99 protein-coding genes, 1 tRNA gene, 2 pseudogenes and 2 riboswitches (2 of these 104 cut by a window edge) are annotated in these 115,343 nt (G+C 67.5%); of the genes and pseudogenes, 39 read left to right on the top strand and 63 right to left on the bottom strand.

The window, feature by feature from the left end; all coding sequences use genetic code 11:
* Together ASF63_RS02130 and ASF63_RS02125 are read right to left on the bottom strand one after the other, a co-directional pair.
* Positions 1-453 carry the beginning of an acyltransferase family protein gene (locus tag ASF63_RS02130; protein ID WP_056508968.1) on the bottom strand. It extends 615 nt beyond the left edge of the window, so only the first 453 of its 1,068 coding nucleotides appear in the window; the start codon lies at positions 451-453; the stop codon falls past the left edge of the window.
* An 11-nt stretch (positions 454-464) separates the two neighbouring features.
* The gene (locus ASF63_RS02125) at positions 465-1,601 is read right to left on the bottom strand and encodes an NAD-dependent epimerase/dehydratase family protein (RefSeq protein ID WP_056508967.1); all 1,137 of its coding nucleotides are present in this window, start codon (positions 1,599-1,601) and stop codon (positions 465-467) included.
* A 195-nt stretch (positions 1,602-1,796) separates the two neighbouring features.
* Between ASF63_RS02125 and ASF63_RS02120 the strand changes: the two genes are divergently transcribed.
* Entirely contained in the window at positions 1,797-2,810 is a 1,014-nt protein-coding gene (locus tag ASF63_RS02120; RefSeq protein ID WP_056508964.1) for a glycosyltransferase family 2 protein, read from the top strand.
* On the opposite strand, the gene ASF63_RS02115 is transcribed toward ASF63_RS02120, so the two are convergent.
* Positions 2,811-3,956 carry a hypothetical protein gene (locus ASF63_RS02115; protein ID WP_157534211.1) on the bottom strand — a complete coding sequence of 382 codons (1,146 nt, stop codon included), beginning with the start codon at positions 3,954-3,956 and terminating at the stop codon, positions 2,811-2,813.
* 209 nt (positions 3,957-4,165) lie between these two features.
* Here ASF63_RS02115 and ASF63_RS02110 point away from each other — a divergent pair, with 209 nt between their 5' ends.
* Genes ASF63_RS02110 through ASF63_RS02095 form a run of 4 tightly spaced genes read left to right on the top strand, consistent with a single transcriptional unit; the run spans position 4,166 to position 7,804 of the window.
* Positions 4,166-5,059, top strand: coding sequence for a glycosyltransferase family 2 protein (locus tag ASF63_RS02110; protein WP_235560665.1), 894 nt, complete (start codon positions 4,166-4,168; stop codon positions 5,057-5,059).
* Positions 5,060-5,100: 41 nt separating this feature from the next.
* Entirely contained in the window at positions 5,101-5,829 is a 729-nt protein-coding gene (locus ASF63_RS02105) for a glycosyltransferase family 2 protein (protein WP_082477782.1), read from the top strand.
* The gene (locus ASF63_RS02100) at positions 5,826-6,206 is read left to right on the top strand and encodes a DUF2304 domain-containing protein (RefSeq protein WP_056510141.1); all 381 of its coding nucleotides are present in this window, start codon (positions 5,826-5,828) and stop codon (positions 6,204-6,206) included. The genes ASF63_RS02105 and ASF63_RS02100 overlap by 4 nt, the downstream gene beginning before the upstream one ends.
* 35 nt (positions 6,207-6,241) lie before the next feature.
* Positions 6,242-7,804, top strand: coding sequence for a DUF2142 domain-containing protein (locus ASF63_RS02095; protein WP_056508959.1), 1,563 nt, complete (start codon positions 6,242-6,244; stop codon positions 7,802-7,804).
* Between the two features lie 269 nt (positions 7,805-8,073).
* Here ASF63_RS02095 and ASF63_RS02090 read toward each other — a convergent pair whose 3' ends face one another.
* Genes ASF63_RS02090 through ASF63_RS02080 form a run of 3 tightly spaced genes read right to left on the bottom strand, consistent with a single transcriptional unit; the run spans position 8,074 to position 12,391 of the window.
* Positions 8,074-9,291, bottom strand: coding sequence for an alginate O-acetyltransferase AlgX-related protein (locus ASF63_RS02090; RefSeq protein WP_157534210.1), 1,218 nt, complete (start codon positions 9,289-9,291; stop codon positions 8,074-8,076).
* The gene (locus tag ASF63_RS02085) at positions 9,288-10,517 is read right to left on the bottom strand and encodes an acyltransferase family protein (RefSeq protein ID WP_056510139.1); all 1,230 of its coding nucleotides are present in this window, start codon (positions 10,515-10,517) and stop codon (positions 9,288-9,290) included. The genes ASF63_RS02090 and ASF63_RS02085 overlap by 4 nt, the downstream gene beginning before the upstream one ends.
* Entirely contained in the window at positions 10,514-12,391 is a 1,878-nt protein-coding gene (locus tag ASF63_RS02080; protein ID WP_056508954.1) for a rhamnan synthesis F family protein, read from the bottom strand. Before ASF63_RS02080 ends, ASF63_RS02085 begins: the two co-directional genes overlap by 4 nt.
* A gap of 219 nt (positions 12,392-12,610) precedes the next feature.
* Between ASF63_RS02080 and ASF63_RS02075 the strand changes: the two genes are divergently transcribed.
* Positions 12,611-14,065: a glycosyltransferase gene (locus ASF63_RS02075; protein WP_056508951.1), complete on the top strand. Its 1,455-nt coding sequence runs from the start codon at positions 12,611-12,613 to the stop codon at positions 14,063-14,065.
* A 2-nt stretch (positions 14,066-14,067) separates the two neighbouring features.
* On the opposite strand, the gene ASF63_RS02070 is transcribed toward ASF63_RS02075, so the two are convergent.
* Together ASF63_RS02070 and ASF63_RS02065 are read right to left on the bottom strand one after the other, a co-directional pair.
* Positions 14,068-15,264, bottom strand: coding sequence for an ABC transporter ATP-binding protein (locus ASF63_RS02070; protein ID WP_056508949.1), 1,197 nt, complete (start codon positions 15,262-15,264; stop codon positions 14,068-14,070).
* Positions 15,264-16,109, bottom strand: coding sequence for an ABC transporter permease (locus tag ASF63_RS02065; protein WP_082477831.1), 846 nt, complete (start codon positions 16,107-16,109; stop codon positions 15,264-15,266). Before ASF63_RS02065 ends, ASF63_RS02070 begins: the two co-directional genes overlap by 1 nt.
* Before the next feature lie 213 nt (positions 16,110-16,322).
* Between ASF63_RS02065 and ASF63_RS02060 the strand changes: the two genes are divergently transcribed.
* Entirely contained in the window at positions 16,323-17,168 is an 846-nt protein-coding gene (locus tag ASF63_RS02060; protein ID WP_056508946.1) for an NAD-dependent epimerase/dehydratase family protein, read from the top strand.
* 57 nt (positions 17,169-17,225) lie between these two features.
* Here ASF63_RS02060 and rfbA read toward each other — a convergent pair whose 3' ends face one another.
* Positions 17,226-18,101 (bottom strand): glucose-1-phosphate thymidylyltransferase RfbA, encoded by an 876-nt coding sequence (gene rfbA / locus ASF63_RS02055; RefSeq protein WP_056508942.1) that lies wholly within the window; start codon positions 18,099-18,101, stop codon positions 17,226-17,228.
* Positions 18,102-18,171: 70 nt separating this feature from the next.
* Here rfbA and rfbB point away from each other — a divergent pair, with 70 nt between their 5' ends.
* Positions 18,172-19,170, top strand: a complete 999-nt coding sequence (gene rfbB, locus ASF63_RS02050; RefSeq protein ID WP_056508940.1) for a dTDP-glucose 4,6-dehydratase — start codon at positions 18,172-18,174, stop codon at positions 19,168-19,170.
* Positions 19,167-19,727, top strand: a pseudogene (locus tag ASF63_RS02045) (dTDP-4-dehydrorhamnose 3,5-epimerase family protein); the annotation flags it as partial. The gene rfbB and the pseudogene ASF63_RS02045, both read left to right, overlap by 4 nt.
* A 92-nt stretch (positions 19,728-19,819) precedes the next feature.
* Here ASF63_RS02045 and ASF63_RS19270 read toward each other — a convergent pair.
* On the bottom strand, positions 19,820-23,233 hold the full coding sequence (locus ASF63_RS19270) for a hypothetical protein (RefSeq protein WP_056508932.1): 3,414 nt from the start codon (positions 23,231-23,233) through the stop codon (positions 19,820-19,822).
* 140 nt (positions 23,234-23,373) lie between these two features.
* Positions 23,374-24,447, bottom strand: a complete 1,074-nt coding sequence (locus ASF63_RS02035) for a glycosyltransferase (protein WP_056508929.1) — start codon at positions 24,445-24,447, stop codon at positions 23,374-23,376.
* A 107-nt stretch (positions 24,448-24,554) separates the two neighbouring features.
* On the opposite strand from ASF63_RS02035, the gene ASF63_RS02030 reads away from it, so the two are divergent.
* On the top strand, positions 24,555-26,315 hold the full coding sequence (locus ASF63_RS02030; RefSeq protein WP_056508927.1) for a DUF4012 domain-containing protein: 1,761 nt from the start codon (positions 24,555-24,557) through the stop codon (positions 26,313-26,315).
* A 143-nt stretch (positions 26,316-26,458) separates the two neighbouring features.
* Entirely contained in the window at positions 26,459-27,040 is a 582-nt protein-coding gene (locus ASF63_RS02025) for a hypothetical protein (RefSeq protein WP_056508924.1), read from the top strand.
* Between the two features lie 281 nt (positions 27,041-27,321).
* Here ASF63_RS02025 and ASF63_RS02020 read toward each other — a convergent pair whose 3' ends face one another.
* The 6 genes from ASF63_RS02020 to ASF63_RS01995 all read right to left on the bottom strand — a co-directional run bounded on the left by ASF63_RS02020 (position 27,322) and on the right by ASF63_RS01995 (position 33,228).
* Positions 27,322-28,776: an LCP family protein gene (locus ASF63_RS02020; protein WP_056508921.1), complete on the bottom strand. Its 1,455-nt coding sequence runs from the start codon at positions 28,774-28,776 to the stop codon at positions 27,322-27,324.
* The gene (gene purE / locus ASF63_RS02015; protein WP_056510135.1) at positions 28,773-29,240 is read right to left on the bottom strand and encodes a 5-(carboxyamino)imidazole ribonucleotide mutase; all 468 of its coding nucleotides are present in this window, start codon (positions 29,238-29,240) and stop codon (positions 28,773-28,775) included. Before purE ends, ASF63_RS02020 begins: the two co-directional genes overlap by 4 nt.
* Before the next feature lie 108 nt (positions 29,241-29,348).
* Positions 29,349-30,473, bottom strand: coding sequence for a 5-(carboxyamino)imidazole ribonucleotide synthase (locus ASF63_RS02010; protein ID WP_056508919.1), 1,125 nt, complete (start codon positions 30,471-30,473; stop codon positions 29,349-29,351).
* A gap of 91 nt (positions 30,474-30,564) precedes the next feature.
* Positions 30,565-31,119, bottom strand: a complete 555-nt coding sequence (locus ASF63_RS02005; RefSeq protein WP_056508915.1) for a PH domain-containing protein — start codon at positions 31,117-31,119, stop codon at positions 30,565-30,567.
* A 58-nt stretch (positions 31,120-31,177) separates the two neighbouring features.
* Positions 31,178-31,942 carry a biotin--[acetyl-CoA-carboxylase] ligase gene (locus ASF63_RS02000; protein WP_082477780.1) on the bottom strand — a complete coding sequence of 255 codons (765 nt, stop codon included), beginning with the start codon at positions 31,940-31,942 and terminating at the stop codon, positions 31,178-31,180.
* A gap of 2 nt (positions 31,943-31,944) precedes the next feature.
* A complete protein-coding gene (locus ASF63_RS01995) occupies positions 31,945-33,228 on the bottom strand; it encodes a CDP-glycerol glycerophosphotransferase family protein (protein ID WP_056508909.1) in 1,284 nt (427 codons plus the stop codon).
* Between the two features lie 152 nt (positions 33,229-33,380).
* On the opposite strand from ASF63_RS01995, the gene ASF63_RS01990 reads away from it, so the two are divergent.
* Positions 33,381-34,406, top strand: coding sequence for a glycosyltransferase family 2 protein (locus tag ASF63_RS01990; RefSeq protein WP_056510133.1), 1,026 nt, complete (start codon positions 33,381-33,383; stop codon positions 34,404-34,406).
* A gap of 57 nt (positions 34,407-34,463) precedes the next feature.
* Here ASF63_RS01990 and ASF63_RS01985 read toward each other — a convergent pair whose 3' ends face one another.
* Genes ASF63_RS01985 through ASF63_RS01975 form a run of 3 tightly spaced genes read right to left on the bottom strand, consistent with a single transcriptional unit; the run spans position 34,464 to position 38,892 of the window.
* Entirely contained in the window at positions 34,464-35,900 is a 1,437-nt protein-coding gene (locus ASF63_RS01985) for a CDP-glycerol glycerophosphotransferase family protein (RefSeq protein WP_056508906.1), read from the bottom strand.
* Positions 35,897-37,150, bottom strand: coding sequence for a CDP-glycerol glycerophosphotransferase family protein (locus ASF63_RS01980; RefSeq protein WP_056508899.1), 1,254 nt, complete (start codon positions 37,148-37,150; stop codon positions 35,897-35,899). The genes ASF63_RS01985 and ASF63_RS01980 overlap by 4 nt, the downstream gene beginning before the upstream one ends.
* Positions 37,151-37,203: 53 nt before the next feature.
* The gene (locus tag ASF63_RS01975) at positions 37,204-38,892 is read right to left on the bottom strand and encodes a S1C family serine protease (protein ID WP_056508895.1); all 1,689 of its coding nucleotides are present in this window, start codon (positions 38,890-38,892) and stop codon (positions 37,204-37,206) included.
* A 100-nt stretch (positions 38,893-38,992) separates the two neighbouring features.
* Here ASF63_RS01975 and ASF63_RS01970 point away from each other — a divergent pair, with 100 nt between their 5' ends.
* Positions 38,993-40,192: an aminotransferase class I/II-fold pyridoxal phosphate-dependent enzyme gene (locus ASF63_RS01970; RefSeq protein ID WP_056508891.1), complete on the top strand. Its 1,200-nt coding sequence runs from the start codon at positions 38,993-38,995 to the stop codon at positions 40,190-40,192.
* A 47-nt stretch (positions 40,193-40,239) separates the two neighbouring features.
* Here the strand turns inward: ASF63_RS01970 and ASF63_RS01965 are convergent, their stop codons facing one another.
* Positions 40,240-41,052, bottom strand: coding sequence for a carbon-nitrogen hydrolase family protein (locus ASF63_RS01965; RefSeq protein ID WP_056508888.1), 813 nt, complete (start codon positions 41,050-41,052; stop codon positions 40,240-40,242).
* A gap of 91 nt (positions 41,053-41,143) precedes the next feature.
* On the opposite strand from ASF63_RS01965, the gene ASF63_RS01960 reads away from it, so the two are divergent.
* A tRNA-Met gene (locus ASF63_RS01960) sits at positions 41,144-41,217 on the top strand.
* Between the two features lie 66 nt (positions 41,218-41,283).
* Here ASF63_RS01960 and ASF63_RS01955 read toward each other — a convergent pair.
* The 3 genes from ASF63_RS01955 to ASF63_RS01945 all read right to left on the bottom strand — a co-directional run bounded on the left by ASF63_RS01955 (position 41,284) and on the right by ASF63_RS01945 (position 45,753).
* Positions 41,284-41,541 carry a hypothetical protein gene (locus ASF63_RS01955; protein WP_056508885.1) on the bottom strand — a complete coding sequence of 86 codons (258 nt, stop codon included), beginning with the start codon at positions 41,539-41,541 and terminating at the stop codon, positions 41,284-41,286.
* A gap of 176 nt (positions 41,542-41,717) precedes the next feature.
* Positions 41,718-44,612 (bottom strand): UPF0182 family protein, encoded by a 2,895-nt coding sequence (locus tag ASF63_RS01950; protein WP_056508880.1) that lies wholly within the window; start codon positions 44,610-44,612, stop codon positions 41,718-41,720.
* 46 nt (positions 44,613-44,658) lie between these two features.
* Entirely contained in the window at positions 44,659-45,753 is a 1,095-nt protein-coding gene (locus ASF63_RS01945) for a PDZ domain-containing protein (protein WP_082477778.1), read from the bottom strand.
* Positions 45,754-45,870: 117 nt separating this feature from the next.
* Here ASF63_RS01945 and ASF63_RS01940 point away from each other — a divergent pair, with 117 nt between their 5' ends.
* Positions 45,871-47,307 carry a zinc-dependent metalloprotease gene (locus ASF63_RS01940; RefSeq protein ID WP_056508870.1) on the top strand — a complete coding sequence of 479 codons (1,437 nt, stop codon included), beginning with the start codon at positions 45,871-45,873 and terminating at the stop codon, positions 47,305-47,307.
* Between the two features lie 861 nt (positions 47,308-48,168).
* Here ASF63_RS01940 and ASF63_RS01930 read toward each other — a convergent pair.
* Both ASF63_RS01930 and nudC read right to left on the bottom strand, forming a co-directional pair.
* The gene (locus tag ASF63_RS01930; RefSeq protein ID WP_056508865.1) at positions 48,169-49,890 is read right to left on the bottom strand and encodes an ATP-dependent helicase; all 1,722 of its coding nucleotides are present in this window, start codon (positions 49,888-49,890) and stop codon (positions 48,169-48,171) included.
* The gene (gene nudC / locus ASF63_RS01925; protein WP_056508864.1) at positions 49,887-50,783 is read right to left on the bottom strand and encodes an NAD(+) diphosphatase; all 897 of its coding nucleotides are present in this window, start codon (positions 50,781-50,783) and stop codon (positions 49,887-49,889) included. The genes ASF63_RS01930 and nudC overlap by 4 nt, the downstream gene beginning before the upstream one ends.
* Before the next feature lie 64 nt (positions 50,784-50,847).
* Between nudC and ASF63_RS01920 the strand changes: the two genes are divergently transcribed.
* Positions 50,848-52,215: a phosphotransferase gene (locus ASF63_RS01920; protein WP_235560664.1), complete on the top strand. Its 1,368-nt coding sequence runs from the start codon at positions 50,848-50,850 to the stop codon at positions 52,213-52,215.
* On the opposite strand, the gene ASF63_RS01915 is transcribed toward ASF63_RS01920, so the two are convergent.
* On the bottom strand, positions 52,161-55,607 hold the full coding sequence (locus tag ASF63_RS01915) for an ATP-dependent DNA helicase (RefSeq protein ID WP_056508860.1): 3,447 nt from the start codon (positions 55,605-55,607) through the stop codon (positions 52,161-52,163). The two genes, ASF63_RS01920 and ASF63_RS01915, sit on opposite strands and share 55 nt — an antisense overlap.
* Positions 55,604-58,837: an ATP-dependent helicase gene (locus tag ASF63_RS01910; RefSeq protein ID WP_056508855.1), complete on the bottom strand. Its 3,234-nt coding sequence runs from the start codon at positions 58,835-58,837 to the stop codon at positions 55,604-55,606. Before ASF63_RS01910 ends, ASF63_RS01915 begins: the two co-directional genes overlap by 4 nt.
* A gap of 185 nt (positions 58,838-59,022) precedes the next feature.
* On the opposite strand from ASF63_RS01910, the gene ASF63_RS01905 reads away from it, so the two are divergent.
* From ASF63_RS01905 to ASF63_RS01895, 3 genes are read left to right on the top strand one after another with little or no spacing between them, the layout of a single operon-like run.
* Positions 59,023-59,247 (top strand): DUF3107 domain-containing protein, encoded by a 225-nt coding sequence (locus ASF63_RS01905; protein WP_056308584.1) that lies wholly within the window; start codon positions 59,023-59,025, stop codon positions 59,245-59,247.
* A gap of 7 nt (positions 59,248-59,254) precedes the next feature.
* A complete protein-coding gene (locus ASF63_RS01900; RefSeq protein WP_056508852.1) occupies positions 59,255-59,542 on the top strand; it encodes a hypothetical protein in 288 nt (95 codons plus the stop codon).
* Between the two features lie 39 nt (positions 59,543-59,581).
* Positions 59,582-60,058: a hypothetical protein gene (locus ASF63_RS01895; RefSeq protein ID WP_056508850.1), complete on the top strand. Its 477-nt coding sequence runs from the start codon at positions 59,582-59,584 to the stop codon at positions 60,056-60,058.
* Here the strand turns inward: ASF63_RS01895 and ASF63_RS01890 are convergent.
* Positions 60,055-60,768, bottom strand: coding sequence for a ferritin-like fold-containing protein (locus ASF63_RS01890; protein WP_056508846.1), 714 nt, complete (start codon positions 60,766-60,768; stop codon positions 60,055-60,057). The genes ASF63_RS01895 and ASF63_RS01890 overlap by 4 nt on opposite strands.
* Positions 60,769-60,936: 168 nt before the next feature.
* Between ASF63_RS01890 and ASF63_RS01885 the strand changes: the two genes are divergently transcribed.
* Positions 60,937-62,460 (top strand): DEAD/DEAH box helicase, encoded by a 1,524-nt coding sequence (locus ASF63_RS01885; protein ID WP_056508844.1) that lies wholly within the window; start codon positions 60,937-60,939, stop codon positions 62,458-62,460.
* A 101-nt stretch (positions 62,461-62,561) separates the two neighbouring features.
* Here the strand turns inward: ASF63_RS01885 and ASF63_RS01880 are convergent, their stop codons facing one another.
* Positions 62,562-63,437 carry a PHP domain-containing protein gene (locus ASF63_RS01880; protein ID WP_056508843.1) on the bottom strand — a complete coding sequence of 292 codons (876 nt, stop codon included), beginning with the start codon at positions 63,435-63,437 and terminating at the stop codon, positions 62,562-62,564.
* Between the two features lie 87 nt (positions 63,438-63,524).
* Here ASF63_RS01880 and ASF63_RS01875 point away from each other — a divergent pair, with 87 nt between their 5' ends.
* The 3 genes from ASF63_RS01875 to ASF63_RS01865 are packed head-to-tail and all read left to right on the top strand — an operon-like array spanning position 63,525 to position 66,915.
* Entirely contained in the window at positions 63,525-64,553 is a 1,029-nt protein-coding gene (locus ASF63_RS01875) for an endonuclease/exonuclease/phosphatase family protein (protein ID WP_056508841.1), read from the top strand.
* A gap of 37 nt (positions 64,554-64,590) precedes the next feature.
* On the top strand, positions 64,591-66,012 hold the full coding sequence (locus ASF63_RS01870) for an aminopeptidase P family protein (protein WP_056508839.1): 1,422 nt from the start codon (positions 64,591-64,593) through the stop codon (positions 66,010-66,012).
* A 9-nt stretch (positions 66,013-66,021) separates the two neighbouring features.
* Positions 66,022-66,915 carry an aminoglycoside phosphotransferase family protein gene (locus ASF63_RS01865; protein WP_056508837.1) on the top strand — a complete coding sequence of 298 codons (894 nt, stop codon included), beginning with the start codon at positions 66,022-66,024 and terminating at the stop codon, positions 66,913-66,915.
* Here ASF63_RS01865 and ASF63_RS01860 read toward each other — a convergent pair.
* Genes ASF63_RS01860 through ASF63_RS01840 form a run of 5 tightly spaced genes read right to left on the bottom strand, consistent with a single transcriptional unit; the run spans position 66,901 to position 70,197 of the window.
* Positions 66,901-67,314, bottom strand: a complete 414-nt coding sequence (locus tag ASF63_RS01860; protein ID WP_056508836.1) for a VOC family protein — start codon at positions 67,312-67,314, stop codon at positions 66,901-66,903. The two genes, ASF63_RS01865 and ASF63_RS01860, sit on opposite strands and share 15 nt — an antisense overlap.
* Complete coding sequence (locus tag ASF63_RS01855; RefSeq protein ID WP_056508835.1) at positions 67,311-68,048, bottom strand: metallophosphoesterase family protein; 738 nt, start codon at positions 68,046-68,048, stop codon at positions 67,311-67,313. The genes ASF63_RS01860 and ASF63_RS01855 overlap by 4 nt, the downstream gene beginning before the upstream one ends.
* Before the next feature lie 12 nt (positions 68,049-68,060).
* Positions 68,061-68,711, bottom strand: coding sequence for an alpha/beta family hydrolase (locus ASF63_RS01850; RefSeq protein ID WP_056508832.1), 651 nt, complete (start codon positions 68,709-68,711; stop codon positions 68,061-68,063).
* On the bottom strand, positions 68,711-69,445 hold the full coding sequence (locus ASF63_RS01845; RefSeq protein WP_056508831.1) for a DUF4870 domain-containing protein: 735 nt from the start codon (positions 69,443-69,445) through the stop codon (positions 68,711-68,713). Before ASF63_RS01845 ends, ASF63_RS01850 begins: the two co-directional genes overlap by 1 nt.
* On the bottom strand, positions 69,445-70,197 hold the full coding sequence (locus ASF63_RS01840; RefSeq protein WP_056508826.1) for a general stress protein: 753 nt from the start codon (positions 70,195-70,197) through the stop codon (positions 69,445-69,447). The genes ASF63_RS01845 and ASF63_RS01840 overlap by 1 nt, the downstream gene beginning before the upstream one ends.
* A gap of 112 nt (positions 70,198-70,309) precedes the next feature.
* Here ASF63_RS01840 and ASF63_RS01835 point away from each other — a divergent pair, with 112 nt between their 5' ends.
* From ASF63_RS01835 to ASF63_RS01820, 4 genes are read left to right on the top strand one after another with little or no spacing between them, the layout of a single operon-like run.
* Positions 70,310-71,575: a magnesium transporter MgtE N-terminal domain-containing protein gene (locus ASF63_RS01835; RefSeq protein WP_056508825.1), complete on the top strand. Its 1,266-nt coding sequence runs from the start codon at positions 70,310-70,312 to the stop codon at positions 71,573-71,575.
* Positions 71,575-72,114: a DUF1003 domain-containing protein gene (locus ASF63_RS01830; protein ID WP_056508824.1), complete on the top strand. Its 540-nt coding sequence runs from the start codon at positions 71,575-71,577 to the stop codon at positions 72,112-72,114. Before ASF63_RS01835 ends, ASF63_RS01830 begins: the two co-directional genes overlap by 1 nt.
* Complete coding sequence (locus ASF63_RS01825; RefSeq protein ID WP_056508822.1) at positions 72,111-73,229, top strand: Mrp/NBP35 family ATP-binding protein; 1,119 nt, start codon at positions 72,111-72,113, stop codon at positions 73,227-73,229. The genes ASF63_RS01830 and ASF63_RS01825 overlap by 4 nt, the downstream gene beginning before the upstream one ends.
* Positions 73,230-73,238: 9 nt before the next feature.
* The gene (locus ASF63_RS01820; RefSeq protein ID WP_056508820.1) at positions 73,239-73,712 is read left to right on the top strand and encodes a hypothetical protein; all 474 of its coding nucleotides are present in this window, start codon (positions 73,239-73,241) and stop codon (positions 73,710-73,712) included.
* A gap of 39 nt (positions 73,713-73,751) precedes the next feature.
* On the opposite strand, the gene ASF63_RS01815 is transcribed toward ASF63_RS01820, so the two are convergent.
* A complete protein-coding gene (locus ASF63_RS01815; protein ID WP_056508818.1) occupies positions 73,752-74,138 on the bottom strand; it encodes a twin-arginine translocase TatA/TatE family subunit in 387 nt (128 codons plus the stop codon).
* A gap of 89 nt (positions 74,139-74,227) precedes the next feature.
* Between ASF63_RS01815 and ASF63_RS01810 the strand changes: the two genes are divergently transcribed.
* Positions 74,228-74,863: an O-methyltransferase gene (locus ASF63_RS01810; RefSeq protein WP_056508815.1), complete on the top strand. Its 636-nt coding sequence runs from the start codon at positions 74,228-74,230 to the stop codon at positions 74,861-74,863.
* A gap of 88 nt (positions 74,864-74,951) precedes the next feature.
* On the opposite strand, the gene ASF63_RS18725 is transcribed toward ASF63_RS01810, so the two are convergent.
* The 3 genes from ASF63_RS18725 to dapE all read right to left on the bottom strand — a co-directional run bounded on the left by ASF63_RS18725 (position 74,952) and on the right by dapE (position 77,494).
* Positions 74,952-75,125 carry a DUF3117 domain-containing protein gene (locus ASF63_RS18725; RefSeq protein WP_017203323.1) on the bottom strand — a complete coding sequence of 58 codons (174 nt, stop codon included), beginning with the start codon at positions 75,123-75,125 and terminating at the stop codon, positions 74,952-74,954.
* Between the two features lie 96 nt (positions 75,126-75,221).
* Positions 75,222-76,439 carry a hypothetical protein gene (locus ASF63_RS01805; protein WP_056508814.1) on the bottom strand — a complete coding sequence of 406 codons (1,218 nt, stop codon included), beginning with the start codon at positions 76,437-76,439 and terminating at the stop codon, positions 75,222-75,224.
* On the bottom strand, positions 76,421-77,494 hold the full coding sequence (gene dapE, locus ASF63_RS01800; protein WP_056508811.1) for a succinyl-diaminopimelate desuccinylase: 1,074 nt from the start codon (positions 77,492-77,494) through the stop codon (positions 76,421-76,423). The genes ASF63_RS01805 and dapE overlap by 19 nt, the downstream gene beginning before the upstream one ends.
* A gap of 65 nt (positions 77,495-77,559) precedes the next feature.
* On the opposite strand from dapE, the gene dapD reads away from it, so the two are divergent.
* Both dapD and ASF63_RS01790 read left to right on the top strand, forming a co-directional pair.
* Entirely contained in the window at positions 77,560-78,513 is a 954-nt protein-coding gene (gene dapD, locus ASF63_RS01795) for a 2,3,4,5-tetrahydropyridine-2,6-dicarboxylate N-succinyltransferase (RefSeq protein WP_056508810.1), read from the top strand.
* Between the two features lie 226 nt (positions 78,514-78,739).
* Positions 78,740-80,143 carry a DEAD/DEAH box helicase gene (locus tag ASF63_RS01790; protein WP_056508807.1) on the top strand — a complete coding sequence of 468 codons (1,404 nt, stop codon included), beginning with the start codon at positions 78,740-78,742 and terminating at the stop codon, positions 80,141-80,143.
* Positions 80,144-80,247: 104 nt separating this feature from the next.
* Here the strand turns inward: ASF63_RS01790 and ASF63_RS01785 are convergent, their stop codons facing one another.
* From ASF63_RS01785 to ASF63_RS01755, 7 genes and pseudogenes are all read right to left on the bottom strand, one after another.
* On the bottom strand, positions 80,248-80,718 hold the full coding sequence (locus ASF63_RS01785) for an SRPBCC family protein (protein WP_056508805.1): 471 nt from the start codon (positions 80,716-80,718) through the stop codon (positions 80,248-80,250).
* 11 nt (positions 80,719-80,729) lie between these two features.
* The gene (locus tag ASF63_RS01780; protein ID WP_157534228.1) at positions 80,730-82,049 is read right to left on the bottom strand and encodes a citrate synthase; all 1,320 of its coding nucleotides are present in this window, start codon (positions 82,047-82,049) and stop codon (positions 80,730-80,732) included.
* Positions 82,050-82,193: 144 nt separating this feature from the next.
* Positions 82,194-83,306, bottom strand: a complete 1,113-nt coding sequence (gene dapC / locus ASF63_RS01775) for a succinyldiaminopimelate transaminase (RefSeq protein ID WP_056508803.1) — start codon at positions 83,304-83,306, stop codon at positions 82,194-82,196.
* 3 nt (positions 83,307-83,309) lie between these two features.
* A pseudogene (fdxA, locus tag ASF63_RS01770) lies at positions 83,310-83,569 on the bottom strand (ferredoxin).
* Between the two features lie 9 nt (positions 83,570-83,578).
* Complete coding sequence (locus ASF63_RS01765) at positions 83,579-84,055, bottom strand: histidinol dehydrogenase (protein WP_235560663.1); 477 nt, start codon at positions 84,053-84,055, stop codon at positions 83,579-83,581.
* A gap of 52 nt (positions 84,056-84,107) precedes the next feature.
* Positions 84,108-84,422, bottom strand: coding sequence for an AzlD domain-containing protein (locus ASF63_RS01760; RefSeq protein WP_056308635.1), 315 nt, complete (start codon positions 84,420-84,422; stop codon positions 84,108-84,110).
* The gene (locus tag ASF63_RS01755; protein WP_056508800.1) at positions 84,419-85,129 is read right to left on the bottom strand and encodes an AzlC family ABC transporter permease; all 711 of its coding nucleotides are present in this window, start codon (positions 85,127-85,129) and stop codon (positions 84,419-84,421) included. Before ASF63_RS01755 ends, ASF63_RS01760 begins: the two co-directional genes overlap by 4 nt.
* Positions 85,130-85,222: 93 nt before the next feature.
* Here ASF63_RS01755 and ASF63_RS01750 point away from each other — a divergent pair, with 93 nt between their 5' ends.
* Positions 85,223-85,771 carry a helix-turn-helix domain-containing protein gene (locus tag ASF63_RS01750; protein WP_056508798.1) on the top strand — a complete coding sequence of 183 codons (549 nt, stop codon included), beginning with the start codon at positions 85,223-85,225 and terminating at the stop codon, positions 85,769-85,771.
* A 2-nt stretch (positions 85,772-85,773) separates the two neighbouring features.
* On the opposite strand, the gene ASF63_RS01745 is transcribed toward ASF63_RS01750, so the two are convergent.
* From ASF63_RS01745 to typA, 4 genes are all read right to left on the bottom strand, one after another.
* On the bottom strand, positions 85,774-87,399 hold the full coding sequence (locus ASF63_RS01745; RefSeq protein ID WP_056508796.1) for an MFS transporter: 1,626 nt from the start codon (positions 87,397-87,399) through the stop codon (positions 85,774-85,776).
* 31 nt (positions 87,400-87,430) lie between these two features.
* Positions 87,431-88,444 carry a glutaminase A gene (gene glsA, locus ASF63_RS01740; protein WP_056508794.1) on the bottom strand — a complete coding sequence of 338 codons (1,014 nt, stop codon included), beginning with the start codon at positions 88,442-88,444 and terminating at the stop codon, positions 87,431-87,433.
* 176 nt (positions 88,445-88,620) lie between these two features.
* Positions 88,621-89,514, bottom strand: coding sequence for a hypothetical protein (locus ASF63_RS01735; RefSeq protein ID WP_056510129.1), 894 nt, complete (start codon positions 89,512-89,514; stop codon positions 88,621-88,623).
* 163 nt (positions 89,515-89,677) lie between these two features.
* Positions 89,678-91,591: a translational GTPase TypA gene (gene typA / locus ASF63_RS01730; RefSeq protein ID WP_056508792.1), complete on the bottom strand. Its 1,914-nt coding sequence runs from the start codon at positions 91,589-91,591 to the stop codon at positions 89,678-89,680.
* A gap of 139 nt (positions 91,592-91,730) precedes the next feature.
* Here typA and ASF63_RS01725 point away from each other — a divergent pair, with 139 nt between their 5' ends.
* On the top strand, positions 91,731-92,801 hold the full coding sequence (locus ASF63_RS01725; protein ID WP_157534207.1) for a hypothetical protein: 1,071 nt from the start codon (positions 91,731-91,733) through the stop codon (positions 92,799-92,801).
* 34 nt (positions 92,802-92,835) lie between these two features.
* Positions 92,836-93,618 carry a CPBP family intramembrane glutamic endopeptidase gene (locus ASF63_RS01720; RefSeq protein ID WP_082477777.1) on the top strand — a complete coding sequence of 261 codons (783 nt, stop codon included), beginning with the start codon at positions 92,836-92,838 and terminating at the stop codon, positions 93,616-93,618.
* A 25-nt stretch (positions 93,619-93,643) separates the two neighbouring features.
* On the opposite strand, the gene ASF63_RS01715 is transcribed toward ASF63_RS01720, so the two are convergent.
* The 5 genes from ASF63_RS01715 to ASF63_RS01695 form a co-directional block, all read right to left on the bottom strand.
* Entirely contained in the window at positions 93,644-94,207 is a 564-nt protein-coding gene (locus tag ASF63_RS01715; RefSeq protein ID WP_056508787.1) for a PH domain-containing protein, read from the bottom strand.
* Positions 94,208-94,209: 2 nt separating this feature from the next.
* Positions 94,210-95,883: a dipeptide ABC transporter ATP-binding protein gene (locus ASF63_RS01710; RefSeq protein ID WP_056508784.1), complete on the bottom strand. Its 1,674-nt coding sequence runs from the start codon at positions 95,881-95,883 to the stop codon at positions 94,210-94,212.
* The gene (locus ASF63_RS01705; protein WP_056508781.1) at positions 95,880-96,824 is read right to left on the bottom strand and encodes an ABC transporter permease; all 945 of its coding nucleotides are present in this window, start codon (positions 96,822-96,824) and stop codon (positions 95,880-95,882) included. Before ASF63_RS01705 ends, ASF63_RS01710 begins: the two co-directional genes overlap by 4 nt.
* Positions 96,817-97,743 (bottom strand): ABC transporter permease, encoded by a 927-nt coding sequence (locus ASF63_RS01700; RefSeq protein WP_056508779.1) that lies wholly within the window; start codon positions 97,741-97,743, stop codon positions 96,817-96,819. Before ASF63_RS01700 ends, ASF63_RS01705 begins: the two co-directional genes overlap by 8 nt.
* Positions 97,744-97,845: 102 nt before the next feature.
* Positions 97,846-99,522, bottom strand: coding sequence for a peptide ABC transporter substrate-binding protein (locus ASF63_RS01695; RefSeq protein WP_056508777.1), 1,677 nt, complete (start codon positions 99,520-99,522; stop codon positions 97,846-97,848).
* A gap of 224 nt (positions 99,523-99,746) precedes the next feature.
* Between ASF63_RS01695 and ASF63_RS01690 the strand changes: the two genes are divergently transcribed.
* Entirely contained in the window at positions 99,747-99,974 is a 228-nt protein-coding gene (locus ASF63_RS01690) for a hypothetical protein (protein WP_056508775.1), read from the top strand.
* A 57-nt stretch (positions 99,975-100,031) separates the two neighbouring features.
* On the opposite strand, the gene gcvP is transcribed toward ASF63_RS01690, so the two are convergent.
* From gcvP to ASF63_RS01650, 8 genes are all read right to left on the bottom strand, one after another.
* Positions 100,032-102,863 (bottom strand): aminomethyl-transferring glycine dehydrogenase, encoded by a 2,832-nt coding sequence (gene gcvP, locus ASF63_RS01685; RefSeq protein WP_056510127.1) that lies wholly within the window; start codon positions 102,861-102,863, stop codon positions 100,032-100,034.
* A 61-nt stretch (positions 102,864-102,924) separates the two neighbouring features.
* Entirely contained in the window at positions 102,925-103,302 is a 378-nt protein-coding gene (gene gcvH / locus ASF63_RS01680) for a glycine cleavage system protein GcvH (protein WP_056508773.1), read from the bottom strand.
* Positions 103,299-104,483, bottom strand: coding sequence for a glycine cleavage system aminomethyltransferase GcvT (locus ASF63_RS01675; protein ID WP_056508771.1), 1,185 nt, complete (start codon positions 104,481-104,483; stop codon positions 103,299-103,301). Before ASF63_RS01675 ends, gcvH begins: the two co-directional genes overlap by 4 nt.
* A gap of 51 nt (positions 104,484-104,534) precedes the next feature.
* A riboswitch (glycine riboswitch) is annotated at positions 104,535-104,650 on the bottom strand.
* Positions 104,651-104,717: 67 nt separating this feature from the next.
* Positions 104,718-104,812, bottom strand: a riboswitch (glycine riboswitch).
* A 126-nt stretch (positions 104,813-104,938) separates the two neighbouring features.
* Positions 104,939-105,775: an ABC transporter ATP-binding protein gene (locus ASF63_RS01670; RefSeq protein WP_056508769.1), complete on the bottom strand. Its 837-nt coding sequence runs from the start codon at positions 105,773-105,775 to the stop codon at positions 104,939-104,941.
* A complete protein-coding gene (locus ASF63_RS01665) occupies positions 105,772-106,635 on the bottom strand; it encodes an ABC transporter ATP-binding protein (RefSeq protein WP_056508768.1) in 864 nt (287 codons plus the stop codon). The genes ASF63_RS01670 and ASF63_RS01665 overlap by 4 nt, the downstream gene beginning before the upstream one ends.
* The gene (locus ASF63_RS01660; RefSeq protein ID WP_235560662.1) at positions 106,632-107,567 is read right to left on the bottom strand and encodes an ABC transporter permease; all 936 of its coding nucleotides are present in this window, start codon (positions 107,565-107,567) and stop codon (positions 106,632-106,634) included. Before ASF63_RS01660 ends, ASF63_RS01665 begins: the two co-directional genes overlap by 4 nt.
* A gap of 37 nt (positions 107,568-107,604) precedes the next feature.
* Positions 107,605-108,600, bottom strand: coding sequence for an ABC transporter permease (locus ASF63_RS01655; RefSeq protein ID WP_056508765.1), 996 nt, complete (start codon positions 108,598-108,600; stop codon positions 107,605-107,607).
* A gap of 39 nt (positions 108,601-108,639) precedes the next feature.
* On the bottom strand, positions 108,640-110,331 hold the full coding sequence (locus ASF63_RS01650; RefSeq protein ID WP_056508763.1) for an ABC transporter substrate-binding protein: 1,692 nt from the start codon (positions 110,329-110,331) through the stop codon (positions 108,640-108,642).
* A 247-nt stretch (positions 110,332-110,578) separates the two neighbouring features.
* On the opposite strand from ASF63_RS01650, the gene ASF63_RS01645 reads away from it, so the two are divergent.
* The 5 genes in view from ASF63_RS01645 to ASF63_RS01625 are tightly spaced (at most 5 nt apart) and all read left to right on the top strand, a layout consistent with a single transcriptional unit that may run on beyond the window.
* A complete protein-coding gene (locus ASF63_RS01645; RefSeq protein ID WP_056508761.1) occupies positions 110,579-111,295 on the top strand; it encodes an NUDIX hydrolase in 717 nt (238 codons plus the stop codon).
* Positions 111,292-112,629 (top strand): quinolinate synthase NadA, encoded by a 1,338-nt coding sequence (nadA, locus tag ASF63_RS01640; protein WP_056508759.1) that lies wholly within the window; start codon positions 111,292-111,294, stop codon positions 112,627-112,629. Before ASF63_RS01645 ends, nadA begins: the two co-directional genes overlap by 4 nt.
* Positions 112,626-114,134 (top strand): L-aspartate oxidase, encoded by a 1,509-nt coding sequence (gene nadB, locus ASF63_RS01635; RefSeq protein WP_056508757.1) that lies wholly within the window; start codon positions 112,626-112,628, stop codon positions 114,132-114,134. Before nadA ends, nadB begins: the two co-directional genes overlap by 4 nt.
* Entirely contained in the window at positions 114,134-114,985 is an 852-nt protein-coding gene (nadC, locus tag ASF63_RS01630) for a carboxylating nicotinate-nucleotide diphosphorylase (protein ID WP_056508755.1), read from the top strand. The genes nadB and nadC overlap by 1 nt, the downstream gene beginning before the upstream one ends.
* A gap of 5 nt (positions 114,986-114,990) precedes the next feature.
* Positions 114,991-115,343, top strand: the beginning of a protein-coding gene (locus ASF63_RS01625) for a cysteine desulfurase family protein (RefSeq protein ID WP_056508753.1). Its footprint extends 787 nt past the window's final position; only the first 353 of its 1,140 coding nucleotides appear in the window; its start codon is at positions 114,991-114,993; its stop codon lies off the right edge, out of view.

Genomic DNA, 115,343 nt, shown 5'->3' with positions numbered 1-115,343 from the left:
GTTCCACACGTTCGGGTAGGGGACGGTGTCGAGAGTCGTTCCGATCCCGAAATTGGAGACCTCGAGCCCCATGTTCCCCCACACATACTGCATGGGCGTTTCGGGCGTGGTCAGGTAGTCCGTCAGCGTGCCGTGGGCGATCAGCGCGGCCAAGGGTCCGAACACGGTGGCGGTCAGAAGGAGACATACCAAGAAGGCGGGGTAGATCCTGGCGATCCGGTGGAGAAGATAGTCTCCCGCGGACGTGCGCAGTCGACTCCTCGTGATCAGGAATCCGCTGAGGACGAAGAATCCGGCGACCGCCCAGGTGCCGAGGTTCTCTCCGCTGACCTGGGGTCCTGTACCGCGCCCGGCGATGTACCAACTGTGGGCGAACAGCACGATCGCCGCGAGTCCGAGCCGGAAGAGATTGAGGCTGTTCCCCCGGTAGGGATAGGGCTTCCCCTCAAGCATCTTTCGTGGTCTCACTTCAGAAGGTTCCGGGAGGCCATCTCATCGAGAGAACGCTGGTAGGTGTCGCCCTCCACGGGCTCCGTGAGAACCCACTCGACGAACTGCTGCACGCCGTCCGCGAAGGCGACCCCCGGAGTGAATCCGAGCACTTCCCGCAGACGGGTCGTGTCTGCGACGTTGTGGCGAATGTCGCCCAAGCGATAGTTGCCCGAGATGCGGGTCGGCACATCGGTGCCGAATGCAGCGAACAGCGCGCCGACCACGTCGTTGACGGTCGTCGCCACACCTGATCCCACGTTGAACGTGCCACCCGCGGCATCCTGGTGCGTCACGGCGAGATAGGTGGCCTCGACGACATCGTCGATGTAGACGAAGTCGCGGCTCTCCAGCCCGTCCTCGAAGATGTTGATCGCCTTGCCCTGCCTGATGAGCGTAGAGAAGATCGACAGAATACCCGTGTACGGGTTCTTGAGCGACTGGCCGGGCCCATAGACGTTCTGGTACCGCAGCGCCACCGGCTCGACCCCGATCACGGGCCCGACCGTCATGATCAGCGACTCCTGCATCTGCTTGGTGATGCCGTACACCGACGAAGGGTGAAGCTTGGCATCCTCGTCGGTCGCGACGAGTCGGAGTTCTTCACCTCCGGCACCGAGAACCCGGAAGTCACCCTGAGCCATGGTGTCGTCTGCGCGATGCGGCGGGTACACGATCGTCCCGTCCTGCGCCTCGTAGGCGCCTTCACCATAGATCGAACGCGACGACGCGACGACCATGCGCTTCACGGAGTGCGACTCGTTGGTGAGGAGGTCGAGCAGCTTCGCTGTACCCCCGACGTTCGCCTCGACGTAACGGTCGATCTCGTACATCGACTGTCCTGTCCCGGTCTCGGCAGCCAGATGCACGACGACAGTAGCCCCGGAAAGCGCCTTGCGGAGGTCGTCGGGACTTGTGACGGTTCCATGAATGACCTCTGCGACGCCCTCTAGCGACTTCAGCAACGGCGATGTCTCGGAGGGGTTGTCGCCATGGACCTGCGGGATGAGGGCGTCGAGCACGGTCACACGATGCCCGGAGTCGACCAGACGCTTCGCGAGACGGGATCCGATGAATCCGGCGCCGCCGGTGATGAGAACGTGTTCAGCCATGGAAGAGGAATTCTCCAGTCATAGGATGCGAAAGCGCCATTACGGACCGGCCCGTCCGGAGATGAGAACGTTCGGGCCAGCGCCGATTCTATCCGGGCGGGGTGCCCAGACGGAGGATCGTCCGCGATCCGGCACGTCGTCGCCGACCTCCAGGCGCAGGAGAGCGCGCAACAGCGAAGGGTACACTCGATCGTGATGTCCACTGCCCTGCCCGCGTTCGAGCGTACGGTCTCCGTCATCGTTCCGGTCTACAACGCCGCCGCCCATCTCGCCGCCTGCGTGACGTCGATACTCGCGCAGACCCACCAGCACCTCGACGTCATCCTCGTCGACGACGGGTCGACTGACGGCTCAGGCGAGCTGTGCGACGAGATCGCCGCCACGGATGAGCGCGTCCGCGTGATCCATCAGAGCAACGGCGGCATCGGCGCTGCTCAGAATGCGGGCCTGGATGCCGCGCGCGGCGCGTACATCACATTCTGCGACAACGATGACCTGATGAGCCCGCACCTCGTCGAGCGGCTGCTTAGCATTCTCATCGACGCGGATGCCGACATGAGCTGCTGCCGATGGTGGAACGTCGGCGCAAGCGTCGCTGCTGCATCGAAAGACCAGCACGCCGATGACCCCTCCGGTTCGGCGATCGTCTTCGACGACGCTGCTCGCAGCTATCAGAACATCTTCAGCATCGCCTTGCGACGCATCAGGAAGGAAGAGCTCAAGTACTTCAGCGAGGCGAACTGGGGCAAGCTCTACCGCGCCTCGCTGTTCGACGACATTCGATTCCCATCCGGACGCTATGCGCAGGACGTCGCTGTCGCGATGGATCTGTACCTGCGAATGAGCCGGGTGGCGTCGTGCAGCGACCGTCTCTATTTCTGGCTCCAGCGTGGCGACAGCGTCTCCCACTCGCTGCGCTCGGCGACTTATTATCACGACATCGTCCGAGCGCACGCGCGGTCGTTCGAGGCCGCGCTCGACCATGGTGTGCTCCCGGCACGCGCCTACTACGGTCTGACAGCGCTCCGCCTCCAACGACGCAGTATCCGCACCCCGTTCGATGCCGAGCTGTTCCGCTCCGATCGCGCGCTGGTACGTTCGCTGAAGTCGCGTCTCACCCTGACACAGCGCGTCCGCTGCATGGGATTGCGTCTCGTGCGACAGGCCGAGGTCGTGGTCTACGACCTCACCGTCCACCGCCGCCGCTGATCAGGGACGGCGTCCGAAGACGAGGTGCCATGCCGCTCCGATGAGTGGTCCCACGATGAGCCCGACGACGGTACGGAAGCCGATGTCACCCGGCGTGAGTGCGACGGCCGCCACGGCGAGGACGCACGCCAGGACCCATCCGGTGGCAAAGGCGGTGTGGCGCCCGGCCGCGAGAGCACGCGCACCCGTCACCGTCAACACCCCCAGGCAACCCGAGGCGATCACCAGCCACGTGAGCAGCGCCCCCTCGATCGCGAATCCCCCGCCGAAAAGTCCGACAAGGAGGCTCTCGCCCCAGAGCCCGGCCACGACGCCCACCACCGGTGTGAACACGCAGAGCCCGATCAGCACGGTCACCATGAGTCTGGGGGCTTTCTCCGGCGCCGCGCTGAACCGAGCGATGAGCATGCTCTGCAGCGCGGTCAACGGCACGAGGATGGGGGCCCTCGTCAGAGTCAGCGCGAGGACCACCGCACCCAGAGCTGCTCGATCTCCTCCTGCGAGCAGCGAGAGGATCACCGGGAACCCGTTGACGAGCACCGCATTCGCGGTAGACGCAACCATGGTTCGGCTAGCGTTCGATGCGAGCGCACGGTAGGACTCGCGGACGCGGGAGTAAGAGCGCACCGCCGCCCAGCGTGCCGACACGACCACCAGCAGCGACACCGGGAACGGGATCGCGACCGCCCATGCGAGCGCGGTACCGTCGGCGCCCGTCCAGAGGGCTATGGCGACGAGGATGAGGCGGAGCAGTCCGTCGATGAGGGGCACGGCGGCGAATCCGCCCCACTGACCGCTGCCCGCGAGAATGCCGTTGAGCGCCGCGACACCCACATAAGACGCGACGGCGATCGCGAGCGGATAGGCCCAGCCGGCATTCGCCGACCCGAACAGGGGGCCGGCCCAGATCAGCCCAGTGGTGACGACCAGAACGAGGACGGCGGCGCCGAGCACACCGGCGAAGCGGAGCAGTGAAGAACTGCCACCGCTCTCAGGGAAGGACTCTCCCTTATGGGATACCGCCCGCGTCGACTCCTGTTGCACGCCGAACAGAATGCCGACGACCATGAACAGCGCTCCCCAGTACACCGAGAAGGATGCGTATCCGGCGGGTCCGAGCGCCGGCGCGACGACGAGAAGGATCAAGAAACTGCTCGCTGCCGACACAGCTGTGGCGATCAGGACCAGAAGCAGGCTCCGTCGCGGTCTCCGACCCGAGGGTGGCTCGACTCCTGATGCCATCTGACGTGCGCTTCCTTCCTCGCGGCGGCACGGCCCTGCGCATCTCGCCTACCATGATGCTGGACCGATTCGGCAATTATGCCAGGGCACTACGGACTCAGGAGGCCGACGGAGTGAACGCAGGGACCATCGACATCATGATGCCTTTCTACGGCGACCCGTCCCAGTTCAAGGAGGCGGTGCTCAGTGTGATCGCGCAGGACGATGCCGACTGGCGACTGGTCGTGCTCGATGACTGCTACCCGCACTGGAACCCCGCCGAGTGGGTGGAGAGCCTCGGGGACGAGCGGATCCTCTTCGAGCGCAACCCGGAGAACCTCGGGGTGAGCAGATCCTTCGATCGATGCATCGACCTCGCTCAGAGCGATTACGTTGCGATCCCCGGTTGCGATGACAGGCTCCTCCCCGGTTACGTCCGCGAAGTGCGAGCGCTCATCGAGCGCTTCGACGCGCCCGACTACGTCCAGCCTGCTGTGCTCGTCATCGATGAGAACGGCAAGCCCGCGGCGCCGCTCGCGGATCGGATCAAGGCGGTCGTGCGACCGCATCTTGCGGCGCCGACCGTGCTGAGCGGCGACGCGCTCGTGACGACGCTGATGAACGGGAACTGGACCTACTTCCCGGCGATCTGCTGGCGAACCGATGCGCTCCGACGCTTCCGCTTCACAGACCGCTATGAGATCGTGATGGATCTCGCGCTTCAGCTCGACATCCTGCTCGAAGGCGGGCGCTTCGCAATCTCGACGACTCCCGCTTTCGAGTACCGTCGCCACTCGGCGAGCGCATCCTCGTACACCGCGAGCGACGGCACGCGGTTCCTCGAGGAGCGTGATTTCTACCGCAGCGTCAGCGCGCGGCTGAGCGACGCGGGTTGGCGGCATGCAGCCCGCGCCGCCAGGCTGCGCGCCACATCGCGGCTGAACGCTCTCTCAAAGGTCCCAGGCGCTCTGCTCCGGGGCCGATGGGCCGCGGTCTCGCTTCTGCTGGGACATGTGGTGGCTCGTTGAGCCGTCACGACCCGCGAAGCGACGACCATATACTGAAACCCATGGTGTACTCCCTCGACCAAGTGCTGGTGGTCATGCCCGCATTCAATGAGGCGGAAGTGATCGAGCAGGTCATCTCCGAGGTGCGAAGTTCTTTGCCCGGCGTGCGCGTTCTGGTCGTGAGCGACGGATCGACGGACACGACCGTCGAGGTCGCCCGCGCGGCCGGAGCACAGGTGCTCGAACTCCCCTTCAACCTCGGAGTCGGCGGCGCGATGCGACTCGGGTTCCGCTTCGCGCTGGAGAACGGGATTCCTGTCGCTGTCCAGCTCGATTCTGATGGCCAGCACAACCCTGCCAACGTTCCGGCACTCGTCGCGCAGCTCGATGAGCACGATGTGGTGATCGGTGCGCGTTTCGCAGGCGAGGGCGACTACGCGGTCCGTGGACCGCGAAGGTGGGCGATGCGGTTCCTGTCCGGCACTCTCAGCAGGGCTCTGACGACGCGACTGACCGACACGACTTCCGGTTTCAAGGCCCATGGCCCGCGAGCTATCGCTCTCTACGCACAGGACTTCCCGGCCGAGTATCTCGGCGACACGATCGAGTCCCTGGTCACCGGCCATCGCGCCGGCCTTCGTTTCACGCAAGTCGGCGTCGCGATGCGCGAACGTGCGGGCGGAACTCCGTCCCACAATCAGCTGAAGTCCGCGGTGTATCTCGGCCGAGCCTTCTTCGCGCTGACGATCGCATTCCTCCGTCCCCGCCGATGGTCGACGGCTGTCGCATGATCCTCGCGCGCTACCTCCTCGGAATCGTGGGAGCCCTCCTCATCCTCATCGTCGCAGTCGAACTCTTGCGGCGGGGCAAGTTGCGTGAACGTCACACCTTCTGGTGGCTGATCGCGGGGACGCTCAGCCTCGTCATCGCTATCTTCCCGTCGATCCTCGACGCACTCGCTGCTGCCCTCGGGATCGACGTCCCCGTCAATCTCCTGTTCTTCGTCGGGATCGTGGTGCTCTTCCTGGTGTGCATCCAGCAATCCACCGAGCTCACCCGCTCGGAAGAACGTACTCGGACTCTCGCCGAGCGCGTCGCGCTGCTGGAGGATCGATTGCGGCAAGTCGAGAGTCGCACGACTCCGCCCGACTCAGACGACCACGGGTGACGGATCCTCAGGACGACCCGAATAGACTAGCCACCATGGTTTTCTCGTCGGGTCCAGTCACCGCGCGCTCAGACATCGGGGGAACCGTCGAACCCACTGATCGACGCCGGATCATTCGTGTCCTGATCGTCGCTCTGCTCGGTTTCGCGGCACTGGTCGGGTGGAGCTTCGCCTCTCCCGTCGGCGCGAGCCCTGACGACAACTTCCATATGACGAGCATCTGGTGCGCGCCCGGTGAGCGACCCGGCCTGTGCGAGATGACCGAGGATCCGAGTGAGAGGGCAATCCTGGCGGAGGTGGCGAACTCCTCCGTCTGCTTCGCGTTCGTGCCCGAACATAGCGGTCGTTGTGACACCCCGCCTACTGGCCTGATCACGACCGGCCATGGCAACTTCCAGGGCCTGTATCCGCCCGTTTACTACGGCACGATGAGCATCTTCAGCTCCGCGGATGTGCCGACGTCGGTACTGCTGATGCGCGTGTTCAACTCTTTCCTCGCGGTCACGCTGGTCACCTCGATCTATCTTCTCGTCGATCGGCGGCTCCGCACCCCCATGCTCTGGGGTCTTATGCTGACGGCGATACCGGCGGGCATCTTCCTCGTCGCCAGCGTCAATCCGAGCGGCTGGGCGATCATGTCAGCCGGCACCCTATGGGTCGCACTCGTGGGCTACTTCCGCGCACCCAGCTGGGGACGCCGCATCGCCCTCGGGTCACTCGCGTTCGTCTCAGCGCTGATGGGCGCCGGAGCGCGCGGCGATTCCGCGGTGTACGTCGCTTTCGGCGCGGTGGTCGCGGCGATACTCTCGTTCGAACGCACCCGGAGATATCTCTACCTTCTCGCGCTTCCCGTCGGCGCTGCGGTCATGGCTGCCGCGTTCTACCTCGGCTCCAACCAGGTCGGGTCCGCGCTCGAAGGCGAGATGGCCGGCACGCGCCCGGAGAGCGTCGACATCGTCAGCGGACTGATCCGCACCGTGATGAATATCCCTCAGCTCTGGGTCGGCAACTTCGGCACCCAGGCGCTCGGCTGGGGTGACACCAAGATGCCGGCGGCGGTCTGGTTCACCACGCTCGTCCTATACGGAGCAGTGGCGTTCTGGAGCCTCTCACGAAGGCGTGACGTGCGATCGAACGTCGCGGTCGTCCTGGCCGGGATCGCCCTCGTGATGGTCCCGAGTTGGGTGATCGTACAGAACGGTGTCGATGTGGGAGTGCTCGTTCAGCCCCGTTACGTCCTCCCCCTGCAGGTACTGCTGATCGGTCTGCTGCTTTTCGGAGCCGGCGACCCGCGGATCACGATGTCGCGCGTCCAGCGCTGGATCATCGTCATCGGCCTCGCCGGCGCGAACAGCACTGCCCTGTACACGACCATGCGTCGTTACCTCACCGGCACGGACTACGCCGGTTTCGACCTGAACAAGGGCATCGAGTGGTGGTGGAGCGGCCTCCCCATCGCGCCTGGCGTGTTCTGGGTCGTCGGCTCCCTCGCGTTCGCCGCCCTCCTCGTCGCCGCTACGGGTGCCATCGACCGCAAGCAGAGCGTCCCGGAACTCGTGACCGACCCGGACCTCGAGTCCGCGACTGCCGGCCGCTGACCCCACGGGCATCCTCGGCCGCGGCCGGCGCCATGATCGAGACGCAGCTCTGGGTTGAGGTACGTGGGGCATCGCGACACCTGCGGTGATTCGGGAAACCGAGCCCGCACCGGTCATCCGCGTTCGAGCCATCACCGCCCATAGACCGCACTACCGCGAGTCCGTTCGCGGTCGATGACCGGGGGTGGGGTCTTCGAATGCTCAGGGAGCGTGTTGTTTCAACTAACGCGGGGGTTCACCGCGTCCTGAGCGTTTTTTCGCTCCCACGGTCAGCCCTTCGGCAGGGTCGGGGGCACCTGCGCGAAGTACCGCTCGGTGAAGACGTAGAGGACGGTGTCGGCGTCGCATTCGGATGCCTGCGCCACGATGTCGGGCCTCTGGTCGGGGTAGTCGAGGTTGTGCCGCGCCTGGCAGGTCTGTTCGAACGCCTGGGCCCATACCGGGGCAAGCGCTTCACCGGTCGAGTCTCGCATGATCAGCGCACGACCGGCGCCTGAGGAGGACTCGGTACGGGCGGGCATGTCGAGGAGTCCCACCGTGCCGTCCGACGGCCCCTCCTGAGCTGTCCCGTCGGCACCGGTGATGGTGGACTGCACGGGCTCCGATTCGGGCAGGACGGGCGTTGCCCAGTCCTCTACGGTCGCCGAATTCCCGTACGGGGTGAACTCGTTCGGTGCGGTGGCCATCGTGATACCGGCGGGCTCCGGGACCTCCACCTGCGGCCACACCGAGTCGGGGTACAGGTCCGACGCGCAGCTCACCGTCTGCTTCCACGCCGCGTATGCGCCGTAGGGGTTCCAGTGGGTGTTCACAGCCGAGTAGACGGGCGCATCCTGTTTAGCCGCCTGCATCGCCCCACGCACGTCGACGATGGGCAGGTCCCCAGAGCGCTCCAGGAACTGCTCGAGGTGGGTCTCCCCCTGAAGCTCGTCCGCCCACTCAGGGAGTTTCTCCCGGTAGAGTTCCCACTTCGCCGGCGCCACCACGATCACGAGTTCACGGTCATCTTCGGCGAGCTTCTCGTCGAGCTCGCTGAAGTAGGCGAGCCATTGACCGAGCTGATCATCGAGCCACGGCGCACGTCCGAGCGCCTGCGAGAAGTTGGCCGACTGCTCGTCACCCCAGAATTCGAAGCCGTCGCGTCCTTCGACGCGCATCCCGAACACCTCCGGATGCGCGGCGAACTCGGCTTCCGACTCCGCGTTGCGCTCTCCCGTCCAGATCTCCGGAGAGTGGGCGGCGAAGTCCTCCGAGATGCAGCTGCCTGGCAGAGAGCTCTGCTGCGACGCCTGCGCGAGGGCTTCCTCCCGCTGCTGTGCCGTCGCCGCCCGGTCGGCCTGGCGAGTTCCCACTCCGATGACAGACATCACGATCACCGCGACCATCAGGAGGCTGAGGGGAATGTAGTACGCGATGCGCTGGGCGCGTGAGCGAGGCCTCTCCTTCTCGACGCCGTGCATCGAGTGCAACGAAGGCCCGGCGCTCACGACTGTGCTCCGTTGTTCGAGCGCATCGACTCCGCGAAACGCGTCGACGAGAAGTCGGGATTGACGATCCGTCGCTTGACCCCTGTCGTGACCGGCGCGGCGCGACGCATCAGCGCCGCCAGCCATCCGGGCGTCCAGTCCTTGAGCGACATCGCCGGCTTCTCGATCAGATGCCACGACGCGATCGCGACGATGTGGACGACGACCACGATCACCAGGTGGTAGGCGAACCAACCGTACTTCTCCAACCCGAAGTACGTCGCGAGCGTCATCAGCGGCCACGCATAGATGTAGATGCCGTAGGAGAAGTCGCCGAATCGAGCCCAGTTCGTCAGGCGGAATCGAACACCCACCCACATGAGGAAGTAGAGGAAGCCGAACTGGCCAACGACATTCCAGCCACCGAATGCATAGGTGAAGAGTCCGAGCCCCAACATTCCTATCGCTATGCGGTCGTCGATGATGATCTTGTCGCCATGGAGCGCGAAGAGCATCCCGAATGCGAACGGCGCGAAGAACATGAGGATGAACGGATCGGCGAGCACGCGGTTGAGTCCGCCGACATTGCCCGCACCCAGCCACTGCAGCGCGTTCAGGCCGATGACGACGACGGCGAATGCTGTCGCGAATCGCTTGGATGCCAGTGCGCCGAACAGTCCGAGGAGTCCGACGACGATGTAGCAGAGGAATTCGTACGAGAGGGTCCAGGCGGATCCGTTCCAGTCCCTCACCCCGTGGTTGAGGAAGTACGGAACGGTCTCACCGAGCCCAGCGATGTTCCGCTGTCCGAGGGTGAGGAACATGTTGTCGACGAAGTAGGTCTTCGGAGACTCGACTGCAGCACTCCAATAGCCGTCGAACGTTCCCTTCTCGAGGTGCCACGCGATCGGCGCGAGGACGGCCACGGTGAGGATGAGCGCGGCCCAGAACGCCGGGAAGATGCGAAGGCATCGTCTCCAGAAGTAGCGCCAGATCGTCGACCGTCCCATCCGGGACTTCGTGATGAGGAAGCCGGAGAAGAAGAAGAACCCCGCGACCGCGACCCCGCCGAGGGACTGCTCGTCGGAGATCTGGATTCCGAGGTCCTCGCCTCCGTAGAACCCCGCTACAGGACCGGAGTGCGAGAAGATCACCAGGAAGGCCAGCAGCCAGCGGAGGAAGTCGAGGGAGTTGGCGCGGGGATTGAAAGCCTCTGCGACGGTCAGCGGCCCACGGACATCGTTCACGCTGCGGTCCCCTGTCCGCCACGGCGCGTGCGCCACCGGACGTAGGTCCTTCGGCTCGCGTCATAGACGGGATAGAGCAACCGGGCGAGGCGCGGAAGCCGCGTGTGCACGACGCGCTTGCTGACGCTGAGCATGCTCGGACCGCGCTCCAGTCGATCGAGGTAGGCGCGCTGCTGCATGACTGTTCCCGGGAGGCCCTGACTGAAGTTCTGGAGCTTGAACTCCAGTGAGGGGTAGTTGATCGAAGCGAGCTCCGTGCTCTGCACCGTGTAGACAGGCATGCCCGCTCCGAGGGATGAGTAGGTGAACAGCCGCTCGAGGACATGCGCCAGGGAGCCGTCGCCGTACGCCTCGTCGTCGAAGTCTGCCCACGTCAGACCTGCGTCGACCAGCGTGCGCAACGCATGCGGCCGGGCGATGAACATCGAGCCGTAAGCCGACAGTGGCGTGGATTCGTCGAGCGGCGTCGTGATCCCGAGCTTCCGACACAAACGCTCAGCCGGTGCCTTGTTGAGATACCACGACTTGCCGAGAGTCGGGAACCCGATGTGGATGATCGGAGGGATCACCATGCCGATCTCGGGACGCTCCGCGAACAGGTTCACGACATTGGCGGCATAGTTCTCGGAGTGCAGAAGGTTGCCGAACAGGTGCCGCTTGAACCATCCGCCTGCGACGGCGCCGTCCTGCGGCGAGCGTTTCGAATGCAGCTTGACCACGATGTCGAAGCTGTCGTCTCGCAGCAGGTCGGCGCAACCGAGTAGGAACGCAGACACGTCGCGCCCCGCGTTGGACTCGGTGACGCGGACCTCGTAGGAGGGTTCACCTCTCCGCGCCAACGCGGCCTTGATGTAGCTCTTCTTCTGCTCGGTGTCGGTGGTGACGACGACGTGCCTCTCACAGGGGAGCCGCTCGGCGTACCCCATGAGCTCGTCGATCATGTCCTCGTAGTAGCAGTGGATCGCGACCAGCGCGCGCATTCCTCGAGCACGCTCGAGCTGCGCCTCATCTATCTCGAGCGCGTCCGAGTAGATGCGATACAGGGAGAAGTTCGTCGCCGCCACGCGCGGCTCGGATGTCCGAGCGATGTTCTGCCACACGAGTTCCAGCGGGTAGTCGGACGTCCGCTCGAGCTCGTCGATGACGTCGCGTCCGATGATGGCGTAATCGGAGAAGTACAGCGGGCTGTGGAAGAAGGTGCGTCGCTTGAGGATCGGGCAGCGCTCTGCGGTGAGCTGCACCACTTCATCGAGGATCGGATTGAGGCTGGAGTAGTCGGCGCCTCGGAAGAGCACCTCCGACGAGAAGCCGCGCTCTTCGAAATGCTGGGTGAAACGGGCCTCGTGCATGTCGACGGACTGCTCGTAGCTCGTGATCATCGGCATGCTGGCCCAGTACTCGCGGAAGGCAGGAGACGTGAACATCGCATTGCGCACGGCTATCCAGTGCGACTGGATGTGGCGGGGCAGCACCCCCTTCGCGGCGAAGGGGTGCGGACGCACTTCACCGTGCTCCGTGATGCCCCAGAAGTCGGCCTTCCAGGAGTCCGACCGCTCGAACATCTCAGAGAACGGGTACATCGGCCCGAAGAACGTGTAGTTGAGGAGGATCAGCTCGTCGTACTCAGCGAGTCTGTCAAAACCGAATCGCTCAAGCCCCTCCTTATAACCCCAGACGTCGAAACCGACGTTCTCGCGCTCCCAGACCTCGTCGGCAACCTCCTCGAGCACGGCACGACCGGCAGGGTCGAGGGGACCGTTGGAGACGACAACGATGTGCTCGGCGTGCTCGCGCAACTTCTCCAGGCAGTAGGGGACGTAACCGTCGACTCCCCCGTCCTTCTCCCAGAAAAGATAGAAAGCGATGCGCTTCACGAGGCTCCTTGGTGGGGGTAGACAATCCTGACGAGTATAGCCGCAGCACGCCGCGCTCCCCTGTGGACGCACCGACCCGAGATCTGGACGACTCGCCTGCCGCCAGCTCTCGATCCCGTACGAGGACTCGGGTTAGGATTGGCCGATTGAGCGACGCGGCGACGATCTGCTCGCCTGTGACCCGACTCCATCACGACGACCCGAGCTGAGAACGCACCGATGACAGATACCCCTCGCACCGGCACGCCCACTGACGCGCCCCGAGTGCTGATCGTCACGCCCGATACCCTCGGAAAGAAGATGGGTGGGCCCGCGATCAGGGCGTGGGAGATCGCGAGGCGGCTCGCCCCCGTGGCCGAGGTCAGACTGGTATCGATCAAGCAGGCGTCACTGTCGCACGATGCCTTCCGGGTGTTCACCGCCGATGCTGATGAGCTCCGTGGTCACGTCGACTGGTGCGACGTCATCATCGGGCAGGGCGAGGTTTTCTCGCTCCACCCTTGGCTGGTCGAGTCCGAGGCGATCATCGTCGTGGATGCGTATGATCCTCTGCACCTCGAGGTCCTGGAATCGGGGAAAGACGAGGGCGAGGAATCACGCAAGTTCCTCGTGAACTACTGCGTCGACATGCTCACCACGCAACTCCGACGCGCTGACTATGTGATCTGCGCTTCCGAGAAGCAGCGCGACTTCTGGCTGGGACACCTCGGAGCCCTAGGGCGCATCTCCCCCGAGAACTACGATGCCGATCACAGTCTGCGCTCGTTCATCGACGTCGTACCTTTCGGCGTGTCCGACGAGGCGGCGGTGCAGACCAGGCATGGCATCCGTGATGAGATCGAGGGCATCGGCGCCGACGATAAGGTCATCATCTGGGGAGGCGGCGTCTACAACTGGTTCGATCCGCTCACGCTCGTCAAGGCGGTGCAGGTGCTCTCGAAGCGTCACGCGGACGTGAAGCTGTACTTCCTGGGGATGAAGTACCCGAACCCCGATGTCCATGAGTCCCAGATGGCCGCAGCCACGGTGCGCCTCTCCGACGAGCTCGGGCTCACCGATTCGCATGTCTTCTTCAACATGGACTGGGTCGACTACGACGACCGCATCAACTACCTACTGGACGCCGACGTGGCGGTCAGCACTCACAGCAACCACATCGAGACGGCGTTCAGCTTCCGGACCAGGATTCTCGACTATCTCTGGGCCGGGCTGCCCGTCGTCGCGACCGACGGAGACGGATTCGCTCCCATCATTCGCGACAACGATCTGGGAGCGGTGGTTCCGCCCGAGGACGTCGACGCGCTCGCAGATGCGCTCGAACAGATCCTGTTCGAACGCGACAGCGAGGCGATACGCCACAACGTCCGCGCCTTCGCGCGCGAGGTGACCTGGGACCATGCCCTCGTCCCCCTACTCCAGTTCCTCCGCGATCCGCAGCATGCCGCCGATTACCCGGCATCCCGCACCGAGTCGATGGATGCCCATCGACTGCGTCACATCGAATCTCTTGAAGCGAAGATCCTGCAGCTCGGAGCGCAGCTGGGCAGCGCCCAGCTCGAGATGGTGAACGCAGTCAGTGAAGTCGATCGCATCCACCACAGCACCTCGTGGCGTGCCACTGCACCGATCCGCGCGCTGGGGCGCGTACTGCGGCGCGTACTGCGGCGCAACTGACCTCAGGCTGCAGCGGTGATCCGGGCCGCGACGGAACCGAGAGTCGTGGTCGTGTCCTCAACTGAGAACATCTTCCCCTGCATGAGGACGTCGGAGTTGATGTCGATCACTTCGGAGACGTTGGCGTTGATGTAGTACTGCCCTGCGCCCAGGAAGACCTGTTCGATTCGGAAGTCGAAATGCGTGTCGCCCGCGGGGATCGCCGGCAGTGTGACGCCGAGGCGCTCGGTGTTCGAGGCGATCGTCATCTGCCCGAGAGTCGTGTCGATGCTGAATCCCGTCGCCCAGCGCGCCATCGGCTGATTCGCTCTGACGTTGATGCGGAGCACGAGGGGATCGCCGACTCGGACCGAGTCGGTCTCGATCCCGTCGGCGTCGAAGAGAGTGATGCCGGTCACCTCGATGGGAAGCCCTGATTCCTCATCGTGCACGTCGCCGAGTCGGCGGCCTTCCAGAACCTGTCGCAACACTGCGACGCCGTCGTTGACGTCACCGTCGAACACGACCTCGCCGTCTTTGAGGACGACGGCCCGGTCACACAGCTCCTGGACCTGCGACGCGGAGTGCGACACCAAAACGATGGTGCGCCCCTCGGCACGGAACTGCGCGATACGCTCCATGCACTTGCGTTGGAACGCTTCGTCACCCACCGCCAGGACCTCATCGACGAGCAGCACATCGGGATCGGTGTGCACGGCGACGGCGAACGCGAGTCGGACGAACATCCCCGAGGAGTAGAACTTCACCTGGGAGTCGATGAACTCCCCGATACCACTGAATTCGTGGATCGCATCGAACTGCTTGTCCACCTCTTCTTTGCTCAGTCCGAGGATGGCCGCATTCAGATAGACGTTCTCACGTCCGCTGAGGTCGGGGTGGAAGCCGGCACCAAGCTCCAGAAGCGCGGCCATCCGACCGCGCGCGAAGATCGCCCCGCTCGTGGGCGCGAGGATGCCGCCGATGAGCTTGAGCAGCGTGCTCTTGCCCGAGCCGTTCGCTCCCAGCAGCCCGACGGTCGTCCCCGCCTGGATGTCGAGAGTCACGTCGTCGACCGCGGTGAATCGCTCGCGGTGCTCGCGTCCGAGCTTTCCGAGGTGGAAGACACGGTCTTTCAGCGTGTTGTCCTTGCGGATCTGGAAGGACTTGGAGACGTTCTCCACTCGGACAACGACGGGACCGGGTTCTGCGGATACGACCATCACAGCTCCTGAGCGAAGTTGCCCTGCAGCCGCTTGAAGACGCGGTGGGCGAAGAAGACGAGTACAAGACCGATGAGGAACGCGATGAGGATGCGCAGCCCGAGTTCGGGTGGATAGTCGGCCTCGGTGCCGCTTCCCCAGAACGCACGATGGAATCCGAAGACTCCGAGCGTGATCGGGCTGTTCAGATACACCTCGAGCACCCACGACGGCAGATCGAAGCTCTTGAACGCATCGGCCGCCATGTGCCACGAATACACGATGGGCGATGCCCACATCGCGAGCATGACGAGCAGCTCGAGGAGGTACTGGACGTCACGCAGGTACACGTTGACGGCTGCGAGGAAGATCCCGAGCGCGAGGCCGTAGACCAGGATCAGAGCGACCGAGGGGAAGAACCAGAGCATCTGCAGCAGATCGTCCGGGAGCGCGCCGAACACGAACGCGGCGGCGAGCAGCACACCGCACTGGATGAGGAACATCACCCCGGCGCCGCCGACGCTGGCCAGCGGGAAGATCTCCCTCGGGAGATAGATCTTCTTCACCAGCCCGGAGTTGGCGATGATCGAGCTGGCCGAGCCGACGACCATCTCACTGAAGAAGCTGTAGAGCGTGAGCCCGGAGAACAGGTACACCGCGAAGTCGGGGATCCCTTCGGCAGCGCGGAGGAACTTCCCGAGGACGACGAAGTACATCAGGAAGACGATGATCGGGCGGATGACCGTCCACAGGAAGCCGAGCACGCTGTCGCGATACCGCGCTTGGAGATCGCGGCGGACGAGGAGGCCGAGCAGCTCCCGACGTTGGAAGAGCTCGCGGAGCTTCCCTCCGCGCGCGTCTGTCACGAGACCGGATGAGTCTGCACGGGAGAAGGGAGTGGCAGCAAGCAGCCTGTATCGAGCTTCCGTATCCACCTTGCTCCACAATCGTCAAACCAACTCGCCCACTCTACCGTAGGCATCCTGCTCGCCCGCTGACCGGGGCGCTCTCCGCGCGATCCGGTAGCCTCGACCAGAGCGTCCGCAGCCCGGCGGACGAGGACAGGAAACGGTGAGAACATGACGGAATCCCCCTCGCGCGTGGTCGTCACAGGTGCCGGTGGGTACCTGGGGCCGCACGTCGTGGCTGCACTGGCGGACCGCGGTCACGAGGTCGTCGCCGTCGTGCGTCCCGGATCGCAGTCGGAGACCGATCCTCGCGCGATTCGACTCGAGGCCGACATCCTCGCCCCAGACTTCGACGTGGACGCGTGGGGCGACGCCCGAAGCCTCGTTCACCTGGCTTGGAAGGACGGCTTCGTCCACAACTCACCCGCGCACATGAGCCAGCTCTCGGCGCACTACCGGCTTCTGACCGAGGCCGCAGCGGCCGGAGTCACACGGATCGTCGCCCTCGGCACGATGCACGAGGTCGGGTACTGGGAAGGCGCGATCACCGCCGAGACCCCCACGAACCCGAAGTCCCTCTACGGAATCGCGAAAGATGCACTCCGGCGAGCACTCCCCCTCGCACTCCCCGACACGGTGTCCCTCGCGTGGGCGCGCGCGTACTACATCTACGGCGACGATCGCCGCAGCAACTCGATCTTCCGCAAGCTCCTCGAAGCGGTCGACGCGGGCAAGACGGTCTTCCCGTTCACGAGCGGCAAGAATCTGTTCGACTTCATCCGCGTCGAGGAGCTCGGACGCCAGCTCGCTGCGCTGACGGATGCCGAGGACGTCACGGGGACGCTCAACTGCAGCACCGGAGTGCCGCTGCCGCTCGCGGACCAGGTCGAGAGCTTCATCGCTGAGAACGCGCTTCCGATCGCGCTCGAGTACGGCGCATTCCCCGACCGCCCCTACGACTCCCCCGGGGTGTGGGGAGACTCCGCCGTCATCCGAGAGGTGATGGCGAGAGGCTGAGGCCGCGAGCACGGTCCCAGCATCCGCTGATCGGCACACGCCACCCGCGCCGTCCGATCAGCGGATCGCGCCGTGCTCGAGGACCTCGAGCAGGTACTTGCCGTAGCCGCTCTTCACCAGCGGTTCGGCCCGCTCGCGCAGCTCGTCGTCGGTGAGGAACCCCATTCGCCACGCCACCTCTTCGGGGCAACCGATGGAGAGCCCCTGACGCTTCTGCACAGTGCGGATGAACTCGGTAGCCTCGCTGAGCGAATCGAAGGTCCCGGTGTCGAGCCAGGCGGTTCCGCGCGGGAGGATCTGAACCTTCAGATCGCCGCGATCCAGGTAGACGCGGTTCAGGTCCGTGATCTCGAGCTCGCCACGGGCGGAGGGCTTCAGGTCCTTCGCGATCTCGACGACATCGTTGTCGTAGAAGTAGAGCCCGGGGATCGCGTAGTTGCTCTTCGGCACCGCCGGCTTCTCCTCGATGGACAGTGCGCGCCCGTGAGCATCGAACTCGACGACGCCGTACGCGGTGGGGTCGGCCACCCAGTAGCCGAAGACCGCCGCTCCGCTGAGGTTCGTGTACTCGCGCAGGTGCGAGCCCATTCCCTGCCCGTAGAAGATGTTGTCTCCGAGCACCAGCGCGGCGGTGTCGTTGCCGATGTGATCCGCGCCGAGCGTGAACGCCTGTGCGAGCCCGTCGGGAGAGTGCTGCTGCACGTAGGTGATCGACACACCGAACCGCGAGCCGTCGCCGAGGAGACGCTGGAACTGGTCGGCGTCGTGCGGTGTGGTGATGATGAGGATGTCGCGGATCCCCGCCAGCATCAGCGTGGTCAGCGGGTAGTAGATCATCGGCTTGTCGTACACCGGGACCAGCTGCTTGGAGACGCCGAGAGTGATCGGGTGCAGCCGGGAGCCTGTGCCTCCGGCGAGAATAATGCCACGCATGCTGTCTAGTGTCCGCCATGTCGCCATCTCCTGCCAAATCTGTCACTGCGGCGACCAGTAGTATTGGCGGATGCGAAAGCTCTTGGTTACCGGAGGCGCCGGGTTCATCGGCTCCAACTTCGTCCACTACGTTCTTGAAAACACCGACGACACCGTGACGGTGCTCGACAAGCTGACCTACGCCGGCGATCGTGCCTCGTTGAGCGGCCTGCCCGAGGATCGTTTCACCCTCGTCGAGGGGGACATCTGCGACGCGGACCTGGTCGGCGACCTGTTCGCCGACCACGATGCGGTCGTGCACTACGCGGCAGAATCCCACAATGACAACTCGCTGACCGGCCCGGCGCCGTTCGTCGAGACCAACCTCATCGGGACGTTCACGCTTCTCGAGGCCGCACGCCGCACAGGCATCCGGTTCCACCACATCTCCACAGACGAGGTGTACGGCGACCTCGAGCTCGACGATCCCGCCCGCTTCACCGAGGACACGCCGTACAACCCGTCGAGTCCGTATTCTTCCACGAAGGCCGGCTCCGACCTCCTCGTCCGGGCATGGGTGCGCTCGTTCGGCGTGAACGCCACGATCAGCAACTGCTCGAACAACTACGGTCCCCGCCAGCACGTCGAGAAGTTCATCCCCCGGCAGATCACGAACCTCATCGACGGTGTGCGTCCGCGCCTGTACGGCGACGGCCTGAACGTGCGCGACTGGATCCACGCCGACGATCACTCCTCCGCAGTGCTGCGGATCCTGGACGCCGGACGCATCGGCGACACCTACCTGATCGGCGCCGACGGCGAGAAGAACAATCGTCAGGTGATCGAGCTGATCCTCGCTGCCATGGGACGACCGTCCGACGACTATGACCTCGTCGCGGACCGCCCCGGTCACGACCGTCGCTACGCGATCGACTGGTCGAAGCTCCGCGATGAGCTGGACTGGACACCGCGCTTCTCGGACTTCTCGACCGGAATCGTGGACACGGTCGAGTGGTACCGCGACAACGAGGACTGGTGGCGACCTCAGAAGGCGGCCACTGAAGCGAAGTACGCGGAGGCCGGTCAGTGAGCGAAGAACTTCGTTTTGGTCTCCCGCTCGCGCGACACGCGACTTCGATCGACGGCCTCCAGCGCTGGGACATCCCCGTCCACGGCGACAACCGCGGGTGGTTCAAAGAGAACTGGCAGCGCCAGAAGATGGTCGACCTCGGCCTGCCCGATCTCGGCCCCGTGCAGAACAACGTCTCGTTCAACAAGAGCCGGGGGACGACACGCGGCATCCACGCGGAGCCGTGGGACAAGTTCATCTCCGTCGCCACCGGCAGCGTGTTCGGGGCGTGGGTCGATCTTCGTGAAGGTGCGGGATTCGGCACGGTCTACTCCACGGTGATCACGCCCGCGGTCGCCATCTTCGTCCCGAAGGGCGTGGGCAACGCCTTCCAGACGCTCGAGGACTCCACGGCATACTCGTATCTCGTCAACGAGCACTGGTCTCCCGAAGCGGAGTACACGTTCCTCAATCTCGCGGATGAGACCGTCGGGATCGATTGGCCTGTGCCGCTCGATCAGGCAGAGCTGTCCGCCAAGGACGAGCAGCACCCGCGTCTGAACGATGTCGCGCCGATGCGATTCAACTGACGTCGCAGACCTCATCCGACCTCCGATGAACGAGAAGAGCCTTGCCGATAGGCAAGGCTCTTCTCGTCTATCCGGTCACATCAACGGAGCGCGCCGTCCGCCACCACGACCACGGTCGCGGGGACGCCGTATGCGGCGGTAGCCCAGGCCTGCTGTTCCGCCGTCATCGGCGTCAGCCCACCCGATGCGAGGTACACCTGCGTGCTGCTCGCCTCACGAACGAACCGGGCGCCCGTGGCGACTGGCGCCATCGGCAGGACCCTGATGGCATCGAGGGAGACCGCGGGGAACGTGAGCGCGCCGTAGTTCGACGGATCCACCTTCGCCCAGCCCTGAACCGAGAGGACGTAAGAGACTCCGGCGTTGACCGCACGCACCGGAAGTGCTCCCGTCGGCTTGAACAGGGCGAACGTCTCCTCAGTCATGGGCTTGGCGCGGGTCTTGATGCCCTCGACCTGTGCCGCTGCGGGGATGTCGAGCACCTCGGCGCCGACGATGAGCTTCATCGACCCCGACGGGCTCCGGTAGGCCCCTTCGCTGATGACCGGGTCACCGAGCGGAAGGGTCTTCAGCAGTTCCGTCGACACGGCCGTCGAGGCAGAACCGATGCCGAAGGCAGCCAAGATGGACGGATCCGGCACTTCTCGCCGCTTCCCCGACTGGATCAGCCAGACGTCGCCGCCCGGGCCCCGCAGCAACGAGGTGAGCACGCCGCCGTCCTTGAGCCCGAGAGCGTCGAGACGCACCGTCTGCAGCGCAGCGCAGTCTTTGCCGAAAGCCGCGACCACCGAGCAGTCGCTGAGCCGGTACGCCGACACTCCGTCGGTGACGACGAGCTGGGAGTCCGTCGTCTTGACCAGGAGCCCCGGCGTGAGCGACACGCCACGCAGCGCTCCGTCCGCGACTGCCCACAACCGGGAGGAGAGGCCGAAATAGGAGGCGAGCCAACTACGTGCGGCATCGCCGTCGACAGGCTGGAGGATACCGCCCGAGACGAGGAAGGTCTGGGTAGACGATCGATCCTTGACGAAATGGGGTCGGTTCTCGGAGAGCACCAGAGGCAGCCCGCCCCATGCCCCTGGATCTGCGGCGGCGAATGCCTTCGTCCCGCCGTAGAGCGCAGCATCGACCTGCAGCCATCCGTCATCAGTCAGGACCAGCGCCCGTCCATCGCTGAGGATGCGCGTCCCGAGATCGCCGCGTGAGGGCAACAACGCGAAGCTCTCGGTCGTGAGTCGGCGCGCGGACTTCGTCACCATCGTCACCTGCGCACCAGTCGGGATGGCGAAGTAGCCAGCCTGGTTAGCCAGCAGGAACGCCCCTGAGCCGTTCGAGTACACACCGGCCCCGAGGACGGGGTCTCCCGCTGCAAGTGTCTTGACGAGCGACGTCGAGACGCTGCTCGTGGCACCGCTGATACCGAACTGCGCGAGCACGGTCGTGTCGACGACCTCTCGACGCTTGCCCGACTGGATGAGCCAGATCGTTCCGTCGCTCTGACGCACGAGGCGCTCGAGCACACCACGGTCGCTGTAGGCAGAGACCTCCGAACCTGCCACCGTCGCGAGCTGAGCGCACTGAGCGCCCCAGTCCGCCACCTGCGTGCAGTCTCGGAATCGATACCGGTTCGTGCCGTCGAGGAGGTAGGCTGTGCCGTCAGCTGTGCGGACCAAGCGCTGTGACGGCGCGACTCGACTGCCGAGCGACTTGTCGGCGACGACGTAGACGCCCGCGTAGACACCGTAGACGGCGCTGATCCATCGCTGCTCCTCCGCATTTGCCGGCTGGAGCGTGCCGCCCGACACCAGGAACACCTGGACGCTGGACTGCTCGCGCACGAAGTGCGCTCCGAGAACCGGTCCTCCAGATGGGAGCCCGGTGATCGAGGTGGCGGAGATCGGGGTGAACGTCACCGCGGAGCCGTAGGCGTCAACCTGCATCCATCCGCCCACGCCCTGCAAGTAGTTACGTCCACCAGCGCTGAACGAGAGTGGCAGGGTGCCGCTGCTGTTGATCCGCGCCCACGTGTCCTTCGTGAGTCGCCTTGCCGCATTGATCATCGCCGCGACCTGCCCCTCAGCAGAGACGTCGTAGACGGCGCCGTTCTGCAGCATCGCTCGCATGCCTCCGGACCCGTCGGAGTAGACACCTGCGCCGAGCACGGGATCACCGAGCTTGTACTCGGCGGCCATCGCATCCGACACATTAGTCGCGCCGGTCGTCATCCCGTACGTCATGAGAAGCGATCGGTCGACCACTTCCCGACGCGAGGAAGACTGAATCAACCACGATGTTCCGAGCGCTGCGATCGACGGCTCCAGAGTTCCTCCGTCACCGTAGACAGATACCTGGCCTTGACCGACGAGGGGGAGAGAACCGCAATTCCAGCCGTAGTCCGTCGCCCGTGCGCAGGACGGCACCCAGATGCGTCGCCCGCTGTCGAGAAGATAGACGTGCCCGGCGTCGGTTCTGACCGCCCGAGGCATCGCACCGGCGTCTGGATAGTTCGCGAGCTGTGCCGACGATACTGTCTGAACCGGAGCCACCCAGGTGAACTGGACAGCTCGCTCGCTCGTCGGGAAGCTGTACTTCTTGCCCTGCGTCACGAGGAATGACGCCCCCGTTGCCGAGTCCTTGAGGATCTGCGCTGCGGCGGCCTGCGTCGACCCGAACCAGTCGGTGAAGTAATTGTAGAAGTTCCGGTTGCCGTAGGCAGAGCAGGCATCGCCCTCGCCGTACCCGGAACGCATCGCCGCCGCGTTGGGCTGATACGGCGTGTAGTAGTAGAGAGCCGAGGTGGCCATGTTCGCCACGTAGACGGGCGCGCTGCCACAGTTCCGATTCGGGTTGTAGAGGATGTTCCAGGTCTTGCCTGGCGCGTAGTACGTGAAGTAGCGCCCCTCCATGTAGATCTGCATCTGACGAGCAGCGCCGTAGATCTGGTGGAAGAAGCCGACGTAGTTCGGGTCGCAGGCCACGCCGCCGTCGGGGCACCCCTGCCCGAGTGCGGCGTTGTAGCGGTTCATGCTCGGCCAGGTGTGAGTGACGAGCCCCTGCTCCTTCTGGAGCATGACGATCAGCACCTGAGGATTGATGCCGCAGGACTGCGCGACGCGGGCGATGATTCGCGCCGCCGACTCGTTGGCAGCGCCTGTGTAGCCCTGGCAGTACCTGTCGGCCGGCCTGTTCACCGAGGTGATGGTGAAGTCCTTGAGGCAGATGATCGGACCGTACCTGTCCGATCCGCCCTGGCACCGTGAGACTTTGCTGTTGAAGAAGGCCTGGATCTGGGCCTCGGTCATGGTGTTCCGGTTGGTGAACACCGCATCGCTGATGATGTTGCCGGGGTTGAATCCATCCAACGTCGTCTTGATGTCCCGGCCCTGAGCCGCGCCGATCGTTGCGGTTGGCGCAGCCGAGACGGAGGCGACAGGGACAAATACACCGACCACGAGCGCAATGACTGCGACGAACGTGGCGAGGACCCGGGGCATCCTCAGGGTGTTTCGAGAGCGTGGGGCACGTCGAGACATGTGACCAGTGTGACGGAAGTTGAGAGATGATGCCACTGTTACAGCATTTTGGCTATGGGCGTGTCGGCGTGTCCGAGAAGACACAGCTGGCGTTCAGCCCATTACAAGTCCGCGTGCAGGCCCCATACGCGCTCGGCGGCGCCGAGCCACGAGAACGATCGCGACCGATCCGCACCCAACACACTGAGGCGCCTGGCCCCGTCACCGACGGCATCCTCGACCGCAGCGGGGACGTCCGAGGGATCGACGATCACCCCGCCGTCCGCGATCACGTCGCGGTGCACTCCGCTGTCGACGGCGATCACCGGAACACCGAGGGTCATGGCCTCGACGACACGCCACGGCCACGCCGTGAGCGCGCTCGTCGCCACCAGCGCCGAGGCACCCGCGAAGACCGCGGCCCGGTCATCCGCAGACAGCGACCCGCGCACGTGCGCACGTGATTCGGGCAGCCCGGCGGCCGCTGCGATCTCTGCGAACCGCGGCTCGGCTCCCTCCGGTGCATCGAGGACGACCGCCTCCTTGCCGGATGCGACCGCGGCGCGGAATCCGGCTTCCAGCGACTCCGCGCTACCGGTCAGCACCACGTAGCCGGAGGGCAGCGACAGTGAGGCGCGACGCGCGACCGCATCGAGCGGGACGACGAAGCCCGTAGGAGCAGCGCCCGAGATGACACGGATCCGCCGCTTGAGCTTGACGATCTCGGCGAGCCGCTCCCCCACGGCGTGCGATGGCACGACGACCGCATCCGCGTGCTTGACCGCGCGCTTCAACATCGCGCGCTGCCAGGCGACAGCGGCCTTGGGCAGCGCACTGGGCGACTCCCACGCGTGCAGATCCCACAGGGTGACCGTCGTCTGGTCATGATCGTGCACTCGATCGTGTCGAACGAGAGGCGCCATCAAGGTCGCGGAGTGGATGAGACCGCCCCCGACGCCCGGAGCGATCCCGAGCTGCCAGGATGCCGCGAGCTCCCGCCGCGCGAGCGAGAGCCTGCGCACGTCAGCGAGGCCGGGGATGCGCACCTCGGAGCCTGCCGGGATGATCGCCTCCACAGCGCAGCCGGACGGGGCTGTCGACACGAGCGCCGCCGCGAGATCCGAGGCCGCCGACGCGTGATCCGGATCGACCACATGCGTCAGTTGATCCAGAACAACACGCAGCCGAGCACCCATGCGACAACAGTAGTCGTCACAGGCTGAAGAACTCGGGAGCGTGACCGCGCATGACCCGGGTCGCCCCCGCTCACCCCCGATATGCCGCTTCGTGCTTGAATGCAGGGGTGAGTGACGGACGCCTGCCTGTACGTCGTCGGTGGTTGCGGTGGACCATCGGGGTGATCGTGACGTTCCTCGTGCTCGCGATCGGGTGGGTGACGATCCGCGGCATCGGCGCCGTCAACGATCTGCAGCAGGTCGCGACGTCGTCGTCCAAACTCAAGGAGGCGATCGGCCAGGGCGATCTCGACAAGGCCGCCTCGCTGTCGGCCCGCATCGCCCATCACGCGAAGTCCGCCCACGAGCTGACTTCGGATCCGATCTGGCAGGGCTTCGGGTTCGTTCCGTGGTTGGGGCCGAACTTCACGGCTGTGAGCGATGTCGCCGAGATCGCCGACGATGTCGCCGCCGATGCGCTCGTGCCCGTGCTCGAGGCCGCAGGGGAACTCGACCTCGCGAGCCTGGGGCTGTCGGGCGGCGTCATCGACCTCACGCCGTTCGCGCAGATCGAGCCCTCGCTCGCCGATGCCAGCGCCACGCTGAGCTCCGCAGAGGACCGCGCCCTCGGCATCGATGCGGACGCGACGCTCCCCCCGCTCGCGGATGCCGTTCGCGAGATGCGATCTACCGTCACGCAGGCCGCGACCGTCGTGGGTTCGCTGCACGGTGCCGCAGCTCTGCTGCCCACCATGCTCGGCGCGGAGGGCCCTCGGAACTACGTGCTGGCGATGCAGAACAACGCGGAACTGCGTTCATCCGGCGGAATCATCGGAGCGATCGCACTGCTCCATGCGGAGAACGGCCGCATCACGCTGGTCCAGCAGGCCTCCGTCCCTGACTTTCCCGCGCTGGACACCCCGATCCCGCTGAGCGAATCGACCGTCGCACTCTTCGAGGACCGCCCAGGCCGTTACATGCAGAATCTCACCAGCATCCCGGACTTCACCGAGGCGGGCCCCGCGATCGCCACCCGCTGGCAGGATCGCTTCGGGCAGCCCGTCGACGGTGTCATCGCGGTGGACGCGGTCATGACGGAGAACCTGCTCAAGGCCACCGGGCCGCTGACCTTCGGTCCTTTCACCGTCACGAAGGAGACGGTGGTGAGCCTGCTCCTCTCCGAGATCTACGCCGCGGTCCCGGATCCGAGGGCGCAGGACGAGATCTTCTCGCAGGCGGCGGCCGCGCTGCTGTCTGCCGCTCTGTCGACGGCCGAGCCGAAGGACCTGGTCTCCGCACTGGCGACGTCGGCGGATCAGGGCCGCATCCGCATCTGGAGCGCGCACGAAGAAGAAGAGGAGCTTCTGTCAGGATCTTCCCTCGGCGGCGCGATTCCGACCGACGACACCGAAACCCATGTAGGTGTGCTGTTCAACGACACCACCGGCGGCAAGATGGACTATTACACAGACGCCGCCATCTCGACCTCGATCGGCACGTGCGACGGCCAGCCGACCACTCAGGTGACGGTGACGTGGACGAACGACGCCCCGGCAGACGCCCCCACGTCGCTGCCGCCGTACGTCACGGCCGACGGCTTCTACGGAGTGCCGGCCGGCTCGACCCGCACGCTGATCACCGTGTACGGCCCCGAGGGCGCCACCCCTTCGCACATCGATCGTGACGGGGCGGAGGAGAGCGTCCAGACGGCGCTCCTCGGCTCGCGCTCGGCCGTGCAGCACGAGGTGCTGCTGGCGCCGGGTGAGACGTCGACGATCACGGTCGAGTTCCAGGGAACGGGCGCGGGTGAAAGGCTCACGGTCGTCGATCACACGCCGATGATCCGGACCCCGGAAACGTCTCGGGAACAACTGCGTTGCGCATCGTGACTTTCCCGATCTGATGATGTAGGGTCATTCTCACTGGGGAATATCTGAGTTCTGCAATTCTGTCGTGGGGACAGGAAGAACTCACGCAGTCGGATGCAGGGGTGTATCCGAGGGCGATTCCGCATGAAATTCTGGGGAGAATCATGCTGAAGAAACTGGCTGCAATCAGCCTTACCGCTGGCGTACTCGTGCTCATGGCACCTGCTGTCGCCTCTGCCGCGCCGGTCATTCCGGCCGAATCCGACTCGTACTCGGGCACACCGCGCGTGGGAGTCGATGATCCGATCATCGACATCTGCGACGTATCGACCGTCGCGTTCGGCGCAGGCTACTTCCTGCCGTCCGAGAACGTCGGAGTGTCCGTCTCGGGTCTCAACGCCGGCGACTCCGCGGTGTCCGGAAACACGGCGGCTGCCGACGGCAGCCTCCTCGTCACCTTCCGCCCGCCGTCCGACGGCAACGGTTCGTACTCGCTCGCCTTCACCGGCTCGCGCTCGTACACCGCGACCATCACGGTCTCGAAGGGACACGACGACGCCTCAAGCTGCGATCACGACCCCGGGGTCGCGAGCGCAGGCACCGAGCTTCCGCTCACCGGCGGAGGACTCGAGCTCGCCCTGACCGGCGGCAGTGTGTCGCCGTGGGTCCTCGGTGGAGGCGCCGCAGCCCTCGTGGCTGGTGGAGCCCTCGTCGCGACAGGAGTCGTGCGCCGCAAGCGCGCCTAGGTCAGATCCTCGCATCACGCGGGGATCGACTGGACGACGGTGATCCCTCCCCCTCCGATCACCGTCGTCTGGTGAATCCGGTCTCGTACCGGAGGCCCACGACCGTCACTCTCACTCTCAGGTGGCGGTCGTGGGCTTATTCGCGCCCTCTCGGCGAAGCGGTCACGCCGTTTCGGCACCCAGCACGATAACTCGTGCCCACCAGGTCAACCGGTCTCGAAGACCGCGCCCACACAGCAGCAACACGCGCTCTCATCCCGAATCTGTCGGGCCGGCACATGTCAGGGCGTCGGGGTCGGAGTCTCCGTCGGCGGGTGCAGTGTCTGCTGCATCAGGTCGTGGATGTACGCGTAATCAGGTGTGTGCTCATCCACGCCGTTCTCGGGGGTGAGCTCGATCGTCGTGATCGTCTGCTCCTTGGCCTTCGTCATCAGATCGAAGAACTCCGGCAGCTTGTCCTGAGGCAGATCGGTGCTGATGAGTGCGGTTCCCGCAGCAGCCACCTCGTTGAAGCGGGTGAGCACCGTCTGCGGCGTGAACTGCGCGAGGATCGCCTCCTGCAGCTCGCGCTGGCGCTTCATGCGGTCCCAGTCGCTCGTCGTATACCGCGATCGCGCGTACCACTGCGCGGTGTCACCGTTCATGTGCTGCTGGCCGACCTCGATCCACCCGATGGCCCAGGCATCGACATCGTACGGATCCGTGCCCTCGGGCGGGCCGCCCATAGGCAGTCGCTCCGTGACGTTGATGTCCACTCCGCCGAGCGCATCGACGAGGGCCGCGAAGCCGTGCATGTCGACGAAGACGTAATACGGGATCTCGATGCCGAGGACGCCCTCTGCGGCATCCTTCGTCGCCTCGATACCCGGATCGGAGCCTTGATCCAGCGCATCGGGATAGAGCCCTTGGCCCTTGTCCTCACGGCAGATCTCCGCGGCGTTACGCACGTGGTTCATCCAGCCGTTCCATCCGCAGGAGCTCGAGCCGTGTCCCTCGAAGCCGTTCGGGTACAGCGCCTGCATCGGGCTGCCCTCGCTGAACGGCGCGTTCGGGAGCTCGCGCGGGATGCCGGTGATGGTGACGGCGCCGGTCGTCGCGTTCACCGAGACGACCGAGATGCTGTCGAAGCGCATGGAGTCGCGGCCGTCTCCGCTGTCGGCACCGAGCAAGAGGATGTTGTAGTACCCCTCGCTCGGCGGCAGGCTGGGCCCGCTCTGACCGAAGATGGTGCTGATCGTGCCGCGCGCGGTGCCGACGTACGACGCCGCGTATCCCATGCCCGTGCCGACGAGACCGAGCAGCAGCAGGGCGACGAGTGGAATGGCGAACTTCGACGGGCCGGTGACCCTGACGATCCGCACGAGCCGGAGCACGTCGAAGGTAAGAACGATCCACAGCACGATATAGGCGATGATCAGCACCTGAACCAGCGTGAGGATCACGGCCGAGAACCAGCCGCCGCCGACGGTGAGCCACAGCAGCACCGGGCGCGCGAACAGAGCGAGGCCCGCGCCGACGATCACCAGGAACCACGCGAGAAGCGTCGCACCCAGGCCGAAGCGCCCGAGTCTGCGGTTGCCCGCGAGCACCTGAGCCGAACCAGGAACGAGCACGTTCATCAGCACCAGCCACCAGCCGCGCTTCGTCATCGTCCCGGCATCGGACGGATCCGGATTCCGCAGAGGGCGCGTCTCGATCAGCGGTCGCGCCGACCCGCGCGGCGGGGCAAGGGTCACAGCGACCCCTTCAACCGTTCGTTCTTCTCCTCGACCTGAGCTTCGAGGTCGAGTGCATAGGCTTCGACGCGGTCGGCGAGGTCGTCGTCGGACGTTCCCAGGATCCGCGCGGCGAGGATGCCGGCGTTGCGCGCTCCCCCGATCGACACGGTGGCCACCGGGATCCCGGCGGGCATCTGGACGATCGACAGGAGCGAGTCCATACCGTCGAGATAGGCCAGCGGCACCGGGACGCCGATGACCGGCAGCGCCGTCATCGACGCGAGCATGCCCGGAAGATGCGCGGCGCCACCGGCACCGGCGATGATCACGCGGATGCCGCGCGCGCGGGCTTCCCTCGCATACTTCATGAGCTTGTCGGGCGTGCGGTGCGCCGAGACGACCTCCACCTCGTGCGGGATCCCGAAGTCTGTCAGCGACTGAGAGGCATCGCTCATCACGCGCCAGTCGGAGTCGGAACCCATGACGACACCGACGAGGGGCGCTGCGGAGGAGTGCAATGGCTCAGTCACCCACTCAGGCTACGGTCTACTGCTGGGAGAAACCCCGAACGGCACACCTCTGGAACAGCCTCAGTCGAAGTGAGCCGCTGCCGCCCTGGCGACGTACACGGCGTCATCGAGATCATCACCGGTCACGTTCACATGGCCGACCTTGCGGCCAGGGCGCGGAGCCTTGCCGTAGGTATGGATCTTAGCCGTCGGGTGCTCCCTCATCGCACCGGCGAAGCGGTCGCCGAGCGCCCCCTCCTTCGGACCTCCGAGGATGTTCACCATGACCGACCACGCAGCACGCGGGGTCGTGTCTCCGAGGGGCAGATCCGCCACGGCGCGCAGATGCTGCTCGAACTGTCCGGTCACGGCGCCGTCCTGACTCCAGTGGCCGCTGTTGTGAGGACGCATCGCCAGCTCGTTCACGAGGATCCGCTCGTCGTCGGTCTCGAACAGCTCGACAGCGAGCATGCCCGTGACTCCGAGCCCCTCGGCGATCGAGCGGCCGATCTCGCCGGCCACCTGAACCAGACGCTCGGCGGCCTGCGGAGCGGGAGCGATGACCTCGGCGCACACACCGTCACGCTGCACGGTCTCGACGACCGGGTAGGCGACGATCTGACCACTGGGACGCCGCGCCACCTGCTGCGCGAGCTCCCGCACGAAGCCGACGAGTTCCTCGACCAGCAGCGCCTCGCCGTCGGCGAGACCGTCGAACCAGTCCTGAGCCTCTGCGGCGGCACGGACGACGCGGACGCCCTTGCCGTCATACCCGCCACGCGGGGTCTTGACGACGCCCTGTCCGTCGTGCTCGTCGAGGAAGGCCTGCAGCTCTGAGACGTCGCGCACCGGCGCCCAGTCGGGCTGCGGCACGCCGAGGTCGGCGAGGCGAGCACGCATGACGAGCTTGTCCTGAGCGAACTGCAGTGCATCGGGCCCCGGGTGCACGGCGACGCCGTCGTCGACCAGGGCTCTCAAGATCTCCTGTGGGACGTGCTCGTGATCGAAGGTGACGACGTCGACGTCCTTCACGAACGCGCGCACCACCTCGAGGTCGTGGTAGTCGCCGACCGCGGTCGCGGCGAGCTGCGCCGACATGCCCTCGTCTTCAGCGAGCACCCGCAGATCGAGTCCGAGCTCGACCGCCGGGGCGATCATCATCCTGGCCAGCTGGCCTCCACCGATCACGCCAACGCGCAGCGCCATGTGCCGCCTCCATTCGTCCTGACCATTCTCGCGCATCGGCGCGAGCACGGATCACCCGTCTCACGCCGATCGCCGAGGCGGTTGTCCGCGCTCAGGATCCGGGGTACCCGTCCGGGCCCGACTGCGCGTCGCGGTGCGCGAGGATCTGACTCACTTCGATCTGATCGGCCAGGGTCTCGTGAACGAGCGTGACGTTGGGCACGTTCGCGAGCCGCAGAGGCGCGTCGACCCCGTTCGAGAGCGTGATCGTCCCGACACCCCACATGCGCTGCAGCACGCCGCGTCGCACACCGATCGTGTAGCCGCGGGCATGCGACATCTCCCGCCGGTTGCGCGCGCCGATGCCGTGGTTGACGATGACCCGGCGCGTGGTGACCGTCACCGATCGCGAATACCAGACGACATAGGGCACGACCACGACGAGCAGCACGAGCGCGCCCGCCGCAGCGAGCAGCATCCAGTTCTCGAACGGCGACGGCAGGTTGTCGTAGAGGTATGCGGTGGCGCCGAACGCCGCGATCAGAACCAGCGCCGACCAGAACAGCCGCCGCGCATGGGCCCTGAACCGCGCGATGAGCAGTTCTTCTGTGGGCACGCCTGGCGGTGGCATCGTCGGCCTTCCGCCGAGAGTCACGGGCTGGGTCACTTCTCCATTGTGCCCGCAACTGCGGACATCGGCGTCTGCGCGCCCGGGCGTGTCAGAGTCACGCGGGTCGGACGTGCACCACGTCGCCCGCCGAAACGGCGGTCTCGATGCCGTCGTGGCGCACGAGAAGCCGCCCGTCCGGATCCAGCGCCGTGGCCGTCCCGACGAGGACTCGGCCGCCTGGGAGCGATACCCGCACCTCGAGGCCGATGGTCGCGCAGCGATCGGATGCCGCCGCGTGCAGTCCGCTCGACACTGCGTCTTCCTCCGCGGCGAGCGCGGCTACCAGAGCATCGAGTTCACGCAGATACGTCGAGAGCAGGCGATCGGCATCGACCTCGACACCCGCGAGCGCGAAGGACGTCGCGGTGGGCACGGGAAGGTCGGATGCTGTCATCGCCGTGTTCACGCCGGTGCCGACGATCACCGCATCGTTCGTGGCCTCGGCGAGGATGCCGCAGATCTTGCGACCGTCGACGAGCACATCGTTCGGCCATTTGACCGCCACCTCGTGCTCGGGAAGCTGCTCGGCGATGGAATCGGCCATCGCGACGCCGGCGGCGAGGGGGATCCATCCTCGGGCGTCGACAGCGGACGGGAGCCGCCGCAGCAGCACCGATACAGCAAGAGAGGCCCCGGCCGGCGCCCTCCATGTTCGATCGAGTCGTCCGCGGCCCGCCGTCTGATTGTCGGTTAGCAGCACGGAGAGGTGCGGCCACGTCTGCGCGTCGACAGACCGCTCGCGAAGGACGGCGTTCGTCGAGCCGGCTTCGGACAGCACGTCGAGACGTGAGGCGACCGAACGCGTGAGGGGAAGCTCCACCGTCAGACCTCTTCCTCGTCGGCCTCTTCGTCGTCGTCGTCCTCGTCAGTGCGCACAGAGCCGATCTCGTGCGCCTGCCAGTGATCCCACTTCTGCATGAGCTGCTCGATCGCGGCGTGGAACTTCGCGGTGGCGACACCGGGCGTCGTATCGCCGAAATAATGCTGCACCCACATGCGGAGCCGGGCGATGGCCGCCTCGTCGGCGCGGACGCGCTCGACCTCCGCCACGATGTCAGATGCGGCGTCGGCGCTCAGCCACTCGCAGTCCGAGAGATATCCGTTGGTGTCGATCGATGCGCGCTCGTCGGCGGGACGCGTGATCATCAACGGCTTCCCGACGGCCAGACGGTCGTACACCATGGCCGAGATGTCGACGATCGCGACATCGGCCGCAGCGAGCTGCCATCCGAGTTCCGCACCGTCGTCGTACACGTGCTGCGCCGTCGGATCGGCCGCGTTCGCCGCGGCGATATCCGCGATGATCCGTCGATGCGCCGCGCCGTACGCATCGTCGACCACGCCGCTGCGCGGATGCGGGCGATAGATCACGCGGTGACTGCCCGAGGCGAGCAACGCCGTCACCAACGACTCGCCATGCGTCGCGATCGAGCCGTAGTGGGCGCTCGGGCGGTCGCCCTCCCAGGTCGGCGCATACAGCACCACGGTCCGCGCGTCCGGCGTGTAGGGCAATGTGCCGGAGTAGTGATCCGCCTGGGGCCGACCGATCTCGATCGTGCGGTGGTCGATGTCCCAGTCCCAGAGCGTGCGGGACAGACGATCGCGCGCGGCCTGACCTGCGACGAAGGCGTAGTCGTACGCCTTGTACTGATTCGTGGTCATGTACATCTTGTCGGACTCGCCGTGGTTGATGAACACGTGCCAGCGCCGCCCGTAGCGGAACATCTGGAAGTTGCGGGTGTTCTGGTTCACGTAGAGCACGATCCGGATGTCCTGCGCGGTGATGAACCGTTCGAGGTCGCGCACGGTCGGGACGAACGCGACAGGCGGACCGTCCTCGTCGAGTAGCTTGTCTGCTCCGGTGGCGGAGCGCGACAGCACGACCACGGGCCAGCGCTTCGCCAGCTCGCTGAGCGGGCGGTACCACTGCCTCATCTGATACATGTTGACCGCGCCGTCCGCGAAGTAGACGGCGATCTTGTAATGCTCGGCCGGGTGGGGCTCCTGATCGGCGAGACGGCGCCTGACCCGCTGCACCGCCTTGCGCGAGGCGAGCGCCCGCTTCAGCAGACGGTAGGCCTTCTTCGCATCGGACACTGCACCCATCCCTCCAGGATACCGAGTGCCGGCGCCGCACCTGACGGATGTCGTCGCAGCGCAGGGGAACGCGAATCAGCGAACGTCCGAGAAGCGCATGCCATGATCGTCATGTGCCTGACAACGACATCGACGCTCCCGAGACCGGGGTGTCGTTCGTCATGCCGGTGCTGAACGAACGCGCCTATCTGGAGCACGCGATCCGCTCGGTGCTCACACAGGAGCTGACCGTGCCGGCCGAACTCGTGCTCGCACTCGGTCCGTCCACGGACGGAACGACCGAACTCGCGCAGCGCCTCGCCGCCGAGGACGACCGGATCCGCCTCGTCGACAATCCGGCCGCGCACATCCCCGTCGGGTTGAACGCGGCGATCCGCGCTAGCCGCTACGACACGATCGTCCGCGTCGATGCGCACTCGGAGCTCTCGCCCGGATACGCGGCGCGCGCGTTGGAGACACTCGAGCGCACGGGGGCTGCCAACGTCGGCGGCGTCATGCACGCCGACGGCCGGACTCCCTTCCAGAAAGCGGTCGCACGCCTCTACAACTCCCCCGTCGGACTCGGCGGTGGCGCCTATCACGGCGGCACCCAGGAGGGCGAGGCGGAGTCCGCCTATCTCGGCGTGATGCGCCGTGCCGTGATCGAGGAGGTCGGACTCTTCGACGAGACGATCCGCCGCGGCGAGGATTGGGAGCTCAATCTGCGCATCCGTCAGGCCGGTCACCGGGTCTGGTTCGACCCGAGCCTCTCCGTCACCTACTGGCCCCGCGAGAGCTGGCTGCGCCTGGCGCGGCAGTTCCGGGCCACCGGCGCCTGGCGCGGTGAGCTCGTGCGCAGGTACGGCCGCCGCAACGGCATCCGCTTCTTCGCTCCCCCAGCGCTCGTGGTTCTCGTCGCGACGGCCCTGGTCGTGGGGGCGCTGCAGCTGACCGGCGCGATCTCCGGGCTGATCTCCGCGATCATCTCGGCCGTCGTCTACCTGCCGCTCCTGGCATACGCGCTGCTGGTTATCGCCGTCGCGTCACTGCCGGGCGGCGGACGTCTCCGTCAGCGGATGTGGACGCTCGCCGTGCTGCCGACCATGCACCTCTCCTGGGGGCTGGGCTTCCTCGGTGGAGTGCTGCGGGGTGCCGGTGACACTGTCGATGCCTCGAGGCTGGGCACGCGCAACACCCCCCTCCCCTAGTCCGGGCTCCGATCGACCGGTCCGGTTCGGTCCGGGCCGTCGGCCGTGCCGGACCGGTCAGCGGGTGATGTACCCCTGGTCGAGGATGCGCGCGACGACCCTCTCGGCCGCATGACCGTCGTCCCTGGCGTTGAACTGGGCCTTCCACGCGGCGTAGCGCTCCGCGAAGGCACTCTCGTGCCCGCGGTCGGCCAGGGCGGCGACGAGTTCGTCCTGCGTGTGCACCAGGGGTCCCGGTGCGCGCGTCTCGAGATCGAAGTAGAACCCGCGGAGCTTCCCGCGGTAGTGATCGAGGTCGGGGACGAGGAAGTACATCGGCTTGCCCGTGACGCTGAAGTCGAACATGACAGACGAGTAGTCGGTGATCAGGGCGTCCGCAGCCAGGAGCAGCTGCGAGGTCTCGGGATATCCGGTGACGTCGATCACCCGCGCGCCGGCGCGGTCACGGCCGGTGTCGATCGTGCGCGAGTGCCCCCGCACGAGCACCACGGAGTCGGTCTTCCTGGCGAGCTCTTCGGGGTCGATGAAGTCGACCATCTCCGTGCGGTCGTCGCGCCACGTCGGCGCGTACAGCAGCACGCGCTCGCCCTCCGCGATGCCGAGGGCAGCGCGGATCGCCGCAGGATCCCCTGTCACCAGCGCATCGTTGCGCGGATACCCCTCGACCCAGACCGGCCGTCCGAGGAACGCGTATGCCTTTCGGAGGATGCGCTCGGAGTAGGTGTTCTGCGCGAGCAGAACGTCCCAGCGACGGGACTCCTTGACGACGGCGGCCATACGACGAGGATCGAATCCGGGTCGATGCAGCGCCAGGCGCTTGAGCGGCGTTCCGTGCCACGTCTGCAGCACCCGCTGCCCGGGTTTGCGCGCGAACCGACGCCGCAGCCAGTCGTTCACGATCAGCAGTCGTGAAGCCGCGCGGGCGCGCCACCACTCGGGGCTCCCCTCGACGACGGCGATCGCGCCTTCCGGGATCGCCACGGACAGGTCTACGACACTCCAGTAGCGGACGACGTCGGGTGCCTGCACCGAGAGCGCCCGGTCGATCGCCTGGGGGTTGCAACCGACGCTGCGCCCGTAGAAGCTCTCGAAGAAGACCGCGTTCTCGGTGGCGCCCTGGTGCGCGAGGTAGCGCCCCTCGAGCGTGGCCTGCCCTTCGGGCGACTCGTAAGCGGGGTCGACCGGTGCGCCGATCCGCGCCGTCGCACCGTCCACGGCCACACGGACACCGGTCAGCACCTCGGTACCGACACGCAGGCCGTCGAGATCGGCATCGGGGATGCGGATCTCGTAGTCGCCCGCCGGAAGAGGCAGCTCGGGGCCGCCCCATCGCGATGCGCCCAGCGGGAAGGTGGCCTTCCAGGTCTTGCCCCCACCGGTGATGCGGGCGTCGACACGAGCCCGCGGCCCGATCAGCTCCGCCGCCGAGGGACGGCGACCTGCCCCTGCGATGATCAGCGTCTCTGCCGCCTCATCGATGCGGGCCGTCGTCATGCTGCTCCCTTCGGCGCGGGGATGCCTCGCGCACGGATCGTCTCGTACACGCGCCGGGTGTTGCGTCCGTCGCGGAACGCGTGCATCTCCGCGCTGAGCGTAGCGGAATGCTGCGATTTCGCGGCGAACACGCCGTCATCGTCCAACAGCGCGGACAGCTGCACGAGAAGGGAATCCCAGTCCTTCGCGGCGTCATCTCCGGCCACGTCCTGGAATCGACCGTAGAAGCCCCGCGTGCGGGCGTACTGCTCGGCGTCGGGCGCCAGGAAGAGCACGGGCATTCCGAGAAGCCCCACGTCATAGGCGAGCGAGGAGTAGTCAGTGATCAGGACATCGATCGCCGGGAGCACCGGCGTGACGTCGGGCAGGAGGCCCGCCCCGAGCATCCGCACCCGTCTGCTCGGCAACGATGGCGCGTAGCCACCCTCACCGAGGGGGTGAGAGCGCACCAGCAGCACCGCGTCGTGCTCTTCCAGCACACGGATGATCTGCACCCACTGCGCGGCATCCGGAACCGCAGGGTCGACCGCGCCGTCACGCCAGGTCGGGGCGTACAGGATCGTCCGCGAACCGGGCGGCAGATCGTCCAGCACGCGCCTCAGCAGCGCGGACGCGGTGGCTCGCCGCTCGTTCGGTTCACCCGCGGACAGGACGTCGACGCGGGGCTCTCCGGTGACGACGACGCGCGCATCGCCGAGCGCGAATGCGGACTCCAGTCGCCCCCTGGAGCGGTGCGAGGCCGCAGGCAGCACCCGTATCCGCTGAGCGGCACGGCGATACAGGATGCCGATCAGACGTCGGAGCACCGACGCCCCTGGGACATCGGGAACCTGGGTCGTGGCCGGGGAGTCGAGCCCGATCCGCTTGAGCGGGATGCCGTGCCACAGCTGCACGACGAAGGCGCCGGAGATCGCATAGCGATTCACGTCACCGAGACCGTGGGTCACGACGACGACGCCTGCGCGGGCCGTGGCCCACCAGCCGCGCAGACCACCCTTGCGAATGGTCCGGAGGCCCACAGCTGCGGCGTCGCGGTCCTCTCGGTCCGACGAGGTCAGCCACAGCGTCTTGTGGCCCTCTGCCGCAGCGTGACGCTGCAGCGCCAATGCACCGTCGCCTACGCCCGCACCGCAGCCGAAGACCCAGCGGCTGCCCCGAGGTACGAGGAACGTGCCGACGCGTCCGGCGAGGTAGAGAGGGATCCGAAGCAGCTTGGCCGCATTGCCGGAGCCGAAAGAGAAGGACGCCACCCCGCGAGCCTATCGCGGGGTGGCGTCCTTCTCTGGGAGCGGGGTGCCGAGGGTCAGCCCGCGAGCTCTCCGAGCGTCACATCGATCTCGTACTCCTTGCCACCGCGGATGTAGGTGACCTTCGCCTCGCTGCCGGCGGCGGCAGCACGAACCTGAGCCGTCAGGTCGCTGGCGCTCGTGATCGGCACGCCGTTGAAGGCGGTGACGATGTCGTCGGCCTTGAGACCGCCGGCTGCGGCGGCGCCACCGTCGGTGACATCGGCGATGTACGCACCCGCGACCTCGGCGTTCTCGACCGAGGCCGCGTCGCGGACCGATGCACCCAGCAGACCGTGGCTCGCCACACCACCGGCGATGATCTCCTCCGAGACGCGCTGGGCGATGTTCGCCGGGATCGCGAAGCCGATGCCGATGGAGCCGGACTCCTCCGAACTGCCCGAGCTGGCGATCGCCACGTTGATGCCGATCAGCTCGCCCTTGCTGTTCACGAGGGCACCGCCGGAGTTGCCGTGGTTGATCGCCGCGTCCGTCTGGATCACGGCGATCGAGATGGATTCCGAACTCTGCTGCGAGGTGTTGCCAGGCAGGTCGAACTGGAACGGTCCCTCGCTCTGCCCGTCTTCCGGCGTCTGCTCCTCCTGCGGGGCGTCCTCGGACGACGAGTCGGGAAGGGCGGACGACGCGATCTGGATGCTGCGGTTGAGCGCGCTGACGATGCCCGTCGTGACCGAGTTCGACAGTCCGAGCGGAGCACCGAGCGCCACGGCGGTGTCGCCGACGTTGAGCTTCGACGAATCGGCGAAGTCGATGGGGCTCAGATCCGACGCGCCCTCGAGCTTGATGACCGCGAGATCGTAGATCGGGTCCGTGCCCACGACGGTCGCCGTGAAGATGCGTCCGTCCGAGGTCGTGACGCGGATCGTCGGGTCGGCGACGGCCCCGCCGAGGGTCACGACGTGCGTGTTCGTGAGCACGTAGCCGTCGTCGCTGATGATGACACCGGAGCCGCTGCCGGCCTGGTCCGAACCCGCCACCTCGATCGTGACGACCGACGGCAGCGCCGCGGTCGCGACCGCGGTGGTCTCGTTGACCGAGCCGGGGTTGTTCACCGTGACCGTGTCGGGGCCCTGGGCGACACCTGTCGAGTTCTGGTTCGAGATGCCGTTGAGGAGCGCTCCTCCGCCGAAGCCGGCGACACCGCCGACCAGAGCTGCCGCGACCACGATCGCGGCGAACTTGACGCCGGCGCGAGGCTTCTGGCCCTTGACCTTGGTCACGCCGTCGACGGGCTGGTCCGGCTGAGCGGTGTGGATGCCGAACGCCGCTCCGGGTGCTGTGGCGGTGGGCGCACCCGGGTGGATGGGCGCCTGCTGGCCGGGTGCCTGCTGGCCGGGAGCACCGAAGTACGGCTGCGGAACCGTCTGTGCGGCCGGCGACACGTGGGCCGCGGGGGCCTCGAACACCGGCGCAGGAATCTGCGGGCCTGCGGCGGCCGGCGCCTGCGATACGACGGGCGCCTCCGGCGTGCCGGTCGCGATCGGCGCGCCCTGGTGCGGCGCGGGCGTCGACGCGAACGTCTGCGGAACCTCGTGTCCCTGGTTCGGAACTGACGCGGCCGCGGTGCCGGGGGTCTCAGCGGCGGCATCCGTCGTCGAACGGTCGACGACCTCTGCTGCCTCGGTGGACGGCACCGCGTCGTTCGACGCGGGTACCGAGTTGTCCTGGGTGTTGTCTTCGTTCATGGTGTGTGCTCCTTCAACGACGCTCCTTCAGAATGGCGCGTGTATCTGTGCGTTTCGTATGGCGAAGATGAGTTTCGCCTATGCCCTTAGCCTGTTCTTCATGAGTGTCATCCCAGGCGCATGGCGGCGCACAGCAGCGGGAGCCGGTCTGCTCGCACCCGACGGAAGCGTCGCGCCCACCATCTTCGCAGAGATGTCCGCTGCCGCGGCCCGTACCGGAGCGATCAATCTCGGCCAGGGTTTCCCCGATGAGGACGGCCCCTCCGAGGTGCTCGACGCCGCTCGTGAGGCCATCGCCCGCGGGGCCAACCAGTATCCGCCGGGGCGAGGCATCCCGGATCTGCTGGCGGCGATCAGCGAGCACCAGCGGCGCTTCTACGGACTCGAGGTGGATCCGGCTCGTGAGGTGATCGTGACCGCCGGCGCCACCGAGGCGCTGACGGCGACGCTGCTCGCTCTGATCGACGGCCCGGACGACGAGGTCGTCGTGTTCGAGCCCTACTACGACTCCTACGCGGCGGCGGTCGCCCTCGCCGGAGCTCGGCTGCGCACCGTGCCGCTGCGCGCCCCCGACTTCCAGCCGGACCTCGATCAGCTCGCCGCGGCCGTCACGGATCGCACCAGGATCATCCTGATCAACGATCCGCACAATCCGACCGGGGCGGTCTTCGCCCCTGCGGTGCTCACCGAGGTGGTCCGTCTCGCCGAACTGCACGACGCCATCATCGTCACGGACGAGGTCTACGAGCACCTCGCCTTCCACGCCCCCCACACGCCCGTGGCCACGCTCCCCGGGGGCGCCGAGCGCACGCTGACGATCTCGTCCGCGGGTAAGACCTTCTCGGCGACCGGCTGGAAGATCGGCTGGGTGCACGGCCCCGCAGACCTCATCACCGCCGTGCTCACGGTGAAGCAGTATCTGACGTACGTGAACGGCTCGCCGTTCCAGCCGGCGATCGCGGTGGGGCTGCGCCTCTCCGACGACTACTTCACCGGGGCAGCCACGGCGCTGGCGGCGAAACACGAGATCCTGGGATCTGGCCTCCGAGCCGCCGGCTTCACAGTGCATCCGCCGCAGGGCGGCTACTTCACCGTGGCCGATGCGTCGGCCCTCGGAGGAGTGGATGCGGCACAGTTCTGTCGCGATCTCCCTGAGCGGGCCGGAGTCGTGGCGATCCCGCTCACGGCCTTCGTCTCCGAGGACCGGAAGGGTGATTATGCGGGTCTCGTGCGCTTCGCCGCGTGCAAGCAGGTGACCGTGCTCGAAGAGGCGGCCTCACGCCTCGCCTCGAGCTTCTGAGCGGCCGCTGAGCCGCGCCGGCCGCGCTGAGCCGCGCACCGGCCGGATCAGCGCGGGGCGACCGAGTACCGGCGCACACGCAACGACGGATTGACCGCGCGGACCCGATCGATCGCCGCACGCTCGACGGCGGCGACGGCGATGCCCTCCGCCGTTCCGACCCCTGCCAGCACGACGCCCTGAGGGTCCACGATCTGCGAGTGCCCGACCCCGACCGGCGTCGGGTGGTCGGCGGCGATCACGTAGGAGGTGTTCTCGATCGCTCGTGCGGCGAGAAGCGTCGTCCAGTGGTGCTCCTTGAGTGGGCCGCGCACCCATTCGGCAGGCACGACGAGGGCGTCCGCGCCGGCATCGATGAGCGTGCGCGAGACCTCGGGGAACCGCAGGTCGTAGCAGGTCATCAGACCGAACCGGATGCCGGCGATCTCGAAAGTGGCCGCGATGCCGGTCTCCCCCGCCTCGACCCAGTCGGACTCGGTCTGACCGAACGCGTCGTACAGATGCTGCTTGCGATACGTCGCGAGGATCCCATCGCCGCGCACCGCCACGACGGTGTTGCGCACATGCGTCGAGTCGGAGGCGCGCTCTGCGAGCCCCGCCACGATCACGACGCCGTAGTCGGCGGCGAGTGCCGTCAGCGTCGACACGAACTCGCCGTCCAGCGTCTCGGCGTTCTGCGCGAGGGTCGCATCCATCGGATCCACGAAGTAACTCGAGTATTCGGGGAACACGATCAGCGTGGCGCCCCGCGCGGCCGCATCCGCCGTCAGCTGCGCGATGCGCTCGCGGTTGTCCCCACGCGAGGCCGACGGCGCGAACTGGCAGACGGCGACGGGCACGGCGGCAGAGGTCTCTGTCATGCCCCCATCCTCCCGCATCGCGTCGGACGAGGCACCGTTCCCGGCCTCGATTCGCGCGCCCCCAGAATCCGTGATAAGTTTCTTCTTGTGCCGCGGGGTGGAGCAGTTCGGTAGCTCGCCGGGCTCATAACCCGGAGGTCGCAGGTTCAAATCCTGTCCCCGCAACAAATGAAAGGCCCTCTGACTCGGAGAAATCCAGGTCAGAGGGCCTTTCGCTTTCCTCGGCGAGAGTCAGCAGTCCCACTCGAGTGACGGATCCGCAGGCACGAGCGGCCGGTCGTCCCACTCCTGGCGCGGTTCCACCGTGACCTTCACCCGCGTAGCGGCGCAGACCAGGACGCTCATCATGCCGATGCGGGCGGAGAAGCCGACGAAGGTGGGCCGTGTGCGGGCAGCGGTCTCGATCTTCCCCATGAGATCGACCAGATCCTGCTCGCCGGTGAGCACGAACTCCTCGTCGTCGAACACTATGCGAGTGATGGTGCCCATCTGCTCCCCTTCGATCGGGAGACGCGAGATCGCCTCTGCTCACGACGCTAGACAGACTCGACGCTTACGGCGCGGGGGTTGCGTGGAACGCGAGAGCGTGCACCCCCTCGGCGAGAAGCCCCGGAAACGCGAATGGACGCCCTCTCGGGCGCCCATTCGACGATGTCACTGCGGGATCACTCCCCCGACGAGCTCTCCAGCCCGAGGAGCGTGTTCACCGCGTCGGTGAGCCGCTTGTCCGCCTCGGCGAACTTCGTCAGGTCGCCCTCCTTCAGAGCGGCCTCACGGTCGGTGAGCGCCTGCTGCGCCGCGGCGAGCGCTTCGGCCTCGGCGTCGGTCGGCGTGGTCGGCTCGGTCGGCACCTCACCGGTCTCCGGGTCGGGCTCGGTGGGCTCGACCTGGTCGTCTCCACCCGTCGCACCGGCGTCGCCGCCGAACAGGGTGTCGAGCGCCGCGGTCAGGGTGTCCTCGAACGCGACCTTGTCGCCGAAGGCCACGAGGACCTTCTGCAGACGAGGCAGCTTGGTTCCCTCGGACGACTGCACGTAGACCGGCTGCACATAGAGCAGACCGCCGCCGACGGGCAGAGTGAGCAGGTTTCCGTACAGCACCTCGGACTCACCCTGCTGCAGCAGGTTGAGCTGCGGTACCACGGCCGTGTCCGAGTTGTAGGTGTTCTGCACCTGTCCGGGGCCGGGCACCGTCGTATCGGTATCGATCTCGAGCATTCGCAGCTGCCCGTATCCCTCGGCCTTCACTCCGGCCTCGGATCCTGCGTCCGAGTCGACGGCCAGATACCCCATCAGGACGTCACGGTTGCTGCCGCCCTGTGCGGACGGGATGAACGTCGAGAACATCGAGAACCGCGGCGACTCCTGCCCCGGCATCTGCATCGTCAGGTAGTACGGCGGCTGCAGGACCGAGTCGCTGCGCGGATCGTTCGGCGTCTGCCAGCGGTTGTCCTGCTGAGCGAACGAACCGGCGGTGTCGATGTGATACGTGCCGAGGACGTCGCGCTGCACCTTGAACAGATCGGTCGGGTAGCGGACGTGACTCATCAGGTCTGCCGACATGTCGCTGACGGACTTCAACGTCGACGGGTAGATGTTCTGCCACGTCTGCAGCACCGGATCCTGGTCATCCCACGCGTACAGGGTGACCGAACCGTCGTAGGCGTCGACGGTGGCCTTGACCGAGTTGCGGATGTAGTTGATCTCGTCGATCGCGATGGTCGGCGACGGGAGGTTCGAATCGGCGATCGCGTCCGACAGGCTCACGTTCGTCGAGTACGGGTACGTGGAACTCGTCGTGTACCCGTCGATGATCCAGACGATCTTGCCGTCCACGACGCTCGGGTACGGGTCGCTGTCGAGTTCGAGGTACGGTGCGACCTTCTGCACGCGCGTCTTGGGATCGCGGTCGTACAGGATCTGCGAGTCGTCGTTCACGAGGTTCGAGAAGAGGATCTGCTCCGACTGGAACTTCAGCGCGTACAGGAGCTTGGTGAAGGTGTTGCCGATCTGCGGCCCGCCATCACCCTCGAACGTCGTCTTCGTCTCGCTCGCGCCGTCCTTGCCTCGCGGGTAGTCGATCTCGACGGGATCGGTTCCCTCGGGAGCGCCGACGATCGAGTACTCGGGAGAGTTCTCACCGAAGTACACGCGAGGCTCGAAGTTCTCCTGATCGGTGAGGAATCCCGACGAAGGGATGCCTCGTTCGAGGAACACCGGCTCGCCGTCGCTGGTGCGCTGGTTGCCGGCGGCCGCCACGAGTCCGTAGCCGTGGGTGTAGACCGCGGCGCGGTTGTTCCAGTTCGTGACGTCGACGCCGTTCATGTCGAGGTCGCGGACGGACACGACCGTGTCCTGCATCTCCCCGTCGATCTCGTAGCGGTCGACGTCGAGCTTCTCCTGGAACTGGTAGTACCCGCGGTACTGCTCGAGCTGACGTACGGCCGGGCTGATCACGTTCGGGTCCACGATGCGGATGGATGCCGTGGTCTCGGCATCCTCACGCAGCTGCCCCGCCTCGGCGTCGGTCTCGGCCTCGAAGGGCGTCGTCTCGAGATCGGCGACCCCGTACGCCTCTTTCGTGCCGTCGATGTTCCGCTGATAGAACTCCGCCTGATAGGCGTTCTGGTTCGGGCGCACCTGGAAGGTGGTCACGGCCCACGGGAAGCCGACGCCGATCACGAGCGAGGCGACGATCAGCAGTGCGGTCGCGGCGAGGGGGAAGCGCCAGCGGCCGATCACGGCCGTGACGAAGAAGAGGATCGCCACGATCGCGGCGATGATCGTCAGGATCGCGAGGCCGGGGATGGTCGCATTGACACCGGTGTACGCGGGGCCGACGATGCGGTCGTCCTGGGCGACGAGGGTCTTGTAGCGGTCGAGCCACAGACTCGCGGCCTGCACCAGCAGATAGAGGCCGGCGATGATCGCGAGCTGGATGCGAGCCGGCTTCGATATGCGCAGCTCGCCCTGGCCGATCCGGACCGAGCCGTAGAGGTACGACACGAGCGCCGTCACGATGAGCGTGAGCAGCAGGACGGCCGACACGAAGGCCAGCAGGATCGAGTAGAACGGCATCGCGAACATGTAGAAGCCCGTGTCCACGCCGAACTGCGGGTCGGTCGTGTCGGTGGCGACGCCGTTGGCCCAGAGCCACACGGTCTTCCACTGGCTCGCGGCCGAGAAGCCGGCGAACAGGCCGAAGAAGATCGGCATGCCCCACATCGCGAGGCGGCGCAGCGGCTCGATGACCTCCTGATACCGGTCGAGCTGCGAGCTGAGCCGCACGTAGACGGGACGCAGTCGGTACGCGAGCTGGATGGCGACGAACAGCGGTACGGCCATGCCGAGGAATCCGACGACGAACATCACCGCCGTGGCGAACCATTGGGTGGTGAGAACTCCCGCGAAGCCCACCTGGTCGAACCAGAGGAATTCGGTGTAGAGCGACGCGAAGACGAAGAAGACGGCGATCAGCGCGGCGATGATCGCCAACGAGATACCGAAGATTCTTCGCGAGGTTCGGGGAGTGGCCGGGTTCGGTGCAGAAGTCGAGGTCACCCTCCCATCCTAGGCACGCCTTACTGTGCTGCGGCTGTCATACCTATCACGGGGAGGTCACGACGTCGCACGTCGGGAGCAATCCCACGTCGCCGCCGTTCGCGATCACCTCGAGTGCATCGAGCGATTCCTCCAGAGTCGAGGTGCTGATCACGGTGAGACCGTCCGGCACGTGACCGGTGACCTCGTCGCAGTTCGTGCGGGGTGCGAGGAAGTAGTCGGCTCCCGCATCACGGGCACCGTAGAGCTTCTGGCGGATGCCGCCGATCGGCCCGACCGTGCCGTCGGCCTCGATCGTGCCCGTGCCCGCGACGTTCTCACCGCCGTTGAGCTCGCCCTCGGTGAGGGTGTCGATGATCCCGAGCGCGAACATCATCCCGGCGCTGGGTCCGCCGACGTTGTCGAGTTGGAGGGTGACATCGATCTCGAAGTCGTAGTCGGTGCGCAGGGTGACACCGATCAACCACGTGGTGACGTCTCCGTCGACCTGCTTCTCCGGGGTCACCTCGACGACCGTCTCCTCGCCTCCGCGCTGCACCGTGAGCGCGACAGGGGCTCCCCCGGCATCCTGGATCGCCTGTCGCAGCTGCTTCGCCGACGCCACCGCCGTGCCGTCGATCGCGGTGATGACGTCCTCGGGCTCGAGGCTGCCCTCGGCCGGTGCGCCGTCGACGACGTCGACCACAGCCACCTCGGCGCCCGTGTCATAACCGAGTTCGTTCAGTGCCGCCGCGGTCGCCTCGTGCTGAGAATCGACCATCAGGGTCGCATTGCGCTCGTCCCGCTGCTCGGTGGTGACACCCTCGGGGAAGACGGAATCGAGCGGTACGACGGCGCGGGAGGAGTCCGTCCATGCGAGGGCCAGCTCGAACCAGCTCGGCGTGCGCTCGCGGTTGCCGACGACCTGGACGGTCGTGAGGTCGAGCGTGCCCGCGGTCTCGAAGGTCTCGGCGCCCTCGATCTGGATGAGCGGCACCTGTTCGCCGTCGGCGCCCGCAGCGGTGCCGAGAGTGTCGTACACGGGACCGGGCCGCTGGATGACATACGGCGTCGGAAGGAAGGTCAGCACGACGAGCGCGATCAAGGCGACGATCAGCGCCCAGACACCGAGTCCGAGCTTCACAGACCGTGTTCGATCCACAGTGTTCCTCCGTCGTTCGCGGGCGGCGTACAGCGATCTGCCCGCTTCGGGGTCTCGCGGCCGATCCTGTGACTAGCGTAGATGCCACGGCTTTAGGCGTGCTGAGAGGCGAGCGACATGTCAGACAACGACCCGACCCCCGAGGACTTCCAGGAGTTCCTCCGACGAATGATGTCCGGCCAGGGCGCCGGCGACATCGACCCCGAGGCGCTGCAGAACGCGTTCGCGGGCATGGAGGGCATCCAGCTGGACCCGGCGATGATGCAGACGATCATGTCGCAGCTCCAGGGCGCCTTCGGCGGCGACGCGTGGGAGAACGCGCTCCGTCAGGCGCTGCACATCGCGAACCGCGACGGGCTCGGGATCACCGACGGCTCGCGCACGTCGCTCGTCGACTCCTTCGCACTCGCCGACCTCTGGCTCGGTGAGGCGACGACGATCTCCGAGCTCGCCGAGGCTCCCCGAGCGATGACCAGGGGCGAATGGGTCGAAGCGACCCTGCCGGTGTGGAAGGAGATCGCCGACCCCGTGTCGACGAGCATCGCCGACGCGCTCACCAGCGCGCTCGACACCCAGGTGCCCGAAGACATGCGCGAGGTCGTGCAGGGGGCAGGAAAGCTCATGCGCGGACTCGGCGGATCGGTGTTCGCCGCGCAGTTCGGCCAGGTGCTCGGCAACCTCTCGCTCGAGGTCGTGTCGGGCGGCGACGTCGGCATCCCGGTGCTCCCCGCCGGTACCGCGGCCGTGATCCCGCAGAACCTCACCGCCTTCGGCGAGGGGCTCGAGATCCCCGAAGACCAGATCACGCTGTATCTCGCGACCCGCGAGCTCGCATACGCACGCCTGTATCGCCACGCCAAGTGGCTGCACCTGCACGTCATGGCGCAGATCACCGACTTCGCGCGCGGAGTCACTGTCGACGTCGATGCCCTCGAGGACGTCGCCAGCCGCCTCGACCCCTCGAACCCCGAGGAGCTCCGAGCGGCGATCGAAGGCGGAGCCCTGCTCCCCACTCAGACGGACGCTCAGCGCGAGGCGCTGGCACGTCTGGAGAACCTCGTCGCGACGATCGACGGGTGGGTCGACGTGGTCACCGCGCAGGCGACATCCCGCCTTCCCGACGGCGCCCGGATCGCCGAGGCGGCGCGTCGCCGTCGCGCGGTGGGCGGACCCGCGGAGGATGCGCTCGGTGCGCTCGTCGGCCTGAAGCTGCGGCCTCGCCGCCTCCGCGAGGCCTCGGCCATGTGGCAGGCGGTCACCGACGCCGTGGGCATCGCCGGACGCGATGCGCTCTGGGACTATCCCGACCTCATGCCGACGGCCGACGACATCGACGACCCCTCGAAGCTCGTCGCGCGACTCCAGGCGACGGCGCGTGGTGAGCAGCCCGTCGCCGACGAGTTCGACGAAGCACTCGCCCGTCTGCTCGACGGCGACGACTTCTCGGGCGAGAAGCCCGACGAGGCGGACGACTCCGCAGGAACCGATACCCCGGATGACGACGCCCGGGATCGCGACGGCGACGACGGTCCGGGCGGCGATCGCCCGGTGTGATCGACGGTGTGATCGACGGTGTGATCGACGCGTGATCGACGGGTGATCGACGGTGTTCTGCTCGCCGGTCTCCCGTCGATGAGCGGGACACCCGACGATTTGTCCACGGATGCCGGTGACGGCCCCATGGGAAGCTGCGGAGTCCGCAGAATCGAGGGATGTCTCCGCTGACTCCTCAGATCACCACTCGCCTGGATCCCGCCGTGCCGTTGCTCTGGCGCGACGGAGACACCCTGCAGATCGGGATCGAGGGCACCCTCCGCATCTCGGCGGCGGAGCCGTGGGTCGAGCGCCTCGTCGCGCGGATGGCCGCAGGGTTCCGACGCTCGGCCTTCGACGTCATCGCACACGCGTCGGGTGCTCCCCGCGCTGAAGCACGGATGCTCCTGGCCCGCCTCGAGCCGCTGCTCGTCGAGGACTCCGCCGCACCCCGCGCGGCCTGGATCGAGAGCATCGACGTCCTCGACGGACGCTGCGAGTACCGGATGCGCGACGCGCTGCTGGACGAGGGGGTGGCCTCAGGTGTGCGAGAGGAACCGGCAGACATCGGTGTCGTGCTCGTCGAGGGGGCTGCTGCGGCCCTCCACTTCGCGCGCTACCTCCGCGAGGACATCGCCCATCTGCCCGTGTCGCTGGAGCGCGGTCGAACGACGATCGGGCCTCTGATCATGCCCGGCGGCTCTCCCTGTCTGACGTGTCGGGATGAGCACGAGCGCGACCGCGACTCAGCATGGCCACGGATGCACGCGCAGCTCATCGGCAGGGAATCCGGTCCGATCAGCGTGGCCCGGATCGCGGAGGCTGCGACCCTGGTCGCACGTCTGCTCGCGACGACGACGCCACCCGGATCCTTCGTGGAGGTCAGCGGCGACGGTCTGCGCGCGTGGCGTTCAGTGACGTTTCACGAAGAATGCCGGTGCCGCGAGCAGTCGTTCCTATCTCTGCCAGGAACCTCGACGGCGCCCGCTCCCCCCGTCCCGCTGAGCGAGACCACGACAGCGAGAGCGTACGCGCGGCGCGCGTGACACCCACGTAGGCGAGACGGCGCTCTTCATCGATCGCCTCGAAGCCGGTGGCGTACGAGATCGGCAGCGCACCCTCCGCCCACCCCGCGAGGTACACGTGCGGCCACTCGAGACCTTTGGCCGCATGAAGCGTCGACAGGGTCACGGTGCGCATCGTGGGCTCGTGCTGGTCTTTGGCGCGCGCCATGAGGGCATCGCTGAAGGTGCGGAGGTTCTCGTCGGGACCTGCGTCCTCCGCCAGCCGGAGGATCGCCCGTCTCGCCTCCCAGCCGTCGCGCTGGGCTCCGCCGGCTTCCGGTGGCTCATCGGTGAGTCCGAGTTCCCGCAGCACCCGCTGCACACCGGGGAGGAATCCGTGCTCGGTCGGCGCCACGGCGGCGGCCCGCAGCGCGAGGATCGCCTGACGCACCTCCGGCATGGCGAAGAACCGGGTGCCGCCCAGCACCGATGTCGCGATGCCCTCGGCGGCAAGCGCCTGCTGCAGCACGGCGGACTGCGCATGGGCGCGGTACAGCAGTGCGATGTCTGCGGGCGACGCTCCGGCTTCGATCCGCGCCGATACTGCGGCGGCGATGCCCTCCGCCTCGTCCCGCTCGGTGTCATAGGCGGTCACCGTGGGCGAGTCCGCGTTGAAGGTCTCGCGCGCGGGGACGAGTTCGAGCGCCCCCGGCCGCCCCTTCATGAGGGCGTTGGCCGCTTCGAGGATCGGCGCCTGCGAGCGGTAGTTGGTCTCGAGTCGCACCACCGTCGCATCCGGATGGCGTCGTTCGAACTCGAGCAGGAAGCGCTGCTCGGCACCGGCGAACGAGTAGATGGTCTGGCTCGCGTCGCCGACGACGCAGATGTCTTTGCGATCACCGAGCCAGAGCTCGAGCAGTCGGTTCTGCAGCGGCGAGACGTCCTGGTACTCATCGACCGTGAAGTGGCGGTACTGCTCGTGCACGGACGCGGCGACCCGCGGTTCCGCCTCGAGCATGCCTGCGCACGCCAGCAGCACGTCCTCGAAGTCGAGCTGACGACGCTCATCCTTGAGGGATTCGTAGCGCTGCTGGAGCTCCATGAGCTGCTCCGTGTCGATTCCGCTCATGGAACGGCCGAGTGACGCGTGCTGCTCGACCGAGAGCATCGAGACCTTGCGCCATTCGATCTCTGAGGCGATGTCCCGGAGAGTGGCGGTGCTCGGACGCAGACGCATCGCGTCGGCGGCCTGACCGAGCATCCGCACCTTGTTGTCGATGATCGACGGTGCAGGGGAACCGGCGAGAGTCGGCCAGAAGAAGTTCAGCTGCGCGAGTGCCGCAGCATGGAAGGTGCGCGCGGCGACGCCCTCGACACCGAGCGCGCGCAGGCGGCCACGGAGTTCACCCGCGGCCTTGGCCGTGAAGGTCACCGCCATGACGCGCGACGGCGAGTACGCACCGGTGTCCACGCCGTGCGCGATGCGGTGGGTGATCACCCTGGTCTTGCCGGTGCCGGCGCCGGCAAGAACGGCGACGGGTCCGCGGAGGACGGATGCCGCTTCGCGCTGTCGATCGTCGAGGGCTTCGAGCGCGCTCACGCGCGCTCCTCGAACCACGACGCGATGAGGGCGCGGGCGATGGATGCCGGGCCCGGCAGGCCGACGGGACCGTCTCCGGCGAGGGCGGACCCGATCTCGTCTCGGGTGAACCAGCGCACGTCGATGATCTCCTCACCGTCCGGACGCAGCTCGTGGTCGTCGACGGCCACCGCGCGGAAGCCGAGCATCAGCGACCGCGGGAAGGGCCACGGCTGCGACGACACGTACCGGAGGGACGCCAGACGGACTCCGGATTCCTCCTCGAGCTCGCGGTGGACCGTGGACTCGAGGGACTCCCCCGCCTCGGTGAAACCCGCGAAGCAGGAGTACATCCGCCCTCCCCAGTTCGCGTTCGCACCGAGCAGCAGTCGCTCGCCGTCGGAGCTCTCGACCGCCACGATCACGGCCGGGTCAGTGCGCGGGAAGTGCTCGCGCCCGCAGACGAGACAGTGCCTGGACCATCCGGCCTGGCGAAGCTCGGTCGCTCCGCCGCAGGCAGGACAGAACGGCGCGTCGCGCAGCCAGCCACCGAGAGCCAGCGCTTCGATGAGGAGCTCGGTGTCTTCGGCGCTCAGACGCGCGCCGAGGTCGCGGAGCCCGAGCCAGGTCTCGTCCGGGGTCGTGTCGACGGTGTCGCCTTCGGGCGGCAGCACGGCGAGCAGGACTGCGACACCATGGGCGTCGCGTCCGAGAAGCGCCCACGTGGCGTCCGTGGTCTCGGACGGCGACACCCTGAGCAGGGTGGCCGCGTCGAGGTCGCCCCCGGCGATGCGCACCCGCCCGTCACGCACGGCGATGACCCGTGTGGTCTCGTCTGAGCGGAGCCGGTCGATTACTCCCGGCTCGGTCCTGAGGTCGGCGGCTCGGTCGAGGGACGTGTTCTTCGCGGTCATCGGCTCCCTCTCTCACGGGCGTGGCGGAAGCGGGACCGCCCCCGCGTCCACCTACCCTGGGGGTATGGGACGCTCTCCATTCACTCTAGCCGCGGCGGTGACTGCCGCACTGCCCGGCGCGGAGGTCACCGGAGCCCGCATCCTCAGCGCCGACGGCGACGGCCGCTTCGACTCCGCGGTGGCTTCGCTCGCCGACGGACGCGAACTCGCGATCCGGGTGGCCGACGACGACGAGACCGCCCGTGAGCTCGCCGGCGAGGCACTCGCCCTGCGCGCCCTCACGGCCGGAGCGCGGGCGATGCTCCCGTTCCGGGCTCCCGAGTACATCGGCGAGACTCGGCTGGGAGACGCGCGCGCGCTGGTGACCGAACTCCTGCCCGGATTCCAGATCGAGGCGGCGATGGTGCCGGGCGGCCGCGGCGCCGCAGAGTCGATGGGTGCGGCGATCGCCGCCGTGCATTCCCTCCCCACGTCGGTCGTCCGCGGCGCAGGTCTGATCACGCGGTCGGCCGAGGAGAGCCGCGACGAACTCGCCCGACTCGTGGATTCCGCCGCATCGACCGGACGCGTGCCAGCCAGGCTCACCGTGCGATGGCGTGAGGCCGTCGCCGACGACGACCTCTGGCGTTTCGAGTCCACCGTCGTGCTGGGCGGGGTGCAGGCCACGTCCTTCATCTTCCGCGACGACCCCGAACTCGGGCCGGAGGTCACGGGGGTCATCGGATGGCACTCGCTGTCCGTCGGCGACCCTGCGGTCGATCTCTCCTGGCTCTCCGCGGCCCCGGACGCATCTGCCGACGTGCATGCGTCCTATGCGCGTGCCGCGGACCGCGTTCCCGACCCTGCACTCGAGGTGCGTGCCCGGCTGCTCGCGGAGCTCGAGTTCGCGCGCTGGCTGGTGCACGGCGATTCGCTGCGCCGACCCGACATCGTCGATGACGCCGCAGCTCTGCTCGAGGCACTCGCCGACGGACTGCACGACGATGACCTGGGAGTCATCGCCTCGCGCAGCGAAGGAGTCGATTCCGCCCTGGACGCTCTCGACCGCGTTCCGGCGAGCACGCTCTCGGGCGTCGACACGTCGATGCAGACCGACGCATACAACCCCAATGAGCTGTGGCGCGAAGAGGATGCCGACGGCGACAGCACGAGCGATCTCAGTGACGCCGCCGCGGATGCCGCTCATCGCCTGCAGGTGGGCGGGCTCGAGACGGAGGATCTCACTTCGGTGCGCTCGGCGGTCTCCGACGACCGCGCGTCAGCCGACCGTGCGTCAGCCGACCGTGCGACGGATGGACGCCGCGACGACGACCGTGACCGGGATCGCGGCTCGCAGCGCGCGGGAACGACCGACGCCGGCTCACCGGAAGACGAGGCTCAGCGCGCCGCGCGGGCGGCGCTCCAGCGCTGGAAGAGCTCCGACTCCGAGTAGACACGGTCACCTCGGATGACGAGGTCGTCCGCGACGTAGTACAGCGCGACGTCGATGTCATCGAGCGGCACTCCGAAGCGGCGGTGATACGCGAGTCGGTAGAGCGCGAGCTGGAGCATCCGCTCTTCTCGCTCCTGCGCCGTGCCGGGGGCCTTACCCGTCTTCCAGTCGACGATCTCGATACGACCGCCTCGGTCTTCTCGCCGGTAGACCGCATCGAGCTTGCAGATGACGATGTGACCGTCGCCCGAACTCGTGCCTCCGCCCAGGGCGAAGTCGATCTCGATCTCGACCGCGATCGGCTTCAGACCGCCCCATTCGCTGCGCTCGAAGATCTGCTGGAGACCGCCGAGATCCTCGGCGTCAGCCGGGGAGAGCTCCGCACCGCTGCCCTCCGCTCCGAACGCGGGATCGTCCTCATCGATCTCCCAGAGCGCCTCATCGACGCGATGCCCGACCCCCACGAGTTCGCTGCGCCGCTCCACCCATGCGTGGAACAGCGTGCCCAGGCGGGTCTGGCGGTAGGGGCGTTCGGGCATCGGTCGCACTATCGATGAGAGCGTGCCACCGAAGTCCGTGACGTAGTCCTTGAAGCGAGAGGCGGGCACGCGCGTGGGAGGCGGTGCGTCCGTCCCCCGCAGCCGCGCCGCCCGTTCGGCGAGCAGCCGCGTCAACTCGGGAGAGGCCACCGGGTCGCTCTCGGACGCCGCACGAACGGATTCTGCGGCCTTCTCGACCACTGCTCGACGAGCGCCGAGCGGATCGATGGGCCAGGAGAGGGTCGCGCCGGGGCCGTCGTAGGGATTGATCTCAGGGTCGACATCGTCGATCGTCCGAGCACCGGTGGCCTCGATCGCCTCGATCAGGTACGGACTCGGTGCTTTCGGCTGCTTCTGCCCCGCCCAGTGGGCGCCGGTCAGGAGCAGGTCGCTGCGCGCCCGGGTGACGGCGACGTAGGCGAGCCGTCGCTCCTCTTCCTGCTGATAGTCCCGATAGGAATCCTTGAACACCGTGAGCGCGCCCGGCGCCGTCTTGCTACGGCTCGTGAGCGATGCGATCCCGGCCTTCAGCCGCTTGGCCGGGTCGAGCTCCTCGTCGGAGGGTGGGATCCAGGTGAAGGTCGGCAGCGCCGCGCTGTCACCGCGCAGAGCGAACGGCAGCACCCCGAAGCCGAACCACCCCGCGGTGTCGGTCGGACGCGACGGGAGTTCGCCCTCGACCATGCGGACGACAGCGACGGCATCCCATTCGAGGCCCTTGGATCCGTGGATAGTGAGCAGCTGGACCACACCGGGCTCGGGTGGCTCCGGTCGCGGCACCAGCTCGTCGGTGCTCTCGGCCTTGTCGAGCCAGGCCAGGAGGCTGGAGATGGTCCCCCGCTCGTCGGCTGCGAGGAAGGTCCGCACCTCGTCGGTGAACGCCCGCAGCTGCGTCGCCGCGATACGCGCGGGGCCCCTCGTCTCATTCGCGGCGAGCTCGATGTCGAGACGCAGCTCGAGCTCGATGAGCCGCAGGACGTCGGGAAGCGGAAGCGACGAGGCTCGACGGAGGCGTTCGAGCATCTCCCCCGCCGCGCGTATGCGGGCCCGCCCCTCGGGAGTGATCCGTGCCAGAAGGCGGTAATCGTCGCTGAGACCGCGGAGCACGTCGACGGCGTCGACGATCGAGAGCGCCTCGTCGGCACCGCGTGACGCGCGAATGCGCTGCCGGAGCTCATCATCGAGCGGCAGCAGTCCGCTGTCGCGTCGGGACAGCTCGGCAGCGAGCTCCTGCAGGGCGGCCATGTCGGCGACGCCCACCGCGAATCGAGGTCCGACGAGGAGGCGGATCAGCGCAGAGCCGGCGGTGGGGTCGTGCAGCACCCGCAGCGTCGAGACGACGTCGACGACCTCGGGTGTCGCGAGAAGTCCGCCGAGCCCGAGAATCCGGTGCGGGATCCCCTGCGCGGCGAGCGCCGCGGCGAACGTCTGCATGTGTCGCTTCGATCGGAACAGAATCGCTCCGGTGTGCGGCTTGGCAGCATCGCCGTGCGCCGCGCGACGCGCTGCGAACCACTCGGCGACCTCACGCGCCTCATCGTCTACCGTGAGCGGGAACCGGATCTCCACCGCACCCTCACCCGCGCCGGCGCGAGCCTCGAGCGGTGGCACGTCCAATCCCGATCGGCGCAGCGGACCGAGGACCCGATTCGCGATCCCGAGGATGCTCCGGTCGTTGCGCCAGCTCGTCATCAGGCTGTAGTTCCCGACCGTCTCCTTCTCGGAGAAGGTCCGCGCGAAGGCGTGCAGGTTGTCTGCACTGGCACCTCGCCATCCGTAGATCGACTGGTGCGGGTCACCCACTGCCATCACGGCGGAGTCGCGGAAGAGCCGGGCCAGGAACTGCGTCTGGATCACGGAGGTGTCCTGGTACTCGTCCAGCAGCACCACCCGATGCTGCTGTCGCAGTTCGTCGCGCACATCGGGCGATGACTCGACGATGTCGTAGGCGCCGCTGACCTGATCGGCGAAGTCCAGGACTCCGCGGCGCTCCTTCTCGGCGATGTATTCGCGCACCAGGACCGAGAGCGCGGGAAGGGCGCGCAGGTTCGCCGCGACGGTCGAGACGTCCGCGTTGCTCCGATACGGGTCGAAGGCCTCTGCCTGACGCAGCGCGATCCGATCCGCACGATCGAGGTCCGCTCGGTGATCGAGCGAGTCACCGGCCAGCCGCTGGACCGCGTCGACCACGCCGGCCACCGATCGGTCGATCTCCTCCAGCTCCGGCAGGTCGGCGCGGAGAACGATGTCCCGCGCCAGCATCCACGACGCCGCCTGGCTCAGCATGGCGACGTCGGAGTCACGACCGATGCGTGCCGCGTGCTCCCGCACGATGCCGTCCGCGAACGCGTTGTACGTCGAGACCTTGGGGCGGATCAGCAGCTCCTCGACCGCGGGCGGGGTCACGTCTCCCGCGGTTCCGTAGCGTTCTGCGAGCTCGTCGAGCACCTGCGATCTGACGACCTCCCGCTGACGGACGTTCGACGCTCTGGACACGCGATCGAGCGCGCCGCTCGCCACGATCTCCGGCAGGTGCGGCAGGAGCCCGCGCCTGCCGTACTCGTCGATGAGCGCGAGCCGGATGCCGATCCGCTCCGCGAGCTCGCCGGCGGCCTTGCGGGTGAAGGTCAGTCCGAGGATCTCATCGCGCCGCACATGTCCGTTCGCCACGAGCCAGACGACACGACCGGACATGGTCTCGGTCTTGCCGCTCCCCGCGCCTGCGACGACGAGCGCGGGCGCGGGTGGTGATTCGATCACGCGCTGCTGCGCCTCGGTCGGCGCGGGGAGCCCGAGCGCTGCCGCGACGTCGAGGGCGGAGATGCCGTTTCCCACGCCTGCCCAGGCGGTCATGCGCTCACCGCTGCGACGGTATGGATACGGCACGGCTGGACACGCCACTGCGTGTCCGCGCAGTGCGATTCGACGTGCGCGGTGAAGCTCGACGCCGACATGCCGCGAGCGGCCTCCGCGATCCGGCCGAGGAAATGCACCCGTTCATCTCCGGCGAGAGTGTGCTGGTGCGCGACGCGGAAGTCGCTGCCTGCGAGGGTCTTCGCCACCAGGACGAGGCGCGCTCCGGCGAGCGCCGCCGGGTCCGCGCCGTCGATGAGTCCTTCCTGCACGGCCACCTGGTAGGCCGCGAGTTGGGCGTGGTCTGCGACCTTCTGCTCGCTCTCGGGCTCGTACTTGCCCGTCTTCAGATCGACCACCACGACGCGCTCTCCGTTCTGTGCGTCTGCCATGCGGGTCCACTTCTGCCCTCGGGCCTTCGCATGCTCGCCTCCGCCGGGCGCGTACGCCTCGACTCTGTCGATGAAGCCATGCACGATCGCTTCGTGGGGGTGGGATACCCCCGCGGTGCTCACCGCTCGCGCGGTGGGCACCCCAGCGGCCTCCTCGGGGACGTCGACAGCGAAGCGGAACTCGACCTCACCGGCGATCACCCGGCCGCCCTCGGCCGCGACGTCCGAGAGGTAGCTGTGCAGCCGATCGATGTAGAGATCCGCCCGACGGCGCTCCTTCCGCCCGATCCACGCCGTCTCGAAATCGAGCTCGGGCCAATGTTCGGCGAGGACGTCGCGCAGGCGCTCCAGCTCGCCGTCGGGCACCTGCTCCATCGCCTCGTGGATGATCGTTCCGATCCCTGCAGAGGGCGGCATCACGCTGTCGCCCCCTAGCGCGGATACGGCCCAGTTCAGCTCACACTCCTCGAAGGACTCCATCCGCGAGGGCGACACCCGCGCTGCCTCGACCGTCAGATCATGCAGGGGCGCATCGGTCGACGGCGGTGTCACGCCGTACCATTCGGCAGGATTCGCGCCAGGCACGCGCTCGTTCGCGAGCACTGCCAGCTGGGAGGCCGCATGCTCTCGCGCGGGCGCGGAGGTCGACGATGTCAGCACGCGACGGTGGCGGGCGACGAGGCCGCGCAGAGTGAGGGGATGCTCGGCCGATGCATGCATCTCGGGCGGATCGGGCACGGGCAGGAATGCGAAGAACGGGCTCGGGGTCATATCGTCGTCGTCGACGGCGGTGATCAGGAGTCGTCGACGTGCCCGCGAGATCGCTCGCACGAAGAGGCGCAGCTCGTCGTGCAGCGCACCTCGGCGTCGATCGAGCACATCGGGCGTCTTCTCGGCTGTTCCGGTGCGGGACGAGAGCAGCGCGTCGGCGAGCCGCCAGGTCTGCAGCATTCCTCCGCGGAGCCGCACATTGGGCCAGACGCCGTCCTGAACCCCCGCGACCACCACCGCATCGAACTCCGTGCCGAGAGCCGTCGCGGGCGTGAGCAGCGTCACCCGTCCCGGTCGGTCGGGACTTGAGAGGGAGTCCTCCGGCACCTCGCTGTCGAGGATGTCCCGGACGAACACCTCCGGCTTCTCGTTCGGGGTCCGCTCGACGAACCGCTTCGCGGCACCGAACAGCGATACGAGGGCGTCGAGCGCCCTCGCCGTCTCCGACCCGCTCGCCTGCAGCGACATCTCCCGCCAGGCGACCTGCAGCTTGCGGCCGTCGACCGCACGGGACTGATCCCAGACCCGCCAGAGGAGGTCGTGGATCGTCTCGCCCGCTGCGGCCCCATCGGCCACCTCGGCGACCGTCTGCGCGAAGCGCGAGGCCCTGCGGGACTCCTGCGCGTCGATCAGGTCGAGATGCGCGGGCGAGGTCAGCGCCTGACGCAGCAGCTCTCGGGCGGGCGTGGAACCGCCGTGCTCGAGCTCGATGTGGCGCAGGCGTGCCCGAAGACGCCGCAGCCCGATGGCATCCAGCCCGCCGAACGGAGTGCGCAGCGACTCCTCCCAATCCTGTGAGGAGCGCTCGTCAGGTGCGGTGAGGGCCAGCCTCACGATGCCGACGATGTCGCGGACGATCGACTCGCTGCCGAGCGGGCGCTGCACTCCGGCGGCACGCGTCGGGATCTCACGGGCCGCCAGCTCCGTCTCGAGCTGGGTCACCTGGCGCGTATCGTGCGCGATGACCGCCATGCGATCCCACGGGACATCGTGCGTCAGGTGCCACTCGCGCATCACGCCCGCGATGCGATCGAGCTCCTCATGCGGCGACGGCGCCACGAAGGTGCTGACGGCGGCTGTCGCTCCCCGCTCCTCAGCATTGGCAGGGAGCGGGGCACGTCGATGATCGACACGACCGGATACGCCGATCGCCTGCGTGACCGTCCGCGTCAGTGCGGTGAGTGCTGCGGCCTGCCGATGAGGACCGTCGAGCACATGCACCTCGCCGAGCTCGGTCGCGAGGCGGGCGAACAGCTCAGGGCTCGCCCCGCGGAATGCCCCGGACGAGATGTCGGGATCGCCGAACGCGAGAACGGCGATCCCGCGCGCTCGGAGGGCCTCGACCACCGCGATGCCGCCCCGGGTGAGTTCCTGAGCGTCGTCGATCAGAACGGCTCTGAGGAGGCCGAGCGGGCCGAGGGCCGCTGCATCCGCCGTGCGCAGGATCGCACTGGCCTCGGCGAGCAGGTCGGCGGCGTCCCGATGCGCGGATCGCGCCAGATCGAGAACCGCCCGATACTCGACGAAGAAGTCGGCCACGGCGGCCCACGCCGGGTCGCCGGCCGCACGGAGCTCCGACGGCTTCGCGCCGAGCTCGACGCACTCCGCGAGGAAGGCCCGGAGCTCGGACCGGAACCCCTTCGAGGCACGGACCGACGGGCTGAGTGCGTCGGGCCAGGCGATGCGCTCGTCTTCGGCGTCGCCCGCGAGAAGCTCGGCGATGATGCGATCCTGATCGGCCCCGGTCAGCAGCGCCGGAGGTTCGGCTCCGGCACGGACCATCGCTCCACGAACGACCTGGAAGGCGAACGACCCGAGGGAGCGAGCGAGCGGGCCGGGAGTCGCCTGCCCGATCCGCACGCCGATCCGGTCACGCAGAGCCGTCGCGGCCTGCCTGCTGGGCGTGAGCACGAGGAGCTCTTCGGGACGGACCCCGCGGGAGTCGAGCAGATGCACGACGCGCTCGGTGAGGGTGCGGGTCTTACCCGTTCCCGGTGCGCCGATGATGACTCCGGATGCTGTGACGTCAGCGCCGATCACGGCGTTCTGCGCGGCATCCTCTGTCATGTCCTCCACGCTACTGGGGCGCACGGACATCATCGGCCGGGCGGTGCCGCACGTGCTGTGCGCTCACGGCGAAACCGGCCACTCGGCCGATCCGAGGGCGTCGCCGCCCGGTAGAGTTGGGCGCAGTCGTCGACCTCCGCGGTCGACTCGACCACAGCATCGTCGACTGGAAAACAGGAGTACGCGTGGAAATCCGCATCGGCATCATCAACACCGGCCGCGAGCTCAGCTTCGAGACCGCATCGAGCGCGGACGAGGTCCGCACGCAGGTCGCCTCGGCCCTCGAGCAGAACACCTCGCACCTGAACTTCTCCGATGTCAAGGGGAACTCGTACCTGGTTCCGACCGCGAACCTCGCGTACATCGAGCTGGGCACCGAGGAGTCCCGTCGCGTCGGCTTCTTCGCCTGACACCGCGATGTACATCCTTCTCGCACTCATCGGGGCGTGCGCGCTCGGCATCGCCGCCCACTTCATGATCGGTGGCCGAGAACTGCGCGGAGTCGCACTGACGCCCGCGATCGCCACGGCTCTGGCCGCTGTCGTCTACACCGGGCTGCAGTGGCTGGGTGTCGGCGAGGACAGCGTCTGGCTCTGGCTCGCCAGCGTTCTGGGCTCGGTCGCGGTGGCTGCTGCGCTGACCGTCGCGATCGTGGCTCTCCGCCGCAGGTCCGACGCCACGGCCAAGGCCGCACTCGGCATCTGACCGCTCGTGGACGAGCGTCGTACTCTGCGGTGGATCCGCGTGAGCATCGTCGTGCTCATGATCGGCCTCGTCGTGAGCGGCGTCACGGCCTTTCCGCTGCGCCTCGAGCTCGGCTTCGCGTCGACTCTCCTGCACGACACTCCCGCCGCAGCCTGGTTCCCTGATGCCGTCGGCTGGGTCGACCGTGTCGCGGATGCTCTGACCGATGTGGACGCACGGTACCCGTTCATCGCCTACGGCACGGACTGGCTCGCCTTCGCGCACCTGGTGATCGCCGTCGTGTTCATCGGCCCGCTGGTCGATCCGGTGCGCAACATCTGGGTGATCCAGTTCGGGGTGATCGCCTGTATCGGGATCGTCCCGCTCGCCCTCATCGCCGGCAGCATCCGCGGCATTCCACTCGGATGGCAGCTGATCGACATCTCGTTCGGCGTGATCGGAGCGATCCCGGCTGTGATCGCCTGGCGGCTGACGCGGCGCCTCGAGCGGATGCGCGCGCAGGCGGTCGCGGTCTAGGAGGCCAGGCCCATCGCATCCATGCGGCGGGCATGGGCGCCCATGAGCTCGGTGTAGACCAGCTCGACGCGGTCCTCGCTCATGGCGGCGAGCTCGGGCTGACGCAGAGCCGAACGACAGACGAGGATCGTGTCGCCGACCAGGCGACGAGCCCACATCGAGAGCAGCGAGCGCCACTCGCCGTCACCGTCGATCGTCTCCTGGATGATGGCGACGATCTCGTGACGAGCATCGTCCTCGCTGAGGATCTCCGCCACCCGTTCGCCCGTCTCCCCATAGCTCGATGCGAGCGCGAAGTAGAAGTCGTCGAGCATGCCCGCCGTGATGTAGACGGCCAGGAGGGTCTCGCGCGGGCGTGCGCCGATCGTCTTACGGCGGAAGGCATCGAGGTTCTCTCGGAACGGGAGCATCAGCTGCGTGGGGTCGTCCCCGCGCTCGGCGATCAGATCGACGATCGCCCTGTGCTTCGTCAGTGCCGCGCCGGCGGCACGGGACAGCGACTCCTTCTCGGACAGCTCCGGAGTCGCTCTGATCAGTCGTGTCAGCGTCTCGAAGTAGCCGAGCTGCAGATACGCCGCCTGTCCGAGAAACCGGGTGAGCTCAGGGGCGAGTTCGGCGAAGTCGACGCGCGTCGATGCGCTCTGCTCCCCGCGACTGCGCAACGTCATCGTGCGCCGGGGCGTCCTACGCTTCCAGAACCAGTTCACCACGGGGTTCACAATACTCGGGAGACGCGGTACTTCCGGGCGCGACCACCCCCTCGGGTAGGCTTGTGCTGTCCCCGCCGTCGGAGCGGGGCCCGCGCCTGTGGCACATGAGACGGCGTGGATCCGTGAAACATGGCGATCCTCGCAGGTCGCCGGACAGGCATCTGAACATTGACAACCTTCGCTGATCTCGGAATCGATCAGGACATCGTCGACGCACTCGCCTCCAAGGGCATCGTCGACGCATTCCCGATCCAGGAGCAGACCATCCCTCTCGGCCTTCCCGGCCAGGACATCATCGGCCAGGCCAAGACCGGAACCGGAAAGACCTTCGGCTTCGGCATCCCCGTCGTGCAGCGACTGGGTCTGAACCCCGAGCACGGCGTCAAGGCGCTGATCGTGGTTCCCACTCGCGAACTCGCGGTGCAGGTGTACGAGGACATCGACCTGCTCACCAGCAACCGCTCGACCAGCGTCGTCGCGATCTACGGCGGCAAGGCCTATGAGGGTCAGATCGACCAGCTCAAGGCCGGAGCGCAGATCGTCGTCGGCACGCCCGGTCGCCTCATCGACCTCGCGGGCCAGCGCCTGCTCGACCTCTCGAACGCGACCGAGGTCGTGCTCGACGAGGCCGACAAGATGCTCGACCTCGGCTTCCTGGCCGACATCGAGAAGATCTTCCAGCGCGTCCCCGCCGTGCGGCACACGCAGCTCTTCTCGGCGACCATGCCCGGCCCGATCGTCGCGCTCGCTCGCCGATTCATGTCGAACCCGATCCACATCCGGGCCAACGACCCCGACGAGGGCCTCACGCAGGCCAACATCAAGCACCTCGTCTACCGCGCCCACTCGCTCGACAAGGACGAGATCATCGCCCGCATCCTGCAGGCCGAGGGCCGCGGCAAGACCGTGATCTTCACCCGCACCAAGCGTGCGGCGCAGCGTCTCGTCGACGAGCTCGGCGACCGCGGCTTCAACGTCGGCGGCGTCCATGGCGACATGGGCCAGGATCAGCGCGAGCGCTCGATGGCCGCCTTCAAGGCCGGTAAGCGCGATGTACTCGTCGCGACCGATGTCGCCGCACGAGGCATCGACGTCGACGACGTCACGCACGTGATCAACCACACCATCCCTGACGAGGACAAGACGTACCTGCACCGTGCCGGTCGTACCGGCCGCGCGGGCAAGACCGGCATCGCCGTGACCTTCGTCGACTGGGAGGACCTGCACAAGTGGGCGCTCATCAACCGCGCCCTCGAATTCGGCCAGCCCGAGCCCGTAGAGACCTACTCGTCGAGCCCGCACCTCTTCGAGGACCTCGACATCCCGGCCGGCACCAAGGGCCGCCTCGTCTCGGCCCCGAAGACGCAGTCGGTGAAGACCGAGCGCGCGCCTCGGCCGGAGCGCGCAGCGGACGCCGCCGCCGAAGGAACGGAAGAGGGCGGCACCCGTCGTCGTCGCCGCCGCCGCGGAGGCTCGAACCCGGTGGGTTCTACGTTCGCAGAGGGCACCACCGACTCGGCGTCCGGCGACTCGCAGTCCGCTCCGTCGGGTGACCGCAGCGCCGAAGGCGCCGGCACCCACGACGGCGCAGGCAAGGAGCACCACGACGGCAAGCCCGCCCCGGCACGTCGTCGTCGCCGTCGCCGCGGCGGCTCGGGCGGCGCGGGTGCAGCCCCGGTCGTCGGAGCCTGACAGATCGCGATCTGATCGACCCCAGAGGGGGCGGATGCCGCATCAGCGGTGTCCGCCCCCTCTGTCGTCTCCCCGAGACCGCGGCACTGCGCCCTTCGTGATCAGGCGTAGCGCGGCGCAGTACCCGTCGCCCGTTCGATGAGCCGGGCCACCATCTCGTCCGATGTCGTGTTCTCCCCCGGCAGGTTGGGTTTGCCCGTGCCGTGGTAGTCGCTCGAGCCGGTCACGATGAGATCATGCTTCTCGACGATCGCGCGCAACGTCCTCTTGCCGGATTCGGTGTTCTCACGGTGATCGATCTCGAAGCCACCGAGGCCCGCGGCGATCAGCTTCTCGATGAACGGCACCGGCATCATCCGATCGCGTCCGACCGTGACGGGGTGCGCGATGATCGCGACTCCCCCGGCATCCGTGATCAGACGCACCGCCGTGAGCGGGTCGGGAGCGTAGTGAGGCTCGTAGTAGCCCTCGCGCGGGTGCAGGATGCCGTCGAAGGCCTCCGTGCGGTCTCTGACGATCCCGCGCGCGACCAGGGCATCGGCGATGTGCGGGCGGCCGACGGTCGCATCCAGGGTGGTCTGCGCGAGGACGTCTTCCCAGCTGAGGTCGTAGTCACGCCCGATGCTGCGGACGATCCGCTCGGCACGCCCGATCCGGTCACCGCGGATCCGGTCGGTCTCGGCCCTGAGTGATTCGTCGAGCGGGTCGAAGAGGTACCCGAGCACGTGGACGCTGCGCCACTCGTGCTTCGCGGACAGCTCCATGCCGGGGATGAACGTCATTCCGAGTTCGGCAGTGGTCGCCGCCGCTTCATCCCACCCGGTCGTCCGATCATGATCGGTCAGTGCCATCGTGCGCACCCCGAACCTCTGCGCCTGGCGCACCACCTCAGCCGGCGACTCGGTGCCGTCGGACTGGTTGGAGTGCATGTGCAGGTCGGCGGGACCTGCGAAGCGAGGGGAACGAGCGGTGGCCATCCTCCGAGCGTACCGACGACGGGCTATACCGGACGCGCAGCCCGTCGCGGCAGGGACTTCACAGAGACGCCTTCTAGGCTGGATGGGATGTTTCGACTACTGGGGATCCTCGTCACCGTGCTGTTCGCGATCGCGACGGCTGTGCTGGTGTGGCCGCAGTTCTTCCATCTCGAGCAGACGTATCCGTTCGCGCAGGTCGTGGCGGCCCGTGGGGTCGTGCTCGCCGCGTTCCTCGTCGTCGCAGCTCTCGCCCTGCTGCTCCTCCTCGCCAGGCCGCTGCGCGGCTTCGCCGCATCCGTCCTGATCGTCGCTCTGCTCGGCGCCGGCGCGACCGGCGCCATCGGACTCCAGCGCGGGTTCGGTGGAGACACCCTTCCTGCCGCGACGGACTCCAGCATCCGCGTTCTCACGTGGAACACGGCCGGCGACGAGGTCACTGCCGATGAGATCGCGAAGCAGATCCTCGATCGCGGCGCCGACATCGTCGCGCTCCCGGAGACGACCGAGGAGGTCGGCGAGCAGATCGCGGTGCTGCTACGTGAGCAGGACCACCCGATGTGGGTGCACCACGTGCAGTTCAAGCCGGATGTCGTCGACGGCCCGAAGTCCTGGCATACGACAGTCCTCGTCTCCCCCGATCTCGGCGAGTACTCGGTCATCGAGTCCTCGGAGGACGGCACCAGCAACACGGGTTCCGTGCCGAGCGTCGTGCTGATGCCGGTCGGCGGCAACGCCGGCGGCCCCGCGATCGTCGCCGTGCACGCGGTCGCTCCCCGCATGGAGGACATGGCGCAGTGGCAGAGCGATCTGCGCTGGATCGCCGATCAGTGCCCCGAGGGGAACTTCATCCTCGCCGGCGACTTCAACGCGACGATCGACCACATGGCGGGCCTCGGCGTCGACGGCGGCGACATGGGGTATTGCCGAGATGCCGCGACCCGCACCGGGAACGGCTACAGCGGAACCTGGCCGAGCTCGCTCCCGGCCCTGCTCAGCACTCCCATCGACCATGTGATGGCGTCGCCGAGCTGGACCGCCACCGGGTCCGTCGTCATCGACAGCGCCGCCGGCAGCGATCACCGCGGTCTCGTGGTGCAGCTCGAGCCCGCGGGCTGACATCCCGCGACCGTCGCGCAGGTGACAGACTGGAGGGATGAGCACCGCAGAGCGCGACACGATCGCAGAGCCCACCACAGAGACCCCCGTCGAGGCGACGACGACGAACCGCAAGCAGCCCTTCCCCCGCGGCTTCCTCGACACGATCTCGACCGGTTGGGCGGAGCGCCCCGAATCGATCCCCGCACCTCGCGCACAGGCCTCTTACGCGGCGACCCGCCGCGCGGCCGTCTCGGCCGCGTTCCCCGGCAAGCGACTCGTCATCCCCGCCGGTTCGCTGAAGCAGCGCAGCAACGACACCGACTACCCGTACCGCGCGCATTCGGCGTTCGCGCACCTCACCGGGTGGGCCTCGGATTCCGAGCCCGATTCGATCCTCGTCTTCGACCCCACCGACGCCGGTCACGACGTCACCCTCTACTTCCGCGAGCGGGCAGACCGCACGACGACCGAGTTCTATGCGGACGCCACGGTCGGCGAGTTCTGGATCGGTCCCCGCCCCTCGCTCGCAGGGGTCGCCGCCGACCTCGCGGTCGAAACCCAGCACCTCGACCGGTTCGCAGCCGTCGACGGCGAACTGGTTCTCGACGAGGACGACGATCTCACCCGCTTCGTCTCGGAGCTGCGTCTGGTCAAGGACGAATTCGAGATCGCCGAGATGCGCCGCGCGGTCGACATCACCGCTCAGGGCTTCGAGGACGTGATCCGCTCGCTTCCCGAGGCGATCGCGCACGCACGCGGCGAGCGCGTCGTCGAGGGCGTGTTCCACCGCCGCGCCCGCGAAGACGGCAACGGCGAGGGCTACGACACGATCGCCGCCTCCGGCCCTCACGCGTGCTACCTGCACTGGACGCGCAACGACGGCACCGTCGCCCCCGGGGACCTGATCCTCGTCGACGCGGGCGTCGAGGCCGACAGCCTCTACACCGCCGACATCACGCGCACTCTGCCGGTCTCCGGCACGTTCACCGAGGTCCAGCGCCGGGTCTACGAGACCGTGCGCGAGGCTGCGGACGCGGCCTTCGCCGCGGCACGGGTCGGGGTGCGCTTCCGCGAGGTGCACGAGGCGGCCATGCGGGTGATCGCTGCACGTGTCGCCGAATGGGGGCTGCTCCCTGTGACGGCTCAGGAGGCCCTCGACGGTGACGCCGGAGGGCAGCACCGCCGCTACATGGTGCACGGCACATCGCACCACCTCGGCATCGACGTCCACGACTGCGCTCAGGCTCGCCGTGAGATGTACTACGACGGCATCCTGGCCCCCGGCATGGTCTTCACCATCGAACCCGGCCTCTACTTCCAGATCGACGACCTCACCGTGCCCGCAGAGTACCGCGGCATCGGAGTGCGCATCGAGGACGACATCCTGATGACGAAGGACGACCCGGTCAACCTGTCGGCAGACATCCCCCGTACGGCCGACGAGGTCGAGGCGTGGATCGCTCGGGTCCAGGGCTGAATCTGCCCGATGCATGAGGGCGAGCTCGAGCTCACCGACGATACCGCCGGGCGTCTGATCGCCCGGCGGTTTCCCGAGTTCGCCCTGATGCCGCTGCGGCGCGTCCCCACAGCGGGGACGGTGAACGCGATCCTCCGCATCGGCGGCGATCTCGCGGCGCGATTCCCGCTCACCGGAGAGACCGAGGCGGCGCTGACCGCCGAGGCCGACGCGATGTCGGAGTTCGCCGCGGCGTGCCCGGTGGCGGCGCCCCGGCCTGTCGGCATCGGCACGGCATCCTCGGACTATCCGTCGGCGTGGTCGGTGCAGAGCTGGGTGCCCGGAGAGACGGCGGGCCACGATCGCCACGCGACATCCGATTCGCTGGCGTTCGACGTCGCCGGGCTGATCGCATCTCTCCGAGCGACGGATGTGCGCGGACGCGTCTTCGACGGGCACGGTCGCGGCGGCGTCCTCACCGACCACGACGAGTGGATCGCTCTGTGCGTCGAGCGGAGCGGGCACCTGCTCGATGCTGCTCGCGTGCGGACCCTGTGGGATTCTCTGCGCTCACTCCCTTCCTCAGGCCCCGATGTCATGAGCCATCGGGACCTCACACCGTTCAACCTCCTGGTCTCGGACGATCGCCTGGTCGGCGTGCTCGACGGAGGCGGCTTCGGAGCGGCGGATCCTGCGCTCGACCTCGTCGCCGCCTGGCACCTGTTCGACGCCCCTCGTCGCCGGGTCGTCCGAGACCAGCTGGGCTCGGGAGACGTCGAGTGGATGCGGGGTGCGGCCTGGGCGCTGCAGCAGGCGATGGGGCTCGGCTGGTACTACGAGGACTCCAACCCCGCCATGAGCGACCTCGGGCTGTCGACCATGCACCGACTGCTCGACGACACCGATCTCTCATCCCTCGGGTGATGCCTCGGCGTGTGACTCCGCGACGATCTCGACCTTGAACCCCTGCGCGTTCTCCACCCACCCCGCGTAGTGGTCCGGTCCGCCGGCGTGCGGATACCTCTCCTGGTACAGCGGACGCCACCCGTGTGCCTCTGCGTCCGCCAGCACGGCATCGACCTCCTCGCGGGTCCCGCCCCAGAAGGCCAGGTGGTTCACACCCGCGCGACGCCGGTCATGTGCGGCAGACGTGAGGTTCGGTGAGGTCGTGAGCGTCACATAGGCACTCCCGGAATCCCACGTGCGGCCGTCCGACCACTCGCCCGTGAGTTCGAGGCCCAGTCGCGCGAGCAGCCACCCCCAGCTGCGCACTGCCTCATCGATGTCGGGCACCCAGATCTCGACGTGATGCAGCCCCTTCATGACTGCCGCCCCCGGTACACGGCGGTGCGGAGTTCCACCGACCAGACATCGGCGGTGGGCATGTCGAGCGACTCGGCCACCGCGATCTCCGACTCGACGTCGTACGGCACCCGCACGAACTGCACACCGAAGGGATCGTCAGACGACGGCCCGCCTTCGAGGATCACGTACGACGGAACCGGAGTGTCGAGCGGGTTCCCGACGCTGCCGACGTTGAACAGCGTGCGTCCGTCATTCGATTCGATGTAGGCGTCGTGGATGTCGGCATAGCCCACGACGTCGGGAACCGGGCCATCACCCGTCATCTCGGTCGCCTCGAACATCGCGGAGAACTGCTCGGGCGTGTGGTGGAAGTGCACCCTGACATGAGGGCTCTGCGCCGATGCATGGAACAGTCGGATCCGACGACCGCTGAGCTCGAGATCGGTGCTCAGCGGAAGCGCCGCGAGCCATTCCCTGCTCGACGGCGACAGCTCGTCGCGCCACCAGAGCATCTCGAGCGGTCCGTCGTCGGGGATCGTGGGGAGGAAGTCGTCCCAGTTGCCACGGACGTTAAGCTCGCACACGGCGCGGCAGCGCTGCACCGCATCCTCTCCTCGCGGGCCCTTGCCCGCTGTGTCGCCGAGATTGACGATGCGGGTGATCCCGCGACGCGCGATGTCGGCGAGCACCGCCTCGAGAGCGGTCAGGTTGCCGTGCACATCCGAGATCAGGGCGATTCGTTCGAGGCTCACCCTGCCATGCTGTCAGGGCCGGGCGAACTCCGCGACGAACGGTGCGAGCGACGCGCCGATGTCGGATGCCGGGCGCTTGCGGCCCTTCACCTCGAAGGTGTGGCCGCCGCCCTCGATCCAGATGACTCGCGCGTTCTGGCAGGTGGCGACGACATCGTCGAACTGCGCCACCGGCTGGATGAACGGATCGTTCGTGCCTTCGATGAAGAGCTGCGGAACGACGATCGGCGGCAGGTGCTCCGCGCGCGGCTTCTCGGGCTTGCCCGGGGCGTGCAGGGGATAGCCGAGGTAGGCGAGGCCGTCGACGGTGAGTCCCTCGGACACCGCCATGGAGGCCATGCGCCCGCCGTAGGACTTGCCTGTCGCCCAGATCCTCGCCGCCGGATCCTGTTCGCGGGCGAAGGCGACGACCGCGTTCCACGTCGCGATCGCGTGCGCTGCCGGCCCCGGCATCCTGCGGCCCTGCTCCACGTACGGGAAGTTGAACCGCAACGTCGAGAATCCGAGCGCCCCGAGCGCGTCGGCGAAGCCCGTGAGGAAAGGGTGATCCTTGCCCGTTCCCGCGCCGTGCGCGATGACGACGGTCGCACCGTTCGTTCCGGGAGCCCAGTCCGCCGAGACCGTCGTCGTCCCCGTGGGCAGCTCGACCGGGATGACCGTCATCAGCGGCGGAGATACGGGATCGCGAAGGGCACCCGCATGACCTTGCCACCCGCTGCTCGGACCATGCCGACGATCACGAGGACGAGGTGCAGCACCGAGAGCGCGAAGTAGATCGTGATCGGGATGCCGATCGGGTAGAAGCCCGAAGTCGGAGAGTCAGCCGTCAACGAGAACAGCAGAACGAAGTGCGAGACCAGGAGGACTGTCGAGACGAGCAGGTAGGTCAGGCCCCAGTTCAGTGCCGCCCGCGCGTTATCTCGCGCCAGTCCCCCGAAGCGACGGGAGGCTCCACCACTGACCGCCATCGCGATCCCGGACGCGAGTCCGCCCACGAACGGGAAGGGGATGAGGATCAGCAGGCCCAGCGCCCACGGCAGCAGGCCACGCGGCGGGACGGCAGCCGGATAGGTGCCGACCGGGTAGCCCCCTGCGGGGTACACGGGAGTGTGGTGCTGCTGCGGGTATCCGTACGCGGGCGCCTGCGGCTGGGCGTACCCCGGCGCCTGCGGCTGGGCGTATCCGGGTGCCGGCGGTGGTGCGAACACGGGCGCCGGCGGCGGGGCATCGCCGTAGACCGGCGTCTGCGGCGGGACGGGAGGCAGCGGGCCTTCTGTCGGCGCAGCCGGCGGAACCGGCGGTGCAGGCGGAACGGACTCGTACGGCGACGGAGCCGGCGTCTGCGCCTCGGTCGTCGAATCCGAGAGCGGGTTCGTCTCGCTGTTCGGGTCCGTCATCAGGCGGGCTCCGCCGACTTCGGCGGGATACCGGCTGCACCAGAACCCGGAGCCTCGGCGGGCGGGCTGGCCGGATCTGCCGGCCGCGGCGGGATCGCGGGCTCTGCCGGGGGGTTCTGGCCGCCACCCAGAGGCGGTGTCGGCTCGGATCCGGGGGCATGATCGGGGCCGGGCGTGGGCTCGACGGGGGTCGCGGGCGGAGTGGGCGCCGTGTGACCGCCGGGGGTGATGCGTTCGCCGTAGCGGGGCGGCTCGTCGAGGTCCACAGGTGCGCGCACCGGGGCGGGCTTGGCTGCGCCGAGGGCCAGACGTGCCTTCGCCAGCGATGCCGCCTGCACGCGGACCTCGTAGTGGTCGGCGGCGAACTGCGTGACGCTCGCGAAATCGCGGCGACGCCGAACGATCGCATAGGTGACCAGGCTCAGCAGCATTCCGAGGGCGACACCGATGAACACGAACCCGACGAACAGCTGGATCGGCACCTCCGGGTTGCCGATGACGAGGATCGCCGAGAGGAAGAGACCGATGAGCACGCCGTTGATGGCGCCCGACCGGGCCGCGGCCGCGTAGCCGAGGCGACCGGTGATGCGCTCGACCGTGCGTACGCTCTGCCCGATGATCGCGATGTCTCTGGCTGGCACCTCCTGCGCGATCAGTTTCGACACCGTCTTCTGGGCGCCTTCGTAATCGCGGGTGGAGGCGACGATCTCGCCTTCATCGCGGCTGTCAGCTGGACGGTTCAGCATGCTCATCCCGCCATTGTTCCATGCCTGCCGATGCACGGGCCGGGCGCGTGTCGGGCCGAGGCGTCGGTGCGGCACTCCGGGCCGCACCCGGACAGGCCCCGCGCACTACGCTGGATGAGTGAGCACACAACGGGTATTCGCCGCGCGCCTTGCAGGGTGCGCCGTCTTCGACCCCGTGGGCGACCGGCTCGGCAAAGTCCGTGATGTCGTCATCGTGTACCGAAGTACGGCGGCCCCGCGCGTGATCGGCCTCGTGGTCGAGATCCCCGGGCGTCGACACGTCTTCCTCTCGATCGGACGTGTGACGTCGATCCGCGCCGGCCAGGTCATCAGCACAGGTCTCATCAACGTGCGGCGTTTCTCGCCGCGCGCCGGCGAGGTGCGCGTCCTGGCCGAGCTGCTCGGCCGGCGGGTGAGCCTCGTCGACGGGACCGGCACCGCCGTGATCGAAGACGTGGCGATCGAGCCCAACCGCCTCGGCGAGTGGGCCGTCAGCCAGCTCTTCCTCCGCCGCCCGAAGACCAGCGCGTCGCCGTTCGCGAAGGGCCCGACCACCTTCGCCGCCTGGAGCGAGGTCGCGGAGCAGCATTCACCCGGCGAGGCGCAGTCGGCAGAGCAGCTCGTCGCGTCCTACTCCGAGCTGCACGCAGCCGACCTCGCGAACACCCTTCTCGATCTGCCGCAGCAGCGCATGATCGAGGTCGCCGAGGAGCTCTCCGACGACCGCCTCGCCGACGCCCTCGAGGAGATGCCCGAGGACGAGCAGGTGCACATCCTCGATCGCCTGGGCGACGAACGCGCCGCCGACATCCTCGACCAGATGGAGCCCGACGACGCGGCCGACCTCCTCGCTCAGCTTCCGCCCAACCGACTCGAGCAGCTGCTCGAGCTGATGGAGCCGGAAGAGGCAGAAGATGTCAGGATGCTGCTCCGCTACGGCCCCGATACCGCGGGTGGTCTGATGACCCCGGAGCCGATCATCCTCTCCGCCGATGCCACGGTGGCCGAGGCCCTCGCTCTCATCCGCCGGCACGAGCTGCACCCCGCCCTCGCGGCGGCGGTCTTCGTGACGCTGCCGCCCTTCGAGACGCCGACCGGGCGCCTGCTCGGCATGGTGCACTTCCAGCGGATGCTGCGCTACCCCCCTCATGAGCGACTCGGCGCCATCATGGACGACAGCCTCGAGCCGGTGCACGTCACGGCCTCCGCCGCTGAGGTCGCCCGCATGCTCGCGAGCTACGACCTCGTCTCACTGCCGGTGATCGACACGGCGCACCGCCTGGTCGGCGCGATCAGCATCGACGACGTCCTCGACTATCTGCTCCCCGACGACTGGCGCACGCACGACAGCGACGAGCCGAGTGTCCCGAAGGAGGTGCGCTGATGGCACGCTCCCGTTCGCCCCAGCTCGACGCTCCTCTGGGACGTGGCACCTCTCGCCAGCGGTCGACGTCGCGCGACCGTTTCGGGCGCTTCACCGAATGGGTCGCCCGCGCCATGGGCACCCCCGCGTTCCTGCTGATCCTCACGCTGTTCTGCGTGCTCTGGATCTGCTGGAACACGCTGCTGCCCGATCACCTGCGCTTCGATGACGCGGCGCTCGGCTTCACAGCCCTCACCCTGATGCTCTCGCTGCAGGCGTCGTACGCCGCTCCCCTGATCCTGCTCGCGCAGAACCGCCAGGACGACCGCGACCGCGTGCAGATCGAGCAGGACCGTCAGCGCGCCGAGCGCAACCTCGCCGACACCGAATATCTCGCCCGTGAGATCGTCGCTCTGCGCATGGCGCTCGAGGAGCGCACCAACCAGGTCGTGACGCGCGATGTCCTCCGCCAGGAGCTCAAGGCCCTGCTGGCCGAACTCGGCGAGAGCGACCACGCGCCGGCCGCCGAACGCCGGTCCGGCGGGCGATCCGCATCATGAGTTCCGCCGAGTCCGTCCGCGCGGCGGTCGCAGCCGTCAGCGACCCTGAGCTGCGACGGCCGATCGGCGACCTCGACATGGTGAGGGAGATCGCGGTCGAGGACGGTCGCGCGCACGTCTCCATCGTGCTCACGATCGTGGGGTGCCCCGCAGCGGCCCGCATCGAATCCGACGTGCGCGCCGCCGCGGCATCCGTGCCCGGCGTCACCGAGGTCGACGTCGAGGTCGGCGTGATGACCCCGACCGAGCGCAAGGCCCTCACCGAGAAGCTCCGCGACGGACGCCCCGCTCGCCAGATGCCGTTCGGCCCGGATTCGCTCACACGCGTGATCCTCGTCTCCAGCGGCAAGGGCGGGGTGGGCAAGTCCACCGTGACCGCGAATCTCGCGGCCTCCCTCGCCGATCAAGGACTGGCCGTCGGCCTGGTGGACGCCGACGTGCACGGGTTCTCGATCCCCGGTCTGCTCGGCATCCCGGCCGGAACTCAGCCGACCCGCATCGACGACCTCATGCTTCCGCCTGTGGCGCACGGGGTGAAGACCATCTCGATCGGCATGTTCCTCCGCGACGGCGAGGCCGTGGTCGCCTGGCGCGGGCCGATGCTGCACCGCACGGTGCAGCAGTTCCTGACGGACGTCTTCTTCGGCGACCTCGACATCCTGCTGATCGACATGCCTCCCGGTACCGGCGACATCGCCATCTCGATCGGCCAGCTGCTCCCCCACGCCGAGGTCCTCGTCGTCACGACGCCGCAGGCCGCCGCATCCGACGTGGCGATCCGCAGCGGGCTCGTCGCCCGCCAGACCGGTCAGCGGGTCATCGGCGTCGTCGAGAACATGGGCGCCTTCACCCTGCCGGACGGCACGGTGATCGACCTGTTCGGCTCAGGTGGAGGTGCGGCCGTGGCCGAGGCCCTGTCCGAGTCGCACCCCGTTCCGCTGCTCGCCTCGATCCCGCTCAGCACTGCGCTGCGCACCGGAGGAGACATAGGCGTCCCGATCGTCCTCAGTGACAGCACGGATGCCGCGGCGACGGCGATCCGCGACCTCGCTCGCACCCTCGCCGCGCAGGGACGCGGACTCGCAGGCCGCTCGCTCCCGATGACCCTCGGATAGGTGCGGCAGATGGCACTCACCGTCGATGAGCGGCTGCTGAAAGGTATGGCCCGTGACGCCGCGGTCTACGCTCTCACCCGCCCTGCGGCGATCGTCATGTGGATCGCCCTCGCCGCAGCGCTTGCGCTGAGCATCCTGAACCTGAGCGCGGCCGGAGGGAGCGTCGGGCTCTCGGGACTGCTTCCCGTCGCGAGCATCGCCCTGATGGTCTACGCCGTCGTGATGACGATCGTGGGAGCTCGACGCGCAGTACGAGCCGCCACGCCCCCGGGAACCGTGGTCTGGGTGCGCCTCGGCGAGAGCGCTCTGCACATCGGCGCAGGCAGCCGTTCGTCGGACATCGAGTACCGCACCTTCCAGAGCATGCGCGCAGGCACGGATGCCGTGCTGCTCAAACTGCGCGGCGCGTCGGCGATCACGGCGATCCCGCGGGCGCTGCTGAGCGACGCCGACATCGCGCAGCTGCGCACACGGATCGGCTGAGCGCAGCCCGCAGGTCAGGGCCGGGTTCAGGGTCGGGGTTCAGGTGGCTTCGGGGTCGTAGGGCGGAGGACTCGAGTGCGAGAACTCCGGTCGCACCCTGGGCGTGTGCACGGGCTTCACCGCGGGCTCCGCGACGACGGTCTCGGCGCGAGCCTGCCCAGGTGCGGGGTCGTCCTCGAAGAGCGCATCCCGGATGATCCGCCGCGGGTCGTACTGCCGAGGGTCGAGCTTGCGCCAGTCGACGTCGTCGATCTCGGGGCCCATCTCGTCGCGGACGCGCGACTTGGTGTCCCGCAGGAACTCGCCGGCACGCCGAGCGAGCTTGGCGACGCTCTCGGCGTAGCGCGGCAGCCGCTCCGGTCCGATGAGCAGCACAGCGATCAGACCGATAAGCAGCAGCTTTTCGAAGGTGATCCCGAACTGCATCTGTCCAGGCTACCGCCGCGCCTGCCCGTGCGCCGCGCACCGAGCGCATACCCTGGGAGAACACACATCTCAGTCGGGAGAATCAGGCAATGAGCGAGAACGATGCGAACGCACGTTTCATCCGCGAATCCGTCGTGGAGCCTTCGCCGATCGCCCGCGCCCGCGCGCACGCCGTCGAACTCGGCGCGTCGCCGATCAGCGCGGCCGTCGGTTCGCAGATCGCCGTGCTGGCCGCCGCGACAGGCGCTCGATCGATCGTCGAGATCGGTACCGGAGCGGGCGTCTCGGGACTCTGGCTGCTGCGCGGTGCACCGCAGGCCGTCCTGACCTCGATCGACAACGAGCCGGAGCATCTGGCCGCCGCTCGTCAGGCGTTCGCGGATGCGCGCATCCCGGCGACCAAGGCGCGATTCATCACCGGGCGCGCGGCCGACGTGCTGCCGCGCATGAACGAGGCATCGTACGACATCGTGCTCGTCGACGCAGACCCCGAGAACGTCATCGACTACGTCGAGCACGGGCTGCGGCTCGTGCGCACCGGCGGCATCGTGCTGGTCCCCCGTGTGCTCGGCGGAGGCCGCGTCGCCGACCCGGTTCAGCGGGACGAAGTCACCTCGGCCTATCGCTCGCTCATCCAGGAGACGCAGGAGTCGTCCGCCGTGCTCGCCACCGTGTCGACGACCGGCGAGGGCCTGCTGCAGCTGATCAGCGTCGGAGAGTCCTGAGCGATCAAACCATCAGGACGGAAAGAGGGCGACGGATCATCGATCCGTCGCCCTCTTCGTGAATCCGCGTGCGCGAATTCGAGTTCTATCAGGCGGGAGCCACGACGGCTGCCAGCACGTCGTGAAGTTCCTTCGCCTCTGCGTCGTTCACGGAGACGACCAGACGGCCGCCTCCTTCGAGCGGGACGCGCACGATGATGAGTCGCCCTTCTTTCACGGCCTCCATGGGTCCGTCTCCGGTCCTCGGCTTCATCGCTGCCATCGTGGGCTCCTTTTCCTCCGGTGGTATGCGACCAGTTTATCGGGTGTTACCCGAACCTGGACGTCCCCTATGAAGAAATGCATCAAGCCTTAACATTCACGGCACCTGCCAGAACGTGTTGCCGAGGGCATACACGTGGTAGATCCAGACCCACTGGCCCACCAGACAGGCGGCAAGGACGCCCACCCTCCAGAGGCGCGACCGCGGCACCGCGAGCGCTCCCCAGGCAGGGCTCAGAGGAAGCAGCAGCCGGAACGTGCTCGACTGCGGGAAGAACACCGCGAGCAGGTAGAGCAGGTAGCTCGCGCTCCACAGACGCAGATCCGGACCGAGTGCGCGCACCTGCGGCAGGTAGATCAGCGCGGCGCCGGCCGTCACCACGAGGAGAGCGAGCACGACCGGCCCCCAGGACGTCGGGAGCCCCCACTGTCCGAACCAGAACTGGGATGCCTGGATCCATCCCTCGAAGGGGATGAAGCCCTCGACCCCGCCGACGAGCCAGTTCCGACGCCAGGAGAGCTCGGTCGCGAGGTAGGCCCCCGGGTCTCCGGTGACGACGCCGGCGATCACCTGCCACGAGAATCCCGCCACCGTGGCCAGAGCGCCGAGGACGACGATATGCACGACCTCACGGGTCGCAAGCGGGTCCTCGCGCCGGTGCCACCAGCGGAAGATGCCGTGCAGGCCCAGGTAGAGCGCGAAGGCCAGGATGCCCGGACGCGTGAACGCCATGATCGGGATCAGGAGGTACAGCCACGTGTATCGACGGCGGATCGTGGCGTCGAGAGCGAGAAAGAGCAGGAGGAGGAAGAGCGTCTCGGCGTAGCCGACCTGGAACATCGCAGCGATCGGCCCCGACGCGAAGAACACGACCGACCACATCGCGGCATGCTGCCCGAGGCGATCGCGCAGCAGGCGGTGCAGTGCGACGCACGCGAAGTATCCGGCGACGAAGGACAGCAGGAAGGCCCCCATCCCCCACGACCCCAACAGGAAGCCGATGCCCTTGGCCGCGAACGCGAACACGGGCATGAACGCCCAGGCGTTCTCGGCGACGTCGCCGGACTCGGTGAGCGGCAGCTCGGACGGATATCCCTCCTCCGCCACGAGCCAGTACCACTGCGCGTCCCAGGCGACGACGAAGTCGGCGAGGCCGGGATCCGCGCCGAATCGCGACAGCGACGTCGACTGCAGCGCCGCGGCGATCAGGAGAGCGGTGGTCACCGCACGAGCGGTCAGGTAGACGAGTGCGATCCGCAGCGGGAGCGGAGCACTCGCCCAACGACGAGTGGCGGTCAGCGCGAGCTGAGCCACGTGCGCAGTCCTCGCTCGACCGCGTCGATCTGCGCGAGCGGCACCCGCTCCTCGTCGTGGTGCGCGAGATGGGGGTCGCCCGGGCCGTAGTTGACGGCGGGGATGCCGAGGGCCGAGAAGCGCGCCACGTCGGTCCAGCCGTACTTCGGTCGGGGTTCGGCGCCGACGGCGGTCACGAACTCCTGCGCGATGGGGGCGTCGAGCCCCGGGCGGGCGCCCTCTGCGGCATCCGTGATCTCGACGTCGAACCCGGCGAGGAGGTTGCGGATATGGGCCTCGGCGTCGGCGGCGGATTTGCTCGGCGCGAACCGGTAGTTGACCTCGACCTCGCACGCGTCGGGGATCACGTTGCCCGCGACTCCCCCCGCGATGCGCACGGCACTCATGCTCTCTCGGTAGAGCAGCCCGTCGACCGGGATCTCCCTGGAGCGGTACTCGGCGAGACGAGCGAGGATCGGGGCGGCGCGATGGATCGCGTTCTCGCCGATCCAGGCGCGCGCCGCGTGGGCGCGGACTCCGGTGGTGCGCACGATTGCGCGCATCGTGCCGTTGCAGCCGCCCTCGACCTCGCCGTTCGACGGCTCGCCGAGGATCGCGAAGTCGGCCTGGAAGAGATCCGGGCGCACTGCAGCGAGAAGCGCCAGGCCGTTCTTCGACGCCTCGACCTCCTCGTTGTCGTACCACATCCAGGTGATGTCGACCGAGGGCTCGGTGAGCTCGGCGGCGAGCTTGAGCTGCACGGCGGTGCCGCTCTTCATGTCGACGGTTCCGCGCCCCCAGAGGTAGGCGACACCGTCGATCTCGATGTCCTTCGTCGGCACGTTGTCGTTGATCGGCACGGTGTCGATGTGGCCGGCGATCGCGACCCGCTGGGCGCGTCCCAGGTTCGTGCGGGCGACGATCGTGTTGCCGTGGCGGAGCACCTCGAGATGCGCATACGCGGAGATCGCCTGCTCGATGGCATCCGCGAGCGTCTTCTCGTCGCCCGACACGCTCGGGATGTCGCAGATCGCACGGGTCAGGTCGACGGAGGACGCGGTCAGATCGAGCATCATTCCCCCAGCCTACTTACCTCGACATCTGGACGATCGCCCGGCTCGGGTCGCGATACCGTGGAGGCATGACTGAAGCGCGCACCGTGTGGGGTATCGGACTTTCGACGATCGCCCGCGACGGCACCGTGCTGGACGCATGGTTCCCCGAGGTGCGCACCGAAGCGCCGTCGGCAGAGGACGCGGCGGCCGCGCTCGTCACCCTCGAGGCCCTGGCCGGAACCGACGAGCGCCGCAACGTCACGGTGGAGACCGTCCAACTGCAGATCGACCTGGATGCCGCACCGGCATCGACCGTCGACGCCTACCTGCGTCTGCACGCGCTGTCGCACCTGGTCGTGCGCCCGAACCACCTGAATCTCGACGGCATCTTCAGCCACCTGCCGAACGTTGCCTGGACGAACGCCGGCCCCGTGCACCCCGATGACGCGGCACGGCTGCGTCCGCTGCTGCAGCGTGCAGGCATCCAGGTGCAGGGGCTCGACAAGTTCCCTCGACTCACCGACTACGTGCAGCCCTCCGGCGTGCGGATCGCCGACGCCTCGCGCGTCCGTCTCGGTGCCCATCTCTCCCCTGGCACGACCGTCATGCACGAGGGCTTCGTGAACTTCAACGCCGGCACGCTCGGACCGGTCATGGTGGAAGGAAGAATCTCGCAGGGTGTCGTCGTCGGTGCGAACAGCGACATCGGCGCGGGCGCCTCCATCATGGGCACCCTGTCAGGCGGCGGCAGCGTGCGTGTGTCCATCGGCGAGCGTTCACTTCTCGGTGCGAATGCGGGCATCGGAATCGCGCTCGGTGATGACTGCGTCGTAGAAGCCGGTCTCTACGTGACCGCCGGTTCGAAGGTCGTGGTCGCAGACGGGCCCGACACGTCTCAGGGCGGAAAGCGAACGGTCAAGGCGTCGGAGCTCAGCGGGCAGAACGGCCTGCTGTTCTGGCGCAACTCGGTGAGCGGCGCCATCGAGGTCAAACACCGCGCCGGAGTCGGCGTGACCCTCAACGAGGCGCTGCACGCCTGACCCCGACTCGCTGGGGCGGGGGACGTCCCAGGCTTCTCCTCCTGACGCGTGATAGTGTCGAGGCGACGCTCCTCGCGATGCGAGACGTCTGCGTCGTCGACACGCTCCCGCGCCACTTGCCTGGTTCTGGCCATTTCGAACGGCGAAACGATGCGCGATCCCGCGCCGTCGCCCACCTTCCCGCACCCGGCCCGATGGTTCGTGCGTGCATTCTCGGAGATACTTCATGACTTCCTTCCTCGATCTCGGCGTGCCCGCCGACCTCGCCGCCGTCCTCGCGAAGGACGGCAAGACCGAGGCGTTCGCGATTCAGCGCGATACGCTTCCCGATTCCCTCGGCGGACGTGACCTGCTCGGCCGCGGCCGCACCGGCAGCGGCAAGACGATCGCTTTCGCACTCCCGCTGGTCGCCCGCCTCGCTTCCTCGTCGCGCAAGAGCCGTCCCGGACACCCCCGAGGACTCGTCCTCGCTCCGACCCGTGAGCTCGCGACCCAGATCGCCGCGACCATCGCTCCCCTCGCCGAGGCCAAGGGCCTGCGCGTCACCACCGTCTTCGGCGGTGTCAGCCAGCGTCCGCAGGAGCAGGCGATGCGCAACGGCGTCGACATCGTCGTGGCGTGCCCCGGCCGCCTCGAAGACCTCATGAAGCAGCGGGTCGTGCAGCTCGACGCCGTCGAGGTCACCGTCCTCGACGAGGCCGACCACATGGCCGACCTCGGCTTCCTTCCCGGTGTCACCCGCATCCTCACCGCCACCCCCGCCGGCGGCCAGCGCCTGCTGTTCAGCGCGACCCTCGACCGCGGCATCGACACGCTCGCGCGTCGGTTCCTCTCGAACGCCGTGAGCCACGAGGTCGATGAAGAGAGCGTTCCGGTCGGCGAGATGACGCACCGCGTGCTCGTGGTCGACTCGACCGACAACAAGACCACGCTCGTGCGCGACCTCGCCTCGGGCACCGGCCGCCGCATCCTCTTCACCCGCACCAAGCACCAGGCCAAGAAGCTCGCGAAGCAGCTCACCGCCGCGGGCATCCCTGCCGTCGACCTGCACGGCAACCTGTCGCAGAACGCGCGTGAGCGCAACCTCGGCGCGTTCTCGTCCGCCCCCGAAGACGGCGGAGTGCGCGTTCTCGTCGCGACCGACGTCGCCGCCCGTGGCGTGCACGTCGACAACGTCGACCTCGTCGTCCACGTCGACCCGCCCATGGAGCACAAGGCGTACCTGCACCGCTCGGGTCGCACCGCTCGTGCGGGAGCCGCCGGAACGGTCGTCACGGTCGTGCTGCCCGAGCAGCGTCGCGATGTGAAGGACCTCCTCCGCAAGGCGGCCATCACGGCTGCCCTCGAGCCTGTCACCTCTGACGCCGTCACCGAGCTCGTGCCCGAGCGCGCGCCGCACGTGCGTCCGGCTCCTGTGCAGCCGCAGCAGCAGCAGCGTCAGTCGTCGAAGCAGCGCCCGGCCGGTGGCGAACGCAATTCAGCCGCCAACCCGCCGTCGCGCCGTAGCCGTCGCCCCCGCTCGGGTGGTCAGGGCGGCCAGGGCGCAACGGCCGGATCCCGTCAGGGCGGCCAGGGCGGATCCCGCTCAGGTGGCCAGGGCGGCCGCGGTCGCGGCTCACAGGGTCGCTGACCCTCAGACATGTCAAGGCGGGTGCACCGATGTTCAGGCATCGGGGCACCCGCCTTTTCGTGCCCTGTTCCCGAGGCTCGGACGAGGCGTGACCTCGTCGCTCGTCAGCGACGAACGGCGTCCAGCACCTGCGGGTCGGAGCACCCTCGAACGAAGCCTGCCAGACGGCGCCTGATCTCGAAGCCGAGCACGCGCACGCCGATCCACTCCGCGATCGGAGCGATCCACGCCGGGCGGCACGAGAAGTTGTACTTCCAGACTGCGAGCGTGCCCTCCGGCACCTCCGTGAATCGCCAGCCCCCGCCGAGCTTGGTGAAGAACCACGGGCCCGTCTCCATGACCATGCCGACGTTCCGTGGCGGGGCGTAAGACACGTACCGACTCACCATCGAGAAGCCGAAGCGCTGGCGCGTGTAGGTGCGCACGTCCTTGGCCGCGGCATCCGCACCGTCGAGGAAGTGCTGCTCGCTGATGAACGGATCCCAGCGCCGACGCACGGATCCGGTCGTCTGCGAGACCGCGAAGGCCGTCGCCGGGTCGACCGGAACGACGGCCTCAGCGGTGACGACGGGCATCGCGCGTCGGATCAGCGGGTCTGGAAGGTGCGCTCGGGGGACCCAGTGTAGAGCTGCTGCGGGCGGCCGATCTTGGTCTGAGGGTCGAGCTGCAGCTCGCGCCACTGTGCGAGCCAGCCGGGCAGGCGGCCGATCGCGAACAGCACGGTGAACATACGCGTCGGGAAGCCCATCGCCTTGTAGATCACGCCGGTGTAGAAGTCGACGTTCGGGTACAGACGACGCTCCTTGAAGTAGTCGTCGGCGAGGGCGAGCTCCTCGAGCTCCTGGGCGAGGTCGAGCAGCGGATCGGTGACGCCCAGCTCTGCGAGGACTTCGCCGGCAGCTTCCTTGACGAGCTTGGCGCGGGGGTCGTAGTTCTTGTACACCCGGTGCCCGAAGCCCATCAGCTTCACGCCCTCTTCCTTGTTCTTCACCCGCTCGACGAAGCGCGACACGCTCTGACCGGAGTCGCGGATCTGACCGAGCATGGTGAGCACGGCTTCGTTCGCACCACCGTGCAGGGGCCCGGAGAGAGCCTGGATACCCGCCGAGATCGACGCGAACTGGTTCGCACCGGTCGACCCGACGAGGCGCACGGTCGACGTCGAGGCGTTCTGCTCGTGGTCCTCATGCAGGATCAGCAGGAGCTCGAGAGCCTTCGACATGACCGGGTTGACCTGGTACTCCTCGGAGTGCACACCGAAGTTGAGCTTGAGGAAGTTCTCCACGAATCCGAGAGAGTTGTCGGGGTAGAGGAACGCCTGGCCGACGCTCTTCTTGTGCGCGTACGCCGCGATGACCGGCAGCTTGGCGAGCATACGGATCATGTTGAGCTCGACGTGCTCGGGGTTGTGCGGGTCGGTCTGACCCTCGTAGTAGGTCGACAGGGCGGCGACCGCCGACGACAGCACCGACATCGGGTGCGCCGTGTGCGGGAGAGCCGAGAAGAAGCGCTTGAGATCTTCGTGCAGCAGCGTGTGCCGACGGATCTTCTCGTCGAACTCTGCGAGCTCGGCAGCCGAGGGCAGCTCGCCGTAGATGAGGAGCCAGGCGACCTCGAGGTAGCTTGTCGAGCCCGCGAGCTGCTCGATCGGGTACCCGCGGTAGCGCAGGATCCCCTTGTCACCGTCGATGAAAGTGATCGCGGACTTCGTCGACGCTGTGTTGACGAACCCGTAGTCGAGCCCGGTATACCCGGTCTGGCGGGTCAGTGTCGAGAAGTCGATGCTGTCGGTTCCTGCCGTGCCGCGCACGAGCGGGAACTCCGCGGTGGTCTCGCCGATCGTCAGCTTCGCCGTCGCCTGCTGCTCTGCCGCTGCGCTCACGCGGGCCTCCTCATGGATCTTCATCAAGTCGGATGTGGCGATGTCACGGCGCTGTGCACCAGGTCGGATCGAGATCATCGATACATGACCGAATCGCCTTTACAGCCTAGTAGGCGCACCGGCCTACTGTGACATCGGACAAAAGAAAATCGGCACTGAGGAGGAAACCTACAGCGCCTGCTCCTGCAGACGACGCGCGCCCTCAGCGATCCGCTCGGACGGAGCCGTCAGAGCGAGACGCACGTGTTGCGTGGAGTGCGGGCCGTAGAAGGGTCCGGGGCCTGCGAGGATGCCGAGATCGGCGAGTCTCGCGATGCTGACCCAGGCGTCCTGCCCCTCGGTCGCCCACAGGTACAGCCCCGCCTCGGAGCCGTCGATTCGGAACCCCGCAGCCTCGAGCGCGGGGCGCAGGATGTCGCGCCGGTGCCGGTACAGCTCCTTCTGCGCCGCGACATGCTCGTCATCGCCGAGCGCGACGGCCATCGCATGCTGCACGGGCTCGGGCGGCATCAGGCCGAGGTGCTTGCGTGCCGTGAGCAGCTCGCCGACGATGCGCGCGCATCCGGCCACGAACGCCGCCCGGTAGCCGGCGAGGTTGGACTGCTTGCTCAGCGAGTACACGCTGAGCAGGTTCGCCCTGCTGCCGTCCGTCACGCGGGGATCGAGGATCGATGGAATGGGCTCGCTCGCCCAGCGACCGTCCCAGCCGAGTTCCGCGTAGCATTCGTCGCTGGCGAGCACGGCGCCGATCTCACGCGCTCGGCGCACCGCTGCCGAGAGCTCATCGACCGTCCACGTGCGTCCGTCCGGGTTCCCCGGGGTGTTGATCCAGATCAGCTTCGCGCCCTCGGGCCACTCAGCCGGATCGTCGGCGGCCAGAGGCGTGGCCCCGACGACGCGAGCACCCACCTCGTAGGTCGGGTAGGCGATGCGCGGGTGCACCACGACGTCGCCCTCACCGAGACCCAGGAGGGTCGGCAGCAGCGCGACGAGCTCCTTCGAGCCGATCGTCGGAAGGACGTTGGCCACAGTGAGGTCGGGCACTCCCCTGCGCCGCGCGTACCAGTCGACGATCGCCTCGCGGAGCGCCGGAGTTCCGACGGTCTGCGGGTAGGCGTGCGCATCGGTCGCGTCGGACAGCGCCCGACGGATCAGCTCGGGCGTCGGATCGACGGGCGACCCGACGGAGAGATCGACGATGCCCTGGGGATGCAGGGCTGCGCGCTCACGGTACGGGACGACTGCATCCCAGGGATAGTCTGCGAGGTCGCGGACGCTCACTGACTACTCGCCCTGGGGAGGGAGGGCCGTGATGATCGGGTGGTCGTGCGCGATGACGCCGACCTTCGCCGCACCTCGGGCAGGTCGTCTTCGTAGTAGATCGCCTCGACGGGGCAGACGGGTTCGCACGCGCCGCAGTCGACGCATTCGTCCGGGTGGATGTACAGCGAGCGTTCGCCCTCGTAGATACAGTCAACGGGGCATTCGTCGATGCAGGCGCGATCCTTGACATCGACGCACGGAAGGGCGATCACATACGTCACCCCCTCAGTCTACGACTCGCGACCTGTCCGATCGCCCAGCGCGGCTCCTCGAGTGGACGAGGATGCATCGTCGCCGTGCGGTCCGGCCTGCGGTGCAGCGGGCTCCGCCACGGCGTCCGTGCGGACAGGCAACCGCGAGAAGGTCGGCCACGCGACGGCGAGCAGCACGAGCCCCGCGACCAGATACGTCCAGATCCGGCCGCTGAGCGTGTCCTCGACCACGACGGACCCTCCCGGGCCGACGCCGGAGATGAGGACGAGCATCCCCACCATCCCGAGCCCTGCGGCGAGCGTCGCACCTCGATCGTGGGTGAGCGCACGGATCGCCACGAGAATCGCGCCGCACGCAACGGCTCCGACGATGAGCCCCACCGGGATCGGGCCCCACATCAGACTGTGGCCGATCGTTCCGGCGACGCCGAACACGCCGCCGACGAGAGCCGCGGCGATCCAGGAGAGCACCCGGGAGATCCATCCGATACGCACGAGACGATCCTACGCGCGGTCGCCGCGCAGCCGGATCGCGCATCGCCCGGGGTCAGGCCGCGAGACCGAGCAGCCGCAGCAGAGCGGCCACCGCCGCCGCGGCGAAGACCACGACCAGGAACGACTGGCGCAGCCACAGAAGTCCCGCCGCGACGAGCAGCGCGGGCACTCTCGCATCCACGACGACGGCCTGCCCCGCTCCCAGGGTCTGCACTGCCACGAGTGCGGCGAGCAGTGCGACGGTCAGCAGATCCGAGATGCGAGCGGGGCGAGGAGCCTCGAGCACCTTCGGCGGCACGAGGTATCCGACCGCCTTGAGCGCCAGGCAGATCACCGCGGCCAGCAGGATCGCACTCCAGACGCTCATCGCTGCACCTCCGGAGCCTCAGGGCCGACAGGGACGTCGCGCCCGAGCCAGTTGAACCATCCGACGATGATCGCCACGACCGCGGCGACCAGCACCGGGAGTCCCGGCATGATGAACGGCGTGAGCGCCGCCGCCACGACCGCTGCCGCGATGCCGACGGCGATCGCCTGACGCTGCTTCAGCCGGGGCCACAGCAGAGCGAGGAAGGCCGCGGCAGCCGCGGCATCCAGTCCCCAGGTCTTCGGGTCGCCGAGCACATCGCCGACCAGCGCGCCGATCAAGGTCGTCGCGTTCCATCCGACGAAGATGCCGATGCCGGTGACCCAGAAACCCACCTGACGGAGCCGTGGATCGCTCTGCGAGACGGCAACCGCCGTCGACTCGTCGATCGTGAAGTGCGCCGCGGCGATCCGCCGCGCAGGGGTCGTGCCGACGATCGGAGACATCCGCATTCCGTAGGCGACGTTTCGCACCCCGAGCAGCGCAGCCGAGGCGATGGCCGACGGAAGCGCGGCGACTCCCCCGGCGGCGAACACTCCGACGAAGGCGAACTGCGACCCGCCGGTGAACATCAGCAGACTGAGGACACAGGCCTGCCAGACGTCGAGACCGGATGCCACGGCGAGCGCGCCGAAAGAGATGCCGTAGGCGCTGGTGGCGAGGACGACCCCGAGCGCCTCCCGCCAGACCTCGCGCTCGGCGCTCACTCCCCGACCGTTCGATAAAGTGAACACACGCTCATCATTCTGAACAGATCGCGATGGATAGTCAAGTGAACGTTCGTTTGACATGATGAACGCATGGAGGAACTTCGCACTCGCATCGCCCGCACCCTGCGTCGAGAAAGAGAGGCCGCAGGACTGTCGGTGTCCGAGCTCGCCCGTCGCGCGGGCATCTCGAAGGCGACGGTCTCGCAGCTCGAATCAGGATCCGGCAACCCCAGCGTCGAGACCCTCTGGGCCCTGGGCGTCGCGCTCGGTGTGCCGTTCGCCGTACTCGTCGATCAGCAGACCAACGCCCCGACGTTGATCCGCGCAGACGATCTCGCCGGCGTCCCCTCGTCTGCTGCGGCATACAGCGCGACCCTGCTCTCCGCCAGTCCACCCGGCGCGCGTCGGGACGTATACCTGATCCAGGCGGAACCCGGTGATCCACGACGCTCCGACCCGCATCACGCCGGGACGACAGAGCACGTGATCCTCATGTCAGGACGGGCACGGATCGGACCGACGGGCGAACCCGTGCTGCTGAACCCGGGTGACTACCTCTCGTACGCCGGAGACGCGCCGCACGTGTTCGAGGCGATCCTGCCCGGCACGAGCGCAGTCCTCATCTCGGAGCTCCGCTGAGGTCAGTCCGAACCCGCGACCGGCGAGGGATCGGGAATCTCGTCGGGCTTGTACTTCGGCAGACGAGACGCGGGGAGGATCGCCACGGCGCTGAGACCCGCGAGCAGCAGCAGGCCGAGCCGCAGAGTACCCAGGCGTGACTCCTCATTGATCGTCACCGCGGCGTCGATCTGCGCGGGCGTCGCATCCGTCTGCTCGAGAGCTGCGCGGAGGTCATCGTTGCTGACGAAGTTCAGGTTGTCCATGTCTACCTGCGCCACGAGCGTGGGCGGCAGCTCGGGATGCTCCACCACCGCGCGACCGATGCTCAGGCCGAGCAGAGAGACGAGCAGCGCCCCCGCCAGGGCGGTTCCGACCGCCGAGGCGAGGTTCTGGGTGGTTCCACGAAGCGAGCCGACGTCCCCCGCGAGCTCGGCGGGGGCTGCCGTGACCAGCACGTTGAAGACCAGGGTCACGAGCGCACCCTGACCGATGCCGAACACGATCAGACCGAAGATCGTGGGCAGGGTCTCCCAGTTGTTGTTCACCACGAAGGAGAGCCACACGAGCGCTACCGTCGTCAGGATGAATCCGAAGACACCGATCACGCGGGGCGGGTAGCGCTTGTAGAAGCGCACCACGAGGGTCGCGGTGATGAAGACAGTGAGGTTGAAGGGCATCATCGCGAGTGACGTGTCGAACGGCGTGCGTCCCTGCACGATCTGGATGTACAGCGGGATCGTGAAGTTCACACATGCCTCGAGGGCGACGACGATGAACATCGCGTAGACGGCCGCCCGCTCCTTCGACGACCCAAGCACGCTGAGATCGATCAACGGCACCTTGCCCTCGGCCATCCGCCTGCGGGTCCAGACGAAGAACGCCTGGCCGAGCACGATGCCCACCACGATGAATGCCGGAGCGGGCGACAGCCCCAAGATGCTGAACGGCGCAGCCTCGGTGGCGGCCACCGCACCCCAGCCGTTGAGGTTGTTGAAGCCGAGCGTGAGCAGCACGATCGCCGCGCCGATCAAAAGCGAGGCGACGAGGTCGATGCGGATCGACGCATCCCCTCGGTCGCCTCGAAGGGTGAAGCTGAAGGCGAAGACGACGACCGCGATGCCGAAGACGATGAAGAACATCGGACGCCACCCGACGAGCGTGCCCAGGGTGCCGCCGATCAGGAACGCCGTCACACCCGAGATCGCGCGAGCAGAGCCGATGGCGCCGATCGCCGTGGCCTGCTGGGCACCTCGATAGTTCTCGGCGATCAGCGCCACGATCGAGGGCACGATGATCGCCGCGGCCGCTCCGGCCACAGCCTGACCCGCGATGGCCCATCCCACGGTCGGAGACATGATCATCAGCACTGACGACGCGGCGAACAGAGCGATCACCACTCGGAAGATGAGCACCCATCCGACGCGCTGGCCGAGTTTCGCGCCGGTCATCACCAGAGCGGCGACAGCGAGACCGTACATGACGATCGTCGTGCTCGCGACCGTCGGAGGAACGCCGAACTCGCTCACCATGCCGCCCAGCGAGATCGGCAGTGCCGCCACGTTGAACGACATGAGCACCTGGGCGAGGAAGAGGCTGACCAGTGGCATCCACGATGTCTTGGTGGACGCCGGTGCGGTGTGTGTCATGGGAGTGTCCTCTGAACGGTGGATGAAGGAGTCAATCCGTCGACCGAGCGGTCGCCGAGGGGGCGGAGGCGAACAGGTTCAATCCGAGCGCGCGGGAGAGATGACCGATCGCGAGCTGCGACCGCACCGAGTTTCCCGCACGATCGAGACGCGGCGAGAATCCTGCCACGGCGCCCTTACCCGGGGCGACAGCGACGATGCCACCGGCAACCCCCGACTTGGCAGGAAGGCCGATCTCGAACAGCCACTCGCCCGACGCCTCGTAGAGTCCCGTCGAGGCTGTCACGGCGAGCGTGTCGCGGCAGACATCCGCGGAGACCACGCGCTCGCCGGTGACCGGGTTCACGCCGCCGTCGGCGAGCGTCGCCCCCATCACGGCGAGATCGTGCGCAGTCACGCTCAGCGCGCATTGGCGCGTATAGACGTCGACGACCTCATCGGGATCGCCGTCGAGCCGCCCGTAGCCGCGCAGCAGCCAGCCCATCGCGCGGTTGCGCTCGTTCGTCTCCGCCTCGGACGCATACACCACGCCGTCGAGGCTGAGCGGACGACCGGCGAACGCCGACAACCCCTCGCGCACGCGCTCCCACTGCTCCACGGCGGTCGCTCCCGGCATGAGCGCCGTGGTCGCGATCGCCCCGGCATTGACCATCGGGTTCATGGGATGTCCGCCGTTGAGCTCGAGGGCCATCAGGGAGTTGAAGGCGAGACCCGTGTTGTTGACCCCGACGATCTCGCGCACGCGCTCGTGCCCGTGCTCCTGGATGGCCAGGGCATAGACGAACATCTTCGAGATCGACTGGATCGAGAACGGATGCAGGGCGTCACCCGCATCGTGCAGACCCCCGTCGACCTCGATCACGGCGAGACCGAAGAGCTCCGGGTCGACCTCGGCGAGCACCGGGATGTAGTCGGCCACCGCTCCGTGGCGGTCTTCGGAGTAGCGACGGTGGGCTTCCTGCACGAGCTCATCGACCCTGTCCCAGCCAGGGAGCCGGCCTGTCGACACCTGTTGGGGAATGTCGGATAGCGCCTCGACGTCCATTGGTCCTCCTCCGGATCCACGACCCCCCAGCCGTCACCGCTCACGGTAGTGCCAACGCGCCCGCGCTGCCTAGAGATTTCAGTGACCGTTTCAGACGTCTCGAACGCCGAGACCCACCCGCCGCGACTGTCGCGGGGGTGGGTCTCGGTGGGTGCAGCTACTCGTGGCTCGAGGCGTCAGTACCAGTTGGACGCCTGCGAATGACCCCAAGCGCTGCATGGCGCACCGTACACGGAGTCGATGTAGCCCAGACCCCAGGCGATCTGGGTGGCCGCGTTGGTCTGCCAGTCGCTTCCGGCGGAGGCCATCTTGCTTCCGGGAAGCGCCTGCGGGATGCCGGTGGCGCCGCCCGATGCGTTGTACGCCTGGTAGTTCCAGCCGGACTCCTTGGTCCACAGCGAGTTCAGGCAGGAGAACTGGTCCTCTCCCCATCCGTACTTGTCCGCCATCATCTGGCGAGCGGTGGCCTTCGCACCCTCCGGAGTGTTCGCCTGCGCCAGCGCGGCAGCCTCCGCCGCCGCCTGCTCGGCCGCAGCCCGGGCCGCGTCGTCGGCCGCCTTCCTCTCCTGGGCGGCCGTGAACGACGCCTGCAGCGCGGCCGTGCCGGCGATGACGTCGTCCGTGCCTGTGGTCGTCTCCAGGGCCACGGAGGACAGCAGCAGCGCGGGCATCGAGTCGCGATCGCCGCTGAGGCGATCGATGTCGGCAGCGAGCTCGTCGGTCGCGACCGACGAGGGGTCGGCGCCGAGATCGAGACCCGAGGCCGCGACCTCGGCGTTGAGGGCGTCTGCCGCGGCCACAGCATCTTCTGCCAGAGCGATCGTGATCGCCGAGTCGTCGGCGATCTTGGCCAGAGGCTCGCCACCGGTGACGAACGAGGTCACCTGGGCGACAGCGTCCGGCGTCTCTGCCCCGGCAGCCGGGCCCGCCGCCATTCCGACAGTGACTGCGAGTCCGAGGACTGCACCGGCCACCGTTCCGAAGATCATCTTGGGACGGCGCGCGGTGACCGCGTCACGGGCGGACGCCGCTGCATGGGCGCGCCGAAGCGCACGGGATGAATGAAGCATGGGTTCGACTTTCGGGTCGTCGTACGCCCGTCGCAGGACACTCATCGGGAGATCGCCCCAGGCGCAAGGTAACGATTCTGCAACGACCCGCCTGGACGTTTCGTGAGAAAGGGCCCTGCGCCGCCGTTTCCGGCGATGCAGAGCCCCTTTTCTTAGACGATTCTCAGACGTTGGCGTCCTGGCGCTTCAGTCGAGCGGTCTCACGCGCACGGGTGTTCGCGTCGAGGTTCACCTTGCGGATGCGAACGACCTCGGGCGTGACCTCGACGCACTCGTCATCACGAGCGAACTCGAGGCTCTCCTCGAGCGTCAGCTGGCGCGGGGGCGTCATCGACTCGAAGGTGTCGGAGCTCGCCGCACGCATGTTGGTGAGCTTCTTCTCCTTGGTGATGTTCACGTCCATGTCGTCGGCGCGGGAGTTCTCGCCGATGACCATGCCCTCGTAGACCTCCTGCGTGGGCTGCACGAAGAAGGACATGCGCTCCTGCAGGGCGATCATCGCGAACGGGGTGACGACACCCTGACGGTCGGCGACGATCGATCCGTTCTGACGGGTCGTGATGGATCCCGCCCACGGCTCGTACCCGTGCGAGATCGCGTTGGCGATACCCGTACCGCGGGTCGTGGTGAGGAACTCGCTGCGGAAGCCGATCAGACCGCGCGAGGGGACGATGAACTCCATGCGCACCCAGCCGGTGCCGTGGTTGGTCATGTTCTCCATGCGGCCCTTGCGGTTCGCGAGAAGCTGCGTGATCGCGCCGAGGTGCTCCTCCGGCGTGTCGATCGTGAGGTGCTCGAAGGGCTCGTAGGTCTTGCCGTCGATCTTCTTCGTGACCACCTGCGGCTTGCCGACGGTGAGCTCGAAGCCCTCACGACGCATGTTCTCGACGAGGATCGCCAGAGCCAGCTCGCCGCGGCCCTGCACCTCCCACGCGTCGGGACGCCCGATGTCGACGACCTTGAGCGAGACGTTACCGATCAGCTCCTTGTCGAGACGGTCCTTGACCATGCGAGCGGTGAGCTTGTGGCCCTTGACCTTGCCCATGAGCGGCGAGGTGTTCGTACCGATCGTCATCGAGATGGCGGGGTCGTCGACCGTGATCGCGGGGAGCGGGCGGACATCCTCGGGGTCGGCGATGGTCTCGCCGATCGTGATGTTCTCGAATCCGGCGATGGCGACGATGTCGCCGGGGCCTGCCGACTCGGCGGGGTAGCGCTCGAGCGCACGGGTCTTGAGCAGCTCGGTGATTCGCGCGTTCTGGTGTGTGCCGTCTGCGCGGACCCAGGCCACGGTCTGGCCCTTCTTCAGCGTGCCGTTGAACACGCGCAGCAGCGCGAGCCGACCGAGGAAGGGGCTGGAGTCGAGGTTGGTGACCCAGGCCTGCAGCGGAGCCTCGTCGTCATAGGCCGGAGCCGGGACGTGCTCGAGGATCGCCTCGAAGAGCGGCTCGAGGTCGTCGTTGTCGGGCAGCGAGCCGTCGGCGGGACGGTTCTGCGATGCCGCGCCGGCGCGACCGGACGCATAGACCACCGGCACGTCGAGCAGCGCGTCGACGTCGAGGTCGGGCACGTCATCGACGAGGTCGGATGCGAGGCCCAGAAGCAGGTCGTGAGCTTCTTCCTCGACCTCGGCGATGCGAGCGTCGGGGCGGTCGGTCTTGTTGACCAGCAGGATGACGGGGAGCTTCGACTCGAGAGCCTTGCGCAGCACGAAGCGGGTCTGCGGAAGCGGGCCCTCGCTCGCGTCGACGAGCAGGACGACACCGTCGACCATCGACAGGCCGCGCTCGACCTCACCGCCGAAGTCGGCGTGGCCGGGGGTGTCGATCACGTTGATCGTGATCTCCTTGCCCTGAGCGTGCTTTCCCTTGTAGGTGATCGCCGTGTTCTTGGCGAGGATCGTGATGCCCTTTTCACGCTCGAGGTCATTCGAGTCCATGGCGCGCTCATCGACGTGGGCGTGTTCGCCGAACGAGCCCGTCTGACGCAGCATGGCGTCGACGAGAGTGGTCTTGCCGTGGTCGACGTGCGCGACGATTGCGACGTTGCGGAGGTCAGAGCGAAGGGCGTGCGCCATGCATATGTCCTAAAGAGTGTGGGGTTTTGCCGAGAAGCCGACGTTCCAGACTATCGTATTCGGGCGAGTCGTTCCTGAGCGACCCCTGTCCACCTCGAGCGTCGCGCCGATCCGAGGGGCTGTGCGATACCGTGACCGCATGAGCGGCCACATGTACGACACCGACCTGGCCGCTGTGCAGAATCCGTGGACGGCACCGGCTCAGCTCGCAGAGATAGTCGCACGCCGGGGAGATCTGCACCCGCTCGTGCTGCGTCACCCCTCGTGTTACCCGCAGCTGCGCGACTGGATGCTCGCGGTCGATCCCGCGATGCGAGCGGTGGCGGCTGCTCCGGCTCCAGCCCCTGTTCCGCGGCGCGGAAGGGGCGGGCTGTGCGCACTTCTCGGATGCGGTGGAATCGCCCTGATGGGCTTCGCATTCGTCGTGGTTCTCGTCGTCGCAGGGCTGTTCGCGTCCTCGTCGTCGCCCGAGCAGCCGACAGCACAGGGAACCGACTCCCGCTCCGAGTCGCTGGCGGCGTTCGATGCGGAGCGGAGCAGGTACTACGACCTCTACGCCCAGATCGAGACGAACCCGGTCGCTCCCCTCGTCGCGGACCTCATGACGTTCCGACGTCTGGAGGCGTCGATCTCGCAGCCCCCTGTCACCGACGCGTCGGTCGCTGACCATGCGAGCGAAGCCAAGGCCATCCGGCAGAGCCTCGAGCAGCGGATCGCCGACGCCGCCGCGCGACGAGCGAACGTCTCCGGTTCGGTCAGCGAGGCGATCGTCGACGAAGCCGGCCAGGGATTCATCGACATCGCATGGAACGCGGACACCGAGTGCGGGACCCCCGGAGAACCGGATGACGGACGTGTGACGATCGGCTGCATCTCCGAGGAAACGCTGACGGTTCACCTTCTGCCTGAAGGCCAGCTCGGCGGCGACACCGCCATCCGTCTGGTCGTTCTGCACGAGCTCGCGCACCTCTACATGCGAGCCGACAGCGATGCGAACGGGGCCGAGCTGGGGTCATCTGGCGTCCTCGTGGAGCAGGGGCACTTTCAGGGGAACAGCGAGGTGTTCGCCGACTGCTACGCATTGACCTATCTGGATCTGTGGACCCTGACCTTCGACAGTCGCGACTACGGCTACGACTACATCTGCACAGCCGAAGAGCGACAGCTCATGCGCGCATGGGCCGCCGAAGTGCACGCGCCCATGCCTTAGCGGCGCCGACTGCCCGAGTACGATCGGTGATGCCATGAGCCTCCCCTCGAACGCCCCACCCCCGAGAGCACGAATCGGGTGGGAGATCGCGATCGTGCTGGCCCTCGGTCTCGGTAAGTCGGCGGTCTACGCGATCGTCGAGCTGGCGGACCTGCTCACCGCCGACGTGCCGCTCGCCGATCAGACGGCCACGCTCAATCCTTCGCGGAGCGATCGGGAGATCTTCGACCTGATCTATCAGATCCTGTCGATCGGGTTCTCGATCGTCCCTGTGCTGCTCGTCTGCTACCTGCTCTGGCAGCCCTCGAGGCCGCATCTGGGAAGACTCGGCCTCGACGGCACGAAGACGGCACCCGACATCGGGCGGGGCGTACTGCTCGTCGCGGCGATCGGCATCCCGGGCATCGGACTCTATCTGGCCGGAAGGGCCATGGGGATCTTCGTCGCGGTCGACCCCTCGGGCCAGGGCTCCCACTGGTGGACAGTGCCGATCCTCCTCCTCGCGGCGGCCCGTGCGTCACTGCAGGAGGAGTTCGTGGTGCTCGGATATCTGTTCGCCCGCCTGAAGCAGCTCGGGTGGGGTCCGTGGACCATCATCCTGACGACCTCGCTGCTGCGCGCGAGCTACCACCTCTATCAGGGGCCGGGCGCCTTCATCGGAAACCTCGCGATGGGCCTGCTGTTCGGTTGGCTGTTCCAGCGCAGCGGTCGGCTGATGCCGTTCCTTGTGGCGCACTTCCTGATCGACGCGACCGTGTTCGTCGGCTACCCCTGGGCAGCGAGCGCGTTCCCCGCGCTGTTCGGCCTTCCGGACTGAGTCGACCCGGAGCGCACGCAGGCGTTCAGGCGCTGGCGATCAGGACCGACACGACGGCCCAGAGCACGATCACACCGAGCGCGATGAGCGCCCGCGAATCCCAGGTGCGTCGAAGAGGAGCGTCCGCCGTCGCGGGTGCGTCCTGCCAGCGATCACGGATCTCGGTCAGGTCGCGAAGACCGGCCGGAGCCTTGGCCTCGTCATCGCCGCTCGTCGGGCGGCGGACGGGACGCGCACGAGCCGGCCCGCCGTAGCACGAGAGGTCGGTGCCGTCATCGAGGGAGAACACCAGCTGCCAGCGCAGGTCGATGTCGCGCACCCGGCTCCAGCCGAATGACGTGCGGCGGAGCATGTTCTGCACGACAGCGCCCTGGGCGTCGACACGAACGACCGACACGAAGGCGATCTCGTAGACCACCCAGAGCCCGAGCAGCACCCACGGGGCGAGCAGGAGCATCTGCCCCCAGCCGGCGCGCACGACGGCGTCGCCCAGCAGGAAGAGGGCGAGCAGCGAGCACAGCACGAGGGAGACAGGCCCGGAGGCCGCACGGAATGTCCGTGCGGCCTCCGGTCGAGGTTCGGTGCTCACTCTCAGTGACCGCCGAGGGTGATCGATGCGCCGGGGATCGCCTTCAGCAGACGATCCGTGTACTCCTGCTGCGGGTTGGCGAAGATCTCGTCGACAGTGCCCTGCTCGACGATCCTGCCCTTCTCCATGACGCACACGAGGTCGCTCGAGACACGGACGACTGCGAGGTCGTGCGTGATGAACAGATACGTGAGTCCGAGTTCCGACTGGAGCTCGGCCAGCAGCTGCAGCACCTGGTCCTGCACCAGCACGTCGAGCGCCGACACCGCCTCGTCGAGCACGATGATGTCGGGCTTGAGCGCGAGAGCGCGCGCGATCGCGACACGCTGACGCTGACCGCCCGAGAGCTCGTTCGGGTACCGGGTCGCCAGCACGCGAGGCAGCGAGACCTGGTCGAGGAGCTCCTCGACCCTTTCACGCTGTGACGCACGGTCGCCGACGCCGTGGATCTGCAGAGGCTCGGCGATGGTGTTGCCGATGTTGCGCAGCGGGTCGAGCGAACCGTACGGGTCCTGGAAGACCGGCTGCATACGCCGACGCAGACCGAACGCCTGAGCGTTCGAGAGCCGGGAGACATCCTGGCCGTCGATCTCGATGGTTCCGCTGGTCGGCTCCTCGAGCTTCAGCACCATCTTCGCGACGGTGGACTTGCCCGAGCCTGACTCGCCCACCAGTGCGAGCGTCTTGCCCCGCGGAATCTCGAACGAGACGTCGTCCACCGCACGGAAGGCTTCGCTGCGGAAACCGCCCTGACGGATCCGGTAGTCCTTCGTGAGGCCCGCGACACGCACGGTCGGCGGGATGTCGGCGAGGTCATCGAGTGTCTCGATGCCTCGGTCCTCCACCACCGCCTGGATGCGCTGCGACGCCACGCTGGGCGCTGCCGAGACCAGACGCTTGGTGTACGGATGCTGCGGGTTCTCGAGGATCTCGCGGCTGGGCCCCGCCTCGACGATGTTGCCACCGTTCATCACGATGATCTTGTCCGCACGCTCGGCCGCGAGGCCCAGGTCGTGCGTGATCAGGAGCACCGAGGTGCCCTTGTCGCGAGTGAGCGTGGCCATGTGATCGAGGATCACGCGCTGCACCGTCACATCGAGAGCCGAGGTCGGCTCGTCAGCGATGAGCAGCTTCGGGTCGGCGGCGAGGCCCATCCCGATCAGCGCACGCTGGCGCATTCCACCCGAGAACTGGTGCGGGAACTGGTGCAGACGCTTCTCGGCGTCTGCGAGCCCCGCCTGCTTCAGCACCTCGACAGTGCGTGCCTTCGCGGCGTCGCGCCCCTGGGCGATGCCGTTCGCACGGATCGCCTCCTTCACCTGGAAGCCGATGCTCCAGACCGGGTTGAGGTTCGACATCGGGTCCTGCGGCACGAAGCCGATGTCCCGACCGCGGACGGCTTCGATCTCACGACGGTTGAGTGTCGTGAGTTCGCGCCCCTCCAGGGTGATCGACCCTGCGGTGACCTGACCGGTGCCGGGCAGCAGGTTCACGATGGCCGTGGCCGTCGTGGACTTGCCCGAGCCCGACTCGCCGACGATAGCGACGGTCTCGCCGGGCATGACGTCGAAGCTGACTCCGTGGAGCACTTCGCGCAGGCCCTCCTGCGTGCGGAACGCGACGCTCAGGTCGCGGATGCTCAGCAGCGGGACCTGTTCGGTGATTCGCTCGCTCATCGGCGTGCCCTCGCCTTCGGGTCGAGGGCGTCTCGAATGAGCTCGCCCAGAGTGACGAACGCCAGCACCGCGAGGGTGAGTGCGATCGACGGATAGATGAGCGCCATCGGCGCGACACGCAGCGATGCCTGCGCCTTGGCGATGTCGTTACCCCACGACATCACGTCGCTGCCGAGACCGACCCCGAGGAACGAGAGCGTCGCCTCGGCGACGATCGCTGCCGCGAGTCCGAGCGTCGACACCACGAGCAGCGGCGCGATCGCATTCGGGACGACGTGGTTCAGGAGGATCTTGAACTTCGACTGGCCCAGCGCCTGCGAGGCCATGACGAAATCGGCCTGACGGACCCTGAGCACCTCGGCGCGCACGACTCGGGCTGTGGAAGCCCAGGCGAACGCACCGATGGCGAAGGCGAGTGTCCACACCGAACGTGCATCCCGGAACACGGTCATCACGACCACGGCCGCGAGGATGTAGGGGATCGCGAAGAAGATGTCGCCGATGCGCGACAGCAGGCCGTCGAGCCATCCTCCGTAGAAGCCCGCAAGGGCTCCCATGATCAGACCGAGGACGGACGAGATCACCGTGGCGATCAGGCCGACCGCCAGCGAGGTCTGGGATCCCCAGACGATGCGCGCGTAGATGTCGCAACCCTGGAACGTGAACCCGAGCGGGTGCCCGTCGGTCGGACCGCCGTTGCTGTTCGACAGCTGGCAGTCGTCGTTCGGCGGCGTGGCGGTGAACAGCGTCGGCCACAGCGCCATCACGAGGAAGAAGAGCGCGAGCACGATCGAGAACCAGAACAGCGGGCGACGACGCAGGTCGTGCCAGGCGTCCCGCCACAGATTGCTGGGCTTGTCCGAGATGCGCACGGCGTCGACCGCGATCGACTCCGTCTCGATCGGAGCGACGTAGTGCTTCTGAGATGTGGGATCAGGCATAGCGAATCCTCGGGTCGAGCAGACCGTAGAGCAGGTCGATGAGAAGGTTCACCAACACGTACAGAATGACGAAAACGGTCACGAACGAGACGACCGTGGGGCCCTCGCCGCGCTGGATCGCCTGGAACAGCGTGTTGCCGACACCGGGCACGTTGAAGATGCCCTCGGTGACGGTCGCGCCGACGAGCAGCACACCGAAGTTCGTCGCGGAGTTCGTGATCACGGGGATCAGCGAGTTGCGCAGAACGTGCACGGGGAGCACGCGGTTGCGCGACAGCCCCTTGCTGTAGGCGGTGCGCACCCAGTCCTGGTTCAGTGTCTCGATGACGGAGCTGCGCATCAGACGCATGCTCACGGCGTAGAGGCTGAAGCCGAGCACGATGGCCGGAAGCCAGAGCCCACCCCAATCGTTGTCCGCGCCCACCGTGGGTTTGAACCAACCGAGTTGGATCGCCAGGAAGTACTGCGCGAGGAACGCCACCACGAAGATCGGGATCGCGATCGCGACGAGCGCCACGATCAGCGACACGTTGTCGAACAGCTTGCCCTTGCGAAGCGCCGAGATCGTTCCGATGATGATCGCCAGCACGAACTCGATGGCGATCGCCATCACGGCCAGGCGTCCCGTGACCGGAAGCGTGGCGGCGAGGACCGCCGAGACCGGTCGACCGGAATACGTGGTGCCCAGGTCGCCCTGGAAAACACCGGTGATGTAGTACCAGTACTGCACGATGAACGGGTCGTTCAGGTGGTACTGCTCTCGCAGCTGGTTGACGACCGCCGGACTCGGCGTCTTGTCGCCGAACAGGGCGAGGATCGGGTCGCCGGGCATGGCGAACACCAGGAAGTAAATGAGCAGGGTGGCTCCGAAGAAGACCGGGATCACCTGCAGAAGACGCCTCAGAATATAACCGAGCATCCGCTAGTCCCTTCTTAGAGGGGAAAGAAAGCTACGTGAACACAAGCCTGTGAGGCGGTGACGAAGAATCGTCACCGCCTCACAGGTGAAGTGCCGTCAGACTTACTCGCCGGCCTTCGTGATCTCGTAGTACAGCGGAACCGAGTTCCAGCCGAACGTGACGTTGTCGACGTTCTCGCTGAAGCCACCGGTCACGTTCGAGTACCACAGCGGGATCGCGGGAAGATCCTGGAACAGGACCTCCTGCGCCTTGGTGAAGTCCTCGAGCTGAGCGTCGGCGTCCGGGTTGCTGATGCCTGCGGAGATGAGGTCGTCGAACTCGGGGTTCGAGTAGTCACCGTCGTTGGAACCGGCGCCCGTGGCGTAGAGCGGTCCGAGGAAGTTGTACAGACCCGGGTAGTCGGCCTGCCAGCCCGAACGCGCTGCCGTGGTGATGGAGCGGTCGTTGATCTTCGTGCGAAGATCCTGGAAGGTCGGGTACGGGTCGCCCGATGCCTCGATGCCCAGCGTGTTCTTGATGCTGTTGCTCACCGCGTCGACCCAGGCGTCGTGTCCGCCGTCGGAGTTGTACGCGATCTTGAACTCGCCGTCCCACGGCGAGATGGCGTCAGCCTCGGCCCACAGCTCCTTCGCCTTCTCGGGATCGAAGTCGAGGACCTCGCTACCGGGAACCGAGTCGGACCAACCGTCGATGACCGGCGACGTGAAGTCGGCGGCCGGGGTGCGGGTGCCCGAGAAGATGGTCTCGGTGATCTCTTCGCGGTTGATCGCCATCGACAGCGCCTGACGACGCAGCTGGCCCTCTTCGCCGCTGAAGTGCGGGAGGAACTGGCCGATGGTGAACGACTGGAACACAGCCGAGGGCTGGTTCACGGCACGGTCACCGAGCTCGTCGGCGAAGACCGGGAGCGAGTTCGTCGGGATCGCGTCGATGACGTCGACCTCGTTCGACAGCAGGTCTGCGTATGCCGCTTCCTGCGTGGCGTAGAACTTGATCGTCAGACCGCCGTTGGCCGCCTTGCGGGGGCCGTCGTAGTCGTCGTTGCGGACGAGGTCGATCTGGACGTCGTGCTGCCACGCGTCGTCTGCGCCGATCTTGTACGGGCCGTTGCCGATCGGGTTCTGGCCGAACGCCTCGATGTCCTCGAAGGCCGCGTCGGGCAGCGGGTAGAACGCCGAGTAGCCGAGACGCAGAGCGAAGTCCGAAGCCGGCTTGTTCAGCGCGATCGTGAAGGTGTAGTCGTCGACCTGCTGCAGGCCGGCCATGTCGCCCTGTGCGCCGAAGATGTCGTCATCGGGGTTCGCCGGGTCACCCGGGTCGTTGATGAATCCCTCGATGTCCTCGAAGAAGTAGCCCGAGAGCTGGGCGTTCTCTGCCTGCGCGCCGTAGTTCCACGCCTTGATGAAGTTGTCGGCGGTGACCTCTTCACCATCGGTGAAGGTCAGACCTTCACGGATCTTGACGGTGATGTTCTGCGGGTCCTCCGTGGTGATCTCCTCAGCCACGTCGTTGACCGGGGCGCCTTCGGCGTCGTAGTAGATCAGACCGGCGAAGATCTCGTCGAGGATCTTTCCGCCACCCACCTCATTGGTGTTGGTGGGGATCAGCGGGTTCTCCGGCTCGGAGCCGTTCGTGGTGATGATGGCATCTGCGTCGACGTTCGCGCCGGAGCCGCCGTCACCTTCGTTGCCGTTTCCACCGCTCGCGCAGCCCGCGAGCGCCAGGGCGCCGATCGCGAACAGCGCGGTGCCCGCAAGGGCGATCTTGTTGCGCTTCACTTGTGTCCTCCTGTGGACGGGAATTCATCAGACTGCGCGCTCACAATCGAGCGCGTAGGGATAGTTGACTGTAACCCGCGTTTCGGGCGGCATCGCACTCGGCTAATGAACCGTTACTGAGTGGTGACCATACGTAATATCGCGGAAACATGCGGGCAGAGGGTGGTTGCCCGCGGCATTCTCCCCTGGCTAGGGTGAACGGACCAACCGGAGGGAAGTCGAAGATGACTCGAACGAAGAAGAAGTTGATGGGGGCGGCGGCGGGGCTCGCACTCACCGTCGGACTGATCGCAGGGGCGCCGTTGGCGGCGTCCGCCGCGAGTTGGGCCGGCGCTTATGTCGACGCGAGCCACTGTCAGGCCGATCGACGACTGTACATGCAGGAGGGATACAGCGCAGGTCCGTGCGTCAACCGCGCAGGCCTGCCTGGTTTCTGGTTCTCCTACTCCTGAGATGAACGACGAAGGGGCCGGATGCGATCAGCATCCGGCCCCTTCGTCATGGGAGTCTCAGGCGAAGGCCTCGATCGGCGGGCAGGCGCAGACGAGGTTGCGATCGCCGTATGCCTGGTCGATGCGGCGCACCGGCGGCCAGTACTTGCCCGCGACCAGGGCGTGCACCGGGTAGGCGGCGTCCTCGCGGGTGTACGCGTGGTTCCACTCCCCCGCGATCAGCGAGACCGCGGTGTGCGGTGCGTGGACCAGCGGGTTGTCGTCTGCGGGCCAGCGGCCCGCCGCGACCGCGTCCGCCTCGGCCTTGATCATGATCATGGCCTCGATGAAGCGCTCGATCTCGCCGAGATCCTCCGACTCCGTGGGCTCGACCATGAGCGTGCCCGCGACGGGGAACGACATGGTCGGGGCGTGGAAGCCGTAGTCGATGAGGCGCTTGGCGACGTCGTCGACCGTGATCCCGGTCGCCTCCTTCAGCGGACGCAGGTCGAGGATGCACTCGTGCGCGACGCGGCCGTTCTCGCCCGCGTACAGCACCGGATAGTGCTCTCCGAGACGCGCGGCGATGTAATTCGCCGAGAGCACGGCTGCGGCCGTCGCATGACGCAGGCCATCGGCCCCCATCATCCGCACGTACGACCACGAGATCGGGAGGATGCCCGCCGAGCCGTACGGTGCCGCCGACACGGCGCCGCCCTCGAAGACGAATCCGCCCGCGTGCTCCGCCCGCTGCGCGAGCGGGTGCGACGGCAGGTACGGCGCGAGGTGCGCCTTGGCCGCGACGGGGCCCACACCGGGGCCACCGCCGCCGTGCGGGATCGCGAAGGTCTTGTGCAGATTGAGGTGCGAGACGTCGCCGCCCAGGTCTCCGAAGCGAGCGTAGCCGAGCAGCGCGTTGAGGTTCGCACCGTCCACGTAGACCTGTCCGCCCGCGTCGTGCACGGCGGTCGTGATCTCCACCACGTCCTGCTCGTAGACACCGTGGGTCGACGGGTAGGTGATCATGAGCGCGGAGAGCTCGTCGGCGTGCGCCGCGATCTTCGCCCGCAGGTCGTCGAGGTCGACGTTTCCGAGCTCGTCGCAGGCGACGACGACGACCTTCATGCCCGCGAGCACCGCGGAGGCGGCGTTCGTCCCGTGGGCCGACGACGGGATCAGGCACACCGTGCGCTGCGTGTCGCCGTGCGCCAGATGGTAGCCGCGGATCGCGAGCAGCCCGGCGAGCTCGCCCTGCGAACCGGCGTTCGGCTGCAGCGACACCGCGTCGTACCCGGTGACCTCGGCGAGCCACCCCTCGAGCTGGGTGATCATGTCGAGATAACCCTCGACGTCGGATGCCGGTGCGAACGGGTGGATTCCCGCGAACTCGGGCCACGTGATCGACGCCATCTCGGTGGCGGCGTTGAGCTTCATCGTGCAGGAGCCGAGCGGGATCATTCCGCGGTCGAGCGCGTAGTCGCGATCGGCGAGGCTCTTCAGGTAGCGCATCATGGCGGTCTCGCTGCGGTGCGCGTGGAACACGGGATGCGTGAGGTACTCGTCCTGACGGAGCAGATCAGCGGGAAGTGCGCCGTGCGACCCCGAGCCGTAGAACCCGAAGGCGCGCTCCTGCGCCCCGCCGAACACCCGGGCGACCTGGTGGAGCTCGCCGACCGTGGTGGTCTCGTCGACCGAGATGCCGATCGTGTCGACATCGGCGGCGTGCAGCAGAATGCCGAAGCCGTGATGGGCCTGCTCCACGAACTCGGCCGCACGCCCCGGAACCCGCACCTGGAGGGTGTCGAAGAACGAGTCGTGCACGACGTCCGCGCCCGCATCGGCGAGCCAGTCGCGCAGCATCGTGGTCTTGGCCGCGACCTCTGCGGCGATCGCACGCAGTCCGTCCGGACCGTGGTAGACCGCGTACATCGACGCCATCACCGCGAGCAGCACCTGCGCGGTGCAGATGTTGCTGGTCGCCTTCTCGCGGCGGATGTGCTGCTCGCGGGTCTGCAGGGACAGCCGGTACGCCGGCCTGCCGTCCGCATCGACCGAGACCCCGACGAGGCGTCCGGGCAGCTGCCGCTCGAGTCCTGCACGCACGGCCATGTAGCCGGCGTGCGGCCCTCCGAAGCCGATCGGCACGCCGAAGCGCTGCGTGGTGCCGACCGCGACATCCGCACCGAGCGAACCGGGAGAGGCGATCAGGGTGAGTGCGAGCAGGTCGGCGGCGACGACGGCGAGACCGCCGGCCAGGTGCGCGGCGTCGATCACGGCGCTGGGGTCCCACACGCGCCCGGAGGCACCCGGATACTGCACGAAGACACCGAACAGCTCGGCGGGGAGCTCCTCGCCTGCGGCGAAGTCGACGGTCACGAGCTCGATGCCCACCGCCTCGGCGCGGGTCTCGAGCAGCGCCTTCGTCTGCGGGAAGGCATCGGCGTCGACGGCGAACACGTTCGACGCCTTCTTCGACGCGCGGCGCGCGAGCAGCATCCCCTCGACGACCGCGGTCGACTCGTCGAGCATCGACGCGTTGGCCGTCGTGAGTCCGGTGAGCTCGGCCACCATCGTCTGGAAGTTGATCAGCGCCTCGAGCCGCCCCTGCGAGATCTCCGGCTGGTACGGCGTGTAGGCCGTGTACCAGGAGGGGTTCTCGAGGACGTTGCGCTGGATCACCTGCGGGGTGATCGTGCCGTAGTACCCGAGGCCGATCATCGGCCGGTTCACCGTGTTGCGAGCGGCGATGGCCCGCAGCTCGGCGAGGGCCTCGGTCTCGCTCGCCGCGCGAGGGATGACCGAGTGCGTGGAGGCTGCGGTGAAGATCGAGGAGGGCACGGCCTGGCGCATCAGCGCCTCGACCGGGCTCCAGTCCTCGAGCGCGGACTCGACACCCAGCGCGTCGAGCATCTGGCGCTGCGTGGATTCGGTGGTTCCGATGTGACGATCAGCGAAGGAGACCACTGGTCGATCAGCCCTCCGTCAGAGCGACGTACGCGTCGCGGTCCATCAGACCCTCGAGCGCACCCGCGGCCACGGCGACCTTGATGAGCCAGCCCCCGGCGAACGGCTCCGCGTTCACGAGCGAGGGGTCGTCGACCACGGTGTCGTTGATCTCGACGACCGTGCCGGTGACCGGCGCGTAGAGCTCGCCGACCGACTTGGTCGACTCGATCTCGCCGACGACGGAGCCTGCGGCGATCTCGGTGCCGACGGCGGGAAGCTCGACGAACACGACGTCGCCGAGCTTGTCGGCCGCGTAATCGGTGATGCCGATCGTCACGGTGTCGCCGTCAGCGGCGATCCACTCGTGCTCGTCGGTGTAGCTGAGGGCGTTGAGGTCGGTCATTTGGTCCTCCGGTAGAAAGGCAGGGCGGTCACGGTCGCGGGGATCCTGGTCCCCCGCACATCAAGGAATACTGCGGTTCCCTCCGCAGCGGAAGACGGTTCGACGTAGGCCATCGCGATCGGGTGGCCGAGTGTCGGGCTGAGCGCACCGCTGGTGATCTCGCCGAGCACACCGCCGTCCTGATCGACGACGGGGTATCCGGCACGGCCGGCGCGCTTGCCCTCGGCCACGAGGCCCACGAGCACCCGGGCATCGGATGCGGCATCCACCGCGCCCTTGCCGATGAAGCTCTCCTTGTCGGACACGACGACCCGGCCGAGACCCGCCTGCGACGGCTTGGTCTCGCGGGAGAGCTCGTGTCCGTAGAGGGGCATGCCCGCCTCGAGCCGGAGCGTGTCGCGCGCGGCGAGACCGGCGGGGACGAGACCGTGCGCCTGACCGGCCTCGACGAGCGCGTCCCAGAGCGCCGGAGCGTCGGCGACTCGTACGAGAAGCTCGAAGCCGTCTTCCCCTGTGTACCCGGTGCGGGCGAGAAGCAGTGGGCCGCCGAGGAACGAGGCATCGGCCCAGGCGTAGTACTTCTGCTCGGCCCAGGCCGTTCCGACGTCGGTGATGCCCGCAGTCGTGGCAAGGATGGCCTCGGATGCCGGACCCTGGACGGCGAGCAACGCATACTCGTCGGAGACGTCCTCGACGTCGACGCCACGATCTCCGAGGAACCCCTCGAAGGTGCGCTCCTCGCCTGCGGCGAGCGCCGGCCGTTCGCGCTCGATCCGCGAGGGGAACGAACGGATCCGCGAAGCGAACGCCGCGTCGACGAATCCGCGGTTGCCCGCGTTCGCGATCACCAGGAACCGATCCTCGGCGAGGCGGTAGACGATGACATCGTCGATGATCCCTCCGTCGTCGGCCAGCATCAGCGAGTACTTCGCCTTGCCGACGGACATCGCCGACAGGCGACCGGCGAGCGAGTAGTCCAGGAAGGCCCCTGAGAAGTCTCCGGTGATCATGAACTCCGCCATGTGCGAGATGTCGAAGATCCCGGCGGCTTGACGCACGGCGTGGTGCTCGGCGAGGTCGGAGGTGTAGCGCACCGGCATCTGCCAGCCGCCGAAGTCGGTGAACGAGGCGCCGAGCGCCTCATGGCGTTCGCGGAGCGGAGTGTAGCGAGGGTCGGACATCGAGTTCTCCCGGGCTGGGTCGGGCGGAACAGCGGTGTCGCCGTTCCTCGGAACTCCCCCTCTGTCATGGGCCTGAGAGCTTCACCCAGAGACTGGGCTTTCACCGTCGGCGGACCGCCTGCGAAGAGACGGAGACGCGCGGGATGCATGTCTCCAGGGTTTCGACTCGGGCGCCTCCGGCGGCCTCGCTCAACCCGATTTCTCGCTTCGCTGGAAATCGCTTTTCAGAGTGGCCGGAACCGCGCGGTACGCGTACCTGAGAGATTGGCGGGGAGGCTTGCTCCTTCGGTGCCCGGCTGCATTCGCCGGGGCTCTCCCGCGTGGGTCATTCGGCCTGTCTTCACTTGTGCGTTCAGTCTAGCGGGTCGCCCCTGCGGAGACAGGCGATCCTCCGGTCGCGCTTCGCTTCGCGCGCCATGCGTCGCGGTGGAGGGGAAGCGCGACCGGTGGGATGCTCAGCGGCCGGCGAGCTCTGCCCGCACCTCGTCACGGAGGCGACCGAGGTTCTCAGGCTCCGGCGCTGCGCCCAGCAGCGTCTTCGTGTACTCATGCTGCGGATTGAGGATGACGTCGTCTGCAGGCCCACGCTCCACGACGTCGCCCTTGTAGAGGACCATGATCTCGTCGCTGAAGTGCCGGGCGGTCGCGAGATCATGCGTGATGTAGAGCACGCCGAGATTCTCCTCCCGCTGCAGATCGGCCAGCAGGTTGAGCACCCCGAGCCGGATCGAGACATCGAGCATCGAGACCGGCTCATCCGCGACGATGAACCGCGCTCCCGGGGCGAGCGCCCGCGCGATGGCCACTCTCTGCCGCTGACCACCTGACAGCTCATGCGGGCGCCGTTCGGCGAAGCTCTCGCCCGGGAACAGTCGCACCCGCTCGAGCAGCTCGATCGCGCGCACCCGCACCTCGGCGCCCGAGAGCTTCGGATGGTGGAGCCTGATCGGTCGCTCCAGGTGGTGGATGATCGTGTGGAACGGGTTCAGCGAGGCGAACGGATCCTGGAACACCATCTGCACCTGCGAGCGATACTCCTCGACCGCGCGGCCCCGCATCCCCGAGTCCTTGCCGTCGAGCAGGATCTGCCCGCTCGTCGGCGTCTCGAGCTTCATCAGCATCCGGGCGATCGTCGACTTGCCCGACCCCGATTCGCCGACGAGGGCGACGGTCTTGCCCGCTTCGATCGTGAACGAGACATCCTTGACCGCATGCAGGATCGATGTCTTGAGCCCCGATCGCAGGGTGAAGTCCTTCACCAGGTTGCGGGCTTCGAGGGTGGGAGCACTCATCGGATCTCCTCCTGACTGGGCTGGTTGCCGGTGCGGACGAAATCGCCACGCTCTCCGGTCAGACTCGGGAAGCTCGACAGCAGTTTCTTCGTGTACTCGTGCTGGGGCGTGCGGTAGATCTCCTCCGCCGTGCCCTCCTCCACGATCTGCCCCTGCAGCATCACGGCGATGCGGTCGCTGATCTCGATCAGCATCGGCAGGTCATGCGTGATGAAGATCACCGCGAAGCCGAGCCGCTCGCGCAGCCGCATGATCTCGCGGATGATCCCGCGCTGCACGACCACGTCGAGTGCCGTGGTCGGCTCGTCCATGATCATGACCTGCGGATCCAGCGCGAGTGCCATCGCGATCATCATGCGCTGGCGCATGCCGCCGGAGAGCTCGTGCGGGAAGCTCGTGAGCCTCGACGGGTCGACCCCGACGAGAGTCAGCAGCTCCTCTGCCCTGGCCTGCTTGTCCTTCTTGGACATGCCGGGGCGATGGGTCTCGAAGATGTCGAAGATCTGCGCCTTGACGCTGATCACCGGGTTGAGCGAGTTCATCGCGCCCTGGAACACCATCGAGATCTTGTCCCAGCGGAACGCCCTCAGCCCCTCTCCGTCGAGTGCGACGATGTCGATGTCGTGGCCGTCGCGGTCGTGGAACACGATCTCACCGCCGGTCATGAGCGCCGGCGCCTTGAGAAGCCGGTTCATGCCGTACGCGAGGGTGGTCTTGCCGCAGCCCGATTCGCCTGCGAGGCCGAGGATCTCGCCGCGGTTCAGCGTGAGGGACACGTTCCGGACCGCCTTGACCGGCGGATCCACCTCGTACTCGATCGACACGTTGCGTGCGGTCAGCACGGCATCCGGAGCGCTCATGCGGCGACCCCCTTCGTCTTGGCGGCCTTGCGCACGCGTCGAGCAGCGTCGGGCGCATTGCGCAGCTTGGGGTTGATGACCTCGTCGATCGCGAAGTTGATGAGCGAAAGCCCCGCGCCGAGGAGAGCGATCATGATTCCCGGAGGGACGAACCACCACCAAGCGCCTCGTCCGAGTGCCTGGCCGGACTGCGCGTCGTTGAGGATGGTCCCCCAGGTGATGGAGGAGTTCGGGCCGAGGCCGAGATACGAGAGCCCTGCTTCGCCGAGGATCGCGAAGATGATAGCGAAGAGGAACTGCGCCGTGAGCAGCGGCAGAAGGTTCGGCATGATCTCGACGAGGATCACGCGGAATGAACGCTCTCCGGCGACCTTGGACGCGTAGACGTAGTCACGGGTGCGCAGCGATCGGGTCTGGAGCCGAAGCACATACGCGGCGCCGGCCCAGGAGGTGATGCCGAGGACGAAGGCGACGAGCTGCCAGCTGCGCTCCGGCACGAATGAGGAGATCACCATCACCAGCGGCAGGCCGGGGATCACGATCATCACGTTGGTGAGCAGAGCGAGCGTGTCTTCGCGCCATCCGCCGAGGTATCCGGCGAGGACTCCGAATAGCAGTGACAGGATGATCGCGATACCACCGGCGACCACACCGACGAGCAGCGAACCCTGGGCTCCGATCGCGAGTTGCGCGAACATGTCGTTGCCCAGTTTGGTGGTGCCTAGCCAGTGTTCCGGCGAGGGCGGGAGGAGCGCCGGGTTGTCGGTGCTCCGAGGGTCCTGCGAGAAGATCGGCACGATGATCGCGAACAATGCGATCGCGATCACCAAGCTCGCGCCGATGATGAACTTCGACGACGAGGTGGGGAGGATGCGTCGACGCTTCCGTCCGCGCTGAGTCGCGAGCGAGATGGTGCTCGCAGGCTGGGTCATGGGCTGATCCTTCGTGGTCAGCACTGTGTTCTCGGTGTCAGACATTCTGGCGAGCCCTCGGATCGATGAAGCCATAGACGAGGTCCATGATGAAGTTGGCGGCGAGCACCGTAATCGTGATGACGAGGAAGAGCCCCTGCATCAGCGCGTAGTCGTTGTTCGTGACCGCTTGGAACATCAGCTTGCCGATGCCCGGGTAGGTGAACACCTGCTCCATCACGATCGAACCCGCCACGACGAATCCCAGGGTGATCGAGAAGCCGGCGATCGACGGGATGGCGGCGTTGCGGGCGGCGTACGTCGTCATGATGCGACGCGGACGGAGCCCCTTGGCCTCGGCCGTGAGCACGTAGTCCTCGGCCATGGTCTGCACCATCATGTTGCGCATCCCGAACATCCAGCCGCCCACCGATGAGATGACGATCGTAATGGCGGGGAGGATCGCGTGTGAGAGTGCATCCATGAAGAACGCCCAGGTCGGCTCAGGACCGTCCGGGAAGTCGAACACGTCATAGCCGCCGAAGATCGGGAACCAGCCGAGTCCGACCGCGAACACCGAGACGAGCAGCAGCGCCATCCAGAAGTACGGAATGGACTGCAGCACGGTGGTCGCAGGGATGAGGTGGTCGACCCAGGTGCCGCGCTTCCATCCTGCCCAGGCACCGAGCGCGACGCCGAGGATGAACGAGATCACGGTCACCGTGCCGACGAGGATGAGCGTCCAGGGCAGCGCCTGGCTGATCAGCTCGCTCACCGGTGCCGGGAACTTGGTGACGGAGATGCCGAGGTCACCCCTGAGCATTCGCCCCCAGTAACCGATGTACTGCTCCCAGAGGGATGAGTCGTCGCCGCCGAGCAGCAGCTTGATGTTGCGGATCGTGGTCTCGGAGACCTCGCCGCCCGCTCGCTGCATCTTGGCGATCATGATGTCCGCCGGGTTCCCCGGCATGAGCCGGGGAAGCAGGAAGTTGAGTGAGATCGCGGCCCACAGCGTGAACGCGTAGAACCCGATTCGTCGCGCATAGAACTTCATGTCACATACCTTGCTTCCTGCTTCCCCGACCCCATGTGCTTAGTTCGCCGGCTTGAGGTGCGTCAGAACGTAGCCCGAGGCGACCTTCTCCCACGGGGCGGGGAACGAGTACAGATCGTCCTCCGTCACCCAACCGGTGAAGTCCCTCGAGTTGTAGAACGTCTGCGTCGCATTGATCACGAGCGGGATGTAGGGCAGGTCACGGACAATCTCTGTCTGGATCGTGCCGTAGAGCTCCTTCTTCTCGGCCTCGTCGATTGTGCTGATCGCCGCTTGGATTGCCGTGTCGACGACCGGGTTGCTGTACCGGCTGAAGTTCCAGCGGCCGGCGGGGACCTCAGTCCCCACGGGGCTGGTCGACTGGACTGCTGTGCCGCCGAACCAGTCGCGGTAGATCTGGAACGGGTCGGCAACCGAGGTGCCCACGACGCCTCCGACGATCAGCTGGTAGTCCCCGCCCTGACGGGCATCGACGAACTCCTGCCACTGCACCGTGGATGCGGTGATCTTGATTCCCGCAGCCTCCGCCTGCTCAGCGATCAGCTTCGCGGCGTCGTTGTAGTCGGTCCAGCCGTCGACCGAGATCAGGCTGAGCTCGACCGGCTTGCCGTCCTTCGCGTAGTAATCGCCGTCTTTGGTGTACCCGGCAGCCTCGAGTATCTCGCCTGCCTCTGCGACGTTCGCCTCCTGCGGGCTGACCTCGTTGGCGGAGTCCGCGACCCACTTCTCATCACGCGGAAGCAGCGCGAAGGTCGGTGAGATGTCACCCGTCAGGCCGACGAAGGCCTTGTCCTTGATGGCCGCGCGGTCGATCGCGACGTTCAGCGCCTGTCGAACCGCCACGTCAGTCTGCGGGCCGGTGCACCCGAGCTCGGCATTCGAGCAGGTGTAGAGCACGGTCGGGTCCTGCGGCGTGTTGATCCAGTCGATCACGCCGTTCGAGGTCACGTCGTCCGGGTTCGGGATGAACATGGACGTCCAGTCGAGCTCGCCCGAGGCGAGCAGATCCTGCGCGGTCTGGTTGTTGTCGACCGCGATGTACTGGACCTTCTTGACCCCGAGATCGGCGGCGTCACGGAAGTACTCGTTCGCGACGAGCGTGTATGACTCGCTTGTCGTCTTCTCAACGACGTACGCGCCGGATCCGACCGGCTCCTCGTTGGTGAAGTTGGCGAAGTCGTCGACCTCCGACCACACGTGCTCCGGGAGGATGTAGGTCGAGCCGAGACGCTGGTACTCGGTCGTGTACTGCGCGGTCGCATAGGTGAGCACGACCGTCGTGTCGTCGGTGGCCTCCGCAGAGACGAGGCCGTTGCCCTCGGGGTTGTTCGCCTCGTAGTTGAAGGAGAACGCCACATCGGCGGCGGTCAACGGCTCTCCGTCGCTCCACTTGAGGTCGGGCTTGATGGTGATCGTGATCGCCGTGCCGTCCTCGTTGTACTCGAAGGAGTCGCCGATCAGACCGACAGGCTCGGAATCGGCCGTCTTGTTGTAGAAGAACAGCGTTTCGTAGATCGGGCCCGTCGCGCCGTGGAGCACGGTCGGGGCGAACGGGTTGTAGTTCGCGGTGATGGGGGTCTGGCTGCCGGCCCAGACACGAAGAGCGCGGTCGCCGTCGCCACCGCTCCCCTCATTGCCTCCGCCTGCGCCACAGGCCGTCAGGCCCAGAGCGAGGACGGATGCCCCCGCCACAGCGGTGAGCGCGATCTTGCGCCTTCCGTTACGGATCATTCTGTATTTCCTCTCGGTGCTGCACTGCAGGAGGGATTTCTCCGGGTGTGGAGACGAACTCCGGGAGGGAGTTCGCAACAGATCCCGGGAAGGGATTTGTTAGGACAGTAACCTAACAAATTGCCAAACGGGCGACAAGAGCCCAGAACGCTGGTATATAACGTTTCGGCCTCAGCGCTCGTCTCGTCACGAAGGTGCACTAACAGTCCCAACGACACTAAGATCGGAGCAGGAGGTTAAGGTACCCATGACCCAAAGCAGTGGAATCGACGTCGCCGTGTCGACCGTGATCCTCACCCTTCGGCGCACGGACGACGGCTCCGCTGTGCTGGCGCTACCTCTGGTGCTGCGAACGCGCGAGCCGTTCGCCGGCCAGTGGGCCCTCCCCGGCGGCTGGCTCACCGAGACGGAATCGCCCGTCGATGCTGCAGCACGGACCCTGGCGGAGACCACGGGCCTCACCCCCAGCTACCTCGAGCAGCTCTATGCCTTCGGCGCGGTCGACCGCTCCCCCACCCGGGTCGTGTCGATCATCTACTGGGCGCTGCTCCGGCAGGACGAGGTCGACGCACAGAGCGCCGCGCATCGGGCATCCGGTCTCGCCCCCGAGAACGTGCGCTGGTTCGATCTCGGCGACCTGCCGCCGCTCGCCTTCGATCACCGCAAGATCATCGACTACGCGCTCTGGCGTCTGCGCAGCAAGGTCGGCTACAGCCGCGTCGCACACGGCTTCCTGCCGGCCGAGTTCACCCTGGCCGACCTTCGAGAGGCCTACGAGGCGATCCTCGGCAAGCATCTCGACCCGGCCAACTTCCGCCGACAGGTCGAGTCCGCCGGCAATCTCCTCCCCACCGACCAGTTCCGCACCGGCAGTCACCGCCCCGCCCGCCTGTACCGCTACAACACCGACGTCGAGCTGGCCGATCACGGCCCCCTCGGCCCCGAGGAAACGAGCACCCGATGAGCATCACCTTCGTTCCGACCCCGGCAGTCCAGCCCCTCGACGCCTCCGTCGACCACGCGATCCAGTCGATCGTGGCGGGCGCATCGACCGATGAGACCTGTACGACCGACCTCGCCGTCGGCCCCTGGGACTTCGACACGCGCCCCGGTTACGGACCCGGGTCGTCGATGGGCGACGTCATCCCGACGGGGGCACCTCGCCAGGGAGAGCTTCCGGCGGCGTATCGCGAGGCGAGCGAGCCGGACCTCGACGAGCGCATCCGTGCGGCGAAGGCCACACTCGGCGACCGAGCCGTCGTGCTGGGACACTTCTACCAGCGCGAGGAGGTCGTGCGTCACGCCGACTACGTGGGCGATTCGTTCCAGCTCGCGACGGCGGCGAAGGAGCGACCGGATGCCGAGGCCATCGTCTTCTGCGGCGTGCATTTCATGGCAGAGACCGCCGATCTGCTCTCGGGCCCCGACCAGGCGGTGATCCTGCCGAACCTCGCAGCCGGATGCTCGATGGCCGACATGGCCGACATCGATCAGGTCGAGGACTGCTGGGAGCAGCTCGCCGATGTCCTCGGCGATCTCGACGCGCAGGACGAAGACGGCCGGGTGCCGGTGATCCCCGTCACGTACATGAACTCCTCTGCCGCGATCAAGGGCTTCGTCGGCAGGCACGGCGGGATCGTGTGCACCTCCTCGAACGCGCAGACCGTGCTCGAGTGGGCGTTCGAACGCGGCCAGCGGGTACTGTTCTTCCCCGATCAGCACCTCGGCCGCAACACCGCGAAGGCGATGGGCGTGCCGCTCGAGCAGATGCCGATGTGGAACCCGCGCAAGGCGCTCGGCGGCTCCACGCCATCAGATCTGGTCGATTCGCGCGTCATCCTGTGGCACGGGTTCTGCTCGGTGCACCGGCGCTTCACCGTGGCCCAGATCGACCAGGCGAGGGTGGACCACCCCGGAGTGCGGGTCATCGTGCACCCGGAATGCCCGATGGACGTCGTGGATGCTGCGGACGAGTCAGGGTCCACCGACTACATCCGCCGGGCGATCGCCGCCGCGACAGAGCCTACGACCTTCGCGATCGGCACCGAGATCAACCTCGTGCGCCGGCTGGCCGCGCAGTTCCCGCAGCACGAGATCTTCTGCCTCGACCCCGTGGTGTGCCCATGCTCGACGATGTACCGCATCCACCCCGGATACCTGGCGTGGGTGCTGGAAGAACTCGTGGCAGGGCGCACTCCCAACCGGATCACGGTCACGGCAGACGTGGCCGACCCCGCGCGGGTCGCCCTCGAACGGATGCTGGCGGCGAAGCCGCCGGTGGTGGCGAGCGCCCGATGAACGTCGTCGTCGTCGGCTCGGGCATCGCCGGCCTCACCGCCGCGCTGCATGCCCACGAGGCGGGGCACGCGGTCACGGTCGTCACGAAGGGTGCACTCGGCGACGGATGCACCGGATTCGCACAGGGCGGAGTCGCCGGAATCTACGGCCCGGCGGACTCGGCGGCCCAGCACGCCGCAGACACGATCGATGCGGGTGCCGGTTTGTCCGACGCCGCCGCGGTCGACGTGCTCGTGCAGGACGCCGCCGAGCGGATCGCCGAGCTGATCGCGCGAGGAGTCGCCTTCGACCGCAGCCCGGACGGCGAGCTGCTGCTCGGGCGCGAGGCCGCGCACAGCCACGCCCGCATCGTGCATGCCGGCGGTGATGCGACCGGTGCCGCGATCGCGCACGCGCTGGTCGCCGCCACTCGACGTGCACCCATCACCGTGGTCCAGGCCGCGTTCCTCGCCGACCTCGTGATCGAGGACGGCGTCGCGCGCGGCATCCGCGTGCTCGTCGACGGCGCTCTCTCAGACCTCGGGGCCGACGCGGTGATCCTCGCCACCGGCGGCGCGGGCCACCTCTACGCGCACACGACGAATCCGGTGGGAACGACGGGCGACGGCATCGCCGCTGCTCTGCGCGCCGGCGCGGCGGTCGCGGATCTGGAGTTCATGCAGTTCCATCCGACGATCCTCGCCGAAGGGCCGGCGTTCCTGGTCTCCGAGGCCGTGCGCGGCGAAGGCGCGACACTCATCGATGCCGACGGTCGGCGCTTCGTGTTCGACACCCACCCCGACGGCGAGCTGGCTCCCCGCGACGTCGTGTCCCGGGCGATCGCGCGCCAGGCCGCAGCTCAAGGCTCGCCGGTCCGTCTCGACGCCACGATGCTGGGCGCACGCGTGCTGGCGCACCGCTTCCCGACGATCGACCGGGTGACGCGCGAGCGCGGTTTCGATTGGGCCACGCACCCCATCCCGGTGACTCCCGCCGCGCACTACCTGATGGGCGGAGTCGTCACCGACCTCGACGGACGCACGTCGATCCCCGGGCTCTTCGCCGTCGGCGAGGTCGCCCGCACCGGCGTGCACGGCGCGAACCGCCTCGCCTCGAACTCACTGCTGGAGGGTGCCGTCTTCGGCGCCCGCGCGGCCACCGCCGTGGGCATGCCCTGGAGGTCGTCGCCCGCGCCCCTGCCCGCGGACACTCGCAGCGCCGCAAACGCCGGTACCGCCGGCGCTCGACCGCACTCGGACGGCAGCCCGTTCAGTCGCCCCGCGCTGCAGCGACTGATGTGGGATGACGTCGGACTCCTCCGCACGGACGAGGGGCTCGAGCGGGCTCTCGAGGCCGTCACCCGCTGGCGGTCCACCGCGTCCGCACCCGCCACGGTCGCGGAGCGCGAGGACGCGAATCTGCTCCTGCTCGCCGAGGCCACGGCATCCGCGGCCCTCGCCCGCACCGAATCTGTCGGCGCCCACTACCGCGAACCCGTCGCCTCGCCCCTCCTGGAGACCGTCTGATGCTCACTCACGCACTCATCACCCGCGTCGTCGGCGCAGCCCTCGAGGAGGACGCTCCGTGGGGCGATCTCACGAGCACGACGCTGCTTCCCGCAGACGCCACCGCGGCCGCCGACCTGGTCGCCAGAGAATCCGGGATCTTCAGCGGCGGCGAGGTCTTCTCCGCCGCCTTCGCCCTCACGGATCCGTCGATCACGATCGACGTGCACGTCGGCGACGGCGATCGCTTCGCGCCCGGCGACGTGCTGGCCTCGGTGTCGGGTTCGGCCCGCGGCATCCTCACCGCGGAGCGCATCGCGCTGAACTTCACGCAGCGGATGAGCGGCATCGCCACTCTGACCGATGCCTATGTGCGGGCGATCGAGGGGACCTCGGCTCGCATCGCCGACACCCGCAAGACCACCCCGGGCCTGCGCGCCTTCGAGCGTCACGCCGTGCTCTCCGGCCGCGGGCACAACCACCGCTACTCGCTGTCGGACGCTGTGATGGCCAAGGACAACCATCTCGCCGTGCTGCACCGCTCGGGTGCCGACCTGGCCACAGCCCTGCGCGAGGCGTTCTCCCGCCTGCCCCACACGACCCACGTGGTCGTCGAGGTCGACCGGCTCGATCAGATCCCGGCCGTGCTCGACGGCGGAGCGCACACCGTGCTGCTCGACAACTTCTCGCTCGAGGATCTGCGGGCGGGTGTGGCGTTGATCGGCGACCGCGCGCAGGTCGAGGCCTCCGGCGGGGTGAGCCTCGACACGGTCGGAGACATCGCCAGGACCGGCGTGGACGTGATCTCGGTCGGTGCGCTGACCCATTCGGCGCGCGCGCTCGATCTCGGCCTGGACGTGCGGATCGACTGACCCCGATGCTCTACCTCGATCACGCTGCGACGTCTCCTGTCCGTCCGGAGGTGCTCGACGCGATGCGTCCGTATCTCACCGGCATGTTCGGCAATCCTTCCAGCCACCACACCTACGGCGAGGCTGCGGCGAGCGCGCTCGACGATGCGAGATCGCGGGTCGCGCGTGTGCTGGGGATGCGCGCCGGCGATGTCGTGTTCACCGCCGGCGGCACCGAGGCGAACAACCTCGCGGTCAAGGGGATCGTGCTCGCCGCTCTCGCGGACGGCCGCCGTCATCTGGTGATCTCGCCGATCGAGCACGAGTCGATCCTGGAGTCCGCGGACTACCTGCGACGCTTCCATGACGTCGAGGTCAC

Source organism: Microbacterium sp. Leaf320 (genome assembly GCF_001423485.1).
In the GTDB taxonomy this organism is placed as follows: Bacteria; Actinomycetota; Actinomycetes; order Actinomycetales; family Microbacteriaceae; genus Microbacterium.
Note: the sequence above shows the minus strand (reverse complement) of the source record. Positions and strands in the feature narration are given on the sequence as shown.

Coding starts and splice junctions, on each gene's coding strand:
- ASF63_RS01750 (WP_056508798.1), top strand. CDS start 85,223: ATGGAGGAACTTCGCACTCGCATCGCCCGCACCCTGCGTCGAGAAAGA.
- rfbA (WP_056508942.1), bottom strand. CDS start 18,101: ATGCGTGGCATTATTCTCGCCGGAGGCACAGGCTCCCGGCTGCACCCG.
- ASF63_RS02075 (WP_056508951.1), top strand. CDS start 12,611: ATGACAGATACCCCTCGCACCGGCACGCCCACTGACGCGCCCCGAGTG.
- ASF63_RS02035 (WP_056508929.1), bottom strand. CDS start 24,447: ATGGGTGCTCGGCTGCGTGTTGTTCTGGATCAACTGACGCATGTGGTC.
- ASF63_RS01645 (WP_056508761.1), top strand. CDS start 110,579: ATGACCCAAAGCAGTGGAATCGACGTCGCCGTGTCGACCGTGATCCTC.
- ASF63_RS01675 (WP_056508771.1), bottom strand. CDS start 104,483: ATGTCCGACCCTCGCTACACTCCGCTCCGCGAACGCCATGAGGCGCTC.
- ASF63_RS01670 (WP_056508769.1), bottom strand. CDS start 105,775: ATGAGTGCTCCCACCCTCGAAGCCCGCAACCTGGTGAAGGACTTCACC.
- ASF63_RS02010 (WP_056508919.1), bottom strand. CDS start 30,473: ATGGCGCTGCGCGTTGGCGTGATCGGTGGAGGCCAGCTGGCCAGGATG.
- gcvH (WP_056508773.1), bottom strand. CDS start 103,302: ATGACCGACCTCAACGCCCTCAGCTACACCGACGAGCACGAGTGGATC.
- ASF63_RS01900 (WP_056508852.1), top strand. CDS start 59,255: ATGTACATCCTTCTCGCACTCATCGGGGCGTGCGCGCTCGGCATCGCC.
- ASF63_RS01985 (WP_056508906.1), bottom strand. CDS start 35,900: ATGACGACGGCCCGCATCGATGAGGCGGCAGAGACGCTGATCATCGCA.
- ASF63_RS02125 (WP_056508967.1), bottom strand. CDS start 1,601: ATGGCTGAACACGTTCTCATCACCGGCGGCGCCGGATTCATCGGATCC.
- ASF63_RS01940 (WP_056508870.1), top strand. CDS start 45,871: ATGTCAGACAACGACCCGACCCCCGAGGACTTCCAGGAGTTCCTCCGA.
- ASF63_RS01700 (WP_056508779.1), bottom strand. CDS start 97,743: ATGCTCGGTTATATTCTGAGGCGTCTTCTGCAGGTGATCCCGGTCTTC.
- ASF63_RS01785 (WP_056508805.1), bottom strand. CDS start 80,718: ATGCCCGTCGTCACCGCTGAGGCCGTCGTTCCGGTCGACCCGGCGACG.
- gcvP (WP_056510127.1), bottom strand. CDS start 102,863: ATGCTCGACGCGCTGGGTGTCGAGTCCGCGCTCGAGGACTGGAGCCCG.
- ASF63_RS01780 (WP_157534228.1), bottom strand. CDS start 82,049: ATGAAGATCCATGAGGAGGCCCGCGTGAGCGCAGCGGCAGAGCAGCAG.
- nudC (WP_056508864.1), bottom strand. CDS start 50,783: ATGACCGCGAAGAACACGTCCCTCGACCGAGCCGCCGACCTCAGGACC.
- ASF63_RS01870 (WP_056508839.1), top strand. CDS start 64,591: ATGAGCACCGCAGAGCGCGACACGATCGCAGAGCCCACCACAGAGACC.
- ASF63_RS01955 (WP_056508885.1), bottom strand. CDS start 41,541: ATGGGCACCATCACTCGCATAGTGTTCGACGACGAGGAGTTCGTGCTC.
- ASF63_RS01655 (WP_056508765.1), bottom strand. CDS start 108,600: ATGAAGTTCTATGCGCGACGAATCGGGTTCTACGCGTTCACGCTGTGG.
- nadC (WP_056508755.1), top strand. CDS start 114,134: ATGCTCACTCACGCACTCATCACCCGCGTCGTCGGCGCAGCCCTCGAG.
- ASF63_RS02070 (WP_056508949.1), bottom strand. CDS start 15,264: ATGGTCGTATCCGCAGAACCCGGTCCCGTCGTTGTCCGAGTGGAGAAC.
- ASF63_RS02105 (WP_082477782.1), top strand. CDS start 5,101: ATGGTGTACTCCCTCGACCAAGTGCTGGTGGTCATGCCCGCATTCAAT.
- nadA (WP_056508759.1), top strand. CDS start 111,292: ATGAGCATCACCTTCGTTCCGACCCCGGCAGTCCAGCCCCTCGACGCC.
- ASF63_RS01830 (WP_056508824.1), top strand. CDS start 71,575: ATGGCACGCTCCCGTTCGCCCCAGCTCGACGCTCCTCTGGGACGTGGC.
- ASF63_RS01735 (WP_056510129.1), bottom strand. CDS start 89,514: ATGCTTCATTCATCCCGTGCGCTTCGGCGCGCCCATGCAGCGGCGTCC.
- ASF63_RS01825 (WP_056508822.1), top strand. CDS start 72,111: ATGAGTTCCGCCGAGTCCGTCCGCGCGGCGGTCGCAGCCGTCAGCGAC.
- ASF63_RS02060 (WP_056508946.1), top strand. CDS start 16,323: ATGACGGAATCCCCCTCGCGCGTGGTCGTCACAGGTGCCGGTGGGTAC.
- ASF63_RS01915 (WP_056508860.1), bottom strand. CDS start 55,607: ATGACCGCCTGGGCAGGCGTGGGAAACGGCATCTCCGCCCTCGACGTC.
- ASF63_RS01865 (WP_056508837.1), top strand. CDS start 66,022: ATGCATGAGGGCGAGCTCGAGCTCACCGACGATACCGCCGGGCGTCTG.
- ASF63_RS18725 (WP_017203323.1), bottom strand. CDS start 75,125: ATGGCAGCGATGAAGCCGAGGACCGGAGACGGACCCATGGAGGCCGTG.
- ASF63_RS01660 (WP_235560662.1), bottom strand. CDS start 107,567: ATGACCCAGCCTGCGAGCACCATCTCGCTCGCGACTCAGCGCGGACGG.
- ASF63_RS01815 (WP_056508818.1), bottom strand. CDS start 74,138: ATGCAGTTCGGGATCACCTTCGAAAAGCTGCTGCTTATCGGTCTGATC.
- typA (WP_056508792.1), bottom strand. CDS start 91,591: ATGGCGCACGCCCTTCGCTCTGACCTCCGCAACGTCGCAATCGTCGCG.
- ASF63_RS01875 (WP_056508841.1), top strand. CDS start 63,525: ATGTTTCGACTACTGGGGATCCTCGTCACCGTGCTGTTCGCGATCGCG.
- ASF63_RS01710 (WP_056508784.1), bottom strand. CDS start 95,883: ATGAGCGAGCGAATCACCGAACAGGTCCCGCTGCTGAGCATCCGCGAC.
- ASF63_RS01880 (WP_056508843.1), bottom strand. CDS start 63,437: ATGGCCACCGCTCGTTCCCCTCGCTTCGCAGGTCCCGCCGACCTGCAC.
- ASF63_RS01860 (WP_056508836.1), bottom strand. CDS start 67,314: ATGAAGGGGCTGCATCACGTCGAGATCTGGGTGCCCGACATCGATGAG.
- ASF63_RS01970 (WP_056508891.1), top strand. CDS start 38,993: ATGAGTGTCATCCCAGGCGCATGGCGGCGCACAGCAGCGGGAGCCGGT.
- ASF63_RS01790 (WP_056508807.1), top strand. CDS start 78,740: ATGACTTCCTTCCTCGATCTCGGCGTGCCCGCCGACCTCGCCGCCGTC.
- ASF63_RS02095 (WP_056508959.1), top strand. CDS start 6,242: ATGGTTTTCTCGTCGGGTCCAGTCACCGCGCGCTCAGACATCGGGGGA.
- purE (WP_056510135.1), bottom strand. CDS start 29,240: ATGGGTTCCGACTCCGACTGGCGCGTGATGAGCGATGCCTCTCAGTCG.
- ASF63_RS01920 (WP_235560664.1), top strand. CDS start 50,848: ATGGGACGCTCTCCATTCACTCTAGCCGCGGCGGTGACTGCCGCACTG.
- ASF63_RS01810 (WP_056508815.1), top strand. CDS start 74,228: ATGAGCGAGAACGATGCGAACGCACGTTTCATCCGCGAATCCGTCGTG.
- ASF63_RS01820 (WP_056508820.1), top strand. CDS start 73,239: ATGGCACTCACCGTCGATGAGCGGCTGCTGAAAGGTATGGCCCGTGAC.
- ASF63_RS01850 (WP_056508832.1), bottom strand. CDS start 68,711: ATGACGGTCATCCCGGTCGAGCTGCCCACGGGGACGACGACGGTCTCG.
- ASF63_RS02120 (WP_056508964.1), top strand. CDS start 1,797: ATGTCCACTGCCCTGCCCGCGTTCGAGCGTACGGTCTCCGTCATCGTT.
- ASF63_RS01705 (WP_056508781.1), bottom strand. CDS start 96,824: ATGCCTGATCCCACATCTCAGAAGCACTACGTCGCTCCGATCGAGACG.
- ASF63_RS01745 (WP_056508796.1), bottom strand. CDS start 87,399: ATGACACACACCGCACCGGCGTCCACCAAGACATCGTGGATGCCACTG.
- ASF63_RS02025 (WP_056508924.1), top strand. CDS start 26,459: ATGCTGAAGAAACTGGCTGCAATCAGCCTTACCGCTGGCGTACTCGTG.
- ASF63_RS19270 (WP_056508932.1), bottom strand. CDS start 23,233: ATGCCCCGGGTCCTCGCCACGTTCGTCGCAGTCATTGCGCTCGTGGTC.
- ASF63_RS01720 (WP_082477777.1), top strand. CDS start 92,836: ATGAGCCTCCCCTCGAACGCCCCACCCCCGAGAGCACGAATCGGGTGG.
- glsA (WP_056508794.1), bottom strand. CDS start 88,444: ATGGACGTCGAGGCGCTATCCGACATTCCCCAACAGGTGTCGACAGGC.
- ASF63_RS01965 (WP_056508888.1), bottom strand. CDS start 41,052: ATGACAGAGACCTCTGCCGCCGTGCCCGTCGCCGTCTGCCAGTTCGCG.
- ASF63_RS01760 (WP_056308635.1), bottom strand. CDS start 84,422: ATGAGCGTCTGGAGTGCGATCCTGCTGGCCGCGGTGATCTGCCTGGCG.
- dapE (WP_056508811.1), bottom strand. CDS start 77,494: ATGATGCTCGATCTGACCGCGTCCTCCGTCGACCTGACCCGTGCGATC.
- ASF63_RS01845 (WP_056508831.1), bottom strand. CDS start 69,445: ATGACGGACCCGAACAGCGAGACGAACCCGCTCTCGGATTCGACGACC.
- ASF63_RS01665 (WP_056508768.1), bottom strand. CDS start 106,635: ATGAGCGCTCCGGATGCCGTGCTGACCGCACGCAACGTGTCGATCGAG.
- ASF63_RS01910 (WP_056508855.1), bottom strand. CDS start 58,837: ATGACAGAGGATGCCGCGCAGAACGCCGTGATCGGCGCTGACGTCACA.
- ASF63_RS01975 (WP_056508895.1), bottom strand. CDS start 38,892: ATGAACGAAGACAACACCCAGGACAACTCGGTACCCGCGTCGAACGAC.
- ASF63_RS01650 (WP_056508763.1), bottom strand. CDS start 110,331: ATGATCCGTAACGGAAGGCGCAAGATCGCGCTCACCGCTGTGGCGGGG.
- ASF63_RS01995 (WP_056508909.1), bottom strand. CDS start 33,228: ATGGGTGCAGTGTCCGATGCGAAGAAGGCCTACCGTCTGCTGAAGCGG.
- dapD (WP_056508810.1), top strand. CDS start 77,560: ATGACTGAAGCGCGCACCGTGTGGGGTATCGGACTTTCGACGATCGCC.
- nadB (WP_056508757.1), top strand. CDS start 112,626: ATGAACGTCGTCGTCGTCGGCTCGGGCATCGCCGGCCTCACCGCCGCG.
- ASF63_RS01725 (WP_157534207.1), top strand. CDS start 91,731: ATGAGCGGCCACATGTACGACACCGACCTGGCCGCTGTGCAGAATCCG.
- ASF63_RS01990 (WP_056510133.1), top strand. CDS start 33,381: ATGCCGGTGCTGAACGAACGCGCCTATCTGGAGCACGCGATCCGCTCG.
- ASF63_RS01690 (WP_056508775.1), top strand. CDS start 99,747: ATGACTCGAACGAAGAAGAAGTTGATGGGGGCGGCGGCGGGGCTCGCA.
- ASF63_RS02100 (WP_056510141.1), top strand. CDS start 5,826: ATGATCCTCGCGCGCTACCTCCTCGGAATCGTGGGAGCCCTCCTCATC.
- rfbB (WP_056508940.1), top strand. CDS start 18,172: ATGCGAAAGCTCTTGGTTACCGGAGGCGCCGGGTTCATCGGCTCCAAC.
- ASF63_RS01840 (WP_056508826.1), bottom strand. CDS start 70,197: ATGAGCATGCTGAACCGTCCAGCTGACAGCCGCGATGAAGGCGAGATC.